The 111824-nt window shown below is 70.3% G+C and carries 105 protein-coding genes and 1 other RNA gene (2 of these 106 only partly in view); 41 read left to right on the plus strand and 65 right to left on the minus strand.

The window, feature by feature from the left end:
* Window positions 1–27, minus strand: partial view of a serine/threonine-protein kinase gene (locus ACIBHX_RS07765; RefSeq protein WP_397065308.1) — the 5' portion only. 1476 nt of this gene lie to the left of the window's left edge; only the first 27 of its 1503 coding nucleotides appear in the window; it begins with the start codon at window positions 25–27; the stop codon falls past the left edge of the window.
* Window positions 28–283: 256 nt separating this feature from the next.
* Here ACIBHX_RS07765 and ACIBHX_RS07770 point away from each other — a divergent pair, with 256 nt between their 5' ends.
* Window positions 284–490: a hypothetical protein gene (locus ACIBHX_RS07770; protein ID WP_397065310.1), complete on the plus strand. Its 207-nt coding sequence runs from the start codon at window positions 284–286 to the stop codon at window positions 488–490.
* A gap of 136 nt (window positions 491–626) precedes the next feature.
* Here the strand turns inward: ACIBHX_RS07770 and ACIBHX_RS07775 are convergent, their stop codons facing one another.
* The 7 genes from ACIBHX_RS07775 to ftsE form a co-directional block, all read right to left on the minus strand.
* Window positions 627–1040 carry a fasciclin domain-containing protein gene (locus ACIBHX_RS07775; protein ID WP_397065312.1) on the minus strand — a complete coding sequence of 138 codons (414 nt, stop codon included), beginning with the start codon at window positions 1038–1040 and terminating at the stop codon, window positions 627–629.
* A 457-nt stretch (window positions 1041–1497) separates the two neighbouring features.
* Entirely contained in the window at window positions 1498–2634 is a 1137-nt protein-coding gene (locus tag ACIBHX_RS07780; protein ID WP_397065314.1) for a low temperature requirement protein A, read from the minus strand.
* A gap of 365 nt (window positions 2635–2999) precedes the next feature.
* Window positions 3000–3391, minus strand: a transfer-messenger RNA (tmRNA) gene (ssrA, locus tag ACIBHX_RS07785).
* A 454-nt stretch (window positions 3392–3845) separates the two neighbouring features.
* On the minus strand, window positions 3846–5705 hold the full coding sequence (locus tag ACIBHX_RS07790; RefSeq protein ID WP_397065316.1) for a penicillin-binding transpeptidase domain-containing protein: 1860 nt from the start codon (window positions 5703–5705) through the stop codon (window positions 3846–3848).
* Window positions 5702–6169 (minus strand): SsrA-binding protein SmpB, encoded by a 468-nt coding sequence (gene smpB, locus ACIBHX_RS07795; protein WP_397065318.1) that lies wholly within the window; start codon window positions 6167–6169, stop codon window positions 5702–5704. Before smpB ends, ACIBHX_RS07790 begins: the two co-directional genes overlap by 4 nt.
* 23 nt (window positions 6170–6192) lie before the next feature.
* Entirely contained in the window at window positions 6193–7095 is a 903-nt protein-coding gene (ftsX, locus tag ACIBHX_RS07800) for a permease-like cell division protein FtsX (RefSeq protein ID WP_397065320.1), read from the minus strand.
* Window positions 7096–7115: 20 nt separating this feature from the next.
* On the minus strand, window positions 7116–7805 hold the full coding sequence (gene ftsE / locus ACIBHX_RS07805; RefSeq protein ID WP_020541427.1) for a cell division ATP-binding protein FtsE: 690 nt from the start codon (window positions 7803–7805) through the stop codon (window positions 7116–7118).
* A 203-nt stretch (window positions 7806–8008) separates the two neighbouring features.
* Here ftsE and ACIBHX_RS07810 point away from each other — a divergent pair, with 203 nt between their 5' ends.
* Window positions 8009–8200, plus strand: coding sequence for a hypothetical protein (locus ACIBHX_RS07810; RefSeq protein WP_397065322.1), 192 nt, complete (start codon window positions 8009–8011; stop codon window positions 8198–8200).
* Here ACIBHX_RS07810 and prfB read toward each other — a convergent pair.
* Entirely contained in the window at window positions 8186–9301 is a 1116-nt protein-coding gene (prfB, locus tag ACIBHX_RS07815; protein ID WP_397065324.1) for a peptide chain release factor 2, read from the minus strand. The two genes, ACIBHX_RS07810 and prfB, sit on opposite strands and share 15 nt — an antisense overlap.
* A 47-nt stretch (window positions 9302–9348) precedes the next feature.
* Between prfB and ACIBHX_RS07820 the strand changes: the two genes are divergently transcribed.
* Window positions 9349–10371, plus strand: coding sequence for a hypothetical protein (locus tag ACIBHX_RS07820; protein ID WP_397065326.1), 1023 nt, complete (start codon window positions 9349–9351; stop codon window positions 10369–10371).
* A gap of 240 nt (window positions 10372–10611) precedes the next feature.
* Here ACIBHX_RS07820 and ACIBHX_RS07825 read toward each other — a convergent pair whose 3' ends face one another.
* The 4 genes from ACIBHX_RS07825 to ACIBHX_RS07840 all read right to left on the minus strand — a co-directional run bounded on the left by ACIBHX_RS07825 (window position 10612) and on the right by ACIBHX_RS07840 (window position 17139).
* Complete coding sequence (locus ACIBHX_RS07825) at window positions 10612–15474, minus strand: NAD-glutamate dehydrogenase (RefSeq protein WP_397065327.1); 4863 nt, start codon at window positions 15472–15474, stop codon at window positions 10612–10614.
* Between the two features lie 38 nt (window positions 15475–15512).
* Window positions 15513–16316, minus strand: a complete 804-nt coding sequence (locus ACIBHX_RS07830; protein WP_397065329.1) for a tryptophan 2,3-dioxygenase — start codon at window positions 16314–16316, stop codon at window positions 15513–15515.
* 89 nt (window positions 16317–16405) lie between these two features.
* Window positions 16406–16585 carry an anti-sigma factor family protein gene (locus ACIBHX_RS07835; RefSeq protein WP_397065331.1) on the minus strand — a complete coding sequence of 60 codons (180 nt, stop codon included), beginning with the start codon at window positions 16583–16585 and terminating at the stop codon, window positions 16406–16408.
* Complete coding sequence (locus ACIBHX_RS07840) at window positions 16585–17139, minus strand: sigma-70 family RNA polymerase sigma factor (RefSeq protein ID WP_397065333.1); 555 nt, start codon at window positions 17137–17139, stop codon at window positions 16585–16587. Before ACIBHX_RS07840 ends, ACIBHX_RS07835 begins: the two co-directional genes overlap by 1 nt.
* A 214-nt stretch (window positions 17140–17353) precedes the next feature.
* Here ACIBHX_RS07840 and ACIBHX_RS07845 point away from each other — a divergent pair, with 214 nt between their 5' ends.
* Genes ACIBHX_RS07845 through ACIBHX_RS07860 form a run of 4 tightly spaced genes read left to right on the plus strand, consistent with a single transcriptional unit; the run spans window position 17354 to window position 21708 of the window.
* Window positions 17354–17971, plus strand: a complete 618-nt coding sequence (locus ACIBHX_RS07845) for a DUF4142 domain-containing protein (protein WP_397065335.1) — start codon at window positions 17354–17356, stop codon at window positions 17969–17971.
* Complete coding sequence (locus ACIBHX_RS07850; protein WP_397065337.1) at window positions 17968–19362, plus strand: DUF1996 domain-containing protein; 1395 nt, start codon at window positions 17968–17970, stop codon at window positions 19360–19362. Before ACIBHX_RS07845 ends, ACIBHX_RS07850 begins: the two co-directional genes overlap by 4 nt.
* Window positions 19363–19414: 52 nt before the next feature.
* The gene (locus ACIBHX_RS07855; RefSeq protein ID WP_397065339.1) at window positions 19415–20191 is read left to right on the plus strand and encodes a hypothetical protein; all 777 of its coding nucleotides are present in this window, start codon (window positions 19415–19417) and stop codon (window positions 20189–20191) included.
* Window positions 20188–21708, plus strand: coding sequence for an NADH-ubiquinone oxidoreductase-F iron-sulfur binding region domain-containing protein (locus ACIBHX_RS07860; protein ID WP_397065341.1), 1521 nt, complete (start codon window positions 20188–20190; stop codon window positions 21706–21708). Before ACIBHX_RS07855 ends, ACIBHX_RS07860 begins: the two co-directional genes overlap by 4 nt.
* Here the strand turns inward: ACIBHX_RS07860 and ACIBHX_RS07865 are convergent.
* On the minus strand, window positions 21701–22468 hold the full coding sequence (locus ACIBHX_RS07865) for an SDR family oxidoreductase (RefSeq protein ID WP_397065343.1): 768 nt from the start codon (window positions 22466–22468) through the stop codon (window positions 21701–21703). The two genes, ACIBHX_RS07860 and ACIBHX_RS07865, sit on opposite strands and share 8 nt — an antisense overlap.
* Before the next feature lie 197 nt (window positions 22469–22665).
* Here ACIBHX_RS07865 and ACIBHX_RS07870 point away from each other — a divergent pair, with 197 nt between their 5' ends.
* Entirely contained in the window at window positions 22666–23118 is a 453-nt protein-coding gene (locus tag ACIBHX_RS07870; protein ID WP_397065345.1) for a helix-turn-helix domain-containing protein, read from the plus strand.
* A 15-nt stretch (window positions 23119–23133) separates the two neighbouring features.
* On the opposite strand, the gene ACIBHX_RS07875 is transcribed toward ACIBHX_RS07870, so the two are convergent.
* From ACIBHX_RS07875 to ACIBHX_RS07895, 5 genes are read right to left on the minus strand one after another with little or no spacing between them, the layout of a single operon-like run.
* On the minus strand, window positions 23134–24102 hold the full coding sequence (locus ACIBHX_RS07875) for an ABC transporter permease (protein WP_397065347.1): 969 nt from the start codon (window positions 24100–24102) through the stop codon (window positions 23134–23136).
* Window positions 24103–25587 carry a sugar ABC transporter ATP-binding protein gene (locus tag ACIBHX_RS07880; RefSeq protein ID WP_397065349.1) on the minus strand — a complete coding sequence of 495 codons (1485 nt, stop codon included), beginning with the start codon at window positions 25585–25587 and terminating at the stop codon, window positions 24103–24105. It abuts the gene before it with no gap.
* Window positions 25584–26549, minus strand: coding sequence for a sugar ABC transporter substrate-binding protein (locus ACIBHX_RS07885; RefSeq protein ID WP_397065351.1), 966 nt, complete (start codon window positions 26547–26549; stop codon window positions 25584–25586). The genes ACIBHX_RS07880 and ACIBHX_RS07885 overlap by 4 nt, the downstream gene beginning before the upstream one ends.
* A gap of 19 nt (window positions 26550–26568) precedes the next feature.
* Window positions 26569–26928, minus strand: coding sequence for an RbsD/FucU domain-containing protein (locus ACIBHX_RS07890; protein ID WP_397065353.1), 360 nt, complete (start codon window positions 26926–26928; stop codon window positions 26569–26571).
* Window positions 26918–27976: a LacI family DNA-binding transcriptional regulator gene (locus tag ACIBHX_RS07895; protein ID WP_397065355.1), complete on the minus strand. Its 1059-nt coding sequence runs from the start codon at window positions 27974–27976 to the stop codon at window positions 26918–26920. Before ACIBHX_RS07895 ends, ACIBHX_RS07890 begins: the two co-directional genes overlap by 11 nt.
* 301 nt (window positions 27977–28277) lie before the next feature.
* Here ACIBHX_RS07895 and ACIBHX_RS07900 point away from each other — a divergent pair, with 301 nt between their 5' ends.
* The gene (locus tag ACIBHX_RS07900; protein ID WP_397065357.1) at window positions 28278–29693 is read left to right on the plus strand and encodes an FAD-binding oxidoreductase; all 1416 of its coding nucleotides are present in this window, start codon (window positions 28278–28280) and stop codon (window positions 29691–29693) included.
* A gap of 46 nt (window positions 29694–29739) precedes the next feature.
* Window positions 29740–30375 (plus strand): GNAT family N-acetyltransferase, encoded by a 636-nt coding sequence (locus tag ACIBHX_RS07905; protein ID WP_397065359.1) that lies wholly within the window; start codon window positions 29740–29742, stop codon window positions 30373–30375.
* 7 nt (window positions 30376–30382) lie between these two features.
* On the opposite strand, the gene ACIBHX_RS07910 is transcribed toward ACIBHX_RS07905, so the two are convergent.
* On the minus strand, window positions 30383–31348 hold the full coding sequence (locus ACIBHX_RS07910; RefSeq protein WP_397065361.1) for an AraC family transcriptional regulator: 966 nt from the start codon (window positions 31346–31348) through the stop codon (window positions 30383–30385).
* 89 nt (window positions 31349–31437) lie between these two features.
* Between ACIBHX_RS07910 and ACIBHX_RS07915 the strand changes: the two genes are divergently transcribed.
* The gene (locus ACIBHX_RS07915) at window positions 31438–32265 is read left to right on the plus strand and encodes an NADP-dependent oxidoreductase (RefSeq protein ID WP_397065363.1); all 828 of its coding nucleotides are present in this window, start codon (window positions 31438–31440) and stop codon (window positions 32263–32265) included.
* Window positions 32262–32801 carry an NADPH-dependent FMN reductase gene (locus ACIBHX_RS07920; RefSeq protein ID WP_397065365.1) on the plus strand — a complete coding sequence of 180 codons (540 nt, stop codon included), beginning with the start codon at window positions 32262–32264 and terminating at the stop codon, window positions 32799–32801. Before ACIBHX_RS07915 ends, ACIBHX_RS07920 begins: the two co-directional genes overlap by 4 nt.
* Here the strand turns inward: ACIBHX_RS07920 and ACIBHX_RS07925 are convergent.
* Genes ACIBHX_RS07925 through ACIBHX_RS07935 form a run of 3 tightly spaced genes read right to left on the minus strand, consistent with a single transcriptional unit; the run spans window position 32791 to window position 36471 of the window.
* Window positions 32791–34641: an acetoacetate--CoA ligase gene (locus ACIBHX_RS07925; protein WP_397065367.1), complete on the minus strand. Its 1851-nt coding sequence runs from the start codon at window positions 34639–34641 to the stop codon at window positions 32791–32793. The two genes, ACIBHX_RS07920 and ACIBHX_RS07925, sit on opposite strands and share 11 nt — an antisense overlap.
* 58 nt (window positions 34642–34699) lie before the next feature.
* The gene (locus ACIBHX_RS07930; protein ID WP_397065369.1) at window positions 34700–35557 is read right to left on the minus strand and encodes a serine hydrolase; all 858 of its coding nucleotides are present in this window, start codon (window positions 35555–35557) and stop codon (window positions 34700–34702) included.
* Complete coding sequence (locus tag ACIBHX_RS07935) at window positions 35554–36471, minus strand: LysR substrate-binding domain-containing protein (protein ID WP_397065371.1); 918 nt, start codon at window positions 36469–36471, stop codon at window positions 35554–35556. The genes ACIBHX_RS07930 and ACIBHX_RS07935 overlap by 4 nt, the downstream gene beginning before the upstream one ends.
* 87 nt (window positions 36472–36558) lie before the next feature.
* Here ACIBHX_RS07935 and ACIBHX_RS07940 point away from each other — a divergent pair, with 87 nt between their 5' ends.
* Window positions 36559–38091: a penicillin-binding transpeptidase domain-containing protein gene (locus tag ACIBHX_RS07940; protein WP_397065373.1), complete on the plus strand. Its 1533-nt coding sequence runs from the start codon at window positions 36559–36561 to the stop codon at window positions 38089–38091.
* 90 nt (window positions 38092–38181) lie between these two features.
* On the opposite strand, the gene ACIBHX_RS07945 is transcribed toward ACIBHX_RS07940, so the two are convergent.
* The 10 genes from ACIBHX_RS07945 to ACIBHX_RS07990 all read right to left on the minus strand — a co-directional run bounded on the left by ACIBHX_RS07945 (window position 38182) and on the right by ACIBHX_RS07990 (window position 46651).
* On the minus strand, window positions 38182–38889 hold the full coding sequence (locus ACIBHX_RS07945) for an HAD family hydrolase (protein ID WP_397065375.1): 708 nt from the start codon (window positions 38887–38889) through the stop codon (window positions 38182–38184).
* 499 nt (window positions 38890–39388) lie between these two features.
* A complete protein-coding gene (locus tag ACIBHX_RS07950) occupies window positions 39389–40015 on the minus strand; it encodes an HAD family hydrolase (RefSeq protein ID WP_397065377.1) in 627 nt (208 codons plus the stop codon).
* A 217-nt stretch (window positions 40016–40232) separates the two neighbouring features.
* Window positions 40233–40733, minus strand: coding sequence for a DUF6912 family protein (locus tag ACIBHX_RS07955; protein ID WP_397065379.1), 501 nt, complete (start codon window positions 40731–40733; stop codon window positions 40233–40235).
* A gap of 31 nt (window positions 40734–40764) precedes the next feature.
* Window positions 40765–41409, minus strand: a complete 645-nt coding sequence (locus tag ACIBHX_RS07960) for an HAD family hydrolase (protein WP_397065381.1) — start codon at window positions 41407–41409, stop codon at window positions 40765–40767.
* A 12-nt stretch (window positions 41410–41421) separates the two neighbouring features.
* Complete coding sequence (locus ACIBHX_RS07965; protein ID WP_397065383.1) at window positions 41422–42708, minus strand: glycoside hydrolase family 3 protein; 1287 nt, start codon at window positions 42706–42708, stop codon at window positions 41422–41424.
* 73 nt (window positions 42709–42781) lie between these two features.
* On the minus strand, window positions 42782–44455 hold the full coding sequence (ptsP, locus tag ACIBHX_RS07970) for a phosphoenolpyruvate--protein phosphotransferase (protein ID WP_397065385.1): 1674 nt from the start codon (window positions 44453–44455) through the stop codon (window positions 42782–42784).
* Complete coding sequence (locus ACIBHX_RS07975; RefSeq protein ID WP_397065386.1) at window positions 44452–44709, minus strand: HPr family phosphocarrier protein; 258 nt, start codon at window positions 44707–44709, stop codon at window positions 44452–44454. Before ACIBHX_RS07975 ends, ptsP begins: the two co-directional genes overlap by 4 nt.
* 100 nt (window positions 44710–44809) lie before the next feature.
* Window positions 44810–45256: a PTS glucose transporter subunit IIA gene (locus ACIBHX_RS07980; protein ID WP_397065388.1), complete on the minus strand. Its 447-nt coding sequence runs from the start codon at window positions 45254–45256 to the stop codon at window positions 44810–44812.
* A gap of 11 nt (window positions 45257–45267) precedes the next feature.
* Window positions 45268–45504 (minus strand): PTS glucose/sucrose transporter subunit IIB, encoded by a 237-nt coding sequence (locus ACIBHX_RS07985; RefSeq protein WP_305919282.1) that lies wholly within the window; start codon window positions 45502–45504, stop codon window positions 45268–45270.
* A gap of 112 nt (window positions 45505–45616) precedes the next feature.
* Window positions 45617–46651 (minus strand): SIS domain-containing protein, encoded by a 1035-nt coding sequence (locus ACIBHX_RS07990; RefSeq protein WP_397065389.1) that lies wholly within the window; start codon window positions 46649–46651, stop codon window positions 45617–45619.
* 103 nt (window positions 46652–46754) lie between these two features.
* Between ACIBHX_RS07990 and ACIBHX_RS07995 the strand changes: the two genes are divergently transcribed.
* The 4 genes from ACIBHX_RS07995 to ACIBHX_RS08010 all read left to right on the plus strand — a co-directional run bounded on the left by ACIBHX_RS07995 (window position 46755) and on the right by ACIBHX_RS08010 (window position 50846).
* The gene (locus tag ACIBHX_RS07995) at window positions 46755–47495 is read left to right on the plus strand and encodes a GntR family transcriptional regulator (RefSeq protein WP_397065391.1); all 741 of its coding nucleotides are present in this window, start codon (window positions 46755–46757) and stop codon (window positions 47493–47495) included.
* 81 nt (window positions 47496–47576) lie between these two features.
* Window positions 47577–48845: a PTS transporter subunit EIIC gene (locus tag ACIBHX_RS08000; RefSeq protein ID WP_397066049.1), complete on the plus strand. Its 1269-nt coding sequence runs from the start codon at window positions 47577–47579 to the stop codon at window positions 48843–48845.
* 47 nt (window positions 48846–48892) lie between these two features.
* Entirely contained in the window at window positions 48893–50194 is a 1302-nt protein-coding gene (locus ACIBHX_RS08005; protein WP_397065393.1) for a PTS transporter subunit EIIC, read from the plus strand.
* A 205-nt stretch (window positions 50195–50399) separates the two neighbouring features.
* Window positions 50400–50846 (plus strand): Rv3235 family protein, encoded by a 447-nt coding sequence (locus tag ACIBHX_RS08010; protein WP_397065395.1) that lies wholly within the window; start codon window positions 50400–50402, stop codon window positions 50844–50846.
* 465 nt (window positions 50847–51311) lie between these two features.
* Here ACIBHX_RS08010 and ACIBHX_RS08015 read toward each other — a convergent pair whose 3' ends face one another.
* The gene (locus tag ACIBHX_RS08015; RefSeq protein ID WP_397065396.1) at window positions 51312–51647 is read right to left on the minus strand and encodes a cupin domain-containing protein; all 336 of its coding nucleotides are present in this window, start codon (window positions 51645–51647) and stop codon (window positions 51312–51314) included.
* Between the two features lie 43 nt (window positions 51648–51690).
* Here ACIBHX_RS08015 and ACIBHX_RS08020 point away from each other — a divergent pair, with 43 nt between their 5' ends.
* Window positions 51691–52332, plus strand: coding sequence for a TetR/AcrR family transcriptional regulator (locus ACIBHX_RS08020; protein WP_397065397.1), 642 nt, complete (start codon window positions 51691–51693; stop codon window positions 52330–52332).
* Between the two features lie 239 nt (window positions 52333–52571).
* Here the strand turns inward: ACIBHX_RS08020 and secA are convergent, their stop codons facing one another.
* Window positions 52572–55367, minus strand: coding sequence for a preprotein translocase subunit SecA (gene secA, locus ACIBHX_RS08025; RefSeq protein ID WP_397065399.1), 2796 nt, complete (start codon window positions 55365–55367; stop codon window positions 52572–52574).
* A gap of 209 nt (window positions 55368–55576) precedes the next feature.
* On the opposite strand from secA, the gene ACIBHX_RS08030 reads away from it, so the two are divergent.
* Together ACIBHX_RS08030 and ACIBHX_RS08035 are read left to right on the plus strand one after the other, a co-directional pair.
* Window positions 55577–55819, plus strand: coding sequence for an HGxxPAAW family protein (locus tag ACIBHX_RS08030; protein WP_397065400.1), 243 nt, complete (start codon window positions 55577–55579; stop codon window positions 55817–55819).
* Window positions 55820–55904: 85 nt separating this feature from the next.
* Entirely contained in the window at window positions 55905–57080 is a 1176-nt protein-coding gene (locus tag ACIBHX_RS08035) for a winged helix-turn-helix domain-containing protein (protein ID WP_397065402.1), read from the plus strand.
* A gap of 69 nt (window positions 57081–57149) precedes the next feature.
* Here the strand turns inward: ACIBHX_RS08035 and ACIBHX_RS08040 are convergent, their stop codons facing one another.
* The 6 genes from ACIBHX_RS08040 to mtrA form a co-directional block, all read right to left on the minus strand.
* Window positions 57150–57848 (minus strand): response regulator, encoded by a 699-nt coding sequence (locus ACIBHX_RS08040; RefSeq protein WP_397065404.1) that lies wholly within the window; start codon window positions 57846–57848, stop codon window positions 57150–57152.
* Between the two features lie 170 nt (window positions 57849–58018).
* A complete protein-coding gene (hpf, locus tag ACIBHX_RS08045) occupies window positions 58019–58675 on the minus strand; it encodes a ribosome hibernation-promoting factor, HPF/YfiA family (RefSeq protein WP_397065405.1) in 657 nt (218 codons plus the stop codon).
* Between the two features lie 621 nt (window positions 58676–59296).
* Window positions 59297–59956, minus strand: a complete 660-nt coding sequence (locus ACIBHX_RS08050; protein WP_397065407.1) for a ComF family protein — start codon at window positions 59954–59956, stop codon at window positions 59297–59299.
* 29 nt (window positions 59957–59985) lie between these two features.
* A complete protein-coding gene (locus ACIBHX_RS08055) occupies window positions 59986–61719 on the minus strand; it encodes an LpqB family beta-propeller domain-containing protein (RefSeq protein WP_397065409.1) in 1734 nt (577 codons plus the stop codon).
* Window positions 61709–63424, minus strand: coding sequence for an MtrAB system histidine kinase MtrB (gene mtrB, locus ACIBHX_RS08060; RefSeq protein WP_397065410.1), 1716 nt, complete (start codon window positions 63422–63424; stop codon window positions 61709–61711). Before mtrB ends, ACIBHX_RS08055 begins: the two co-directional genes overlap by 11 nt.
* Window positions 63425–63470: 46 nt before the next feature.
* Window positions 63471–64148, minus strand: coding sequence for an MtrAB system response regulator MtrA (gene mtrA, locus ACIBHX_RS08065; protein ID WP_043620615.1), 678 nt, complete (start codon window positions 64146–64148; stop codon window positions 63471–63473).
* Between the two features lie 268 nt (window positions 64149–64416).
* On the opposite strand from mtrA, the gene ACIBHX_RS08070 reads away from it, so the two are divergent.
* From ACIBHX_RS08070 to ACIBHX_RS08090, 5 genes are read left to right on the plus strand one after another with little or no spacing between them, the layout of a single operon-like run.
* On the plus strand, window positions 64417–65640 hold the full coding sequence (locus tag ACIBHX_RS08070; protein WP_397065412.1) for a glycerophosphoryl diester phosphodiesterase membrane domain-containing protein: 1224 nt from the start codon (window positions 64417–64419) through the stop codon (window positions 65638–65640).
* A complete protein-coding gene (locus tag ACIBHX_RS08075; protein ID WP_397065414.1) occupies window positions 65637–66254 on the plus strand; it encodes a DUF4129 domain-containing protein in 618 nt (205 codons plus the stop codon). Before ACIBHX_RS08070 ends, ACIBHX_RS08075 begins: the two co-directional genes overlap by 4 nt.
* A 2-nt stretch (window positions 66255–66256) precedes the next feature.
* Entirely contained in the window at window positions 66257–67408 is a 1152-nt protein-coding gene (locus tag ACIBHX_RS08080; protein ID WP_397065416.1) for a DUF4350 domain-containing protein, read from the plus strand.
* Window positions 67398–68363 carry an AAA family ATPase gene (locus ACIBHX_RS08085; protein WP_397065417.1) on the plus strand — a complete coding sequence of 322 codons (966 nt, stop codon included), beginning with the start codon at window positions 67398–67400 and terminating at the stop codon, window positions 68361–68363. The genes ACIBHX_RS08080 and ACIBHX_RS08085 overlap by 11 nt, the downstream gene beginning before the upstream one ends.
* Complete coding sequence (locus tag ACIBHX_RS08090; protein WP_397065418.1) at window positions 68363–69736, plus strand: DUF58 domain-containing protein; 1374 nt, start codon at window positions 68363–68365, stop codon at window positions 69734–69736. The genes ACIBHX_RS08085 and ACIBHX_RS08090 overlap by 1 nt, the downstream gene beginning before the upstream one ends.
* On the opposite strand, the gene ACIBHX_RS08095 is transcribed toward ACIBHX_RS08090, so the two are convergent.
* From ACIBHX_RS08095 to ACIBHX_RS08110, 4 genes are all read right to left on the minus strand, one after another.
* Entirely contained in the window at window positions 69733–70293 is a 561-nt protein-coding gene (locus ACIBHX_RS08095; RefSeq protein WP_397065420.1) for a dihydrofolate reductase family protein, read from the minus strand. The genes ACIBHX_RS08090 and ACIBHX_RS08095 overlap by 4 nt on opposite strands.
* Window positions 70294–70394: 101 nt before the next feature.
* The gene (locus ACIBHX_RS08100) at window positions 70395–71192 is read right to left on the minus strand and encodes an SAM-dependent methyltransferase (protein WP_397065421.1); all 798 of its coding nucleotides are present in this window, start codon (window positions 71190–71192) and stop codon (window positions 70395–70397) included.
* A 201-nt stretch (window positions 71193–71393) separates the two neighbouring features.
* Entirely contained in the window at window positions 71394–72128 is a 735-nt protein-coding gene (locus ACIBHX_RS08105; protein ID WP_397065423.1) for a polysaccharide deacetylase family protein, read from the minus strand.
* Between the two features lie 100 nt (window positions 72129–72228).
* Window positions 72229–73176 carry an RDD family protein gene (locus tag ACIBHX_RS08110; RefSeq protein WP_397065425.1) on the minus strand — a complete coding sequence of 316 codons (948 nt, stop codon included), beginning with the start codon at window positions 73174–73176 and terminating at the stop codon, window positions 72229–72231.
* Between the two features lie 31 nt (window positions 73177–73207).
* On the opposite strand from ACIBHX_RS08110, the gene ACIBHX_RS08115 reads away from it, so the two are divergent.
* Window positions 73208–74200 carry a stage II sporulation protein M gene (locus ACIBHX_RS08115; protein WP_397065426.1) on the plus strand — a complete coding sequence of 331 codons (993 nt, stop codon included), beginning with the start codon at window positions 73208–73210 and terminating at the stop codon, window positions 74198–74200.
* Here ACIBHX_RS08115 and ACIBHX_RS08120 read toward each other — a convergent pair whose 3' ends face one another.
* Entirely contained in the window at window positions 74201–75508 is a 1308-nt protein-coding gene (locus tag ACIBHX_RS08120; RefSeq protein ID WP_397066051.1) for an adenosylhomocysteinase, read from the minus strand.
* Between the two features lie 264 nt (window positions 75509–75772).
* Window positions 75773–77200, minus strand: coding sequence for an adenosylhomocysteinase (gene ahcY / locus ACIBHX_RS08125; RefSeq protein WP_397065428.1), 1428 nt, complete (start codon window positions 77198–77200; stop codon window positions 75773–75775).
* 158 nt (window positions 77201–77358) lie between these two features.
* Between ahcY and ACIBHX_RS08130 the strand changes: the two genes are divergently transcribed.
* From ACIBHX_RS08130 to ACIBHX_RS08155, 6 genes are read left to right on the plus strand one after another with little or no spacing between them, the layout of a single operon-like run.
* Window positions 77359–77706: a MerR family DNA-binding transcriptional regulator gene (locus tag ACIBHX_RS08130; RefSeq protein ID WP_397065429.1), complete on the plus strand. Its 348-nt coding sequence runs from the start codon at window positions 77359–77361 to the stop codon at window positions 77704–77706.
* A gap of 36 nt (window positions 77707–77742) precedes the next feature.
* Window positions 77743–77979: a hypothetical protein gene (locus ACIBHX_RS08135; RefSeq protein WP_397065431.1), complete on the plus strand. Its 237-nt coding sequence runs from the start codon at window positions 77743–77745 to the stop codon at window positions 77977–77979.
* The gene (locus tag ACIBHX_RS08140; RefSeq protein WP_397065433.1) at window positions 77976–78170 is read left to right on the plus strand and encodes a hypothetical protein; all 195 of its coding nucleotides are present in this window, start codon (window positions 77976–77978) and stop codon (window positions 78168–78170) included. Before ACIBHX_RS08135 ends, ACIBHX_RS08140 begins: the two co-directional genes overlap by 4 nt.
* Window positions 78171–78205: 35 nt before the next feature.
* Window positions 78206–79360, plus strand: coding sequence for a sensor histidine kinase (locus ACIBHX_RS08145; protein ID WP_397065435.1), 1155 nt, complete (start codon window positions 78206–78208; stop codon window positions 79358–79360).
* A complete protein-coding gene (locus ACIBHX_RS08150; RefSeq protein ID WP_397065437.1) occupies window positions 79357–80010 on the plus strand; it encodes a response regulator in 654 nt (217 codons plus the stop codon). Before ACIBHX_RS08145 ends, ACIBHX_RS08150 begins: the two co-directional genes overlap by 4 nt.
* Before the next feature lie 21 nt (window positions 80011–80031).
* A complete protein-coding gene (locus tag ACIBHX_RS08155; protein WP_397065438.1) occupies window positions 80032–80487 on the plus strand; it encodes a GerMN domain-containing protein in 456 nt (151 codons plus the stop codon).
* Window positions 80488–80519: 32 nt separating this feature from the next.
* Here the strand turns inward: ACIBHX_RS08155 and ACIBHX_RS08160 are convergent, their stop codons facing one another.
* Window positions 80520–81602, minus strand: coding sequence for an alpha/beta hydrolase (locus ACIBHX_RS08160; RefSeq protein ID WP_397065439.1), 1083 nt, complete (start codon window positions 81600–81602; stop codon window positions 80520–80522).
* A gap of 148 nt (window positions 81603–81750) precedes the next feature.
* Between ACIBHX_RS08160 and ACIBHX_RS08165 the strand changes: the two genes are divergently transcribed.
* Window positions 81751–83574 (plus strand): phosphatidylglycerol lysyltransferase domain-containing protein, encoded by a 1824-nt coding sequence (locus ACIBHX_RS08165; protein ID WP_397065440.1) that lies wholly within the window; start codon window positions 81751–81753, stop codon window positions 83572–83574.
* Here the strand turns inward: ACIBHX_RS08165 and ACIBHX_RS08170 are convergent.
* From ACIBHX_RS08170 to ACIBHX_RS08190, 5 genes are read right to left on the minus strand one after another with little or no spacing between them, the layout of a single operon-like run.
* Window positions 83529–84455 (minus strand): cation diffusion facilitator family transporter, encoded by a 927-nt coding sequence (locus ACIBHX_RS08170; protein ID WP_397065441.1) that lies wholly within the window; start codon window positions 84453–84455, stop codon window positions 83529–83531. The two genes, ACIBHX_RS08165 and ACIBHX_RS08170, sit on opposite strands and share 46 nt — an antisense overlap.
* Before the next feature lie 49 nt (window positions 84456–84504).
* Window positions 84505–85611 (minus strand): bifunctional phosphoglucose/phosphomannose isomerase, encoded by a 1107-nt coding sequence (locus ACIBHX_RS08175; RefSeq protein WP_397065443.1) that lies wholly within the window; start codon window positions 85609–85611, stop codon window positions 84505–84507.
* Window positions 85612–85617: 6 nt separating this feature from the next.
* The gene (locus ACIBHX_RS08180) at window positions 85618–85791 is read right to left on the minus strand and encodes a Trm112 family protein (RefSeq protein WP_397066052.1); all 174 of its coding nucleotides are present in this window, start codon (window positions 85789–85791) and stop codon (window positions 85618–85620) included.
* Window positions 85788–87128: a phosphomannomutase/phosphoglucomutase gene (locus tag ACIBHX_RS08185; RefSeq protein WP_397065445.1), complete on the minus strand. Its 1341-nt coding sequence runs from the start codon at window positions 87126–87128 to the stop codon at window positions 85788–85790. The genes ACIBHX_RS08180 and ACIBHX_RS08185 overlap by 4 nt, the downstream gene beginning before the upstream one ends.
* Window positions 87129–87166: 38 nt before the next feature.
* Window positions 87167–87532, minus strand: a complete 366-nt coding sequence (locus ACIBHX_RS08190; protein ID WP_397065447.1) for a DUF3499 domain-containing protein — start codon at window positions 87530–87532, stop codon at window positions 87167–87169.
* Between the two features lie 214 nt (window positions 87533–87746).
* Here ACIBHX_RS08190 and ACIBHX_RS08195 point away from each other — a divergent pair, with 214 nt between their 5' ends.
* Complete coding sequence (locus ACIBHX_RS08195; protein ID WP_397066054.1) at window positions 87747–88139, plus strand: metallopeptidase family protein; 393 nt, start codon at window positions 87747–87749, stop codon at window positions 88137–88139.
* 24 nt (window positions 88140–88163) lie between these two features.
* On the opposite strand, the gene ACIBHX_RS08200 is transcribed toward ACIBHX_RS08195, so the two are convergent.
* The 4 genes from ACIBHX_RS08200 to ACIBHX_RS08215 all read right to left on the minus strand — a co-directional run bounded on the left by ACIBHX_RS08200 (window position 88164) and on the right by ACIBHX_RS08215 (window position 94779).
* Window positions 88164–89456, minus strand: coding sequence for a DUF5719 family protein (locus tag ACIBHX_RS08200; RefSeq protein ID WP_397065449.1), 1293 nt, complete (start codon window positions 89454–89456; stop codon window positions 88164–88166).
* Window positions 89456–92245, minus strand: a complete 2790-nt coding sequence (locus ACIBHX_RS08205) for a glycosyltransferase family 2 protein (protein ID WP_397065451.1) — start codon at window positions 92243–92245, stop codon at window positions 89456–89458. The genes ACIBHX_RS08200 and ACIBHX_RS08205 overlap by 1 nt, the downstream gene beginning before the upstream one ends.
* 95 nt (window positions 92246–92340) lie before the next feature.
* Window positions 92341–92601: a WhiB family transcriptional regulator gene (locus tag ACIBHX_RS08210; RefSeq protein WP_049564653.1), complete on the minus strand. Its 261-nt coding sequence runs from the start codon at window positions 92599–92601 to the stop codon at window positions 92341–92343.
* A gap of 306 nt (window positions 92602–92907) precedes the next feature.
* Window positions 92908–94779, minus strand: coding sequence for a hypothetical protein (locus tag ACIBHX_RS08215; protein ID WP_397065453.1), 1872 nt, complete (start codon window positions 94777–94779; stop codon window positions 92908–92910).
* 182 nt (window positions 94780–94961) lie between these two features.
* Between ACIBHX_RS08215 and cofD the strand changes: the two genes are divergently transcribed.
* The 5 genes from cofD to ACIBHX_RS08240 all read left to right on the plus strand — a co-directional run bounded on the left by cofD (window position 94962) and on the right by ACIBHX_RS08240 (window position 99852).
* Complete coding sequence (gene cofD, locus ACIBHX_RS08220; protein ID WP_397065455.1) at window positions 94962–95900, plus strand: 2-phospho-L-lactate transferase; 939 nt, start codon at window positions 94962–94964, stop codon at window positions 95898–95900.
* A gap of 136 nt (window positions 95901–96036) precedes the next feature.
* Complete coding sequence (locus ACIBHX_RS08225; RefSeq protein WP_397065456.1) at window positions 96037–97152, plus strand: coenzyme F420-0:L-glutamate ligase; 1116 nt, start codon at window positions 96037–96039, stop codon at window positions 97150–97152.
* Window positions 97153–97246: 94 nt separating this feature from the next.
* The gene (locus ACIBHX_RS08230; RefSeq protein WP_397065457.1) at window positions 97247–97732 is read left to right on the plus strand and encodes a hypothetical protein; all 486 of its coding nucleotides are present in this window, start codon (window positions 97247–97249) and stop codon (window positions 97730–97732) included.
* 903 nt (window positions 97733–98635) lie between these two features.
* Window positions 98636–99040, plus strand: a complete 405-nt coding sequence (locus tag ACIBHX_RS08235; RefSeq protein WP_397065459.1) for a DoxX family protein — start codon at window positions 98636–98638, stop codon at window positions 99038–99040.
* An 80-nt stretch (window positions 99041–99120) separates the two neighbouring features.
* Window positions 99121–99852, plus strand: a complete 732-nt coding sequence (locus tag ACIBHX_RS08240; RefSeq protein WP_397065461.1) for a lytic polysaccharide monooxygenase — start codon at window positions 99121–99123, stop codon at window positions 99850–99852.
* Window positions 99853–100263: 411 nt separating this feature from the next.
* On the opposite strand, the gene ACIBHX_RS08245 is transcribed toward ACIBHX_RS08240, so the two are convergent.
* From ACIBHX_RS08245 to ACIBHX_RS08260, 4 genes are read right to left on the minus strand one after another with little or no spacing between them, the layout of a single operon-like run.
* Window positions 100264–102006 carry a substrate-binding and VWA domain-containing protein gene (locus ACIBHX_RS08245; protein WP_397065462.1) on the minus strand — a complete coding sequence of 581 codons (1743 nt, stop codon included), beginning with the start codon at window positions 102004–102006 and terminating at the stop codon, window positions 100264–100266.
* 60 nt (window positions 102007–102066) lie between these two features.
* Window positions 102067–104604 (minus strand): bifunctional FO biosynthesis protein CofGH, encoded by a 2538-nt coding sequence (locus tag ACIBHX_RS08250; protein ID WP_397065464.1) that lies wholly within the window; start codon window positions 104602–104604, stop codon window positions 102067–102069.
* A 19-nt stretch (window positions 104605–104623) separates the two neighbouring features.
* On the minus strand, window positions 104624–105520 hold the full coding sequence (locus ACIBHX_RS08255) for a DNA-3-methyladenine glycosylase family protein (RefSeq protein WP_397065466.1): 897 nt from the start codon (window positions 105518–105520) through the stop codon (window positions 104624–104626).
* The gene (locus ACIBHX_RS08260; RefSeq protein ID WP_397065468.1) at window positions 105517–106113 is read right to left on the minus strand and encodes a TetR family transcriptional regulator; all 597 of its coding nucleotides are present in this window, start codon (window positions 106111–106113) and stop codon (window positions 105517–105519) included. The genes ACIBHX_RS08255 and ACIBHX_RS08260 overlap by 4 nt, the downstream gene beginning before the upstream one ends.
* A gap of 87 nt (window positions 106114–106200) precedes the next feature.
* Between ACIBHX_RS08260 and ACIBHX_RS08265 the strand changes: the two genes are divergently transcribed.
* The gene (locus ACIBHX_RS08265) at window positions 106201–107373 is read left to right on the plus strand and encodes an MFS transporter (RefSeq protein ID WP_397065470.1); all 1173 of its coding nucleotides are present in this window, start codon (window positions 106201–106203) and stop codon (window positions 107371–107373) included.
* Here ACIBHX_RS08265 and ACIBHX_RS08270 read toward each other — a convergent pair.
* The 4 genes from ACIBHX_RS08270 to ACIBHX_RS08285 form a co-directional block, all read right to left on the minus strand.
* Window positions 107355–108479: a sugar phosphate nucleotidyltransferase gene (locus tag ACIBHX_RS08270; RefSeq protein ID WP_397065472.1), complete on the minus strand. Its 1125-nt coding sequence runs from the start codon at window positions 108477–108479 to the stop codon at window positions 107355–107357. The genes ACIBHX_RS08265 and ACIBHX_RS08270 overlap by 19 nt on opposite strands.
* 20 nt (window positions 108480–108499) lie before the next feature.
* A complete protein-coding gene (locus ACIBHX_RS08275) occupies window positions 108500–109618 on the minus strand; it encodes a glycosyltransferase family 4 protein (RefSeq protein WP_397065473.1) in 1119 nt (372 codons plus the stop codon).
* Window positions 109619–109713: 95 nt separating this feature from the next.
* Window positions 109714–110640 carry a lysylphosphatidylglycerol synthase domain-containing protein gene (locus tag ACIBHX_RS08280; protein WP_397065475.1) on the minus strand — a complete coding sequence of 309 codons (927 nt, stop codon included), beginning with the start codon at window positions 110638–110640 and terminating at the stop codon, window positions 109714–109716.
* Window positions 110637–111464 carry a methyltransferase domain-containing protein gene (locus tag ACIBHX_RS08285; RefSeq protein WP_397065476.1) on the minus strand — a complete coding sequence of 276 codons (828 nt, stop codon included), beginning with the start codon at window positions 111462–111464 and terminating at the stop codon, window positions 110637–110639. The genes ACIBHX_RS08280 and ACIBHX_RS08285 overlap by 4 nt, the downstream gene beginning before the upstream one ends.
* Window positions 111465–111559: 95 nt before the next feature.
* On the opposite strand from ACIBHX_RS08285, the gene ACIBHX_RS08290 reads away from it, so the two are divergent.
* On the plus strand, window positions 111560–111824 hold the beginning of the coding sequence (locus ACIBHX_RS08290) for an SPFH domain-containing protein (protein ID WP_397065478.1). It continues 800 nt past the right edge of the window; 265 of the gene's 1065 nt are visible here — the first part of the coding sequence; it begins with the start codon at window positions 111560–111562; its stop codon lies off the right edge, out of view.

Raw genomic sequence — 111824 nt, forward strand, 5'->3', positions numbered from 1 at the left:
CCCGCCGATCACCCGCTCACCGTCCATCGCAGACAGATTAGCCAGACCCCGGCATCCCCGACTTCACCCCCATGCGGCAAACCCCTCCCGCGCAACGCGAGGCCCATCGATCCGAGGGCCGGGGTTACCCACGTTCAGACGGCGGCTGTATACGTGCGGAGATCGTGATGTGCGACCGGGGTCCCGTGGAGCGTCGTACCTCGGGGCGACCGGCGCTCGTCGAGTGCTGTGGGCGCTACTGGTCCTGGGCGGGGGAAGCGCCGGATGGGCGCTGGGATGGGCGGTGACCGACGTCGCCGGGCTCGGGGTGAGCAAGGCGGACGGTCTGGTGTACCGGCACAACGAGATCGAGCACGGCGGCGACAGCATCTGCTTCCGCACCACCGAGTGCACACCGGACGGCGCCGGCCTCACCTACGTTCGCGATGAGGACACACACGGATACGTGGTGCGGCACGATCAGATGATCGTCCAGCCCTCCCACCGCTGAGGCCACGAAACCTCCTGGACCGCCTCCGCCAATGGCTCCGCACGCTCTAGCCACACGACCGCCTGGTAACCACACTCACCCAACCGTTCTTCGCACGCCCCGGCTCCTGCGACCAAGTGTGAGAAGGCGGGGAAGGCTAGCTGGGCGGCTGCAGGACGGTGTCGATGAGGTAGATGGTGGCGTTGGCCGTCTGGATGTTCGGGCACAGCACCTTGGCCTTGCCGTTCAGCGTGATCGTGTCGTCGGTGACCTTGGTGGTGATGCTTCCGGTCTGTTTCGTGGTGAGCGTGGCGTCGGCCAGGTCGGCCGGGGTCTTGCGGCCCTGGACCACGTGGTAGCCGAGGAGCCCGACCAGCGCCTCGCGGTCGGCCAGCCACTTGTCGAGCTGCCCCTCGGGGAGCTTGTCGAAGGCGGAGTTCACCGGTGCGAAGACGGTGATGTCGCGGGAGCTGTCGAAGGTGGCGGCGTAGGACGCCTTATTGATGGCCGAGACGAAGCTCGACAGCTCCGGAACGCCGGACATGGCGGCGACCACCTGCTGCCCGGCCATCGTGCTGCGGCTACCGGGCCCAGATGGCGGAAGGATGTCGCAGCCCGCCTGGCTGGTACCGGGAGAGGGCGTCCGGGCCGGAGTCTGCCAGCCCGGGGAGGGCGTGACCGTCGGACTCTTGTCGGGTGTGACGGACGGACTCCAGTCGGGCGTGGCATCCGGAGTTTCGTCAGGCGTCGAATCCGGTGTCTCGTCAGGTGTGGAGTCCGGCGCCTCGTCAGGCGTGGAATCCGGTGCCTCGTCGGGCTGGGCATCCGAGCTCACTTCGGGTGTCGGATTCGCATGAAGAGGGGGTTCCGCGGAGGCGAGCGGTGGCGCGCCGGCCCACGGCGGACGGCCCCACCGCTCGTCCAACGCAAAAACGGCGGTGTCCACAAGGACACCGCCGTTCGTGACACCGCGACGAGTAGGGCCACATCGGTGGACCTCATGGCGGCTTACTCGAACACCACGCCGCTTAACGAGCGACCTCTCGCTCGGGGCGCGCCGTGGGTGAGGTGACTTCGGCCGTTGCCCGCCGTACCGTCAAGGTCCGCGTGAGGCGGGTCACCACCTCGGCGGCGAGCAGTCCCACCACTGCCCAGGCCGGGAGGACCGGGAAGAGCGCGAGCGTGCCCGCCACGACCGCCAGGCCGAGAGCGGTCCAGCCGGCCGCCGGGCCCGCGGGCTGCCCGAGCAGCAGGGCAAGCACGAAGAAGGTCAGCCGGTAGAGCGCCAGGCCGCCACAGAGCGCCAGCGCCGCGCCGTACGGGAGGTGGCCGGGCTCAGCCACCGCCGTGCCCAGCCCCGCGGCCATCGAGGTGAGCGCGGCGACGACGGGGAAGTGCCCGATGCCCATGACGTCCCGCACCCGGGAGTTCTTGGCCGGAAGCAGCTGGCGCGCCGCGACCACCGACGTGAAGTCGAAATAGCTCCACCACAGCGCCGCGAAGAGCACGAAACCGAGGCCGAGCACCGCCCATCCAGCAGCCGTCCAGTGGTGGTCCAACGCGCCCAGGGCCGCGGCGACCGACTCGCCCAGCACGATGGTGACGAACAGCCCGACCCGCTCGACGATGTGCGGCACCTGGTAGGACGGCTCGTGCTTGCGCGGCTGGATGGCGATCAGCGTGACGACCTCGCACGCGACGCCCGCGAGCCAGAGCGGCGCCCGGTACGGTGGGGGGACGAAGATCGAGATCGCCCAGAGGACGGAGCTGAACCCGTTGAAGGCGAGGACGATCTTCAGCGGCGCGACCGCCCGCCACATCGCGAACGACACCACGCGCGAGGCGATGAAGCCCAGCGCATAGACGGTGGCCCGCTCGCCGGTCGCCTCCGGAATGGCGACGGCCATCGCGCCCATCGCCGCCATCGACGCGAGCAGCGCCAGACGCGAGCGGGTGCTGTCGGAGCCGGTGACGTTCACGAAGACGGTGACGGTCAGCCAGACCCACCAGGGGGCCACGAAGAGCAGGACGAACGTGCCGAACTGCGCCGGCCCCGGATCACCTTCGAGCAGGTGGGCGAGCCTGGCGACGGCGACGACGAACACGAGGTCGAAGAAGAGCTCGGCCCATCCTGCCCGCTGTTCTTCCCCTTGACTGAGGGTCATGGCGGACAATTGTGACAGGAAGGCGCAGGAGAGGCGTATTTTCGCCTATCAGTCATTGGGCGGCGGCATCTGGTCGCCCAGCAACGCCCGCACGACCGGTCTGGCAAAGGCCTCCAGATCGGTGGGCAGGTCACCAGGACGCACTGGTGGGCGGGCTGTTGGCAAGCACGGGTCCTGTCGCTGCCTTCCCGGCAGGTAACGCCTTCAGGCGCCTCTGGTCACAGCACCCCCTTCAGGTTCGGGATTGGGTTCCGAGAACCTAGGGCGCAGCACACGCTGACGTCCCCCTTCGGGGTCGCGTGCGTCAACAGACGCGAAACCGCCCCTTACCTGCGGCGTTGCCGCAGGTAAGGGGCGGTTCGATCTTGTGGAGGTGGCGGGAATCGAACCCGCGTCCTTCAACCCCAAGACAGGGCTTCTCCGGGCGCAGCCTGCTGTGCTTTTCTCAGCCCCGGCGATCACGCAGGCGAGTCGCCGACGGGCTCAGCCACTGTTAGATTTCCCGAACTCCCCCGTGGCCGGGTAGTCCGGTTGAGCCTTCTAGCGACGCCAGACACCGGGCCGAAGGCACTCCCGGGCTGACGAAGGTTCTCGCTACTTAGGCAGCGAGAGCCAGGCCCTCACGGGCCTGGGCGACCTTAGTGCTCTTAGAATTGGCACTTATTTGTTTGCGGTCACAGGATTAACGAGGTTATGTCCGCAGTCCTCGGCCCGCTTCACCTGAGTTGCAAGGTCGAAGTCGAAGCCAGTCACCCCCATGTGCAGTTGTCAACACGACCCCGCAGGGCCGAGCAACAAGAAGATACATCTCACAACACCCACGATGCCAACTCCATTCCCACCGCACGGCCCCGCTCCACCTGTTCAGAAGGGTTTCTCGTACGGCAGGCCGCCGGGTGCGGAGGCTGGAGATCACGAGGACTTGGTGCGCGGCGGCACGGTGAGAGCCTGGCGGGCGCGCAAAGAAGGAGCCCCGGTAAGGAGAGGCAAGGGAGTGCATGGGGAAACGGCGGAACCCCCGGGAGCGCGGCAAGGTCGCTACGCGCTCCCGGGGGCGACCGGCAGGGTCGAGCCGGTCCGGACGGTGAGGCTTCCCCCGAGATGAAGCCCCATCTCATCACGGCGACTGAGTCCGCAACCCCCCGAGCGGGCCCAGTCACTCAGTAAGACGCAGCCGGCCCCTCGTTTGGTTGCTTGCAGTAGCGAGAAAGTTACCGAGTGCTTCCAAGGCCGCCGAAGAACCGCCCGGCGACCGCCGCGGCGTCGGAGTTCCTGGCCAGTACGGCCACCGCAACGTCTCCCTGCCAGCCCACGAACCAGGTCAGGTCCTTGGCCGTGGCCGAGACCCCGTAGACCTGGGACGAGCCCGCCTGGGCGGCGTGAGCCGTACCCCTGACTCCGGCGCGCATCATCGACGTGAGCGTGGTGCGGACGGCCGGCTGCAGCGGGACAGGCTTGGGCGGCGCGACGGGGACGACGGCGGCGGCCGGGTCGGGCTTGGTGGGCGCCGTGACCAGGACGGGCGGGTGCCAGGTGCCCGAGGCCACGGCCCCGGCGACCAGGGCCATCGACAGCGGGCTGACCTCGACGTTCTGGCCGGCGATGGCCTTGGCCTTGGCGGCATCGCTGTCGAGGGTCGGCAGCGTACCGTTGAACGACGTCAGCGGCAGCTTCCACGGCACGCCGATGCCCAGGTTGGTGGCGCTCTGCGAGAGCGCGGAGGCGTTGACCCGGCGGGCGAGCGCGGCCAGGGCGGTGACGCAGCCCCTGGCGAAGTTGTCCTGGACGGTCGGCGTGGTGCTGGTGGTCTGGCTGGCCTGCTCGAACTTGGCGCCGCCGACGGTGCGCTCGGCGGGGCACGGCAGCTTCTGGCCGGGCTTGACCCCGGCCTTGAGCAGCGCGTCGGCGGCCACGATGGAGAACGTCGTGCCGGGCGGGAACTTGCCCGCCAGCGCGTCGGTGGCCTGGTTGTAGGTCTTGGTGGCGACCGCGCGGATCTCGCCGCTGGAGGCCTGCACGGCCACCAGGGCGGCCGCGTCGGTGTCGACGACGGCGTTCTCGGCCGCGCGCTGGACACCGCTGTCGATCGTGGTGGTGACGGCGGAGTTGAGCCTGCCCTGCCACTCCTGGAGCAGGTCGGCCTGCTTGCCGGTCTTCAGGTCGAGCGTGATCACCTGGATCCGGGTGGAGCCGGTGAGCTCGTCCTGGTAGGCGGCCTGCAGGCCGGTGAGCCCGACGGAGTCGCCGGCCCGCTGCGGGCCGCCGAGTTTCTGCTCCCTCTCCGGGGTCAGCGCGGTGACCTTGCCGATGATGTCCTTGGGGTTGTCGGGGCGGACGGGCTGGGGCTGGGGCTGGGTCTGGACGCCGAGCTTCTCGAGGTCGCTCAGCCGCGACGCCAGCGCCTTGTAGCGCGAGCGGCCGAACGTCACCAGCGGCACGAAGTCGCTGGGCGGCGAGGACTGGATCCGGCTGAGCAGCCGGTCCTCGGGGAAGCCGGTGATCTTGGCGAGCTCGGCGACGACCTGAGGGGCCTGGGCGCCGACCTTGTCGGGGGTGACTCCGGCCACGTAGAGGATGTCGTTGGTCTGCAGCGGCACACCGGTGCGGTCGTTGATCCGCTCGCGCGGGCGCGGCTCGGTCTTGACCGCGAAGCGCTGGCCGTCCTTCAGCTTGGGATGCAGCACGGACGGCGACCAGCGCACCATCCACTGCCCGCCGACGCGGTGCAGCGGCAGCGTGCTCGTGTAGCCCCACAGCGGGACGTTCTCGCCGAGGTCGATCTCGACGCCGAAGGTGGCCTTCGCCTCGTCGCCGTCCTGCGACATGCTCTTGACCTTGAAGCGGAACGAGGCCGCGTCCAGGTCGAGCTTGGTCGCGGCCAGCGCCTTGCGCACCGTCGCGGGGTCGCCGTCGGTACGGCCGGCCGCCAGCGAGTAGTCCTCCGACTGCCAGCCCACGAGGAAGTCGCGGACCGCGTCGTGCGGGGAGGGCTCCTCGAAGCAGGCGGTCAGCGTCGTGCTCGCGACCACCAGCGTGATCGTCGAGGCGAGAGTCCGCCGGACGCGCTTCATCGGTTGGCGTGCCGCAGCGCCCGGGCCATCTCCCGCTTGGCCTGCTGCTCCGCCAGCGTCTGCCGCTTGTCCCAGTCCTTCTTGCCGCGGGCGAGGGCGATCTCGACCTTGGCCCTGCCGTCCTTGAAGTAGAGCAAGAGCGGCACGATCGTCAGCCCGCCCTCCTTGGTCTTGGCGGCGAGCCTTTCGATCTCCTTGCGGTGCAGCAGCAGCTTGCGCTTGCGGCGAGCGGCGTGGTTGGTCCACGTGCCCTGCGAGTATTCAGGGATGTGCACGTTGAGCAGCCACGCTTCGCCACCGTCGATGCTCGCGTAGCCATCGACGAGCGAGGCGCGGCCCTCCCGAAGGGACTTCACCTCGGTGCCCTGCAGCACGAGCCCGGCCTCGAAGGTGTCCTCGAGGAGGTAGTCGTGGCGGGCACGCTTGTTCTGGGCGATGACCTTCCGCCCGGTCTCACGTGGCATGGTTCGACTTTACCGGCGTTCCACTACACCCTGAGGTAGCGGCGGAGCGTGACGAACGAGGCGAGCACACACATCAGCACGCCGATCACCATGGTGATCGTGATCACCTGGGCGACCTCGTTCCAGCCGAGCGGCGTCGCGGTCAAGTAGGCCGACAGCTCCTCGAAGAGCATGACCTTGGTGACGATCAGGATGACGGCCGCGAAAACGCCGCCGATGAGACCGGCGATCATGCCCTCCATCACGAAGGGCAGCTGGATGTACAGGTTGGAGGCGCCCACCAGGCGCATGATGCCGGTCTCGCGGCGGCGGTTGAAGGCCGACAGCCGCACGGTATTGCCGATCAGCAGAGCCGCGGCGAGCACCAGGATGATGGCGACGGCGATGGCGAAGACGCGGAGCTTGTCGAGCATGCCGAAGAACTTGCCGACCAGGTCCTTCTGGTTGACCACCGACGCCACCCCGGCCTCGCCGGACACAGCTTGGACGACCACCTGGTAGTTGTTGGGGTCCTTCAGCTTGACCCGGAAGGAGGTGGGCAGATCCTGCACGCGGGTGGCGTTCAGCAGCGTCTTGTTGTTGGAGAAGGCGTCCTGGAAGTTCTTGAAGGCGGTGGCCTGATCCTCGTAGTAGACCTGCTCGACGCCAGGAAGGGCCTTGAGCTTCGTCTGCAGCGCCTGGGTCTGCGCGTCGGAGACCGGCTTGCCCTTGCAGTTGGGCTGATTGGAAGCTCGGCCGCACAGGAAGACCGAGACCTCGATCTTGTCGTACCAATACCCCTTCATCGCCGAGACCTGGGCGTTGATCAGCAGCCCGACACCCAGCATCGCCATGCCGACGGCGACCGTGATGATCACCGCGATCGTCATGGTCAGGTTGCGACGGAGGCCGATCCAGACCTCGGAGAAGATGAAATTCGCCCGCATGTTGTGTCTGCTGCTCCCTGTCAGTAGGCCTGGCCGTAAACGCCGCGCGACTGGTCTCGGACGATCTTGCCGTCCTCCAGTTCCACGACCCGCTTACGCATGGAGTCGACGATGGCCGCGTCGTGCGTGGCCATGACGACCGTAGTGCCAGTCCTGTTGATCCGGTCGAGCACCTTCATGATGCCGATGCTCGTCGCGGGGTCGATGTTGCCCGTGGGCTCGTCGGCCAGCAAGATCATGGGCCGGTTGACGAAGGCGCGGGCCATGGCGACGCGTTGCTGCTCGCCGCCGGACAGCTCGTCGGGCATGCGGTGGGCCTTGCCTTCCAGACCCACCAGCTCGATGACCTCGGGGACCACCTTGCGGATGAACCGCCGGGGCTTACCGATGACCTCGAGCGCGAACGCCACGTTCTCGTAGACGTTCTTGTTCGGGAGCAGTCTGAAGTCCTGGAACACGCAGCCGATACGGCGGCGCAGGTGCGGCACCTTGAAGTTGGACAGGCGCGCCAGGTCCTTGCCCGCGACATGAATGGCGCCGGAGTTGGGCCGCTCCTCCTTGAGGACCAGCCGCAGGAACGTGGACTTGCCGGATCCCGAGGGACCGACGAGGAACACGAACTCACCCTTGTCCACGTCAACGGACACGTGGTCGAGGGCGGGCCGGTTCTGGTTCGCGTAGACCTTGGTGACATTATCGAAATGGATCACGAGAGCATCACGGCATGCCAGTCTAGAGGTCAGGACGGAAGCAAGGGTGGCACATGCCCACCTCCCGCCGCTGGCCTATCGGGGGCGCCCATCTTTACTGATGATCGACGTTCCGATTGGCCAGAGCACAGTCTAGGGGGAAGACTGGCATGGAACGTCCATAACGGAAACAAAACGATTGTGCGGCTAGACTTGGGGCTGACATGAGTTGTGAACACCTCGTATGCGCGCAGTGCGCCCACCCCGTGATCGAGGGGCGCTGCCCGCTCTGCCGTGCCAATCGCGAGCGGATGCACCATCACGGCTTCGCCGGGCTGTCACCCGCTCTCATCGCCGTGCTCCTGATCGTCGCGCTCTTCGTGACGCTCGTGCTCAAGCACCTAAGCGGTCTCTGACTCCTGCCGCCGCATCCAGCGGATCTCGGACTCGATGAACCCGTCGAGGTCGCCGTCGAGCACGGCCGTGGGGTTGCCCGCCTCGGTGCCGGTGCGCAGGTCCTTGACGATCTGGTACGGGTGCAGCACGTAGTTACGGATCTGCGTGCCCCATGACGTGGTGGTGGCGCCGCGCAGCTCCGACATCTTCTCCGCCTCCTCCTGCCGCTTGCGCTCGAGCAGCTTGGCCTGCAGCACGTTCATCGCGGTCGCGCGGTTCTGCAGCTGGGAGCGCTCGTTCTGGCAGGAGACCACGATGCCGGAGGGCAGGTGGGTGATGCGGACCGCCGAGTCGGTGGTGTTGACGCCCTGGCCGCCCGGACCGCTGGACCGGTAGACGTCGATGCGGAGCTCGTCCTCGTTGATGTCGATGTGGTCGGTCTGCTCGACGACGGGCACCACGTCGACCCCGGCGAAGGAGGTCTGGCGGCGGCCCTGGTTGTCGAACGGGCTGATCCGGACGAGCCGGTGGGTGCCGTGTTCCCCGCGCAGCGTGCCGTACGCGTAAGGAGACTTGATCGTGAAGGTGGCGGACTTGATCCCGGCCTCTTCGGCGTAGGAGGTGTCGTAGACCTCGGTCGGGTAGCCCTTGCGCTCGGCCCAGCGTATGTACATGCGCAGCAGCATCTCGGCCCAGTCGGCCGCGTCCACGCCGCCGGCCTGGGAGTTGATCGTGACCAGCGCCTCGCGGGCGTCGTACTCGCCCGACAGCAGCGTGCGGACCTCCATCGCCCCGATGTCGGAGCGCAGCGAGACCAGCTCCTTGTCGGCCTCGGCGCGGGTGTCCTCGTCGGCCTCCTCGGCCGCCAGCTCGTAGAGCACGCCAAGGTCGTCGAGGCGGCGCGCGAGGCCCTCCACCTTGTTGAGCTCGCCCTGCAGGTGGGACAGCTTGCTGGTGATCTTCTGGGCCTGCTCGGGATCGTCCCAGAGGTCCGGCGCCGCGACCTGCTCGCCCAGCTCGGCGATGTGCTTGCGCATCGCGTCGAGGTCGAGCACGTCTTGGATGCTTCGCAGGGTGCCCGCGAGCTCCTTGATCTCTTCAGCCGGATCGATGTCTGCCACGTCTCCCAAGGGTACGCGACCCTCGCGCGCACGAATAACATGGCGAGGTGCGTGTAATCGGTCGGCTGAAGGCGCTGGCGCTCGCCGTCGGCCTGCTGGCCGGGGCGGCCGCCTGCACGACGCCGGCTTCGCCCGCCACGACCCCCGCGGTGCCCAGCGCGACGCCCACTCCCACACCTTCGCCCACGGGGCCGCCGGTCACGCCCGTCGACGCTGCCAAGGTCTTCGCCACGTTCACCGCCAGCGACAACGCGCTACGCAAGGCCGGCCAGATGCTGCCCGCGCTGCGCATGGACATGGACAACACGCGCGACGCCTACGCCCAGCTGACTTCGGCCGCGTTCGCCTCGACCGGCGGCCACCCGCCGCAGTACACCTGGGGCCCGCCGACCCTGTACGTGCCGCGCTTCAAGCCGGACGAGCGGGCGCTCTGGTTCACGGTGCTGGCCACCCGCAACGGGCATCCCACGCTGGTGACGTTCGCCAAGAGCGACGACTGGCGGGTGAGCTCGACGGCGCAGCTGCTGCCGGGCCAGGAGCCGCCGCAGATCCAGCTCGACGCCGAGGGCTACGCCACGGCACTGCCTCCCGACGACAAGTCGGTCACGATCAGCCCGCAGTTCATGGGGCCGCTGCACGCCACGATCGCCGAGGCGGGCGCCACGGGCGTGACGGCCGGCCTGATCGAGCCCGGCCCGCTGACCACGGACATCGCCACGCAGATCGCCGAGTCCCGGATGAGCTCCAAGCGCGCGGGCTACGGCTACGACTCGATCTTCAGCCAGGGCGACTACCCGTTCTACGCCCTGCGCCTGCGCAACGGCGGCGCGCTGATCCAGTACGCGCTGACCAGGACCACCTCGACGATCCCGCGCACCAAGTCCGCCCAGGACGACGGCATCCCGGTCCCGCAGAACGCCCGCTGGGTCCTCAAGGACCCCTCCGTCGACAACCTCCTCAAGCTCACAGAGACCCACCTGTACGCCGCGGTCGTCCCGCCCGCGGCGGCGCCCGCGCCCGCACACGTGATAGCCCACGACGGGGCCCTCACCAGGGTCAACGGCAGCTAGCTTCGCGTGTACGGCGAGCCGCCGCGACCGGCCGCCCGCCGCACTTCGGCTGAGGACCCCTGTCCGGCGCTTCCGGCGAGTCGGTGACTGCTGCTCGCCGTCACGGCGCTTCGTGAAACGGGCACCACGGTCCCCCTGGCCCGCCGTACAGGCGCCGGACGACCGCCGTACACCTCCTCACCGACCCCGGCGCGGGAAAGCGCCGGGGCGGGTTCCGCAGAGCTCAGCGGAACGAGACGATCACGCCTCCGCGTGCGGGAGGGTGGACGACCTCACGAGCGTGCGGACGGCGCGGAGGGCCACGGAGAGCGTCGCCAGGTCGAAGTTGTCGCTCTCCCAGATCTCCGACAGCGTCTGGCGGGCACGCGCGACGGCCGCCGAGTTGGCCTCCGTCCAGAGAGCCAGGCGTTCCTCCGGCGACAGGCCCGGCGTGCTGTGGGCCAGCACGTCACGCGTCAGCGACGCGTGCGCCGCGTACAGGTCGTCGCGCAGCGCCGAGCGGGCCATCGAGTTCCACCGGTTGTCACGCGGCAGGGCGATGACGCGCTCGCGCAGCCGGGCCAGCTGGAGCCGGTCGGCCAGGTCGAAGTAGACCTCGGCCACCTCGTTGACCGGCCTGTCGGTGAAGGAGGCCACCTCCACCAGGTCGAACGTGGAGTACGCGGGGACCATGGCGGCCACCCGCTCGGCCAGCTCGACCGGCACCCCGCGCGCCTCGAACGAGTCGCGCCGCTCCTCGAAGGCGGTCAGGTCGGGACCCGTGAGCAGCTTCGGCATGTGCTGGATCAGGCCGTTCATGCCCTTGGCGAAGAAGCTCACCGAACCTGCCAGGTCCAGCGGCGGCCTGCGGTTGCCCAGCAGCCAGCGCGTGGCCCGCTCGGTCAGCTTGCGGGCCTCCAGCAGCATCGCGATCTGCGTGGCGGTGTCGACCTTGTTGGCCAGTTCCTCGATCGCCCGGTAGAAGCTGGGCAGGTCGAACACCTCGTTGACGACCAGGTAGGCGCGCACGATGTCCGGTGCCGAGGCGCCGGTCTCCTCGCCGAAGCGGAACATGAACGACGTGCCCATGGAGTTGACCAGGTCGTTCACCACGCAGGTGGTGATGATCTCGCGGCGCAGCGGGTGGGCGTCCATGTAGGGGCGGAAGCGGTCGCGCAGCGCCGACGGGAAGTACGACACCAGCCAGGAGGCCAGGTACGGGTCGTCGGGCAGGTCGGAGGCGAGCACCTCGTGGTCCAGCACGATCTTGGTGTAGGCGAGCAGCACCGAGAACTCCGGCGCCGTGAGCCCGAGCCGCGCCTGCCGGCGCTCGGCCAGCGTCTTGTCCGACGGCAGGAACTCCAGCTCCCGGTTGACCAGGCCGTCGCGCTCCAGCCGCCGCAGCTGCCGGGCGTGGATGTGCAGCATCTCGGGCGCCTGGGCGCGGGCGGCGGCCAGGACGTCGTTCTGGTCGTAGTTGTCGCGCAGCACCAGCCCGGCCACCTCGTCGGTCATCGAGGTGAAGATCTGGTTGCGCTGCTTGTCGGTGAGCTCGCCGTCGCGGACGACCTGGTCCAGCAGGATCTTGATGTTCACCTCGTGGTCGGAGGTGTCCACACCGGCCGAGTTGTCGATGAAGTCGGTGTTGACCAGGCCGCCGTTCAGCGCGAACTCGATCCGGCCGAGCTGGGTGAAGCCCAGGTTGCCGCCCTCGCCGATGACCTTGCAGCGCAGCTCGGAGGCGTTGACGCGCAGGCCGTCGTTGGCCTTGTCGCCGACGTCGGCGTTGGACTCCGAGCTCGCCTTGGCGTAGGTGCCGATGCCGCCGTTCCACAGCAGGTCGACCGGTGCCTTCAGGATGGCGCTGAGCAGGTCGTTGGGCGCCATCGAGGTCACGCCGGCCGGGATGTCCAGCGCCTCGCGGATCTGCGGGGTGATCTGGATGGACTTGGCCGTGCGCGGGAAGACGCCGCCGCCCGCCGAGATCAGCTCCGGCGCGTAGTCGGCCCAGGAGCTGCGGGGCAGCTCGAACAGGCGCTGCCGCTCGGCGAAGGAGCGGGCGGGGTCCGGGGCCGGGTCGATGAAGATGTGCCGGTGGTCGAAGGCCGCGACCAGCTTGATGTGCTGGGAGAGCAGCATGCCGTTGCCGAACACGTCGCCCGACATGTCGCCGATGCCGGCCACGGTGAAGTCGGTGTTCTGGACGTCCACCCCCATCGTGCGGAAGTGGTACTTGACCGACTCCCAGGCGCCGCGGGCGGTGATGCCCATGGCCTTGTGGTCGTAGCCGATCGAGCCGCCCGAGGCGAAGGCGTCGCCCAGCCAGAAGCCGTACTCCTTGGCCACGCCGTTGGCGATGTCGGAGAAGGTCGCGGTGCCCTTGTCGGCGGCCACCACCAGGTACGGGTCGTCGCCGTCGTGGCGCACCACGTCGGGCGGCGGCACGACCTTGCCGTCGACCAGGTTGTCGGTGACGTCGAGCAGGCCCGAGATGAACATCCGGTAGCAGGCCACGCCCTCGACCATGACCTCTTCGCGAGTGCCGCCCTCCGGCGGCCGCTTGACGACGAAGCCGCCCTTGGATCCGGTCGGGACGATGACGGTGTTCTTCACCATCTGGGCCTTGACCAGGCCGAGGATCTCGGTCCTGAAGTCCTCCATGCGGTCCGACCAGCGCAGCCCGCCACGGGCCACGTTGCCGAAGCGCAGGTGCACGCCCTCGACCCGCGGCGAGTACACGAAGATCTCGTACTTGGGCCGCGGCAGCGGCAGCACGCTGATCGCCTGGGGGTCGAACTTGACGGAGATGTACGGCTTGCGCTGGCCGTGCCCATCCGTCTGGAAGTAGTTCGTCCGCAGCGTGGCCTGGATCATCTCCAGGTAGGCCCGCAGGATGCGGTCCTCGTCGAGCGAGGCCACCTCGTCGAGCGCGCCCAGGATCTCCTCGTTGAGCGCCTCGACCAGGTCGGTACGTACGTCCTCGCCGCGGCGCGGGTCGAGCCTGGCCTCGAACAGCCGGACCAGCAGCCGGGACAGCCGGATGTTGCCGACCAGCACCCGTTCCATGTACCGCTGGGAGAAGGTGGAGCCGGCCTGGCGCAGGTACTTGGCGTAGAGCCGCAGGATCTCCACCTGCTCCCAGGTCAGGCCCGAGCGCAGGATCAGCTCGTTGAAGTTGTCGGCCTGCACCCTGCCCTTCCACAGGGCCTGCAGGCCGTCCTGGAAGAGCCGCTTGAAGTCGTTGCGGTCGACCTCTGCCGACGGCGTGTAGCGCAGCCCGAAGTCGTAGATGAAGGCGTTCTTGTCGTCGTCCCTGTCGATCTCGTATGGCCGCTCGTCCACGACCTCCACGCCGAGCCGCTGGATCAGCGGCAGCGCCTGCGACAGCGAGATCGGCGAGCCGACGCGGTAGATCTTGAGCCGCCGCTCGCCCTCCGTGGCGTCGTAGGGCTCGTAGAGGTTGATCCCCACTTCGTCGTCCCCGGCGCCGTCGAGCTCCTCCAGGCGGCGCAGGTCCACCACGGCCACCTTGGGCGGGAAGTCCGCCTTGTAGCCCTCGGGGAAGGCCGACTGGTAGCGCCGGATCATCGCGGGCGCCTCGGTCTCGGAGGTCATCACGGTCAGCGCCGCGGCCAGGTCGTCCTCCCACGACCGGGTGATGGCGGCCAGGCGCGACTCCAGCTCTTCCAGGTCGATGTCCGGCTCCGGCAGCTGCTTGCCCCGCTCGCCGCGCACCACGACGTGCAGGCGGGCCAGCGCGGACTCACCGATCATCGCGCTGTAGTCGAGCGTGGTGCCGCCCAGCGCCTTGAGCAGCAGCTCCTGCATCCTGAGCCGGACCTTGGTGGTGTAGCGGTCGCGCGGCAGGTAGATCAGGCAGGAGATGTAGCGGCCGTAGTCGTCGCGCCGCAGGAACAGCTTGACCTGCTTGCGCTCGCGCAGCCGGAGCACGCCCAGGGCGATCGGCAGCAGCTGCTCGGTCGGGGTCTGGAACAGCTCGTCGCGCGGGAAGGTCTCGAGGATCTCGATCAGGTCCTTGCCGTCGTGGCTGTCGGCGGTCAGCCCGGCCAGGTCGAGCACGTCGGCCAGCTTGCGCCGCAGCACCGGGATCCTGGAGATGGACTCGTTGTAGGCCACGTGCGTGAACAGGCCGAGGAAGCGGCGCTCGCCGATGACCTCGCCCTCGGGCGAGAACAGCTTGACCCCGATGTAGTCGAGGTAGGCGGCGCGGTGCACGGTGGCACGCGAGTTGGCCTTGGTGATGATCAGCAGCCGCTTCTCACGCGCCTTGGCCCGCACCTCGGGCGGCAGCACGGAGAAGCTCTCCGACCCGGGCCTGTCGGCACGCAGGATGCCGAGGGCGGCGCCGGGCACCGAGCGCAGCGCGTCGCCCTCTTCGGTGCTCTCCAGGCGGTACTCGCGGTAGCCGAGGAAGGTGAAGTGCCCGTCGGCGAGCCAGCGCAGCAGGTCGAGGCTGTCCTCGACCTCCGCGGGCTCAAGCGGCGGCGGGTTGACGGAAAGGTCCTCCGCGGTCTGTACGGCCAGCGCCCGCATCTTGGCGAAGTCCTCGACCGCGTGGCGCACATCGCTGAGCACCCGCTTCAGGTCGGCCTCGATCTCCTTGAGTTTTTCTGGGTCGGACTGCCGGTCGATCTCCAGGTGTATCCACGACTCGATCAGGAACTGGCCGGTGACGTCCTCCTGGCCGCGGCCGAGCATCTTGCCCGTCATGTCGCGGCGGACCCGCATCTGCGGGTGGACGATCAGGTGGACGCCGATGTGGTGGCGGTCGAGTTCCATCGACACGCTGTCGACAAGGAACGGCATGTCGTCGGTGACCACCTCGACCACCGAGTGGCCGGGGTCCCAGCCGTTCTCCTCAAGCGTGGGCGTATAGGCCCGGACCAGCGCCCTGCCCTGGGGACGCACCTCGGCCAGCTGCTTGTGCGACATCGCCGGACCGTAGACGTCAACCGGGTTGCGGTCCAGCACGTCCTCTGGGGCGACATGCCGGTAGTAGATCCGCAGGAAGGACAGCGCGTCCTCGGGGTTCACGTGGTCACTTACGGCGCATGTCTGGGCGGCTCGCTGGAGCAGCTCGTCCTTGGCCTCATCGAGGGGCATGTCGCTCTCACTCCTTTGTGAGGGTTTGCCGGTTTTATTCATAGCCAGGCCCTTAGTTCCCATAGCAGGGGGAAATAGTGGAGGCGCGTTCTACCACGCAGGTAGGGGGCGCCCGTCGAGCCGCCGGTGCCCGACTTGGTACCGATCTGCCGCTCGACCATCTGGACGTGGCGCAGCCGCCACTCCGCGGCGGCCTCGTCGTGGTCCAACAGGTCTTCGGCCAGTTGCCACAGGTCGTCGTACGACCGGCGGTCCCTCGCCACGGCCAGCAGCGAGGCCATGATCTCCTCGTCGGAGACCGCCAGGCCACGCTGGGAGAGGGCGGTGAGATAAGCATCCCACAGGGTGGGCTCGTCCAGGCGCCGGCGCAGCCTGGCGAGTTCGGTGTCGCTGGCGTCCCTGAGCCTGACGAGGAAGGCCGGGTCCTTCAGCCCCGACAGGAACTCCAGCTCGCGGAACTGGACCGACTGGAACCCGCTGGCGGGAGCCAGCTTGTTGCGGAAGGCCAGGAAGTCCTGCGGCGTCATCGTCTCCAGGACCTCGACCTGCTCGACCAGGACCCTCTCCACCGCGTGTACGCGCTGGAACAGATGCCTGGCCTGCCACAGTTCACCGGCGAACATCGCCTCGCGAGCGCTCTCCAGTTCGTGCAGCAGCAGCTTGAACCAGAGCTCGTAGACCTGGTGGATGGTGATGAACAGCAGCTCGTCCGGGGCCTCCGACTGCGGTCGCTGCTGCTCGAGCAGTTCGGGCAGCCTGAGATAGCCGCCGTAGGACAACCGGCCGCCTTCCTCGCCGAACTGCCGATCTCGGGGGACGGCAGCTTCACCGTTGACCCCCAACCGGAGCACCTCCCCCAATCACCCGGTCTCCATTGACCGGATGTACGCCTCGCCGTACCGATACCACCCGAAAAGACCGCGATCGTCAATTAATGCGAGTCTTCGGAGGCGGTGGGGGAATGCTTCAGCCCGTCGAGACTGACGGGAACCTCGCCCAGTTCCTTGAGCTGCGCCTGGCACTCCGGGCATCCGTCGAGATGGCGCTCGAACGCCTCGTGGTCCTGCTCGTCCAGGACACCGAGAACGTAGGCGGCCACCTCCTCGTGCATCAGCCGGCTACCCCCTTGTCACGCAGCAGTGCGCGCAGCGCCCGTATTCCGTAGTAGAGCCTGGACTTGACCGTGCCGGGCGGGATCCCCAGAATCTCCGCCGCTTCATTTATCGTACGGTCCCGAAGGTAAGTCTGCTCAATGACTTCACGGTGTTCTTCCGACAGGCTCCGCAGCGCCTCGGCGACCACGATCGCCGATAACGCGCGCTCCGACCCGTCGGGCACGGCGATGGTGTCCACCTCGGGTGGTTCGACCTCGTGCGGCCGAACGCTCCTACGGCGGCGTCCATCGATCACGATGCGGCGGGCCACGGTGAGCAGCCACGCCCAGATGAGGCCCGGTTCCCATTGCAGTCTTGCCGAGTGACGCCAGGCCCGGACGATCGTCTCCTGGACGACGTCCTCGGCCCACTGAAGATCGTTACCGGTCGACTTGCGTACGTGGCGCAGCAGAGGGCCGCCGAACTCCTGGTAGAGCAGCGCGATGCGTTGCTCCGCCTCGGCATCCGCACTCTCGAACCTGCCGTCGAGGTGACCTAGCACGGGGCACATCTTTACACCTTCGTTATCACTCCGGTAGTCACTCCGATAACTCCAGTCATTTCTGACTATCTAGCCCCATGGGATGAACCCGCCCCCACAGGCCCGCGTATCCCTGATCATGCAGCGTCGAATGGTCGCGCCCGCTTCGCCAGTCAGTGGCATCGCTTCGCGCGCTCTCCCCCGGCGAGCTCCTGCGCTCAGGTGGCTTCTCCGCGGTGAGCTGATGATCCTCGGCGGCTTCGTCGCCGCGGCCACCGTGACGGTGCTGCTGGTGATGCCGACGACGAGTGCGCCGGCGTCAGCCGAGTGGACCACCACACCCTCGGGCCCGCTCGGCCCCGCCGACCGCGACTTCCTGATCCGCGTACGGCAGGCCGGCCTGTGGGAGATGCCCACCGGCGAATGGGCCCAGACCCGCGGGGAGAGCCGGCGGGTCAGGGAGGTCGGGGCGATCATCATGCAGGACCACCAGAAGCTGGACAAGGCGACCAGGGAGGTCGCCGCCCGCCTCGGCGTCCCGCTGCCCGACCAGCCCAACGCGGACCAGCAGCGCTGGATGGCGCAGCTGTCCGCGGAGAGCGGCGCGGACTTCGACCGCGACTTCGCCAACCTGCTGCGCGCCGCGCACGGGAAGGTCTTCGCGGTCGTGGCCGAGGTCCGTGCCGGCACGCGCAACGACGAGATCAGGAAGTTCGCCCAGCAGGCCGTCGTCGTCGTCCAGAAACACATGACGCTGCTGGAGTCCACCGGACTGGTCGACTACTCCCAGTTACCCGAACCTCCCTCGCCCTCCCCCGTTCCACCCGCCGCCACGGCGGTCGATTCGAGGAGACAACCATGAGGAGATCGAGACGCCTGGCCGCGGCCATGACCGCGCTGGCCGTGACGGCCGGCGGGCTGGTGTCCGCGGCCGTCATCGGCGCGGGCCCGGCCCGCGCGGACCACTGCGACCCCGCCACCCAGGGCGAGCAGGCGGCCAAGAGCCGCGCCACGCAGGACGCGAACGGCCAGGACCCGAACAACCAGGATCCGAATGGCCAGGATCCGACCAACCAGGACCAGGCACCCCAGGACCAGGGGATCGAGGATCAGGGCTCCGGAGGCGGCAGGGCCGTCGCCGCGCCCCGCTTCGGCGGCCGGATGGTCCTCGCGCCCACCCCGGCGCCCTCCGGCTCGGCCGAGCCGACGCCTTCCGGTACGGCGAGCCGTACCAGGACCGCGGAGCCCACCGAGACGGCCGAACCCAGCGACGAGCCGAGCCCGAGCCCGACGCGCGAGCGCAGGAGGCAACCGACGCAGACCGCCACGCCGACGCGATCCGCGACGGCCACCCCCACGCAGACGGCCGATCACGGCGACGAGTGCAAGGACCTGGGGCCGTTCGTCACGGACTTCATCGACATCCGGCAGGTGCCGCCCGTCAACACCGGCGTGCAGATCGGGCGTAACGGGTCGCGCGGCTCGTTCGTCTCGGCCTGCGGGACGAACCAGAACGGGCACAACAACCCCGACAACTTCATCGTCGCGCCCGGCGTCAGCAACGGCGCCCATCACCTGCACGACTACGTGGGCAACCTGTCGACCAACGGCTTCTCCACCGACGAGAGCCTGGCCGCGGCCGGGACGACCTGCCGCTTCGGCGACAGGTCCACCTACTTCTGGCCGGTGCTGAGGGACAGGAAGATCGACGCCAACCTCGGCGACCAGGACGGCAACGTGGGCCAGGTGCTCCGCGCCCGCTCGGTGACGCTGCTGTTCCGCGGCAACCCGGCGGGCAAGGTGAGCCCGATGCCGCGCTTCCTGCGGATCATCACCGGTGACGCCAAGGCCGGCACGAACGGCGGAGCCAACGCCCGCGCCCAGTGGACGTGCACCGGGTTCGGCAACCGGATCACCGGCACCAAGTATCCGCTGTGCCCGCGCTTCAGCAGGGTCGTCCGGATCCTGGACTTCCCGAGCTGCTGGGACGGGCAGAACACCGACAGTGCCAACCACCGCACGCACATCGTCTTCCCCGGCCAGGACGGCGCCTGCCCGCAGGGCACCAAGGCGGTGCCGCAGCTGCGGATGATCCTCACCTACTCGGTGCCGCAGGGTCCGTCGTTCGCGGTGGACGCCTTCCCCGAGCAGAAGCACAACCCGGTCACCGACCACGCGGACTTCGCCAACGTGATGCCCGACCGCCTGATGGCGTTCGTGGTGAGCTGCATCAACCGCGGCCGCCGCTGCTAGTGACCCGATTCGCTCCCGAGTCGCACCCTCAACCCGACACTGGGAGGAATCGATGCTCCACAGACGACATCCCCGGCATGCCCCGTCGAGGCTGGACTCCAGGAACGTCCGCCTCGGGGCGAGCGCCGCCGGTACCGCGCTGCTGCTGTCAGCCTTCGCGCTGACCAGGACGGATCCCGGGCTGGCGCTGCTCGGCCGCGGGCTCGGCTTCCTCGAGTTCTACATGGGCGTCTTCACCCTGGTCACGCTGACCGCGACGGTCGCGCTCGGGCTGCTGACCAGCGAGCGGGTCTTCCTGTCGCCGGGTAACCGGGTCAGGGCGCAGCTCGCGCACCGGGCGGCCGCGGTGGCCGGGGTGGGATTCCTGACCGGCCACATCACGCTGATGATCGTGCTCGGGCACGCGCCCGCCGCCGCCGCGGTCGTCCCGGTGTCCGGGATCTGGGTGGGGCTGGGCGCGATCGCCTCCGATCTGATGATCGCGGTGCTGGTGACCGGGATCGTGCGGGGGCGTTTCGCCACGGCCAGGCTGCCCTGGGTGTGGCGGGCCATGCACGCCGCCGCCTACCTGGCCTGGCCGGTGTCGATCCTGCACGGGCTGACCGCGGGCCGTCCCCCGGCGGCGTGGGTGGCCTGGTCGTACGTGGCCTGCCTGGCCGCGGTGGGTTCCGCGCTGCTGGTCCGGGTGTGGGCCACGATGCTGCGGCCGCCGGCCGTACCCGAGCCCGTGGAGGCACCGCTCGTGACAGCGGCGGTGGCGGCCGAGCCGCAGGTCGAGGCGCCGGTGAGCCTGGACGAGGCGCGACGCAAGCTCAGGAGGGCCGGATGATCCCCCACACGGTGCCGCACGTGCTGCGGATCGGACCCGCCCGGCTGACCGCCGGGCTCGACCACTGCCGCAGGCTCGATCTGCCGGCGCACCGCACGCTGCACGGCGAGCCCGTGCCGCGTGACCTGGACACCCTCATCGCCCAGGTCGATGAGGTGGATCTGCGCGGACGGGGCGGCGCGGCGTTCCCGTTCGCGCGCAAACTGCGCGCCGTCGCCGAGGCCTCCGGCTCGCGCGAGCGCGTCGTGCTGGTGAACGCGGCCGAGGGCGAGCCGGCCAGCGCCAAGGACGCGATGCTGCTGATCCGCACGCCGCATCTGGTGCTGGACGGCGCGCTGCTGGCCGCCGAGGCGCTGCGCGCCAAGGAGGTCGTGGTCGCCACGGCCGAGGGCGAGGTGGGCGAGGCGTCGATCGCGGCCGCCGTGGCCGAGCGCCGCGCCGCCAACATCGCCGGCGCCTCGGAGAGCCGCATCAGCATCCGCGTGGTGGGCGTGCCCGAGCGCTTCATCACCGGCGAGGGCGGCGCGCTGGTGCGCGGCGTCAACGGGCTCGAGGCGGTGCCGCCTGGCCGCAAGCGCCGCGCCAGCGAGAGCGGCGTCGACGGGCTGCCCACGCTGCTGTCGAACGCCGAGACCTTCGCCCAGCTCGCCATCCTGGCCGAGCTGGGCGCCGCCGGCTACGCCGAGGTCGGCACCGAGCGCGAGCCTGGCACGCTGCTGTTCAGCGTGGCCGGGTCGGCGGTCGTGGAGGCGCCGTCCGGCACCCCGCTGGCCGACGTGCTCGACCTGTGCGAGGCGGAGATCGGCGACGGCGTGCTGGTCGGCGGCTACCACGGCGCCTGGCTCTCCGCTGCGACGGCGGTCGCCACCGAGCTCTCCCGCGAAGGCCTGCGCCTGGCCGGAGGCAGCCTCGGTGCCGGGATCGTGGTGCCGCTCGGCGAGTCCACCTGCCCCATCGGCGAGGCCGCGCGGGTGGCCGCCTACCTGGCCGCCCAGTCCTCGGGCCAGTGCGGCCCGTGCCGGCTCGGCCTGCCCGAGCTCGCCCGCACGCTGCGCGCCCTGACCGAGGGCTCCGGTTCGACGGATTCCGTACGGCGTGCCGTACGGGCCATCGAGCGGCGTGGCGCGTGCTTCCATCCCGACGGGACCGCCAGGTTCGTGCTGTCGGCGCTGGACGCCTTCGACACCGACATCGCGCTCCACCTGGAGCACGGCTCGTGCGGGCGGCCCATCCGCGGGGTACTGCCGCTGCCGGAGGCGGAGGAGGAGCCCGAGTACCGGCTGGACGTGGACTGGACCCGGTGCGAGGGGCACGGGCTGTGCGCGCACCTGCTGCCGGAGTTCGTCGACCTGGACGCCTACGGGTTCCCCTCGTTCAGGGCCGTGCCCGCCTGGATGGCCAAGGAGGCCCGCCGGGCGGTCGAGATGTGCCCCGCCCTGGCGCTCCGCCTGGCCAGGACCGACGGAACTCCCGCTCCGGCGAGCCCGCTGCGTCTCGTGGGGTCCGGTGTCACTTGACCCAGCGGCGGAAGCCGCCCTCGGCGTTGATCACCTGGCCGGTGACCCAGGCGGCCTCGTCCGAGGCGAGCCAGCGCACCACCTTGGCCACCTCCTCGGGCGCGTGCCAGCGCCCCGCGGGGAGGGCATTGGCGACCAAGGCGTTGATCTCGGGCGTGGCCCACCCGGTGTCGACGGGGCCAGGGTTCACGGCGTTGACGGTGATGCCGCGGTCGATCAGCGCGTCGGCCAGGCTCAGCGTCATCTGCTGGATCGCGCCCTTGCTGATGGCGTACGGCAGCTCGCCCGGCATCGGCCCCAGGTGCTGCCCGGAGGTGAACAGGATCACCCGGCCGCCGGGGCGCGTGTCGTCGTGCCGGGCAGCGAAGGCCTGGGTCAGCAGCGCGCTGGCCCGCGCGTTCACCGCCCAGCAGCGGTCGAGCTCCCGCGCCGTCAGCTCGGCCAGCGACTGCGTGGAGCTGCGCGCGTGGTTGGCGACCACCACGTCCACGTGCCCGAACCGGTCGACCGCCCGCTCGATCACCCGCGCGGGCGCCTCCGGGTCCTCGAAGTCCGCCTCCACATGCTCCACGTCGCCCAGCTCGCGGAGCACCCCCGCCATGCCCGCCGGATCGGCGCCCCACGGCTGCTCGGCGTCGTGCGGCGTCCACGACTGCACCAGCACCCTGGCGCCGGTGGCCAGGAACTCCCTGGCGATCGCGAATCCGATCCCGATCCGCCGGCTCACGCCGGTCACCACGACCACCCGATCTTCGCTCATCCCGGCACTCTAGCCACGCCCGAGCTCTTCGTACGGCGCGCCGCTTTGCGGGGCTATCAAGCGCTCCCGTGGCCACCGGAAGTCCTTACGTAGTACGGAACGGCGTTGACCACCACTCAGGAACCCGATCAAGATGTTTGCGCGTTCGAGGTCGTACGGGGGCACCGTGCACCCGCAGCACCACATCGGGGGAGTCCATGCACAACACGCCGCCACCGACGCCGTCCGCGGCCGTCGACGAGGCGACCTTCGTGGCCGACCTGCGCCGGCTCAAAGCCTGGTCAGGCCTCAGCTTCCGGCAGCTGGAACGCCGCGCCGACGCGATCGGCGACTCGCTCCCCCCGGCGGCGATCGCCACCATGCTCAGCCGCAACCGCGTCCCGCACGAGCCCCTCCTGGTGGCCTACCTGAGGGCCTGCGGCCTGGGGCACCAGGAATCCCACTCCTGGACCACCCTCAGGACCGAACTCGAGGCCCTCCCTCCGCTACCGACCCCCACACTCCCAGCGGCGGCCCCCACATCCGGACGCCGCCACAAACCCGCCCTCGCCGTGGCGGTCGCCATCACCTCGGCCGCCGTCCTCACGGCCACCCTCGTCTCACCCACCGACCTCAAACACGCCGCCGCCGTCCTCCAGCAGATCCCGTGATCGAGGACTTTGGCGTCAGGCGGGTTGGGTGATGGCCAGGCGGCGGGCCAGGCGGAGGCGGTAGGCGTCCAGGACGACCGCGATGAGGATGACCAGGCCGGTGATGATCTGGCGTTCGAAGTCCGAGACGCCCATCAGCAGCAGGCCGTTGGTGAGCACGCCGAGGAGGCAGGCGCCGAGGAAGGTCCCGATCATGGAGCCGCGGCCGCCCATGAGGGAGGCACCGCCGATGACCACCGCGGCGATGGCGTTGAGCTCGTAGCCCTGGCCGAGGATGGGGCTGGCGATGTTGAGCCGGGCCATGTAGAGCAGCGCCGCCACGCCGACCGTGAACCCGGCGATGACGAAGCAGGCGATCTTGACGCGGGACGTCTTGTGTCCCGAGAGGCGGACCGCCTCCTCGTTGTTGCCGATGGCGTAGACGAGGCGGCCGAAGACCGTACGCGACAGGACGAACCAGCCGACGGCCGCGAGCAGCACGGCGACCCAGAAGACCGCCGGGATGCCGAGCAGGGTGATCGTGCCGAAGTCGTTGAACGCCGACGGCAGGTTGTAGATCGTGGCCGCGTCCGTGTAGCGCTCGGCCGCGCCGCGGGCCACGTTCAGCATGGCCAGCGTGACGATGAACGACGGCACCCGCCACTGTTCCGAGACGAACCCGTTGACGAACCCGACCACGCCGCCCACGACGATCCCGAGCAGGATCCCGCCCAGCAGCATGACGACGGAACCCGAGCCCGCCATGAAGGTGCCCGAGACCACCGCGCACAGCGCCATCGACGATCCGACCGACAGGTCGATGCCGCCGACCAGGATCACGAACGTCATGCCCACCGCGAGCACCGTGTTCAGGGTGATCTGGGTCATGATGTTGCGCAGGTTCTGCTCCGTGGCGAAGTTGGGGGCCACGGCCACGAAGATGGCGGCGAGCAGCACCAGCGCCACGCCGATCCCGGCCTCCCCCAGGACCATCCTCTTGATCATTTATTCGTCACCGTTCTTGAGATAGCGGGAGTAGGCCAGAGTCAGGATGCGTTCGGCGTCGAAGTCGGCCCGGTCCATCGAGCCGGCGATCTCGCCGCGGGAGAAGACGAGGATCCGGTCGCACACGCCCATCAGCTCGGGCAGGTCGGAGGAGACCACGATGAGCGCCTTGCCGTCCTTGGCCAGGTCGAGCAGGAGCTCGTGGATCTCGTACTTCGCCCCGACGTCGATGCCCCGGGTCGGTTCGTCCACGATGAGGACGTCCGAGCCCGCGTGCAGCCATTTGGCCAGGACGACCTTCTGCTGGTTACCGCCCGACAGGGTCCGTACGTCCTGGGTCACCCCGGCCGACTTCAGCCGCAGCCGGTTCCCGAGGTCCTGGGCGACGTTCCGCTCGCGGGCGAAGTTCAGCAGGGCGCCGCGGAGTTTGGCGAGCGTGACGTTGGCGGCGATGGGCAGGTCCAGGACCAGGCCCTGTGACTTGCGGTCCTCGGTGAGCAGGCTGATGCCACGCCGCACCGCGTCCCGCGGGTGGCGGATCGCCAGCCGCTTGCCGTACAAGGTCACACTTCCCGAAATGGCGGGATCCGCTCCGAAGAGGGCTCGCATGGCCTCCGTACGGCCTGAGCCGACGAGACCGGCGATGCCCAGGACCTCCCCCTTGCGGACCGAGAAGCTCAGCGGATGGCTGAAGCCCCGCACGCGCAGGTCGTCGACGCGCAGCGCCTCGTCGCCCAGGGAGGTGGCGGGCTTGGGGGGATACTCCTGCTCCAGGTCGCGGCCGACCATCAACCGGACCAGGTCGGCGGCGCCGACCCCGGCCATGGGCATGGTCTTGACGGTTCGTCCGTTCCGCATGACGGTGACCTGGTCGGCGATCTCCAGGATCTCCTCCAGATGGTGGGAGATGTAGAGGATCGCCACCCCACGTGACGCTAAATCGCGCAGGATCCCGAAGAGCCTGCCGGACTCCCGCGACGTCAGCGACGCCGTGGGCTCGTCCATGATCAGGACCTTGGCCTCGCCCGACAGCCCCTTGGCGATCTCGACCAGCTGCATCTGCGCCAGCCCCAGCCGCTCGACGGGCGTGTCGGGCGAGACCTCGAGGCCGATCTGCTGCAGCAGGGCCGCCGCGTCCGTCCGCAGCCTGCGCCGGTCGACGATGCCCGCCCGGCGCGGCAGCCGCTTGAGGAACAGGTTCTCCGCCACGGTCAGGTACGGCAGCAGCGCCAGCTCCTGGTGCACCACCTGGATCCCGGCCGCCAGCCCGTCGGCCGCGCCGGCCGGCCGGTAGGGCCTGCCGTCGACGGTCATCGAGCCCGCGTCCGGGGTGTGGATCCCGGCCAGCGTGCGCACCAGCGTGGACTTGCCCGCGCCGTTCTCGCCCACGAGCGCGTGGATCTCGCCCGGACGCAGCTCCAGGTCGGCCCCGTCGAGCGCCACCACGCCAGGGAAGCGCTTGACAAGGCCCTCGGCCTTGATCATCCGACGTTGTCCTTGGTGATGAGCTTGATGTCGGTCTTCTGCCAGCCGGAGAACGTCTGCCCGCCGATCATCTTCATCGCGTAGTCGATGCCGTTGGCGGCCTGCTGGGCGCCGAACTGGTCGAGCGTGGCCACGACCGAGCCGTCCTTGACGTACTGCTGGATGGCCGGGATGTCGTCGAACGAGGCGATCTTGATCTGGCCGCTCTTGCCCTGCTCCTCGATGGCCTTGATCGCGCCGAGCGCCATGTTGTCGTTGCTGGCCAGCACGCCCTTGATGCCGGGGTTGGCGGTGAGCATGTTGCTGACGACGGTGTGCGCCTCGTTGGTCTCCCAGTGGGCGGTCTTGGTGTCGACGAGCTTCAGCCCGCCCTCCTTGACCGCGTCCTCGAACCCGGTCTGGCGCTGGGTGGCGTTGGCCGCGCCCGGGTTGCCGGTGAGGATGACCACCTCGGCGTCCTTGCCGAGCGCCTTGGCCAGCTCCGTGCCCGACTGCTTGGCGCCGTCACGGTTGTCGGGGCCGACGAAGGGCACCTTGTCGTAGATCCCGGCGCTCTTGAGCGCGCCCTCGTCGAGCTGGACGTCGATGTTGACGACCTTCACCCCGGCGTCGGAGGCCCGCTTGAGCGGGGCGATCAGGGCGCGGGAGTCGGCGGGGGCGATCACGATGGCCTTGGCCTGCTGCGTGACGCACTTCTCGACCGCGGCGACCTGGTTGTCGATGTCGGTCTCGTTCTGGATGCCGACGACCTGCAGGTTCAGGTCGCCACGCTGCTTGGCGTGCGCCTCGGCGCCCTTCTGCATGTCCTGGAAGAACTCGTTGGCCAGGGACTTCATCACCAGGCAGACCGTGGGCTTCTCCCCGGGCTTGGCCGGCGCGGCGGAGGAGACCGTGCCGCCCTCCTTGCCGCAGGCGGTCAGCGCGAGCGCCAGCCCGGCGACAGCGATGATCTGCTTCTTCATGCTTTCTCCTTCGGGGGTTTCAGAAAGGCACGCCGGCGCGGAGGACGACGTTCGCGTACGGCGTGGCCTCGCCGGTGCGCACGATCACCCGGGCCTGCCGGGTCAGGTGCTTCAGCTGCTCGTGCGGAATGCGCTTCGCCTCGGGGAAGAAGGTGTCCGGCGCCTCCTTGGCCACGATGAGGCGCTCGACGACCAGCTCGGCGCGGATCGCCTCGACGACGGGGAGGATCGGGGGTTCGCCCCGCCGCCACACCAGGTCGACCGTCTCGACGCCGGGCGGGATCGGCAGGCCGGGGTCGGCGACCACGATCAGGTCGGTGTGACCGGCGGCGGCCAGGATGTGCAGCAGCCGCGGGTGCCAGAGGCCGTCAGGACGCACCGGGCACGTCCTCCTCGTCGAGGCCGCCCACGGGGTCGGGGCAGCCGCAGCTGCCGCGCCGTACGAGCTGGGCGGGGAGAGTCACCCGCTCGCCCGCGGACTGGTCGGTGATCTGGCGGAGCAGCAGCTCCACCGACTGGCGGCCGAGCTGCTCGAACGGCTGGCGCATCGTGGTCAGCGCGGGCACGGTGAAGGAGCTGGCCGCGATGCCGTCGAAGGAGCAGATGGCCACGTCGCCAGGAACGGCCAGGCCCAGCTCGGCGGCGGCGCGCATGACGCCGATGGCCTGCTCGTCGCTGGTCACGAACAGCGCGTGCGGGCGGTTCTCCCTGCTCAGCAGGTCGCGCCCGCTGAGGTAGCCCTGCCGGCGCCCGAACGGGCCGTGAGCCAGGGGCATGTCGGCGGGGTCGAGGCCGACCTCGGTCAGCGCGCGGACCCAGCCGGCGACACGGTCGACGGTGGGGTGGATGTCCTTGGGGCCGGCCACGCAGCCGATCCGGCGGCGGCCGTGCGCGAGCAGGTGGGTGGTGGCCTGGTGGGCGCCGCTCTCGTTGTCGATGAGCAGGTGGCTGGCGGGCACCTCGTCGAGCTCGCGGTCGAGCACGATGCACGGCAGCCCGGAGGCGGCCAGCACCGCGCGCCAGGTCCGCGCGCCGTGCGCGGGGATCAGGATGAGCCCGTCGACCTGGCGGTCGATCAGGGTCCGCACGTAGGCGGCCTCCCGCTCGTCGTCGTCCATCGCGTTGCCGAGCAGCAGCGTCAGGCCGTGCTGGAAGGCCACGTCCTCGATCTCGCGGGCGAGCTCGGCGAAGAACGGGTTGGCGTTGTCGGGCACGACCAGGCCGATCGTGTGCGTACGGCTGGTGCGCAGCGAGCGCGCCACGGCGTTCGGCCGATAGCCGAGCTCGTCGATGGCGCGCAGCACGCGCTCCTTCGTCTGCGGAGCGACGTTGCGCGGGCCGTTGTTGAGGACATAGCTCACCACGGCCTCTGAGGTGCCGGCGAGGCGGGCTACATCTCGGCGAGTGACCACTGCGGGGATCCCCATCTACTCGTGTTGACGGACAGCATTGGCCGGACGGGCGCTCGGTAGCAACACGTGTAGATGGGCTGTTACGAAGCCGTTATCGCAATATTTCCACCTGGTCACGGCTGAATCACTGGTCAGCTTCGGCAACTTGCGCGATCGCGGCATCTATCCGACAGTCCGCCGTCCTTCTACACGAGTTGAAGGAGCTCGCCGTACGTCGTGGGGGCCCAAGGCGGGAGGAAGTGACAGGACTGTGACGAACCAGCGGGGGTGTGGCGGCGTCTCAACGGTCGGTTGATCACTAGGCCGGGGAGATGTCATGCGCCGTCGGGAGTTCCTGCGCGTTGCTGGGATGGTGCCGCTGATCGGCGGGGGCTTGCTGGGGACGGCCGCGGGGTCGCCGCCGGCCGACTGGACGGGGCTGCGGCGGCGGCTGGCGGGGTCGCTGGTGCTGCCCGGCGACTCGGGGTACGACCGGGCGCGGCGGTTGTTCAATCCCACCTACGATCGCGTGCGGCCGGGCGGGGTGGCCTACGTGACGAGCGCGGCGGACGTCGCGGCGTGCGTGAACTTCGTGCGGAACGCCAGGATCCCGGTGACGGCGCGGTCCGGAGGGCACTCCTACGCCGGATGGTCGACCGGGACGGGGCTGGTCATCGACGTGTCGCGGATGAACTCGATCGGCTACTCGGCAGGGCGGGCCACGATCGGGGCGGGCGCCAAGCTGGTCGACGTCTACGACCGGCTGGCCGCGCACGGCGTGAGCATCCCGGCCGGGTCCTGCCCGACGGTCGGGGTGGGCGGGTTGACGCTGGGCGGCGGGATCGGGGTGGTGTCCCGCAAGTACGGGCTGACCTGCGACGCGCTGGAGTCGGTGCAGATCGTCACCGCGGACGGGCGGGTGCTGACCTGCGACGCCACGCACCACGCGGGGCTGTTCTGGGCGTGCCGCGGCGGGGGCGGCGGCAACTTCGGCGTGGTCACCTCCTTCACCTTCCGCACCCACCCGATCCGCGACGTCAGCGTGTTCTTCCTGCGCTGGCCGTGGGCCAAGGCGGCGGCCGCGGTCAAGGTCTGGCAGTCGTGGGCGCCGGACGCGCCCGACGAGCTGTGGTCCACGCTGCACCTGGGCCGCGACAGGAACGGGCTGTACGTCCAGATCGGCGGCCTCTACCTGGGCGGCAAGGACGCGCTCAACCGGCTGCTCGCGCCGCTGTCCGCCAAGCTGGGCGCGAGCTCGTCCCGATACGTGGCGGGATCGTCCTACCAGCACGCGATGATGGTGATGGCCGGGTGCGCCACGCTTTCTGTGGAACGCTGTAAGCAGATCACCCGCGAGGCGTTCGTCGCCAAGTCGCACATGGCCTACCGCCCGATGCCGGACAAGGCGGTGAACGCGTTAGTCGCGGGGGTGGCGCAGGGCGGCAGGCACTCGGTGCTGCTCGACGCGCTCGGCGGGGCCGTCGGGCGGGTCAAGCCCGACGCCACGGCGTTCCCGCACCGGGCGGCGCTGTTCAGCGTCCAGTACTACGCCGACGGCTCCGACAGGACGTGGCTGCGGGCCATCCACGCGACGATGCGCACCCACCTGGGTGACCACGCCTACGTCAACTACATCGACCCGGACCTGACGGACTGGCGGGCCCAGTACTACGGGCCGAACGCGGGCCGCCTGGCCGAGGTCAAGTCCACCTACGACCCCGACCGGCTCTTCCGCCTCCCCCAGGGTGTGTAGATAACCGGTTTCCTGGGCGATGGTCGGGCTGGGATTATTCGGGACCATGCGTCACTGGCCTCTCACCGACCTGTCGATCACCACATCGCGCCTCGAGCTGCGTTACCCGTCTCTCGAGGACCTGGACGAGCTCGGCGACCGGGCCGCCGAAGGGGTGCACGACGACGGGTTCATGCCGTTCGCGGTGCCGTGGACGGACGCCGAGCCGGAAGACCGGGCCAGGGCCACCCTGCAGTACCAGTTCCGCCAGTGGGGAGGCTTCTCGCCGGCGGGCTGGAGCATCGATTTCGTGGTCGTCTTCGAGGGCCAGGTGGTCGGCACCCAGGCGATCGAGGCCACGGACTTCCCGGTGAGGCGGGAGGTCGCCACCGGCTCCTGGCTCGGGCGGCGGTTCCAGGGCAAGGGCCTCGGCACCGAGATGCGCACGGCCGTGCTGCACCTGGCGTTCGAGGGGCTGGGCGCCGAGCAGGCCATCACGGCCGCGTTCGTGGACAACCCGGCCTCGCTCGCGGTCACCAGGAAGCTCGGCTACCGGGAGGACGGCGTGCAGCTCGACAACCGCCAGGGCAAGGCCGTCACCACCCAACGCTTCCGCCTGCTGCGCGACGACTGGCACCGCACGCCCGGCATCGAGATCCACAACCTGCAGCGCTGCCTCCCCCTCTTCGGCCTGACCTCCTGAAGGGACTTCAGAAGGCCCGTGCGAGAACGTGCAGGTGCGGGTCCACGGCTGGGGATGACGCCCGGCGGTATCGGCCGGGGGCCGTGCCGTACTCGCGCTTGAAGGCGTTGGCGAAGGCGAACTCCGAGCCGTAGCCGACGCGCGCGGCGATCTCGCCCAGCGGCGCGTCGGACTCGCACAGCAGCCGCCCGGCCATGGCCAGGCGCCACCAGGTCAGGTACGACAGCGGCGGCTGCCCGATCAGCGAGCTGAAGCGGCGGGCGAAGGCGGCGCGCGACAGCCCGGCGCGGGCGCCCAGGGATTCGACGGTCCACGGGTGGGCCGGCTCGCGGTGCATGGCGTCGAGCGCGGCGCTGATCGCGTCGTCGGCCAGCGCGGCGGCCCAGCCGTGGGCGTCGCACGGCTCGGGCCCCTGCTCGATGTAGGCGCGCAGGATGTACAGCAGCAGGGTGTCGAGCAGCGACGACACGACGGTGTCGGCGCCCAGGCGGGGGTTCTCGATCTCGGCGGCGAGCAACTCGATGGCCGCGCGCAGCTCCGGGTGGTGCCCGAGCCTGGCGGGCAGGTGGATCAGCCCGGGCAGGCCGGTCAGTATCGGGTGGATGCGTGCCCGGTCGAGCCGGTAGCCCCCGCACAGCGTGACCGTGACCGGTCCGGTGCCTGCCATGGAGGCGGTGGTGAACAGCTCGTGGTCCTGCAGCGGGTCGCAGGCGGGCGCGGGCAGCGGCGTCGACGGCGAGTCGGCCAGGGCTACCTCGTCGCCGTGCGGGAAGAACACCACGTCGCCCACGCCCAGTTGGATCGGCTCCCCCTCGCCCGGGATGAGCCAGCACGAACCCTGCAGCACCACCTGGAACCCCATCGAGCCGGGCGCCGCGCCGAAGCGCTGCCCCCACGGCGCGCGCCACTCGACGCGGGCGGAGCGCGGCTTCCCGGTGCGCGTGATGGCGATGACCTCGCTTAGCGTGTCCACGGGCTGAGTCTATGCCCTGAGACTCTGGCGTATAAAGTGCAGCTTCTGGCGCATTGGATGTCTCTCCACCACGACCTACGGTGGAGCTCATGATGTTCGCAGCCCGCATTCACGAGTACGGTGAGCCGTCCGTGATCACCATTGACCGGGTGCCGATCCCGGTGCCAGGACCCGGCGAGGTGCTCGTCAAGGTCGCCGCCACCTCGTTCAACCCGTCGGAGATCGGCTTCCGCCGGGGGTTCATGCCCGTCACGTTCCCGCACACCCTGGGCTGGGACGTGGCAGGCACCGTCGTCGCCACCGGCGAGCCGGTGATCGCGCTGACCGGCGGCGCGGCGGCCGGATACGCCGTCGTGCCGGAGGACAAGCTCGTGGCGGCGCCCAAGGGCATCCCGCTTGAGCACGCGGCGGCGATCCCGGTGGCCGGGCTCACCGCCTGGCAGGCCGTGTTCGAGCAGGCCGAGGTGCGGCCGGGCGAGCGGGTGCTGATCGTGGGGGCAGGCGGTGGCGTGGGCATGTTCGCGGTCCAGCTGGCCAAGCACGCGGGCGCCACGGTCGTGGCGACCGCGAGCCCGCGCAGCGCGGCGGCGGTCGAGGCGCTGGGCGCCGACGAGATCGTCGACCACACCAGCCGGCCGCTGCCGGGCGGCAACGACGTGGTGCTCAACCTGGCGCCCGCGGACCCGCCGATGCTCGGCGACCGGGTCGTCACGATCACTCATCCGGGCGAGGGGGCCACCCACTTCGTGGCCCGCAACGACCCGGGTCAGCTGGCCGAGCTGGTCGGGCTGATCGACGCGGGCCTGGTCCGGGTCGACATCACCGAAACACACACCTTGCCCGATCTCCCGGAAATCCACGCACGAGCGGAATCCGGCCAGATCAGAGGAAAAATCATCATTAAGGGGTTGGCATGATCAAGGTAGGCATCGTCATCGGCAGCACCCGCCCGGGCCGCACGGGAGAGACCGTGGCCCGCTGGATCCACGACCTGGCGGTCAAGCGCGACGACGCGGAGTACGAGCTGGTCGATCTGAAGGACTTCGCACTCCCGCACCTGGACGAGGAGCTGCCCGCCGCCCTCGGCCAGTACGCGAACCGGCACACCAAGGCATGGTCGGACCGGATCGCCGAGTTCGACGCCTACGTCTTCGTCACCCCCGAGTACAACCACTCCTTCCCCGGCGCGCTGAAGGACGCGATCGACTTCCTGTTCGCCGAGTGGCACGACAAGGCGGCCGCGGTGGTGGGCTACGGCGTGAACGGCGGCGTCAGGGCGGCCGAGCACCTGCGCCAGGTGCTCGGCATGGTCAAGGTGGCCGACGTCCAGCTCTCGGTGGCGCTCCCGCTGGAGGAGGTGGCGGCTCCCGGCGAGAAGTACGACCAGCAGGCCAGCGCGATGCTCGACCAGCTGGTCTCGTGGGGCGCAGCGCTGCGCACGATCAGGGTGTGAAGTGCCTGAGCACCTCGGGGTTGGCCATCGCGTCCGGGTTGGCGGCCTCCTCGACCGGCGTGCCCAGCAGGATCTTGCGGACCGGGACCTCCAGCTTCTTGCCGGACAGCGTCCGCGGGATCCCGGGCACGGCGTGGATCTCGTTGGGCACGTGCCGGGGAGACAGCTCCTCGCGTAGCGCCTTGCGCAGCGAGCCGGCCAGCTCATCGGTCAGGTCGTGACCCTCGGCCATCGTGACGTAGAGCAGGAGCCGCCCCTCCTGCCCGAGCTGCCCGGTGTCGATCACGAGGCTGTCGGCGATCTCCTCATACCGCTCGACCACCCGGTAGAACTCGCTGGTGCCCATCCGGACGCCGCCGCGGTTCAGCGTGGAGTCGGACCGGCCGTAGATGACGCCCGAGCCGTCGGGGTTGATCTTGATCCAGTCGCCGTGCCGCCACACGCCCGGATAGACGTCGAAATAGCTGTCGCGGTACCGCTCGCCCCCCGGGTCGTTCCAGAACATGACCGGCATCGACGGCATGGGGCCGGTGAGCACCAGCTCCCCCACCTCGCCGATGACCGGCTTGCCCGAGGTGTCGAAGGACTCGACGGCCGCCCCCAGCGACCGGCACGAGATGACCCCTGCCCGCACCGGGTGCAGCGGCGTCCACCCGACGAACCCGGTGCACACGTCCGTGCCGCCGGAGAAGGAGCCCACCGGGACGCCTGGCAGGGCCTCTGCCACCCAGGCGAACCCCTCCGGCGGCAGCGGCGACCCGGTCGAGCCGAGCCCCTTCAGCGCCAGCCCGTCCGGGTGACTGCCCGCCTTCATCGAGGCCAGGATGTACGGCGCGCCCACCCCCATGTAGGTGACGCCCTCCTCGGCGGCCATCTGCCACAGGTCGTTCGGCGCACCGTCGTACAGGACGGGGACCGCACCCACCAGCAGGGCGCCGATGAGGTAGTTCCACATCATCCAGCCCGTGGTGGTGTACCAGAAGAACACGTCGCCGTCGCCGAGGTCCTGGTGGAAGGAGAGCGACTTCAGGTGCTCCAGGACGATCCCGCCGTGCCCGTGCACGATCGGCTTGGGCAGCCCGGTGGTCCCGCTGGAGTACAGGATCCACAGCGGATGCCCGAACGGCACCCGCTCGAACTCCAGCGGCCCCTCCTCCGACCTCAGCTCGTCCCACTCGGCGCCGAGCCGCACGGTGGCCACCAGCGTCGGCAGCTCGGCCGCGATCTCCTGTACGGCCTGCGTCCTGTCGAACCATCTGCCGTTGTAGCGGTAGCCGTCGACCGCGATCAGCACCTTGGGCTCGATCTGCTTGAACCGGTCGACGACGGACGGCACGCCGAAGTCGGGCGATCCCGCCGACCAGATCGCTCCCAGCGACGCCGTGGCCAGGAAGGCGATCAGCGCCTCGGGCACGTTGCCCAGGTAACCGGCCACCCTGTCGCCCCGCCGTACACCCAGCCGGACGAGGCCCGCGCGCACGCGGGCGACCTCGGAGCGCAGCTCGGCCCGGGACATGACGCGGCGGGTGCCGTCCTCGGAGACGAAGACCAGCGCGGTGCCGTCGGCGCGGCGCAGGGCGTTCTCGGCGTAATTGAGCGTGGTTCCGGAGAACCATTCGGCGTCCGGCATCGTCCCAGTGATGACGGGCCCGTCACCAAGGTCACCGATCACGTCGAAGTAGCGCCAGATGGACGTCCAGAACCCCGCCGGATCGTCGATCGACCACTGCCACGCCTGGGCGTAGCCGGCGTGACCCACCGACTCCAGGTAGCGGGTCAGTTTCGCGCGCGCGACGTCACCGGCCGTCGGTTCCCAGAGCAGTGCGCCTTCAGCAACCATGAGCCCCATCCTGTCGCCCGGTTCCAGGAAAGTCATACCTGACCCCCCACATAAGTAGCTACCTGCGTAGGTGGTCCACCGCCATACGCGCCGCCGTGCCGATCACCGCGTCGGCGCGCGGCTGGTTCAGCGCCGTGCTGAACGAGCGGGTGAAGACGGCCACCGCGTAGCGCCCGCCGTCCGGGTACTCCACCACGCCCGCCTCGTTGCGCAGCGTCGGCATCGTCCCCGTCTTGCCGCTGACGTCCACGTCGTCGTAGGGGAACCCGGTGGCCAGCCGGTGCGGCCACACCTGCAGCCCGAGCACGGCGCGCATCCACGCGCACGACTCGGCGGAGGCGGCCTCGTCGCGCCAGATCAGCCCGAACAGCCTGGCCATCTCCCGCGGCGTGCTGCTGTTGGTGCGCTCGGGGTCGAGCACCCGCAGCCGCGCGATGTCCTCCGGGTCCAGGAACGGCCAGCCGTGCCCGGCGTCCTCGGCCATGCTGTCGGAGAACCCCTGGCAGTCCTGGCGCACGACGGTGCCGTGCAGCCCGAAACCGGCCAGCATGGCGTTCACCGCGTCGAGCCCGATCCTGGCCATCAGCGCGTCCGCCGCGGCGTTGTCGCTGACCGCGATCATCAGGTAGGCCAGGTCTCGCAGCGACATCGTGACGTCGTCGAGCATGGCCGCGATCCCGGTGGGCCCGTCGGTCCTGCCGCGCGCGGGCACGGTCAGCTGCCCGGCCGGATCCAGCAGCCCGGCGTCGGCCTGCCTGGCGAACTCCACCAGTAGCGGCACCTTGAACACCGACGCCGTGGGCACCGGCTCGTCGGCGCCGTGCCCGACCTCGCGGCCGGAGTCCAGGTCGCAGCCATACAGCCACCCGGTGACGCCGGCCCCGGCGAAGACCCCCGCGAAGTCCGGCTCTCTCACGCCAGCACCCCCGGCCTCCGGCTGACCCGCCGCACGGGCGTGGCGCCATCGTCTGCCATCCTGGCGCGCTCCTTGAGAGTCCGTACGGCTACCGCCGAGAAATCCGCGATCGCGACCGTCGCCGACCGCCACGCGGTCGAGAAGCGGCACGCGAGGGGCGAGCCTAGCAGCGGCCGCCAGGCGATCCCCGGCGACTCCAGCCGAGGTGCGAACGCCACCGCCGCGCCCGCCAGCACCAGCCCGAGCCCGGCTCCAGAGTGCACCTGCGCGGGCACGTAACCGTGGCGGCGGCACTCGGCGAGCAGCTCGGCGTGCATACCCGGCTCGCCCTCCTTCGGCGGCATCAGCAGCTCCCTGCCCGCCAGGTCGGCCAGGTGCACCTCGGCCGCTTCCGCGAGCGGGTCGTCCTCGGCCAGCAGCACGCCCTGCGGCTGCACCAGGACCTGGCCGAAGTGCAGGCCGGGAGCGGTGACCGGGTGACGCACGATGCCGACGTCGATCGCGCCGTCCGCCAGCGCCGTGACCTGGTCGGCGGTCCAGATCTCGGCCGGCGCCAGCCGTACGCCCGGATTGCTCTCGCGGAAGCCGGCGACCAGGGCGGCGATGACGACGGCGGCCAGGTCGGGCGGGACGCCGACGCGCAGGACGGCGCCGTCGCCCTGGCGGACCAGCTCGCGCATCCGGTCGACGCGGTCGACGATCTCGCGGGCCTCGACGACCAGCAGCCTGCCCGCCTCGGTCAGGCGGACCTGGCGGCTCGAGCGGTCGAAGAGCTGGACGGCGAGCTCCTCCTCCAGGCGCTTGATGCGCTGGCTGAGCGGCGGCTGGGCCATGCCGAGCCGGATCGCGGCGTTGCCGAAGTGCAGCTCTTCCGCGACCACGATGAAGTAGCGCAGGTGGCGGACGAGGTCCATGACCAGCCACTATATCCAGATTTATATTGATTTTGTTGCTATATCAGTATTGGACATGCCGAATGGGGCTTTGGTGTCCTCTTGGGCATGACTTATCGACGGAGATGGCCGTGGATCACCGCTGGGGTCCTGGTGCCCGTTCTCGTCGCCGGGGGAGTCGTGTGGGCCCTACGTACCCAGGGTTCGCCTGAGGAGACCGCCGGCGCGTACCTGGCGGCCTGGTCCCGGCAGGACTACGGGGCGATGAAACGGCTGGTCGCCGACCCGCCGGCGGACTTCGAGTCCTGGCATCGGGGATTCCGCACCAACCTGCGGCTGACGGGGGCCGCCTTCTCGCCGGGGCAGGCTTCGCAGGACGGGCGCGTGCCTTTCCACGCCAGGCTCGACGGGGCCCGCGGCTGGGAGTACGACGGCGCGCTCAGGGTCGTCGAGAGCGACCGGCGCTGGAAGGTGGCGTGGACGCCGGCCGCGATCCATCCCTCGCTGCGCAAGGGCCGGACGATCAAGGCGGTCACGCACGACAAGGTCACGGTGCCCGTCCTCGCGGCGGACGGTACCCGAATCGACGGGCCGGACGCACCGGGCTCGGTGCAGCAGCTCGTCGAGGGGGTCAAGGCGGTGTTCCCCGACAGGTTCGGCAGCCGCGGCTCGACCGAGATCGACCTCATGGAGGGCGACCGGGTCGTGCAGCCGCTGGTCAAGACCGTCACACCCGATCCGCTGAAGACCACGCTCGACCTGCGCGTGCACAGGGCGGGCGCGGCCGCGCTCGACGGGGTGGACAAGCCCGCCTCGCTGGTGGCGCTGCGGCACTCCACGGGCGAGATCCTGGCGGTGGTCAACCGGCCCGGCGGGTTCAACCGGGCGCTGATGGGCAAGTACCCGCCAGGTTCCACCTTCAAGATCGTGACCGCTTCCGCGCTGGTGGCGGGCGGGGTGTCGCCATCCGGGACCGTGACGTGCCCGCCGGAGCAGAACATCGGCGGCTTCCCCTTCCACAACGCCGAATTCCACGACTACGGCACGCTGTCCTTCCGCGACGCCTTCGCGCACTCGTGCAACACCACGTTCGGCGCGATGGGCGTGGACAAGCTCGGCGGCGGGCGGCTGGCGTCCGTGGCCGCGATGTTCGGGTTCGGCGCGGCGATCACGCCGGGCGTGCCCGCGGTGCGGGCCGAGTTCCCCGCGACGCGCGACGACACCGATCTGGCCTCCGCCTCCATCGGCCAGGGCCGGGTCCTGGCCAGCCCGCTCAACATGGCCTCCGTGGCCGCCGCCATCGCCTCGGGCACCTGGCGGCCGCCCCGGCTGGTGGCCGCCGGCCTGGTGCCCGACCGTTCCGTCAAGCCCCGGCCGCTGGAGCCCGCGGTTGTGCAGGCCCTGCGCTCGCTCATGCCCGCGGTGATCTCCGAGGGCACCGCGCACGCCGTGCCCTTCCCTTCCGGTACGGCCGGCAAGACGGGCACCGCCGAGTACGGATCGGGCAAGGAGCCGCCCACCCACTCGTGGTTCATCGGCTACCGGGGCGACCTGGCCTTCGCCGTGATCGTGGAGGGCGGCGGCACCGGCGCGGCCGTCGCGGCCCCCATCGCGTCCCGCTTCCTCCGCGGCGTCGCCTGACGCCCTTCCGCAGCTCGCGTGCCACGGCGAGGCGCCGGGCCCCGCCGTACGAATCGGCCTGCGGCGGGGCAATCGGCCCGCCGTACGGGATCAGCCTGCTTTTCTGTCGAGCGGCGAGGTCAGGCCCGCGACGGCGGCGACCACCTCGGAGGCGTTGGACAGGTCGGGCAGCACGATGTCGGCGCCCGCCTCGCGCAGCTCGGCCGCCATCGAGCGCCCGGAGGCGACGCCGATCATCGCCGCGCCGCCGATCATCGCCGCCTGCACGTCGCGCGTCGAGTCGCCGATGACCACGGTGTTCGCCGAGGTGAACGGCGTGCCGAGGCGTTGCTTGGCCCGGCCCTGGGCGACCTGGAGCAGCGTGGCCTTGGGGTAGACCTCCTCGCCGTAGCCGCCGATCTCGAAGTCGATGTACTTGTCCAGGCCGAACGCCTTCAGCTTGTGCACGGCGTTGCTCTTGATCGTGCCGGTCAGCACCGACTGGACGACGCCGTCGAGCCTGGAGACGGCCTTCAGCGCGTCCTTGGCGCCCGGCATCATCCTGCCGTCCTTGGCCAGCCGCTTGTGCCGGTCGGCGAACGCGATGGCCAGCGCGGACAGGAACCTGGGCAGGTGATCGTCCTCGGCGACGATGCCGTTGACGGCCAGCGTCTCGAACACGATCTCCGAATCGGGCCGGCCCATCGCAGGAGCCAGCTTCACCAGCGGTCGCCCGGTCACGACCCGGAACGCCTCGGCGTACGCCTCCCTGGCCACGATCGCGACGTCGACCAACGTCAGGTCGACGTTCCACAGCACTAGGCGGTTGATGGCAGCCTCCTGAGGGATCCCAGCCAGGTTACGACCCCCGCCCCTCCACGCCGCCCCAGCCGGCCCATTTAAGCATGATTCCGCACACTTATCGGGGAGACGATTCACCGCCGGTGCACCAGGACCACCTCTAAGATGGGCCACGAGCCGTGCCACAGGGGGTGCCGTCCATGCGCCAGCTGCCCGAATGGGCTACAGATCCCGGGACGCTGATGCTGACCGAGGAGCAGTACGACGCCCTTCCTGACCAGGTACGCAAGCTCATCGAAGTCATCGACGGAAACGTCATCCGCACGGCGAGCAACCCGAAACCGGCGTACGGCGAGCGACGCGGGGCCGGGGTAGGTGGGAAGGCGGGCGGCGTAACGGTGAGCAACCCCGCATCGCCGGAGGAGCGTCTTCCTGGACCGGGGCCAGCCAGGGACGGCGGGTGGCGTTGGCGGCGGCTCGCCGTACGGCCAGAAAGGGTCGCACCGGCAGGAGTCGGTCAGGCGTGGGCGACCGCGTCGGCGAGGGTGTCGACGACGGGGAGGCCGGTGGACTCCAGTTCGGACCTGGTCGTCATGCCGCCCGTGTAGAGCACCGCGCGGGCGCCTACATGGCGGGCCGCGAGGCCGTCGTCGACGCTGTCGCCGATGACCAGGACGTCGCCCGGCTCCGCGCCGAGCGCCGCGATGTGGGCCAGCATGTGCACCGCCTTCTCGCCACCGGTCGACCCGCGCAGCCCGTCGACCCGCAGGAAGTGGCTGTCGATGCCGAACGACTCCACCAGCGGCACCAGGTGCGTATGGGGCGCCATCGAGCACAGCGACTGCGTGCCCGTCCAGGCCTGCAGCGTCGTGAGGGCGTCGGCGGCCAGACCGCAGGCGGCCATGAGGCGGAAGTAGTTGTCGTGGAATCCGTCGTCGAGCCGCTCCCACTCGCCGACCTCGAGCGGGCGGCCGAGCAGGCGCTCGTAGGCCAGCCAGATAGGCCGGGTGTAGACGGCCCGGAAGTCGTCGATGGTCAGCTCGGGCAGCGCGTAGGGCTTGAATACCTCGTTGGTGGCTCCGACCACGGCATCGATGTCGTGGAAGAGTGTGCCGTTCCAATCCCAGATGATGTGCTTCGTCATGTCGGGCTCAGGATAGCCGCAGCCTGTGACATTCCGATGAACGCCCTGGAGCCGCGGCACGGCTCCAGGGCGAGAAGAGCAACCGGCCCGCGCCGGCCGGAAGCTCACAGCTCATCGGGCGGAGACGAGTCTGCGCCGACACGAACATCACCGGCACCAAACACATCTCCAGCAACGAGAGTTTATGTCGATTTGTCAGGCAATAGTCAAATCCGAGTCAAGTGAGGAGGTCGGGGATCTCCTGGGTGGCGTACCACATCAGCTCGTGCGCCTCGGCACCGTCGACCGTGAAGCGGGCGTCGTCGTCGCCCGCGTCGGAGGCGGGCAGTGCCTCGATCGCGGCCGAGATGTCGGGCGCCGCCGACAGGTCGTCGATGTGCACCGCGGCGACCTTGGCGATCGGCACCGCGTCCGGCAACCGCACCCTGGCCTTCTCCGCCAGGTCGGCGCCCACGACCACGTCAGGCACCTCGGCGGCCACCACCACGCGGCGCGGCGCGATCTCCACGCCGTCGGCCTTGTCGGCGGCCAGCATGCGCAGCGAGGCGCGGGCCGCCTCGGTGAGCGCCACGTACTCGAGCTCCTCGGTGTCTCCCGAGGCGTACCACTCCGTCAGCGCGGGCGTCACCGCGAAGCCGGTCAAGGGCGCCGGGCCCAGCTCGCCCTTTTCGACCGCTCGGGCCAGCGCGGGCAGCGTGCACGGCAGATAGACGCGCATCACAAACCTTTCACCAGATGCAAGAGCTCTATCATGCCCGCCGCAACGGGAGACGGAGGAGAGACTCGAGTTCCGCGAGGGTCGTGTCAGGATCGCGGTGGTGGATGCCGGTGATGCCCAGGGCACGCGCGGCCACGATGTTGGCCTCCAGGTCGTCGATGAACACGCACTCCTCGCCCGGCAGCGCGACGAGCTCCAGCGCGTGCCGGAAGATGCCCGGCTCGGGCTTGCGCATGCCCACCTCGGCCGAGATCACCACGGCGTCGAAGAGCCCGTCGAACAGCTCGCGCGGGTAGGTGTTCGACCACGAGTTGGAGAGCAGGCACGTCTTGAGGCCATTTTTCCGTACGAGGCGGAGCATGTCGTACATGGGCGTCACGGGCTCGAACCCGGCGAACATGCGCGCCAGCAGCCCCTCGGCCGCCGGCGGCACCCCGTCAAGGGTGAGCAGCCTGGCGGCCAGGTCCCGCTCGAAGGCGACCCCGTCGATCTCGCCGCGCTCCAGCGCGTGCACCAGGTTCTCCTGGGACTCCTCGTAGGCCTGCGAGACGAGCTCGATCATGACGTCCCGGTAGTGGGCGTCGTCGATCCTGTCGGCCTCGATCCACTTGGCGATGGACTCGGACAGGCCTGTCGTGAGCACCCCGCCCCAGTCGATCAGCAAACCCCTGACCACGGACGCCTCCCGTCACCGCGATTCTGCGTCGGCGGCCAGCTTACGGTGATCGGCCGAGCGAAGCACCTTGGCCGCCTGCGCGGCGGAGGCCACCGGCGCCCGGGTGAGGAAGCCCCGGTTCTTCTTCAGCGTGAGCAGCCGGGTGACGGACTCGTCCAGCCGCTGCTGGCTGATCCTGCCCGACTTCACCGCGGCGAGCACCGCGTTGTAGGCCTTGGCGAAGTCGTACGGCATGAGCAGCAGGTCGGCCCCTGCCTGCACCGCCCGCACGGCCACCTCTCCGTCGCCGTACTTCTTGCGTACGCCCTCCATGTTGAGCGCGTCCGTCGAGATCACGCCCTTGAAGCCGAGCTTGCCGCGCAGCAGCCCGGTCAGCAGCGGCTTGGACAGCGTGGCCGGGTCGCCTGACGGGTCGAGCTTGGGGAAGACGATGTGCGCGCTCATCACGGCGTCGACCCCGGCGGCGACGGCGGCCTTGAACGGCGGCGCGTCGATGCGCTCCCACTGCGCCCTGGAGTGCTTGATCACCGGCAGGCCCGTGTGGCTGTCGACGTTGGTGTCGCCGTGGCCGGGGAAGTGCTTGGCGGTGGCCGCCACGCCGGCGTCGCCGAAGCCCTTCACCGCCGCCGAGACCATCGTGGCCACGTAGCGGGGGTCCTTGCCGTAGGAGCGGGGACCGATGACCGGGTTGCGCGGGTTGATGTTCACGTCGGCGACAGGGGCGAAGTCCAGGTTCACGCCGAGCGCCCGCAGCTCCTCGCCGGTGGCCCTGGCCACGGCGCGCGCGTTGGCGGCGCCCTTGATCCTGGAGGCGCCGGGGAAGGTGGTCATCAGCGCGGACATCCGCGACACCAGCCCGTTCTCCTGGTCGGTGCCGATGATCAGCGGCACGCCCTTGGAGGCGCGCTGGAGCCCGTTGGTGAGCTGGACGACCTGGCCGATGCTCTTGACGTTCTGCGGGAAGAGGATCACGCCGCCGAGGTGGTACTTGGCGATCACCTTGGCCGGGGTGGCCGCGCCGTACCTGGCCTGGTTCTCGCCTGAGACAGTGTCTGCGGCCGTGCCGTACAGCACGGGCATGAACAGCTGCCCGACCTTCTCCTCCAGGCTCATCCGCGCGAGCACCGCGCCGACCTGGTCCGCCTTCTCGGCGGCCTGGGCGGGCGCGGGCGTGGTGGAGGGCGCGATGGGAGAGGACGCCCTGGGAGAGGGCGCCGTGGAGCCCGCCGCCGTCCCGCCTCCGGCGCAGGCCGTGAGGGCGATCACCAGCAGTCCTGCGGCTCCGATCCGTCGCACCATGCACTCAACCGTATCCGTGCCGGGCGGTGCTCCGCCCGTGAAGCGAACGCATACCGGCGGGGGCAGCATCTGCCTACAGGCCCAGGCCGGCGAGTCCTGGCAGGTAGGCGCGGGCCGCCGCGCGGGCGTGCGCGGCCGTGGTGGTCGCCCGCGCGGCCTGCGCGGCGAGCTGGCACTCCCCCAGCGTGTTGGCCGCGAGCGCGGCCCGTACGGCGGGCAACGCGCGACCGCTCATCGACAGTGACGTGACGCCGAGCCCGACCAGCACGCAGGCCAGCTCGGGATCCGCCGCCGCCTCACCGCACACCCCGCACGGCTTGCCGTTGTCGGAGGCGGCGGTGGCCGTCCCCGCGACCAGGTCGAGCAGCACGGGCTGCCACGGGTCCTGCATCACGGTCAGCGCCCCGAGCTGCCGGTCGGCGGCGAAGACGTACTGGGCCAGGTCGTTGGTGCCGATCGAGACGAAGTCGGCCACGGTCACCAGGCTCTCGGCCCGCAGCGCCGCCGCCGGGATCTCGATCATCACGCCCGCGCTGTCGAGCCCCGCCGTACGGCAGGCGTTGACGAACCACCTGGCCTCCCCGGCCGTGGCCACCATCGGCGCCATGACCTGCAGCTCCGCCTCGGTCCCCACGACCGCGGCGGCCAGCGCGGCCAGCTGCGAGGCCATCACCTCGGGGAACGCCCGGAAGAGCCGCAGCCCGCGCCGGCCCAGCGCCGGGTTCGGCTCCACGCCGGACGCGGGCAGGAACCGCAGCGGCTTGTCGGCCCCGGCGTCCAGGGTCCTGATGACCACCTTGCCGCCGGGGAACGCCTCGAGCACGGCGCGGTAGGCGGCCTCCTGCTCCTCCATCGAGGGCGCCTCGGCCCGGTCGAGGAACAGGAACTCGGTCCGGTAGAGGCCCACGCCCTCGGCCCCGTTGGCCAGCGCCGGGTCCAGGTCCGCCGGTCCGCCCACGTTGGCCAGCAGCGCCACCGGGTACCCGTCGCGGGTCCGCCCGGGGCCCCGGGTGGCGTCCACGGCGGCCTGCCTGATGGACGCCGCGTACACCGCCTCGGCCACGTCGCCCTCCGACGGCGCCGGCCGTACCTCTCCGCTCGTGCCGTCGACCAGCACCGCGGCGCCGGGCGGGATCGTGGTCGCGCCCGGGCAGGCCACAACGGCGGGCACGCCGAGCGCCCTGGCCAGGATCGCGGTGTGGCTGGTCGGGCCGCCCTCCTCGGTCACGAACGCGGCGACCACGTCCCTCGACAGCACCGCCGTGTCGGAGGGCGCCAGGTCGCGCGCGACGAGGACGTACGGCTCGGCCGCCTCGGACGGCACGCCGGGCAGGAGTTGCCCGGTCAGCAGGGCGATGGCCCGGTCGCGCACGTCGTCCAGGTCGGCGGCCCGCCCGCTCAGGTAGCCACCGGCCGCGATCAGCATGTGCCGGTAGTTCTCGAAAGCATCGTAGATGGCGCGGGGCGCGGCGACCCCGCGCTCGATGAGGGATTTGACGCCCACGGCCAGCCCGGGGTCGGCCGCCATCAGCGCCTGCGCCTGAAGGATCGACCTGGCCTCGCCGCCGGCCTGGTTGCCGCGGGCCTCCAGGGCCCCGGCGACCTGCTGGAGGGCGGCCTGCGCGCGGGCCTTCTCGTCATCGGCGTCGCCGTCGTAGGTGAGGCCCGCGGGGGGCTCGGGCACCTCGGTGGCCAGGACGTAGGCAGGTCCGTGGCCTATCCCCGGGCTGACGCCGACGCCCTTCATGGCGTCTCGGCTATCACAGCCAGCGCGTCGAGGATCTCCTCCGCGCCCTCCCCGTCGGCGTTGATCACGATCATCTCGCCCTGCCGCACGTCCAAGCCCATCACCGACAGGATGCTCTTGGCGTTGACGGGGTCGCCGCCGAGCTTCGCCACCGTGATGTCGATCGGCGACTTCTGGGCGGTCTGCACGAACGTCGCCGCGGGACGCGCGTGCAGTCCGACCTCCGCCGCCACGGTGGCCTTGCGCTGTGCCATCATTCCTCCTTGCTCACCGGTCCAGACCAGCTGGACCTTGTCGAACGCCACACGGTCGGCAGTTGATCAGCGTCCCGTCCAAAGTCGGACAGGGCGGTCTCTATTCCCACTGGAAGAGCTCGTCCCCCACATGCACGTCGCCCTCGACGACGTCGGTGACCGCGTCGGCGAGGGCGTCCAGGGCGACCACCGGGCAGACCGGTGATCGGCCGCCCGCCTCGATCGCCGCCGGGTCCCAGGCCACCACCGGCTGACCGGCGCTGACCCTGTCGCCTTCGGCCGCCAGCAGCTGGAACCCCTTCCCCTTGAGCTGGACGGTGTCGATGCCCAGGTGCACCAGCACACCCTTGCCGTCGTCCCCCACGATGACGTACGCATGCGGATGCAGTTTCATGATTTTTCCAGCTATGGGGGCTACGGCCTTGCCAGGCCCCCTCATCGGATCGATCGCCGTTCCCGGCCCCACCATGCCCACCGAGAACACTGGATCGGGCACGGCGGCCAACCCCACAGCTGCCCCCTCAACCGGGGCGAGAACAGTCGTCATGGTCTCGCCCTCTAGCCGATGATGTCCTCGATGTCGCTGGCGATCGTGTCCGCCTCGGGCCCCACCACGACCTGGACCACGTTGCCCGCGGCCATCACACCGTGTGCCCCGGCCGCCTTGAGTGCGGCCTGATCGACCTTGGACGCGTCGTGCACCTCGGTACGCAGCCGGGTGATGCACGGCTCGATATCGATGATGTTGTCGGCACCACCGAGGCCGGCGATGATCGCGTTGGCATCCGCCGCCATCTGGACCTCCCTGCTAATGGGTCGCTCACCCGTCGGGCCGCCACCCCGCTCGACGCGTCGGGTTCGCTCTCTGGGTCAATACCCTCTGACCAGGCTAAACGACTGAGCGTTATCAGTCCGTCTGGGTCACCTTGTTCAGGCCGCGCGGGGCGTCGGGGTCGATGCCCAGCCGCCTGGCCAGCGCCTCGGTCAGCAGCTGACCGGGCACGATCAGGCCCATCGGCGCCACCCACTCGGGCAGGTCGGGGCCGTTCAGCGCGGCGGTGCCCGCCTCGGCGAGAGCCGTACCGCCGCCGATCGTGAAGGCCGCGGCGCCCGCCTCGACCACCCGCTCGGCCAGCGCGACCGTGCCGGACAGCGTCGGGCTGTTCTCGGCGGCGACCAGCAGCGCGGGGGTGTCGGCGTCGACCACGGCGATCGGGCCGTGCAGCAGGTCGGCGTACGACAGGCCCATGGCGTGCAGGTAGCAGGCCTCCTTGAGCTTGAGCGCGGTCTCGAGCGCGGTGGAGAAGGCCAGGCCACGGCCGGAGACCACCACACCGTGCTTGTCGGCCAGGCCGGACACGACCGCGTCCAGGTCGCCGGGCTCGGCGATCAGCTGCTCGACCGCGTCGGGGACGCGCTGCAGGTCGTTCTCGTCCACGTCGGCGCCCAGGCCGATGGCCAGCACCGCCAGCGCGGCCAGCTGCGTGGTGTAGGTCTTGGTCGCCGGAACCGCCTTCTCCTCGCCTGCCAGCGTGCACAGCGCCAGGTCGGCGGCGGCCGCCAGCGGGCTGTCCGGTCCGCCGTTGGTGACGCCCACGGTCCTGGCGCCGCAGTCGCGCGCCCACTCCAGCGTCTCGACGATCTCCTCGGTCCTGCCCGACTGGGAGATCGCCACGGCCAGCACACCGTCGAGGTCGAGCTTGCGCTTGTAGGTGGTGGCAATGGAGGGCGCCGCGAGCGCGGCCAGCCGGCCCGTGTGTGATTCGACCAGGTAGCGGCCGTAGACTGCGGCGTTGTCAGAAGTGCCACGGGCGATGAACAGCAGTTGCCGGGCCTCACCTGCGAGCGCTTTCACCTCGCCGACCCTCGGGAGCAGCGAGTCGAGGGTCGCCCGCAGCGCCGCTGGCTGCTCGGCGATCTCGCTGCGCATCTTGGTGGTCATCTCGCCCCTATCACTTGACTCTCATTTCCGGCATGTGGTCTAGTCCGGACTAGACCAGTACGAACCATAGCCCATCACTTAGGTCAGATCGAGGGGAGGATCCGTGGCGCAAATCGATCCGGACAGCCCGGTGCCCAAGTACTTCCAGCTACGCGAGATCCTGCTGGACCTCATCGACAGCAACGAGCTCAACATCGGCGCCGCCATCCCGTCCGAGCGCGAGCTCTGCCAGCGCTTCGGCCTGTCCAGGATGACGGTACGGCAGGCGGTCGACCACCTGGTGTCCGAGGGACGCCTGCACCGGGTGCCCGGCAAGGGCACCTTCGTGGCCCGGCCCAAGATCGAGCTGGCACTCCAGCTGACCTCGTTCACCGACGACATGCGCGCCCGCGGCATGGAGCCCGGCTCGCGCGACCTCGACCGCAGGATCGTGCGCGCCAGCGCCCACCTGGCCAAGGAGCTGGGCATCCAGCCCGGCGAGGAGGTCCACTTCATCGAGCGGCTGCGGACCGCCGACGGCGAACCGCTGTCGATCGAGCGGGCACACATCCCGGTCAAGCTCGCCCCCGATCTGGCAGACCACGACTTGTCCGACAAATCACTGTATGAGCTGTTGGAGAGCAGGTACGGGCTCGTCATGGACGCCGGGGAGCTCACCATCGACGGCGGCATCGCCGATCCCAGCGACGCCGACCTGCTCAAGCTCCCGCGCGGCGGCGCCGTACTGCTGCTCCAGCGAAGATCTTTCTCAGGTGGCGTGTGCGCGGAACTCGGGGTGTCGACCTATCGCGCGGACCGCTACCAGTTGCGCACAATTCTGGAAATGCCCGCAAGACGGGGCTGAGGTATTCCCCGGAGGAAAGGCCCGGTGAACGAGACCACCGCATCGTCCCCCGCGCGGTTAGGTCAGATCCTTCCGCGCGTGATGAACGTGCTCCAGCGGCTCGGCCGCTCGCTGATGCTGCCCATCGCCGCGCTTCCCGCGGCCGCGCTGCTGCTGCGCTTCGGCCAGGACGACATCCTGGGCTCCAATGGCGCGGCGCCCGGCGGCCTGGCCGACGTGGCCGGGTTCGAATGGCTCAGGAACGTCGCGCCGGTGGTCGAGGCCGCCGGCAAGGCGCTGTTCGAGAACCTGCCGCTGCTGTTCGCAGTGGGCGTCGCGATCGGCTACGCGCGCAAGTCCGACGGCTCCACGGCGCTGGCCGCGGTGGTCGGATACCTCGTCTTCGACCGGGTCACCAAGGTCATGTTCGCCGGGTCGGCCATCCACGACCGCGTCCTGATCACCAAGGTGGACACCGGCGGACTCACCAGGGTCATCGAGTACGGCCAGCAGAACGAGACCAAGGTCCTCGGCGGCATCCTGATCGGGCTGGTCACCGCCGTCCTCTGGCAACGGTTCTACCGGATCAAGCTGCCCTCCTGGCTGGCCTTCTTCGGCGGGCGCCGGTTCGTGCCGGTGATCACCTCGATCGTGGCGCTGCTGCTCGGCGTGCTGATCGGCTGGATCTGGCCGACGCTGGGCCAGTGGATCGGCCACGCGGGCGAGGGGCTGGCCAACCTGGGGCCGCTCGGCGCCGGGCTCTACGGGCTGGCCAACCGGCTGCTGATCCCGCTCGGGCTGCACCACTTCGTGAACTCCATCGTCTGGCAGGTCGTGCCGCAGTGCTCGGTGGGCGGACGCATCCTGGGCGGGGACCAGAACTGCTACTTCGCCGGCGCCGAGCACTCCGGGCAGTTCATGGCCGGGTTCTTCCCCGTGATGATGTTCGGGCTGCCGGCGGCGGCGCTGGCCATGTGGCGGGCCGCCCCCAAGCACCGGCGGCGAGCCGTGGGCGGCATCATGCTGTCGGCGGCGCTGGCCTCCTTCGTCACCGGGGTCACCGAGCCGATCGAGTTCGCGTTCATCTTCGTGGCGCCGCTGCTATTCGTGGTCCACGCGGTGCTGACCGGGCTGGCCATGGGGCTGACGGCGCTGATCGGGGGGCAGTTGGGGTTCGGCTTCTCCGGCGGGGCGCTGGACATGCTGCTCAACGCCAGCAAGTCGAACACGCACAACCTCTTAGGCATCCTGATCCTGGGCGCCATATACGGATTTATCTACTATGTCGTGTTCAGCTTCCTGATCCGGCGGCTGAACATCATGACGCCCGGGCGCGAGCCGGAACCCGACGTGGATTCCGGAGAAGGTTAAGATCCGACTTATCCCCCGTGGTCTGACTCGGCCGGGGGGATGGGCACATGAGCAGCACGAGCGCCGAAGGCGGCATGTCCATCTGGGCGTCGGCCTTCGCGGTGCTGCAGCGGATCGGCCGCTCGCTCATGATGCCGATCGCCGTGCTACCCGCCGCGGGGCTGCTGCTCCGCTTCGGTCAGGACGATCTGCTGGGCAAGGACGGTCTCGGCGGCGTCTGGCCGTGGGTCCTGCCCGTGGCCCAGGTGCTGGCCGCCGCCGGCGGCGCGCTCTTCGACAACCTGCCGATCCTGTTCGCCATCGGCGTCGCGATCGGCTTCGCCCGCAAGTCCGACGGGTCCACCGCGCTGGCCGCGCTCGCCGGGTACCTGGTCTTCGACCGCGTCAGCCGTACGCTCTTCTACGCCGCGGGGCACGGCGCGGTCTACGACAAGGTCCTGATCACCGCCATGGTCAACGGCAGCCCGAGCCCGCAGCTCAACCTCGGCGTGCAGAACCCCACCGGCGTGCTCGGCGGGATCATCATCGGCCTGGTGGCGGCCATCCTGTGGGAACGCTTCTACCGGATCAAGCTGCCCGCGTGGCTGGCCTTCTTCGGCGGGCGGCGCTTCGTGCCCATCGTGACCTCGTTCGCGGCGATGCTGCTCGGCGTGGTGTTCGGCCTGCTGTGGCGGCCCGTCGGCGACTGGCTGACGAGCGCGGGCGACTGGCTGTCGGCTCATGGCACGCCCGGCGCCGGGATCTACGGCGTGGCCAACCGGCTGCTCATCCCCATCGGCCTGCACCACTTCCTGAACACGATCGTCTGGTTCACCCTGCCCTCCTGCACCGCCGGCGTGAACGGCGCCACGCGCGACGCCTCGGGCGACCTCAACTGCTACTTCGCCGGGGAGCAGGGGGCGGGCATCTTCATGACCGGCTTCTTCCCCGTGATGATGTTCGGCCTGCTCGGCGCGGCCATCGCCATCTGGCGAGCCGCCCCGCCGCACAGGCGCAAGGCGGTCGGCGGCATCATGCTCTCGGCCGGGCTCACCGCCTTCGTCACCGGGATCACGGAGCCGATCGAGTTCGCGTTCATCTTCGTGGCGCCGCTGCTGTTCGCCGTCCACGCCCTCCTCACGGGCCTGTCGATGGCCCTCATGGCGGAGTTCGGAGGCCGTCTGGGGTTCACCTTCTCGGCGGGAGCCATCGACATGCTCCTCAACGCCGGCAAGTCCAACACCCACCGCCTCGGCCTCATCCTCGGCTATGGCGCGGTCTACTTCGTGCTCTACTACGCCCTCTTCACCTTCCTGATCCGCAAACTCAACATCCCCACCCCCGGCCGCGAACCCGAAGAACCTCTTTGATGGCGGCTTTGTGCCGGCCGTAAGGGGTGTGGGGAAGATCCGCAATCGTGGAGGGCTTGGGCGGAGACCGCTCCAGGTCGCGGTGATCTTCTTCGCGAGGCGGGGCGAAAGGGCGGGGAAATCGAAGAAGTTGGCGTCCGATGTATCTGGTGGTGGGGCCGGAAACTCCTTATAGCATTCTTCCCCCCTACGCCCCGGAGGGCTCATGACATCGCACCCCAGGCTCAGCGTCTCCCCCACTTCGGAGCCTCCGTACGACGACGAGCACCGCGACGAGCCCGGTCCGCAGACCCAGGGGTCCTTGGCCCTCGACCCTCGTCCGCTGGTGTGGGGCCCGCGCGGCGCCCTGCCCGACGAGCGGAAGCTCCGTCACCTCGCGCAGGCGCTCGCCGAGGTCCTGTCGGGCAGGCGCCCACCGGAGACGGTCGCCGACCGCCTCACGGAACGCGCCTACCGCGAGCTCGTCCGAGCGGGCCGCATGATCAACACCCGCCGCCCGCCGTGGGTCGGCGTCCCTCACGTCAAGCAACCCCGCGACGGCGCCATCGAGATGTGCGCCCTGGTCAACTGCGGCGAACGCCACCACGTCCTGGCGCTACGCCTGGAACGCCGCGGCGTCCAATGGCTCTGCACCGACTTCGAAACCGCCTAGCCCACCCCACGGGGCTCCGCCCACCGCGGAGCCCCACCCCACACTTCCTCCGACCTCCGCCTCACCACAGAGCCCCACCCCACCACGCACCTCCGCCGCGCCCCAGCCGCCGTCCCGCACATCCCGCCAACCGGCAGATCCTCCACCGCGCACGTCCCGCCGCCGCGCGATGCTCTTACCGGCCCACCCGATCGCTCTTCGCTCTGCAGCGCGTGCACCACCGCACGCCATGCAACTGGTGCGGGGAGTAGTCCGAAATCGGTGGATCCAGACCTCCTGCTTGCCCGGCAGCACCGGCGTGGTCCGCAGGACTCCTTCAGGTGGATCTCCCGGTCGGCCTCGGTGCGCCCCGATGGTGCATCTCGGTGCGGCTCGGGGGCCTTCCCTCGGCTTGTGGGTCCTGGTTGCGTGCCGCTGCGGGACTGGGATGAGGGGCTTGCCGTTCAGGGGCGTTGGGATCTGAGGTCAGGTGGTAGGGCCGAGGGCGGCGGAGGGTGGGGTGGGGGGGTCTTTGAGTTCGAAGAAGAGGGCGTGGGAGGGGGTGGAGCCGATGTTCTCGCCTGAGTGTTCCTGGGCGTCGAGCCAGCGGACCTGGCCGGGCTCGAGCTTGACCTCCACCTGCCGCCTGCCGGCCGTGAGGCGCCGGGCGAAGGAGGCGAGCGGGTACATGACCGTGTCCGGGTGGCGATGCGGAGCCGTACTGTCGCCCGGCATGTCGCGGTATTCGAGGACCCGCACCCGGTCGTTCTCGAAGAGCACGCGGTAGAGCTCGGGGTTGGTGACTGCGGGGTCGTGGCTCATGGCATCCTCCATCGCTACATGGGACGAGAGTACCATGATGGGCATGGCCGTACCATATGAGGCGACAGGCAGGATCGGGCAGAAGACGCGGACCAAACAGGCGCTGGTGGCGGCCGCGCGGGAGCTGCTGGCGGGAGGTACGGAGCCGACCGTGGAGGAGGCCGCGGCGGCGGCCGGCATCTCCCGGACCACGGCGTACCGCTACTTCCCCAACCAGAGAGCCCTGATCATGGCCGCCCACCCCGAGGTCAGCCAGCGGTCGCTCCTGCCCGCGGACGCGCCCTCGGATCCCGAGGCCAGGCTCGAGCTGGCGATGCGCGAGTTCACCCGGACGACGCTCGAATGGGAGCCTCAGCTGCGCGCATCGCTGCGCATGTCCCTGGAGCCCGGCGCCGCACAGCCGGTGCTCCGCGGCGGCCGGGCCATCGCCTGGATCGAGGACGCCCTCGAACCCCTGCGCGACCGGCTCGACGTCCATCGCCTCGCCATCGCGATCCGCTCGGCCACGGGCATCGAGTCACTCGTCTGGCTCACGGACATCGCCGACACCACCCGCGACGAGGCCGTCGACCTCATGTGCTGGACCGCCCGAGCCCTCCTCCGCACCGCCCTCACCGACCCCCCTCCCCTGTACGGCAAGCCCTCAGCACGACGCGCCGACCCCGCGCCGCGCGGCACGGGCTAGAAGCCGCCTACCTGCGCACCCACCCCAACCCTGTCCCACGCATGGGTGCTCGCCGTACCGGGGCGCCCACCACCGACGTGCCCTGTTCTCACCGACTCGGCGCCTGGTGGGATCACGTCGCTTCGGGGCGCGGGAATGGGGTCCGTGGCCTGCTTGTCGGAGGGGGGTGCGGCCTGCCGTACCGGGGAAAGTGAAAGCCCCCGCTCCCAAGGTGCTGGGAGCGGGGGCGACACGGACGGCTAGGCCGACTGGGCGTTCTTCGGGTCGCCGTGGCAGCGCTTGTACTTCTTGCCCGACCCGCACGGGCAGGGCGCGTTGCGCTCGACGTTGCCGTAGGCCGCGCGCTCCGCCGAGGTGGTGCTGACGCGCGTGTGCTCGACCTCGCCCTGCTCGCCGGGCGCGGAGTACTCGAGCTCGGCGGGACGCTCAGGCCCGCGCAGGCCGCGGGCGATGATGGAGCGGGTCTCCGCCATCATGGCGTCCTCCTCCTCGACGATCGGGTTCTGCTGAACCTCGACCTCGATGTTGAAGAGGAAGCCGGCTGAGTCCTCCTTGATGCCCTCGAGCATCGCGGCGAACATCTCGAAGCCCTCGCGCTGGTACTCGATCTGCGGGTCCTTCTGCGCGTAGGCCCGCATGCCGATGCCCTCGCGCAGGTAGTCCATCTCGTAGAGGTGCTCGCGCCACTTGCGGTCGAGGACCGACAGGATCACGCGGCGCTCGAACTCGCGCATGGCCTCGGCGCCGAGCTCCTCCTCGCGGCGGTCGTAGGCGGCGAGCGCGTCAGCCTTGGCCTTCTCGGCGATGATCTCGGCGGTGAGCTCCTCGCGGCTGCCCACCTCCTCGACGAGGTTGTCGACCGTGATCGAGATCGGGAAGAGCTCGCCGAAGGCCTTCCAGAGCTTGTCGAGGTCCCACTCCTCGGCGAAGCCCTCGGAGGTGGCGCCCGCGACGTAGCCGTCGATGACGTCGGCGACGAAGCCCCGCACCTGCTCGTGCAGGTCGGCGCCCTCCAGGACGCGCAGGCGCTCGGCGTAGATGACCTTGCGCTGGCGGTTCATCACCTCGTCGTACTTGAGAACTTCCTTGCGGATCTCGAAGTTCTGCTGCTCGACCTGGTGCTGGGCGGAGGCGATGGCCTTGGAGACGATGCCGGACTCGATCGGCTGCTCATCGGGGATGTTGAGCCTGGTCATGATCATCTCGACGCGGGCCGAGTTGAACAGGCGCATGAGGTCGTCGCCGAGCGAGAGGTAGAAGCGCGACTCGCCGGGGTCGCCCTGGCGGCCGGAGCGGCCGCGCAGCTGGTTGTCGATGCGACGCGACTCGTGCCGCTCGGTGCCCAGCACGTACAGGCCGCCGAGCTTGGTGACCTCATCGTGCTCGGCCTTGACCGCGGTCTTCATCTTGTCGAGGGTCTCGGGCCAGGCCTTCTCGTACTCCTCCGCGGTCTCGATCGGGTCGAGGCCGCGGCTGCGCAGCTCGAGGTCGGCGCGGAACTCGGGGTTGCCGCCGAGCATGATGTCGGTGCCTCGACCGGCCATGTTGGTGGCCACGGTGACGGCGCCCTTGCGCCCGGCCTCGGCCACGATCGCGGCCTCACGCGCGTGGTTCTTCGCGTTCAGCACCTCGTGGGTGACGCCGCGGCGCTTGAGAGCCTTCGACAGCCGCTCGGACTTCTCCACCGAGGTGGTGCCGATCAGGACCGGCTGGCCCTTCTCGTAGCGCTCCTTGATGTCCTCGACGACCGCGTTGAACTTGGCGTCCTCGGTCTTGTAGACGACGTCCGCCTGGTCCTTGCGGATCATCGGCATGTTCGTCGGGATCGGCACGACGCCCAGCTTGTAGGTCTGGTGGAACTCGTTGGCCTCGGTGACCGCGGTGCCGGTCATGCCGGCCAGCTTGGTGTAGAGGCGGAAGTAGTTCTGCAGGGTGACGGTGGCGAGAGTCTGGTTCTCGTCCTTGATCGCCACGCTTTCCTTGGCCTCGATGGCCTGGTGCATGCCCTCGTTGTAGCGCCGGCCGTGCAGCACGCGGCCGGTGAACTCGTCGACGATGAGCACCTCGCCGTCGGAGACGATGTAGTCCTTGTCCTTCTTGAACAGCTCCTTGGCCTTCAGAGCGTTGTTCAGGAAGCCGACCAGGTGGGTGTGCTCGGGCTTGTAGAGGTTGTCGATGCCGAGCCAGTCCTCGACCTTCTCGACGCCTGCCTCGAGGATGCCGACCGTGCGCTTCTTCTCGTCGACGATGTAGTCGCCGGTGCTCTCCTCGCCCGGGTTCTTCGCCTCGACGCCGCGGCGCAGCCTGGGCACGATCTTGGCGAACTCGGTGTACCACTTGCCGGACTGCTCGCCGGGGCCGGAGATGATCAGCGGCGTGCGGGCCTCGTCGATGAGGATGGAGTCGACCTCGTCCACGATCGCGAAGTGGTGGCCGCGCTGCACGCACTCCTCGAGCGACCAGGCCATGTTGTCGCGCAGGTAGTCGAAGCCGAACTCGTTGTTCGTGCCGTAGGTGATGTCGGCCTGGTACTGCTTGCGGCGCTCGTCGGGCTCCTGCCCGGACAGGATCATGCCGACCTCGAGGCCGAGGAAACGGTGGATGCGCCCCATGTTCTCGGCGCCGACCTGCACCAGGTAGTCGTTGGTGGTGACGACGTGGACGCCCTTGCCCGCCAGCGCGTTGAGGTAGCTGGGCAACGTACAGGTGAGGGTCTTGCCCTCACCGGTCTTCATCTCGGAGATGTTGCCCAGGTGCAGGTTGGCCCCGCCCATGATCTGCACGTCGAAGGGTCGCTGGCCGAGCACGCGGCGAGCTGCCTCGCGCACGGCGGCGAACGCCTCGGGAAGCAGATCGTCGAGACTTTCGCCATCGGCGAAGCGCTGCTTGAACTCATCTGTCATCGCGCGCAGCTCGGCGTCGGTCAGACTCGTGAAGTCGTCCTCAATGGAGTTGACCTGGTCTGCGATGCGCTTGAGCTTGCGCAGAGTCTTGCCTTCGCCGGCACGCAGGATCTTGTCGAGAATGGCTGCCACTTTATGTAAAGCTCCTCGCAGGTCTACCCCGGCGGCGCCGCCAGGAGGAGAGGCCAAGACAAACTTCCCCGGTTGCCATCGTAGGCGGTTTCGCAACCACACACAGCCGATGCGCCGCGACGACCGCATCCCCCTTCTGGGAGAATGGCCCCGGTACATCGATCTCGCCCCTTTGATGGATGAGCGGGAACACTGAAGGAGGACAGGCCATGGCAGGCGGGCACAACCTGGGCAGCCACGGCGGCCGTGCGTCATCGTGGCTCGCGGTCACCGTCATGCTGGCAGGCTTCACCGTGGGTGGCGTGGGCGTGACGCTCACCAACTGGATGCTCATCTGGATCGGCATCGGGGTGTTCATTGTGGGCGGAATCCTCGCCCTGGTCTTCGACATCTTCACCGACGTCGTGATCGACGCGCCCCGGGTGGGCATGTCCACAGAAGATCACCGATAACGAGCTCGCGAACGGCGGGCACCGATTTCTTGTCGGTGCCCGCCGTTAGCATTTCCGGCATGCTTCGCCGTACATCAAAAGCGACATGACAGATCTGACGGCCGACGAGGCCAGAAAGATCATTCTTCGCGCGCAGGGATTGATCGGCGCGGACGGTCGGCGCGGCGGCGTGCACACGATGCTTCGCAGACTCGGCGCCGTCCAGCTCGACACGATCTCGGTGCTCGCCCGCTCCCACGAGCTGGTCTCCTATGCCCGGCTCGGCACCGTGACGCGGGCCAAGGTCGAGGGCGCCTACTGGCACAATCCCGCCCAGAGCTTCGAGTACTGGTGCCACGCGGCGTGCATCCTGCCGATCGAGCACTGGCCGCTGTACTCCTTCCGCCGCCGCGCCTTCCGCGAGCGCCGCTACCGCTGGCACGAGGTGCCCGACCACGTCGACAAGCTGCTCGAGCAGGTGCGCGAAGAGGGCCCGCTGACCACCGCCGACGTCGGCGGGGGCAAGAAGGGCGGCCCGTGGTGGGACTGGTCCGACAACAAGATCGGGCTGGAGTGGCTGCTCGACATCGGCGAGATCGCCTGCACCCGCCGCGTCGGCTGGCGCCGCGTCTACGACCTGGCCGAGCGCGTGGTCCCCGCCGACCTGCTGGCCGAGGACCTCACCGACGAGGAGTGCATCGTACGGCTGGCCAGGATCGCCGGCGTGGCGCTCGGAGTGGCCACCCGAGGCGACCTGGTGGACTTCATCCGAGTCAAGGGCCGGCACGCCGAGATCCTCGACGAGGTGCTGGCCAGCGGGGCGGCCGGGCTGGTGCCCGTGCACGTCACGGGCTGGCCGGGCAAGACGCCGAACGCCTGGGTGTCCCCCGAGGCGCTTGCCGAGGCGCCGCGCGGGCGGCACAGGACCACGCTGGTGTCGCCGTTCGACTCGCTGATCTGGCACAGAGGGCGCACCGAGCGGGCCTTCGGCTTCGCCTACACGCTGGAGCTGTACGTGCCCAGGCACAAGCGGGTGCACGGCTACTTCACGATGCCGGTGCTGGCAGGCGGGCGGCTGATCGGGCGCGTCGACCCGGCTCGCGAGGGCGGCACGCTGGTGGCCAGGCAGGTGAGCCTGGAGCCCGGGCTGTCGGCCGCCAAGTGGGGTCCGGCCGTCGGCGACGCGCTCAGGGAGGCGGCCGAGTGGGTCGGCTGCGATTCGGTGCGCGTCGAGCGCGCCGAACCCGCCCTGGCCTCCGCCGTCCTCTCGGCGACCACGTGACCACCGGAGCCGCGTGCGGCGGGGATCGCCCGCGCATCGGCCACGGTGGGGCGGCCTGCCGTACCGGCGTCAGGTGATCTCGAGCATCCGCTCCCGCACCGCGTAGACCACGGCCTCCATGCGGGAGTGGAGCTGGAGCTTGTCCAGGATGTTGCGGACGTGGTTCTTGACGGTGTTCTCGGAGATGAACAGCTGCTTGGCGATCTCGCGGTTGTTCATCCCCTTGGCCACCAGCCGCAGCACCTCCATCTCCCGGTCGGTGAGCCGCGGCACGGGCAGTTGCGGCGGCCGTTCGGCCTCCTTGCGGCTCATGTTGGCGAACTCGCTGATGAGCTTGGCCGCCATGGCCGGGTTGATGAGCGACTGGCCCTCGTGCACGCCGCGCACGGCGGCGGGCACGTCGTTGATCTGGACGTCCTTCAGCAGGTAGCCGGTGGCGCCGGCCTTGATGGCCTCGAAGAGGTCCTCTTCCTCGTCGCTCACCGTCAGCATGATGATCCGCGTACTCGGCACCGAGGCCTTGATGCCCTTCGTGGCCTCGATGCCGTCCTGGCGCGGCATCCGCACGTCCATCAGAGCCACGTCGGGCATGAGACGGTCGGCCAGTTCGACCGCCTCCTGCCCGTCGCTCGCTTCACCGACCACCTCGATGTCGGCCTCGGCCGCCAGTGCCAAGGCCAGGCTGCGCCTGATCAGCTCGTGGTCGTCCACGATCAGGACGCGGATGGGTTCGTTGTCAGGCGCGCGGGGCTCGCCGGACTCCGTCACGAGGCATCCTCCATCGACCTCGTGACAGCCTTCTCGTTTCGCTCGCTCACTATCGCCTGACTGAGCTCGCTCACGTCTCCTCCTCGTCGGGGGCCCAGAGCCGTTGAACCGCCATGATGGCACGGGTACGGCGGTCCTCGGGTGGTCGAGAAGATCTTCTGCTAGGGCGTTCAGGGCTCTATGAGCCGCAACACCCCGTAGTTGTAGCCGCGCCGGTTGTACACGACGCTCGGCTGGCCGCTCTCCTTGTCACGGAAGAGATAGAAGTCGTGCCCGACCAGTTCCATCTCGAGTAGAGCCTGGTCGATGGTCATGGGTTCCGCTTTGTGGAACTTCTCTCTGACGATGAGCGGCCCTTCGCCGTCCATCGCGATGGGGACGATGTCGTCGTACTGCTGGTCGTCGGGTAGGTCGTCCTCGTCGGACTCGGCCTGCACGGGGACTGCGGCCGGCGGGGTCATGTCCACGAGGTCGGGAAGCGACGCGGTGATCTCTGCCACGGAGGGCGGGCAGTGGTTGCCGTGGTGCACCTTGCGCCTGTCGGCCAGGCGCCTGAGACGGCCTTCCAGTTTGTCGAGGGCGATGTCGAGGGCTACGAATCGGTCGTCGGCGGAGGCCTCCGCGCGGATGGCGGGGCCACGAGAGTGAATGGTCAGCTCGACCCGCTCGCGCTGGTCGGCGAGGCGGGGATTGCGCTCCTTCGACACCTCCACATCGACTCGAATGAGCTTGTTGTCCAGACGCTCGATCCTGGCCAGCTTGGTCGTCACCTGGTCTCGGAACCGGTCGCTCACTCCCGTGTGCCGGCCCTTGACGATGATGTCCATGCAACAGCCCCCCTTCGTCTAACGACTGAGCAAGAGCGCCCGACGAGATGCGTGCCGGGCGGGGTCTTCTGTCTGCCTTTCTGTCACCGTTCCCCTCTTCCTACACACCATCACCGGGAACTTCGAACGGCACCCGTCCGGCCGACCTGGTCTTCGACCCCACATCCGCCTGCTGAGGATTTCGCGGCTCTGTTGCCACTACTGCCCTTCTCTTCTGACGGGGGACATCTGGACCCCCGGGAAGGCAGGACTTACCCCTAAGCCGCACCGTGATCGGTCGACAAAGAGTCGCCTTACGTGGACCGTTTTGCCTGCGGCTGGCATCGGCTAGCAGAGCCGGGAGCCCCGACCCTGCGCAACCACGGACCCGAACGGGTGCCATGTCAGAACGCTATCCGCATCCAGGACGAATGTCAGCCGCGAGATCGGCCAAAGGATCACTTTCTGTGATTTTTTCCGGCCTTACCGGGTATACAAGATGCCCGCTTTGCGGGCGCCGCATCCCTTATCGACGTACCCCTCCAGAGTGCTGAGCTGCCCTTCCTGCACCGTCAAGCCACGAAGGTGTGGCCCCCGGGTGAGTCCGAGACTTGGGCGTTACTTTACTCAGCGTGATCTCCATTACGTGCAAGATCTTCGGCGTGTCGCGGCCACGGTGACCGCGGCGGTTACGGCGAAGCCGGCTGCCCGCAGCGCCCTGGCGCCCTCCGCGAGCGTGGCCCCTGTGGTCACGATGTCGTCCACGAGGACCGTAGGACGCCCGTGAGCGCCCCGCGAGCCGGGGGCGACTCTCAGTGAGGAGGCGAGGTTGGCGGCCCTCTGCGTGGCGCTCAGCCCCGACTGATCGGTAACGCGCCGCGCCTGCGCGAGCACGGGCAGCATCGCGACGTCCCGCCCGAGCCCCCGCAACCGCCGTACGGCGAGCCGCGCCACCCGCCCCACCGGGTCGTGCCCACGCGCCCGGGAGGCCCGCCGGGAACTGGGCACGGGCACCAGCCACACGCTCCCGCCCGGCACGGCCCTGGCCAGCGTGTAGGCCAGCGCGTCAGCGAGCGGACCGGCCAGCGCCGACTCGCCGCGCTCCTTGTAGGCCAGCACGGCGCTGCGCAGCGCACCCTCGTAGGCGGCGGCCGACCAGCACGCGGGCAGCCCGGGCGGGCTGGGCACCGGCATGCGGACCGCGGGCTCGACGACCAGGCACGCCTCGCACAGCCGGGCGCTGGAGCGGCCGCAGCCCACGCACGACTGCGGCACGACGAGATCGAGGAGGGTTCGGAGCACCGCCCCAGCATGCCGGGCGGCACCGACAGTCATCCGAGGACGAAGGCCGGCGCCGTCCCGTTGATCAGGTTGTCCATCTTGCCGTCCTTCAGCTTGAGCAGCTCCTTGCCGTCCAAGGTGCCGCCGTAGACGTTGTCGCCCGAGGCGGCGATGGAGCCCAGCCGGTTGTCCAGGGTGACCGTCTCGGTGGTCCCGTCGCCGACGTTGACCTCCTTGATGGTGCGGCCGCCCTTGCTGCTGATCAGCACGAGCAGGTGGACCCCGTCGCGCCAGGCGATGTCGATGATCTTGTCGTCCTGGCCGGCCTTGATCAGCGGCTGGACGTTGCCGAGCATCTGGTCGCCGTTGGTCAGCGCGCCGACCCTGACCTCCGACTTGCCCACCATGGCGGCCACGCGGACGCCGTCCCTGGCGATCCTGAGCTTCTTGACGTCGGCGTTGACCAGGTTGGGCGCGGAGACGCGGGCGGGCGCGTGCGCGCCGCCGGCGCAGGAGGCGTCGCAGCGCAGCACCGAGGCGCTGTGCGGGTCGTAGGTCCACAGCGTGCCGTCCCTGCTCCACGACGGCGGGGTGAGCCCGGAGCCGGGGAACCACTGCTGCCAGTGGCCCTCGTCGGTGGTGCCGGTCACCCAGATGCCGCCCTTGGAGGTGGACCTGGCAGCGACGTAGTCGCCGCCCATGGAGACCGCGAAGTCGGTGGCGTCCGGGTTCTGCTGACCCGCCGGGCCCCTGATGGGGGTGCCGTGCTTGAGGTCGTCGAGCGCGTACAGCGCGCCGTTGGCGGAGTAGTAGGGGTAGACCGCTGCGCCGCCGTCGAGCCACTCGTTGAAGGAGGAGGGGCTGGAGGAGCTCAGCGGCTCACCGTCCAGCTGGATCTCGATGCTGCGGCCGTTGGCGACCTGATTGTTGTTCAGGCTGAAGCGCAGCTGGGCCTGGAGCCCGGCGAGCCTGTCGTCGTCGATGCCGACGGGACCCGACAGGTTGATCACCACGCGGTCGTCGAGCGAGATCGACTCGATCTTGAGGTGGTCGGGGAAGTAGTTCTGCACCGCCCCCTGCAGCGCCGGCGTCGGGCCCTTCAGCAGCCGGTCCACGATCGTGCGGGCGAAGCTCTCGGCCGGCTTGATGCGCAGCCACACGCGGTCGACGACGAGCCTGTCGGGGCTCATGGCGTCGCCGGGCGAGCCGTTGAGGTAGTAGAGGTTGGTGCCGCGGTAGGCCCGCTCGACGTCGGCCTGGGTCAGCAGCAGCCCCTGCTGCATCGACTTGACCCGCCAGCCGGAGGGCCCCTTGACCAGCGAGAAGGTGAAGTCCTTCTTCGCGGGCGACTGCACGGGCACGTACTGGTCCTGGTCGGTGATGACGGCGATCGGCGTGGCCTTCAGGGTGGCGGTGGCCTCCTTGTCCTTGCCGCCGACCGAGACGACCTCGATGTCCTTGTCGTCCGCCTTGTCAATCACCGTCACCGCGCCGCCCGGCTTCCACGCGCGCTGCGCCTCCGGCGTCAGGTAGGACGGCAGCACCTTCGAGTCGTCGGGATAGGCGGCCATGGCCGCCTGCAGGCCCCTGACCAGATCGTTCTCGTCCCAGCTCGGCTGCGGCCTGACCGCGACCATCCGCTGGAACGGCTTGCTCATCGGGTCGCCGCCGCCGGCCTCTTCGATCTGGAAAGGACCGCCGACCGGGATCACCGCGCACGACGCGGTCGCCCACGCCGTCGCGGCCGCCATCGCGAGGGCGACTCCCAGCCGTCTAGTCCTCATGGGCCACCTCGTCGACGGGCGCGGGCAACAGCACGGGCGTCATGTGTCCGCGCCAGGTCCTGCGCATCTCCACCTCGGGCGGTACCAGCGACAACGGTGAGCCCTTCAGGTCGGCGCCGGCGTTCCTGGGCAGCGTCAGCCGGAATTGCGAGCCGTCACCAGGCTGGCCCCAGGCCTGCAGCCAGCCGCCGTGCAGGGTGGCGTCCTCGCGCGAGATGGCCAGCCCGAGCCCCGTGCCGCCGATGGTCCTGGCCCGCGACGGATCGGCACGCCAGAATCGGTCGAACACCATCGTGTCCTCGCCGGTCTTCAGCCCGATGCCGTGGTCGCGCACGGCCACCGCCACGGCGTCCCTGTCGGCGCTCACGGTGACCACGACGTCCTTGCCCTCGCCGTGCTCGATCGCGTTGAACAGCAGGTTGCGCAGGATGCGCTCGACCCGCCGGCTGTCGATCTCGGCCATGCACGGCTCGTTGGGCAGCCTGAGCTCGAAGCGGGTGGAGTGGCGCTCGGCCAGCGCCTCGGAGTCGGCGATCGCGCGCAGCACCACGTCGCGCACGTCGGTGGAGTCGAGGTCGAGCGTCGCGGCGCCGGCGTCGTAGCGGCTGATCTCCAGCAGGTCGGCCAGCATCGACTCGAAGCGCTCCAGCTGGGCCTGCATGAGCTCGGCCGAACGGGAGGCCATCGGGTCGAAGTCCTCGCGGGCGTCGTAGAGCAGGTCGGCGGCCATCCGCACGGTCGTCAGCGGCGTGCGCAGCTCGTGCGAGACGTCGGAGACGAACTGCCGCTGCACCTGCGACAGCTCCTCCAGCTGGTGGATCTTCAGCGCCAGGTTGGCGGCCATCTCGTTGAACGAGGTCGCCAGGCGGGCCAGGTCGTCCTCGCCGCGCACCTTGAGCCGCTCGTCGAGCTTGCCGGAGGCCAGGCGCTCGGCGGCCTGCCGCGCCAGCCGTACCGGGGAGACCACCTGGCGCGTGACCAGGTAGGCGATGGCGGCCAGCAGCAGCACCAGGCCCAGGCCGACCACGATGATGGCCACGCGGACGTTGGACAGCATCGCCTCTTCCTCCGTCAGCGGGAAGAAGTGGTAGATCTCGTAGTTCTCGCCGGTGGGCGTCATGATGATGGCGCCGATGACCACGGTGAGCTTGCCCGGGCTGCCGGTGAAGGCGATCGTCGTGCGGATGCCCTTGGGCTCGTAGTGGCCCTGTTGCGCCTGGCGGGCCAGGTCGCGTTGCAGGCTGAGGGGCACGTTCTCGGGCTGGACGCTGCCGGAGGCGCGTGAGCCGTCCGGTTTGGCGGGGTTGAAGATGAGCACCTCGTAGGGCTTCTTCGAGGTGCTCTCGCCCGAGCCGGTGATGGCGTCCATGGCCTCGTCGAGCGGATCGACGGGGGTGGCCTTGCCCGGGTCGGCGGCCTTGGTGTCGTCGGGCTTCTGGCTGAGCGCGTCGGCGATCTTCACCCGGTCGGCGAAGGCCTGCTGGGCGGCCGACGACTGGCGCCCGTTGATGACCGACTTGTTGATCTGGTCCGACAGGAAGACGCCCAGCACGACCACCACGGTCACCGAGATCACCAGCGTGCTGGTGACGACCTGGAGCTGCAGCGAACGCCGCCAGAGCCGCCGGACCTTACCGGCGGCACGGCGAGCTCGCCGGCGGACTCCACCCAGAATCTGGCGGAATGTCCGTCGGCGCGATCGCATCTCCTTGGTCGGGGGCATGACCCGGGGGTCTCTGGCGGGAGCCCGGCTAGGCCGGCCCTGCCTTGTAGCCCACGCCCCGTACCGTCACCACGATCTCGGGGTGCTCGGGGTCCTTCTCGATCTTGGCGCGCAGGCGCTGCACGTGCACGTTGACCAGGCGGGTGTCGGCGGCGTGGCGGTAACCCCAGACCTGCTCGAGCAGCACCTCGCGGGTGAAGACCTGGCGCGGCTTGCGCGCGAGCGCCACCAGCAGGTCGAACTCGAGCGGCGTGAGGTTGATCGTCTCCTCGCCCCGCTTGACCGAGTGGCCCGCCACGTCGATGGTGATGTCGCCGATCTGCAGGATCTCGGGCGTCGGCTCATCGGTACGGCGCAGCCGCGCGCGCACCCTGGCCACCAGCTCCTTCGGCTTGAACGGCTTGACGATGTAGTCGTCGGCGCCGGACTCGAGCCCGAGCACGACGTCGATCGTGTCGCTCTTGGCGGTGAGCATGACGATCGGAACCCCCGACTCCGCCCTGATCCTGCGCGCCACGTCGATGCCGTCCGCCCCCGGCAGCATCAGATCGAGCAGAACCAGATCCGGGCGTGTATCCCGGAACGCGTCGAGGGCCTTGTCGCCGTCGGAGACAAAGGAAGGCTCGAACCCTTCTCCGCGCAACACGATGCCGAGCATCTCGGCGAGAGCGGCGTCGTCGTCGACGACCAGCACGCGACCTTTCATGGCCCCTCATTCGTTCTACGCATTGTGGGACATACCCGCACGATCGCTGAAGGTTACCCTTGCTTGGCTCATGGATGACACCTGAGGCCATCAAAAGGCGAATTTTAGACTCGTAGCGTCGTCCGCAATCTCAGTCTGCGGTAACCAAGCAACTTTCGGCCAGTTCGGACGTGATCCTTGACCCGAAACGTCCGAGAATGCCGCGAAGATGCACCGGTGAAACAGGCGGGCGACCCCATTGACCCGCCCACCATGCCAGGATTGGGATATGTCAGACGGTCACGGTTCCACGCCCGAGACGCCCCCAGGTTGGGCCACAGAACAGCCCCCGCCGTACGGCGCCCCGCAGGCTTCGCCGTGGACCGCCCCCGGTCAAGGACCGCACCCCTCCCCCGGTTACCAGCAGGGCCCGCCGTACCAGTACCAGCAACAGCAGCAGCAGCCCTACCAGCCCTACGGCTACATGCCGCCGCCGCCCGCGCTGCGGCCGGGGATCATCCCGCTGCGGCCGCTCGGGCTCGGCGACATCCTCGACGGCACGATCAAGCTGATCCGCTCCAACCCCAAGGCCGTGCTCGGCCTGTCGACGATCGCCGCGCTGCTGGTGGCCGTGCCCGTCGCGATCGGGCAGGCGTTCGTGCTGGACAAGCTGGGCAGCAGCCTGACCGACCCGACGCAGCTCGAGACCGAGATGTCCTACGGCGGCTTCCTGTCGCAGTACGGCGGCGCGCTCATCTCCCAGGTCGTCAGCTTCATCGTGGTCACCCTGCTGACCGGCGTGCTGATGCGGATCCTGGGACGCGCCGTGTTCGGCGGCAACCTGACGGCGGGCGAGGCCTGGCGCCTGGCCAGGAGCCGGATGCCTGCGCTGTTCGGCCTGGTCGGGCTGCTGGCCGTGATCATGCTCGCGCCGCTGGCCCTGATCATCCCGGTGTTCGTGCTGCTGTTCACGGCCGGCTCGTCGCCCGGTGCCATCGTGGGCACGATCCTGCTGACGCTCCTGCTCTACATCGTCTACGTACTGTTCTTCAACACGCGCTTCGCGCTGGCCGCGCCCGCCGTGGTGCTGGAGGGGCTGGGCCCGCTGCAGGCCATGCGCCGCTCGTGGAACCTGGTCAACGGCGACTTCTGGCGCGTGCTGGGCATCCTGATCCTCACCTCGCTGCTGGCCGGCCTGGTCGGCGGCATTCTCGGCTTCCCGTTCACGCTGGCCGGCACGTTCATCGGCGTGCTGGGCGGCGGCGGGGCCGGCACCGCGATCCTGACGGCGATCCTCATCGCGGTCGGCGGCACACTCACCAACATGATCACGCTGCCGTTCGAGGCGGGCGTCTCCGGTCTGCTGTACGCCGACCGCCGGATGCGCAGCGAGGCCTTCGACCTGGTGCTGCAGACCGCGGCGATCGAGCAGCAGCGCCAGGGCTGGGTGCACGGCTCGGCCGACGAGCTGTGGCACCCGTCCAACGCGGCGCGACCGCCTTACGGGCCATGAGCCCGATCGACCGCGACGACGCCGCCAGGAGGGCCGCCGAGGAGCTGCTCAAGCCTGGCTACGAGCGAGAGCCGCTGCTCGACCAGCTCTGGCGGCGCTTCACCCAGTTCCTCGGCGACCTGATGGACGCCGCCGGCGGCAGCGGCACGACGGGCGGGATCATCGCCTCCGTGGTGATCGTGCTCATCCTGCTGGCGGTCGTGGGGCTGGTGGTCTGGCGCCTGCGCACCACCTCGCGCAGGCACGCGGCCGCGTCCGGCGGCCTGTACGGCGCGCGGACCATGACCGCGGCCGAGCACCGGCAGGCGGCCGAACGCCTGGCCGGCGAGGGACGCTTCACCGAGGCGATCCAGGAGCGGCTGCGCGCTATCGCCCGCGACCTGGAGGAACGCGCCCTGGTCGACGGCATGCCGGGCCGGACGGCCGACGAGCTGGCGGCCGAGGCGGGCCGCGCGCTGCCGTCCTTCGCCGCCGAGCTGACAACGGCCGCCCGCACCTTCGACGACGTCAGCTACGGCGGCGTCCCCGGCACCGCGCAGGCCTACGCCACGCTGCGCGACCTCGACGAGCGCCTGCGCCAGGCCAGGCCCGTGCCCGTGGCGGCCACGGCATGAGCGTGAGCGCGCCGACCTCGCCGACGGCGCGGTCGCTGTGGCGCTCGAGCAGGCTGGCCATCCTGCTGGGCGCGATCGTGGTGCTGGCCGCGGTGCTCGGGGTGCTGCTCGCCCCCGCCAAGCAGGCCTCGCGCCACCTGGACCCCGACGACGGCTCGCTGGCGGGCGCCAGGGCGCTGGCCCAGCTGCTGCGCGCCCGCGGCGTGACCGTGGACCGCGTGGACTCGGTCGAGGCCGCGGCGGCCAAGCAGAAGCAGGGCGACCGGCTGCTGCTGCTCACCGACGACGTCGACCTGACCGTGGCCGAGACGCGGCGGATCGCCGCGCTACCGGGCGACCTGCTCGTCGTGGGCGACGTGTTCGGCCTGGAGACGCTGGCCCCTGGAGTGCGCACGCAGGCGCGGCCGGTCCGCGACAGGTCCAGGGAACCGGAGTGCGACCTGCCCGCGGTCAAGCCGGCGGGCAGCGCGTTCATCGGCGGGCAGGTGTACCGGGCCGTACGCGGCTGCTACCCGGCGGACGAGGGCTACACGCTGATCACCGCCCCCACCACCACGGGCACGGCCACGCTGGTGGGCAGCGGCGAGTTCATGACCAACCAGCGGCTGGCCGAGGACGGCAACGCGGCACTGGCGATCAACCTGGCCGGTGCCAAGCGGGCGGTGACGTGGCTGGTCAACCCGCCCGCGCAGGGCCTGGACCAGGGCGAGCTGTCCGGCGAGGAGGGCAGGTCGCTGGGTGAGCTCGTCCCGCCGGGCATACCGTGGGCCGTGCTGATGGGCTGCGTGGCGGTGCTGCTCGTGGCGTTCTGGCGGGGCAGGCGGCTCGGGCCCGTGGTGGTCGAGCGGCTGCCGGTCGTGGTCAGGGCGGCCGAGACGGTCGAGGGCAGGGGGCGGCTCTACCGGGCCAGGCGGGCCAGGGCACGCGCGGCCGACCTGCTGCGAGCGGGCACGATCGACCGGCTCACCCCGCGGCTCGGGCTCGGGCCGGGAGCCGGCGGCCAGGAGATCGTGGCGGCGCTCGCCGTACGGACCGGGCGTGACGCGCAGGAGGTCGGGGCCGCGCTGTACGGGCCGCCGCCCGCGGACGACGCCGGGCTGGTCGCCCTGGCCGGATACCTGGACTTCATCGAGAGGATGGTCAGTGAACGTTGACGAAGGCCGGAGCGACGCGGCCAGGGACGCGCTGGCGGCGCTGCGGGCCGAGGTGGCCAAGGCGGTGGTCGGCCAGGACGCGGTGGTGACCGGGCTGGTCATCGCGCTGCTGTGCCGGGGGCACGTGCTGCTCGAGGGCGTGCCAGGCGTGGCCAAGACGCTGATGGTGCGGACGCTGTCGGCGGCGCTGTCGCTGGAGTTCAAGCGGGTGCAGTTCACGCCCGACCTGATGCCGGGCGACGTGACCGGGTCGCTGATCTACGACGCGAAGACGTCCGAGTTCGAGTTCCGCGAGGGACCGGTCTTCACGAACCTGCTGCTGGCCGACGAGATCAACCGCACGCCGCCGAAGACGCAGGCGGCCCTGCTGGAGGCGATGGAGGAGCGGCAGGTGAGCGTGGAAGGTGACGCGCGCAAGCTGCCCGACCCGTTCGTGGTGTGCGCGACGCAGAACCCCGTCGAGTACGAGGGCACCTACCAGCTGCCCGAGGCGCAGCTCGACCGGTTCCTGCTCAAGCTGACCGTGCCGCTGCCGCCGCGCGACCAGGAGATCGCGGTGCTCGAGCGGCACGCGCGCGGCTTCGACCCGCGCGACCTGTCGGAGGTCAAGCCGGTCGCGTCCGCCGAGGACCTGGCGGCGGGCCGCGAGGCCGTCTCGCGGGTGCACGTGGCGCCCGAGGTCCTCGGCTACATCGTCGACGTCGGCCGCGCCACCAGGAACTCCCCCTCGCTGCAGCTGGGCGTCTCACCGCGCGGGGCGACCGCGCTGCTGGCGGCCGCGCGGGCGTGGGCGTGGCTGTCCGGCCGCGGTTATGTCACCCCCGACGACGTCAAGGCGCTGGCCAGGCCCGCGCTGCGGCACCGGGTACAGCTCAGGCCCGAGGCGGAGCTGGAGGGCGCGACCGCGGACGGGCTGCTCGACGGCATCCTGAACTCGGTCCCGGTCCCGCGCTGATGGCTCTGACGGGACGCGCGGCCCTGGTCGCCGCGCTGGGGGTCGTGGTGGTGCTGCTCGCACCGCGGCCGGGTCTCGCGCTGGTCGGGTTCTGCCTGCTGCTTGCCGCCGTGATCCTGCTCGACCTGGCGCTGGCGGGTGCCGTCCGCCCGCTGCGCTTCCACCGTTCCGGCGATTCGCTGGTACGGCTCGGCCAGCCCGCCGTGGTCGAACTGGTGGTGGAGAACCCGGGGCGCAGGCGGGTGCGCGGAGTGGCCAGGGACGCCTGGCCGCCCTCGGCCGGGGCCACACCGCGGGTGCTCCACCTGGACGTGCCCGCCGGGGAACGGCGCAGACTCGTCGTGACGCTGAATCCCACCCGCCGCGGCGACCGCCGGTCCGTGGCCGTGACCGTGCGCTCGATCGGCCCGCTCGGGCTGGCCGCGCGCCAGGGCGGCCACCACTCGCCGTGGTCGGTGCGGGTGCTGCCGCCGTTCCTGTCGCGCAAGCACCTGCCCTCGCGGCTGGCCCGGCTGCGCGAGTTGGAAGGCCAGCACCCGGCGCTGGTGCGCGGGCAGGGCACCGAGTTCGACTCGCTGCGCGAGTACGTGGTGGGCGACGACGTGCGCTCGATCGACTGGCGAGCGACCGCGCGGCGCAACGACGTGGTGGTGCGGACATGGCGGCCCGAGCGTGACCGCCGGGTGCTGATCGTGCTGGACACCGGGCGCACCTCGGCAGGCCGGGTGGGCGACGCGCCGATCCCGCTCGCCGGCGCGACGGCCAACGGGGGCGGGTTGCTGGTCAGGCCCGATCCGCGGCCGGCACCGGGCTGGCCGCGGCTGGACTGGTCGATGGACGCCGCGCTGCTGCTCGCGGCACTGGCCGCCAAGGCGGGCGACCAGGTGGACTTCCTGGCCTACGACCGCGCGGTGCGCGCCTGGGTTGCCGGGGCCTCGCGCACCGAGCTGCTGTCGGTGATGGTCAACGCGATGGCGCCGATCGAGGCCGAGCTGGTCGAGGCGGACTCGCAGGGCATGGTCGCGGCGATCCTGTCGCGGGCCAAGCGGCGCTGCCTGGTGGTCCTGCTCACCGACCTGAACGGGGCGGCGCTCGACGAGGGACTGATGCCGGTGCTGCCGCAGCTGTCCTCGCGCCACCTCGTGCTGGTGGCCGGGGTGTCGGATCCGCGGGTGGCCGCGATGGCCGCCAGGCGTTCGACGGCCGAGGAGGCCTACGACGCGGCGGCGGCCGAGCACAACCGGCTGGAACGGCGCAGGATCACCGCCCGGCTGCGGCGCCACGGCGTGGAGGTCGTGGACGCGCCACCCGAGGAGATCGCCCCTGCCCTGGCCGACGCCTACCTGGCGCTGAAGGCCGCGGGACGCCTCTAGGAGCCCTTGGGCTCGTACTGGAGCGCGACGATCCCGCACGCGAAGGGACGCGCCGCCGCGAGATCGAAGCGCTGGGTGCCGCCCTTGGGGAACACCGGCAGACCGCCGCCGGTCGAGGCCGGGTTGACGAACAGGTGCAGCTCGTCGATCAGGCCTTCGGCGATCAGGCTCGCCACCAGCGTGCCGCCGCCGTAGACGAGCAGGTCGCCGCCCGTCTGGGACTTGAGCTCGGTGAAGGCCTTGGTCAGGTCGCCGCCGACCACGGTGGTGTTGTCCCACGGCGACTCGGTGAGGCTGTTGGAGACCACGACCTTGGGCGTGCCGTTCATCGTGTCGATGGCCTCCTGCGGCTCGTCCGCGGGCCCGTTCGCCCAGTGCGGGATGAACCCCTCGGCCAGCTTGCGGCCCAGCACGATGGTGCCGACGCCGTCCCACAGGCCCGTGACGTAGGCGCTGCACTCCTCGTCCCACGGCAGCGTCATCCAGTCCATCTCGCCGTTCGGGCCGGACATGTAGCCGTCGGCGCTGACCTGGACCTGGAGCTTGAGCTTGCGCATGATCGGTATCCGTTTCCGCTCGTGTTCGCTTGCGATGGCTCAACACTCGCGGAGGGCGCTTAAGGTCTGCTTCCGCTCGCCTTAAGGGCCGTGATGCCCGGCTAGGGTTTGCGGCCCACCGCGCAGAACTGGTACACCTCGGCCGGCGGCCCGTCCACGGCCGAGATGACCGGGCGCCACCGCGAGCACGACACCACGCCCGGCTCGAGCAGGTCGAACCCGTCGAAGAACGAGGCGATCTCCTCGGCACTGCGCAGGCACATGGGCGCCACGCCCGCCTCGTTGCTCATGCGGACCGACTCGCGCGCGGCGTCGCCGTTGATCTCGGCCGTCGGATGCGCGATGGCCAGGTAGCTCCCCGAGGGGACCGCGTCCTTGATGCGGCCGACCACCTCGTGCGCCTGGTCGTCGTCGACGATGAAGTTGACGATGCCCAGCATCATCACCGCGATCGGCTCGGAGAAGTCCAGCGACTTGGCGGCGCCGTCCAGCACGGCGTCCACGTCGCGCACGTCGGCCTGGATGTAGTCGGTGACGCCCCCGGGCGACGACGTCAGCAGCGCGTTGGCGTGCGCCAGCACCAGCGGGTCGTTGTCGACGTACACGATGCGGCTTTCCTGAGCCAGGCGCTGCGCGACCTCGTGGGTGTTGTCGGCGGTCGGCAGGCCGGTGCCGAGGTCCAGGAACTGCCGCACGCCGCCGTCGGTGACCATGTGCGTCACGGCGCGCCCGAGGAAGGCCCGGTCGGCGCGCGCCGAGGTGACGATGTCGGGCAGCAACGCGCGGATCTGGTCGCCCAGCTCGCGGTCGGCGGTGTAGTTGTCCTTCCCGCCGAGCCAGTAGTTCCACACCCTCGCGGTGTGCGGAATCCCCGTGTTCAACCGCGACTCGTCGCTCATGATCCGGACCATATCGCTTGATTACTGCTTTTGTACGAGAAGTTCTGGTACGGCAAGCCACCCCACCGGCCGCCCGCCGCACTCCGGCTGAGGGCCCGTGAGCGGCGCTTCCGGCGAGTCGGGGACTGTCACCCGCCGCCACGGCGCACGGGATCCTGGCTTAGAGCCCCTAACGCAATGAGACGGGGGGCCAGACCCATGTCAACGACGTTGCAAAGCGAGCAACTCTGAGACCGTGACGAATCGGTATCCCTGGTCACGGAGGCCAGTGATCAGGCCCTTGATGGCTTCGCGAGTGTTCCGCCCACTGGCGTACCAGGGGTGGAGCAAGATGATCGATCCTGGCTTTGTCTCCTTGCGCACAGCCGCGACGATCTCGGTGGCGGTTGGAATCTTGCCCGAGTCCGGCTCCACGTCCCACATCACCGTGCGCCTCTGGTTGTCGGCCAGATACAGCGGTAGCACCAGCAATTTCTTGCCCGTCGGCGGACGGAACAGGATCTCGCCGCGCTGCCCAGCCATCCGGATGGCCGCATCGGTGCGTTCAACCTCACTCGCCACGGTGGCGGGGGAAACGAAGACCATTCGCCGATGGGTATAGGTGTGGTTGGCGAGCTGGTGGCCTGCGGTGACCAGCGCCTGCGCGTCCCGCGGCCGGGCCTCGACCTGAGAGCCGATGACGAAGAACGTCGCGCGAACGCGCTGCTCGGCGAGGACGTCGATGATCTCGGGGGTGTGCTCGTCAGGGCCGTCGTCGAAGGTCAGGGCAACGACCTTCTCGTCGGTCGCCACCCGGTCGGTCAGGTCTCCCGCCAGTTGGAAGGTCCGGGCGTTCATCAGCTGATACAGGCCCATCGATCCAAGGAAGAGGATGGCGAGGAGGGCCACGAGAAGCTTGAGCCATCTTCTCCGCACGGTCCTTTCGGCTGCGTTCATGGGTGATCATGGAACCACAAGCCAGGGAACCCCGGTAACCGCGCCCAGACAACCGAAGGCGGGAGCCGTCCGCGCGACGGAGTCATTCTGTTAGAACTTCTTACTGGGGCGGAGCGAACCCGCCTGGCGTCGTCCGCGGTGGCTCGGCCGCCGGCGGGACGGGCTGCGGAGCGGGTGGCGGGTACCTGGTGGAAGGGGCGTAGCCGGGCGGCGGCGCGTACTGAGGCTGTGGGGCGTAGCCGGGTGATGGCGCGTAGGGGGCCGTGGGCCGGTTGGGGGCTTGGGGTGGCGCGTGGTGGCCGTTGCGGGCGGCCAGCCGTACCTCGTCGCGGCGGCGGCGCTCGGCCAGGACGGCGCTCAGGAAGGCGTGCGGCGGGACCCCGGGCGGCGGCGCGGGCGAGACCGTGGCCGCGACCTGGGCGGCGATGCGCGAGCCCATCTCGTGCTGCACCATCGGCGCCAGGTCGTACCAGCGCATGAGGTACTGCCTGGCGGCGGCCGCCACCTCGTCGGGCAGCTGCGACAGCTCAAGCGTCGAGGCCCAGGCGGCCAGCGGCGGCGGCATCTGGATGGCCTGCGAGCGGTCGACCGGCGCGCGGTCGGAGATCACGATGGTCCCGGCGAAGATGTCGCCGAGCCGCTTGCCGCGCTGCGAGACCAGCGAGGAGATCAGCGCGGGAGCCCCGTAGAGCAGCCAGAACTCCACCAGCCCGGCCAGCCCGCGGAACAGCGCCTGGCGGAAGCGCTCAGGGCTGCCGTCGTCGCCCACCACGCGCAGCCCGAGCGCCAGCTTGCCGAGGCTGCGCCCCCTGGTCAGGGTCTCGAAGAGCACCGGGTAGCCCACCATGACGAGCACCATCACGACGATCGAGATCGCCGCGAACAGCGCCGCGTCGGTGACGATGGCGAACGCCTCGAGCACCATGAAGGCCACCACCATCACCGTGACCTGCACGGCCAGGTCGATGACCAGCGCCACCGCGCGTGAGGGCAGCTGCGCCACCCGCACCTCGACGACGACGGCATCCCCGGTTACCACCTCGGACATACGTGGAGCCTAACCGGGCCACAATGGTCCGGTGGACATCGATGCGTTTGTCACCGCACACCGCCCGGTATGGGACAGGCTGGAGCACCTGGTCAGGCGCCGGTCGTCGCTGACGGGCGCCGAGGTCGACGAGCTGGTCGACCTCTACCAGCGGGTGTCCACACACCTGTCGATCGTCCGCAGCGCCTCGACCGACGCGCTGCTGGCGGGCAGGCTGTCGGCGCTGGTGGCCAGGGCCAGGTCGGCCGTGACCGGCGCGCACACCCCGGCCTGGCGGGAGCTGACGCGGTTCTTCACCGTGTCGTTCCCCGTCGTGGCCTACCGGGCGCGGTGGTGGTGGCTGAGCACGGCCGTGGCCTTCTTCGCCGTCTCCTGGATCGCGGGCGCGTGGGTCGCGGGGAATCCCGAGGTGCAGCGGGCGATCGCCTCGCCCCAGGAGATCACGCAGCTGGTCGAGCACGACTTCGCCGACTACTACTCCGAGAACCCGGCGGCCTCCTTCGCCGGCCACGTCTGGGTGAACAACGCGTGGGTGGCCGCGCTGATGATCATCTCGGCGATCCTGGTGGGGCTGCCGATCCCGTACCTGATACTGCAGAACGCGCTGAACGTGGCCGTCAGCGGGGGGCTGATGGCCTCGCGCGGCAAGCTCGACATCTTCTTCGGCCTGATCACCCCGCACGGCCTGCTGGAGCTGACCGCGGTGTTCCTGGCGGCCGCGGTGGGCATGCGGCTGGGCTGGACCGTGATCGATCCCGGGCCGCGAAGACGGGTCGAGGCGCTGGCCGAGCAGGGGCGCGCGGTGATGAGCGTGGCGCTCGGCCTGGTGGTGGTGCTGTTCGTGTCCGGGCTGATCGAGGCGTTCGTCACGCCCTCGGGCCTGCCGACGCCCGTCCGCATCGGCATCGGCGTGCTGGCCGAGGTGGCCTTCCTCGGCTACATCGTGGTCTTCGGCCGCCGCGCCGTACAGCAGCGGGAGACGGGCGACATCGAGCACGCCCCCGACGTGGCCCCGAGCGCCTGATCAGGAGCCGACGCGCCAGGAGTGCAGGTACTCCTCCTGCGCCGGGGTGAGCGCGTCGATGCCGATGCCGGTGGCCGCCAGCCTGAGCCTGGCCACCTCGTGGTCGATCTCCTCGGGCACGTCGTAGACGCCGGGCGCCAGCCGTACGCGCTCGTTGACCAGCCACTCCACGGCCAGCGCCTGCGCGGAGAAGGACATGTCCATGACCGCGGCCGGGTGGCCCTCGGCGGCGGTCAGGTTGACCAGGCGGCCCTCGGCCAGCAGGAGCAGGCGGCGGCCGTCGGGCAGGACGTACTCGTCGGTGTTCGGCCTGACCCCGCTGTGCACCTCGGCGGCCAGGTCCGCCAGCGCGCGAACGTCGATCTCCACGTCGAAGTGCCCGGCGTTGGCCAGGATCGCGCCGTCGCGCATCCGCTCCAGGTGCTCGGCGCGGATCACGTCGCGGTTGCCCGTGACGGTGACGAACAGGTCGCCCAGCTCGGCCGCCTCGGCCATCGGGCGCACCTCGTAGCCCTGCAACGTGGCGTCCAGCGCCTTGACCGCGTCGATCTCGGTGACGATCACCCGCGCGCCGAACCCCTTGGCCCGCTCGGCCACCCCGCGCCCGCAGTAGCCGAACCCGGCCACCACGACCGTCCGCCCGGCCAGCATGGTGTTGGTGGCCCGCATGATGCCGTCGAGCGTGGACTGCCCGGTGCCGTAGCGGTTGTCGAACATCCGCTTGGTCCGCGTGTCGTTCACGGCCACCACGGGGAAGCGCAGCGCGTCCTCGGCCGCCATCTGGCGCAGCCGGATGATGCCCGTCGTGGTCTCCTCGCAGCCGCCGCTCACCTGGTCGAGCAGGTCGGTGCGCTCGGTGTGCAGGATGTTGACCAGGTCGCACCCGTCGTCGAGCACCAGGTCGGGCCCCAGGTCGAGCGCCTGGTGGATGTGCCGGTAGTAGGTGGCGCGGTCGACACCGGCCCTGGCGTGCACCGCGATGCCGTACTCGCGCAGCGCCTCGGCCACGTCGTCCTGCGTCGAGAGCGGGTTCGAGGCGGCCAGCGCGATCTCGGCCCCGCCGGCGTGCAGCGCGCCCATCAGCACGGCGGTCTCCGCCGTCACGTGCAGGCAGGCGGCGATCTTCAGCCCGTCGAAGGGCCGCTCCGCCGCGAACCGCTCCCCGATCGCGGTCAGCACCGGCATCGACCGCCCCGCCCAGGCGATCTGGCCCTCACCCCGGCCTTGTCCGGTCACAGCTCTCCTAAGATCTTTTACGGCAAGCCGAGCCCACCGCCACCCGCCGCACTTCGGCCGGCCCCCGTCCAGGGAGACGCTCCTCCGGCGATGCGGGGTTGCCCACCGCTACGACCCTCAGGAACCCGCCCGACCGCCCCCGGAACCACGTCGAGCAGGGTCGGCGCGAGAGACGTCGGCGCCCGGGGTGGGAAGCGAAGGACCCGGCCCATCGTGCGCACGTCACGGCGATCAACCCCGCATCACCGGAGTGGCGTGCTTGGACCGAGCCCGGCCCTGTACGGCGAGGGCCGTATCGCCGGCCTCGCCGTACAAGAAATGATCCCCAGAAGAAGATCAGTACCGGTAGTGGTCGGACTTGTAGGGGCCCTCGACGTCGACGCCGATGTACTCGGCCTGGTCCTTGGTGAGGCGGGTCAGCTTGACGCCCAGGGCGTCGAGGTGGAGGCGGGCGACCTTCTCGTCCAGGTGCTTGGGCAGCGTGTACACGCCGATCGGGTACTCGTCCGTCTTGGTGAACAGCTCGATCTGAGCGATCACCTGGTTGGTGAACGAGTTGGACATGACGAACGACGGGTGGCCGGTGGCGCAGCCGAGGTTCATCAGGCGGCCCTCGGCCAGGACGATGATCGAGTGGCCGTCAGCGAAGACCCACTCGTCGACCTGCGGCTTGATGTTGTTCCTGGTGATGCCGGGGGTCTTGGCGAGCCCGGCCATGTCGATCTCGTTGTCGAAGTGGCCGATGTTGGACACGATCGCCTGGTGCTTCATCTGGGCCATGTGGTCGGCCCGGATGATGTTGAAGTTGCCGGTCGTGGTGACGAAGATGTCGGCGATGCCGACGACGTCCTCCAGCGTGGTGACCTGGAAGCCATCCATGGCCGCCTGCAGGGCGCAGATCGGGTCGATCTCGGTCACGATGACGCGGGCGCCCTGGCCGCGCAGCGCGTCGGCGCAGCCCTTGCCGACGTCGCCGTAGCCGCAGACCACGGCCACCTTGCCGCCGATCAGCACGTCGGTGGCGCGGTTGAGGCCGTCGATGACGGAGTGGCGGCAGCCGTACTTGTTGTCGAACTTGGACTTGGTGACCGAGTCGTTGACGTTGATGGCCGGGAACAGCAGCTGGCCGTTCTTGAACATCTCGTACAGGCGGTGGACACCGGTGGTGGTCTCCTCCGTCACGCCCTTGATCTGCTCGGCCGTCCTGGTCCACCGCTTCTCGTCGGTGACCGTGCGCTTGAGCAGGTCGATGATGACGTGCCACTCCTCCGGGTCGTCCTCGGTGGCGGAGGGCACGGCGCCGGCCTTCTCGTACTCGGCGCCCTTGTGGACGAGGAGCGTGGCGTCGCCGCCGTCGTCGAGGATCATGTTGGGGCCGTCACCGCCGGGCCAGTTGAGGGCCTGGTCGGTGCACCACCAGTACTCCTCCAGCGTCTCCCCCTTCCAGGCGAAGACGGGCACACCCTGCGGGTCGTCGACGGTGCCGTTGGGGCCGACGGCGACCGCGGCGGCGGCGTGGTCCTGGGTGGAGAAGATGTTGCAGGACACCCAGCGCACCTCGGCGCCGAGCGCGACCAGCGTCTCGATGAGGACGGCGGTCTGGATCGTCATGTGCAGCGAGCCCATGATCTTCGCGCCGCGCAGGGGCTGGGAGGCCGCGTACTCCTCGCGAACCGCCATGAGGCCGGGCATCTCGTGCTCGGCGAGCCGGATCTCCTTGCGGCCGAAGTCGGCTAGTGAAAGGTCGGCGACCTTGAAGTCCATCGGGTTTTCCCCTCGCGTCACGATGCTTGTCGACGACGAGTTTAGGCGCCGACCCGACAAGGTCGCATCACAGGACGCGCGAATCTGACGTAAGAATGTAAGGATGCGGATGACAGCTCTTCGAATCACAGCCCGCCGGGCGGCCTCAGGGGTTCGCTGTGCGGATCACTGAGGCCGCCAGGCGGCTGGGCATGTCCCCCCGGATGCTGCGATACCGGGAGGCGCTGGGCCTGTTGCCGCCTGTCAGGGAGCAGGGCGCGCACCGGCGGTTCGGCGCCGACGAGCTGGCCGCCGTGGCGCAGGGGGTCGAACTGGAGAAGCGCTTCGACGTCTCCCCCGCCGAGCTGGCCTTCGGGCTGCGCGTGCTGACCGAGCCCGCGGTGGCCGCCGCGGTGCGCGATCTCGGGGTCCGCATCGGGCGCATCCAGGCGCCGCGCCGCGCCCTGGACTTCGACCAGGAGAAGGCGCTGCGGCTGCTGCGCGGCGGATATCGCTCGAAAGAGTGACTACGCCGGCGGCCCGCGCCGCGATGATCCTCCGCCATGAAGGTCTTTCTCGCCATGTCGGCCAAGGCCAGGGGGGCCGACCCGCGTGACGTGCCCAGAGCCGCGGCGGGCGAGCTCGGACTGAGCGGCTGCTACTCGCTGTTCACGGCCAGGAGCGCGGTGACGGGTCCCGCGGGGGCGGACCCGGTCTACCACGCCGAGACGCGGCGGCTCCGGAGCCGGGGATCGCCGGGGAGAGGGCGGCGGAGGTGCTGCGTGCCTGCGACGGCATGACCTCCGCCTACGAGAACGTCGCCCCGCACACGCCGCTCCGAGCACGCCCCTCGCTCGGTGGCCATGGCGGCGAGATCCTGCGGGGCGGCTTCCTCTCCGGCATGGGCGCCACCTCCGAGGAGGCCGTACGGCGCAAGCTGAAGGCCCTGTTCCTCGGCAACGCCGACCCGCTCACCGCAGCGGCCGCCTAGTGGTTCACTCGACTACGACACCCCCGGAAGAGATCATGGACATGACTTGGGCCCAGGTGCGCGACAGGTTGCGCGAGCTCCCCGCGATGGACGTCGTGATCGCCGTCACGCTCGCGTTCATCGGCCTCGCCCAGACGCTTTCCAGACCCTCTGGGCTCGTCCTGCTCGGCGTGCTCGCGGCCACGCTGCCGCAGGCGCTGCGCCACACCCACCCGCCACTCTCCGCCCTGCTGCCGCTCGCCGGTGCAGCGCTGCTGTTCCTGGACGAGCCTTACCCGCAGCAGTGGCCGCTGGCCGTCTACGCGTCTGCCGCGCTCAGCTTCTACACACTGCTGAAGCTGGTCGACCGCCGCCTGGCCTGGATCGGGGGCACGCTGGTGACGCTGGGCGCGCTCGGCCTGGCCGTCGTGACGTGGTACTGGGAGGGCGTGGACTACGGCGTGACGAGGATGATGGTCTTCCTGGTCGCTGCGGCCGTGGTGGCCGGCGTGATCACGCTGCTGGCCGACGTGCGGCGCAGCCGTACCGAAGTGACGCAGGTAAGGGCGAGCAACCTGGAGACGCTACGCGAGCAGGCCGCGATGGCCGAGCGGGCCAGGATCGCGCGCGAGATGCACGACATCGTGGCACACTCCATCTCGATGATCGCCGTACAGGCCGAGAGCGCCCCCTACACGCTGGAGAACCTGGACGAGCCGGCCAAGCGGGAGTTCGCCGAGATCGCGGGCAGTGCGCGGCAGACGCTGTCGGAGATGCGCCGCCTGCTCGGCGTGCTGCGCGCCGACACGCCCAGGGTGCAGGAGACCGAGCCGCAGCCGGGGCTGGCCCGCCTGCCTGAGCTGTTCCGCGAGCACGGCGGGCCGGTGGACCTGGACGTGGTGGGCGAGCAGCGGCCGCTCCCGCAGGCGGTCGACCTGTCTGCGTACCGGATCATCCAGGAGGCGCTGACCAACGTGCGCGTGCACGCGCCGGGCGCGCGCGTCTCGATCGAGCTGGCCTACCGCCCTGACGTGCTGGTCATGCGCATCGCCGACGACGGCCCCGGCCCGGTGGCGACCGACCGCGGCTCGGCCTCGGGCCACGGCCTGGTCGGCATGCGCGAGCGCGCCCTGGGCCTGGGCGGCTGGTTCAACGCCGAACCCGGACCCGCGGGCGGGTTCCTGATCACCGTGGGGCTTCCGCTGGAATGAGCATCTCCGTCCTGATCGCCGACGACCAGCCCATCGTGCTGCGCGGGTTCGCCGCGGTGCTGCGCGCGCAGCCCGACATCACCGTCGCCGGCACGGCCGCCGACGGTCTGGAGGCCATACGGCTGGCCGAGGCGACCGAGCCGGACGTGGCGCTGCTCGACATCCGCATGCCCGAGCTGGACGGCATCTCGGCGGCCCGGCGGATCCTGGCCTCGGGCAGGACCAGAGCCATCATGATCACCACGTTCGACCTGGACGACTACGTCTACGACGCGCTATCCGCAGGGGCCAGCGGCTTCCTGCTCAAGGACGTCAGGGCCACCGAGCTGGCCGAGGCGGTCAGGACGGTGGCCCGCGGCGACGCGCTGCTCGCCCCGAAGATCACCCGGCGGCTCATCGCGGAGTTCGCCCGCCGCCGTCCGGTGGCACTGCCGGCCGAGCTGACGCCGCGCGAGGTGGAGGTGCTGCGGCTGATCGCCAGCGGCCTGTCCAACGCCGAGATCGCCGCCGAGCTCGTCCTCACCGAGCACACGGTCAAGACGCACGTGGGTCGCCTGCTGGCCAAGCTCGGCCTGCGCGACAGGACACAGGCCGTGATCCATGCCTACGAGACCGGACTGGTGAACCCGGCGGGCAGGCCGCGCATCTAACGGGCCATGAAGGAACTGCTCATGGCCACGGTTCTCGTGCTCTCACCTGCCCAGGCCGGGCAGGTGGTCAAGGTCTACTTCTCCACGGGCGACGGCATCCCCGGCAAGGTCGTCGCCGTCACCCGCACGGCGCCGCACGGCGGCATGGCCAGGTTCGCGATCGAGCAGCTGATCGCCGGGCCGACCAGGGCGGAGAAGCGGCGCGGGCTGTACTCCGATCTCGGCGGGCAGATCCGAGGCGGGTCCGACTGCGGCGCCGACTTCTCCCTCAAGATCAGGCGGGGCACCGCCACGCTGCGCTTCTGCCGTACGGTCTGGGGCAGCGGCGTGGGTGGCGAGGCCCGCATTCTACGCACGATCGAGACGACGCTCCGGCAGTTCTCATCGGTGAAAAAAGTCGTCACTTTGAACAAGGACGGCCGCTGCCTGTTCGACGAGACCGATGCCGGAACATCCTGCATCACAGGTCACGAGTAGCTGCATATTCTGAATATTCAACAATTGCCCCACTAGGAGGCGACGCCGTCCCCGGTGGGCTGCGTCGTGAGGCGCGCGGGCGCGGGCGCGTGCAGTTGCTGCACCAGCCACGGCAGCACCTGCGGCAGCTCGCGGTCCCAGGTGTTGAAGTTGTGCCCGCCACTCGGCAGGATCAGCGACGAGGCCTGCATCGGCGGCTTGACCGCGCCCAGGAAGGCCAGCGTCGACTTGTAGTTGGCCTCACCCTTCTTGCTGGAGGTGAGCAGCACGTTCACCGGCGGGGAGGGCATGTTGGCCAGGCGCCACATCAGGTCGTTCTTCTGCTCCAGCGACTTGTCGCCGCCGAACAGGTCGCCCGTGGTGCGGTCGATGATGGTCTTGTAGTAGCCGGACAGCGAGACCGCCGCCGAGTACTGGTCGGGATGGGTCATCGTGATCTTCAAGGCGCAGTACGCCCCGGTCGACCCGCCGATCATCCCCCAGTACTCCCGGTCGGGCGCCACCCGGTAGGAGGCCGCGAGCGCCTGCTTGACGTCGGTGGCGAAGTACGTCAGGACCTGCGGCCCGTTGGGCACGTCCACGCATTCGGTGTCGCGCGGCAGGACCACGCTGGGCCGCATCATGACCAGGATCGCCGGCGGAATCTGGTGCGCCGCGATCGCGTCTGCCATCCGGTTCGGCAGGTTCTCCCTGGTGATGAGGTTGCGCGGGTCACCCGGGTAGCCGGTCAGCGCCAGCACGACGGGAAACCGGTAGTCCTTCTTCTTGCCGTACGCCGACGGCAGCCAGATGTAGGCCTGCTCGCTCAGATGGGTGGTGGGACCGGGGATGATGACCTGCTCCAGGCGGCCGCCCTTGGCCGGACGGCTGGACAGCACCTGCACGCCCGAGGCGTGGCCGCCGCTGGCCAGCGTGATCGGCGCCGAACCCGTCTGGGTGCCGATCAGGTCGTCCCAAGAGCCGTAGAAGCCGAAGTAGTTGTTCACCAGCAGGCCGATCACGACCAACGTCAGCACCTGGTTCACCACCAGAGTCCCCACCCGGGCCAGCACGGCGCGCCAGCTCTTGCCCGCCAGGCGGGGCCAGAACCAGATCGTGCACGCCAACGCGGCCACCGCGAGTACTCCGACGAGAAGTTCCAGTTTTGTCGACGTGAGTCCCATGACGCCCCCGAATATTGATCGACCTTTGTTATGGATACTCGTCGGTTAGTAAGCGGCGAGTTAACTCGGTGATTACCGAAGCGGGCGTTAAATCTCGGTCGTGAAGAAGATCTCACGCCCCTGGGTACCGGCGGTCGCAGGATACGTGTCGCTGGTGATCGGCTTTCTCGACGTCCTCAAGGTGCTGAGCCCGCGCTTCGGGCAGAGCCGCGTGGCCGAGTGGTCCAGCGTCCTGCCCGGCATCGTCTCGACGGTGGCCAGGGCTTCGTCACTGGTCGTGGGAATCCTCCTGATCATGATCGCGCACGGGTTGCGCCGCAGGAAGGTACGCGCCTGGCGGGCCGTGGTGGTGCTGCTGCCGGTCAGCGCGATCGTGGAGACGATCATCCACCCGGGCCACCTGGCCACGGCGATACTCAGCCTGTTCCTGCTGGTGGGGCTGGTGCTGTCCAGGGACCAGTTCTACGCGCTGTCGGACCCGCGCACGCGCTGGGCGGCGCTGTGGAACCTGCTCGCCTTCGCCGCGCTCGACCTGGGTCTCGGCTACCTGCTGGTGAGCCGGCCCACCATCGAGGGCGACCCGGACCTCTACACCCGCATGGAGCACGTGGTGCTCGGCCTGATGGGCGTCGAGGGCGACGTGCACTACTCCGTCGCCCGGGTCTCCGACCTGGTCTACTTCGCGCTGGTCTTCCTCGGCGTGCTGACCGCTGTCACCACGCTCTACCTGGCTCTTCGGCCCGAGCGTCCGGTCGCCAGGCTCACCGCCGACGACGAGAAGAGCCTGCGCGAGCTGCTCGACCGGCACGGCGAGCGCGACTCGCTCGGCTACTTCGCGCTGCGCCGCGACAAGAGCGTGCTGTTCTCCCCGTCGGGCAAGGCGGCCATCGCCTACCGCGTGGTCTCCGGCGTCATGCTGGCCAGCGGCGACCCGATCGGCGACCCTGAGGCGTGGCCCGCGGCCATCAAGGTGTTCCTGTCCGAGGCCAGGCGGCACGCCTGGGTCCCCGCGGTCATCGGCTGCGGCGAGACCGGCGGCGAGGTGTGGACGCGCGAGGCGGGGATGTCGGCGCTGGAGATGGGCGACGAGGCCATCGTCGACGTGGCGGATTTCACACTCCAGGGCCGGGCCATGCGCAACGTCCGCCAGATGGCCAACCGCGTCGAGCGCGCCGGCTACAGCTGCCTCATGCGCCGGGTGAGCGATCTCCCTCAGGAGGAGCGCAACAAGATCAAGCAGGCCGCCGACTCCTGGCGCGGCGGCGAGACCGAACGGGGCTTCTCGATGGCGCTGGGCCGCTTCGGCGACCCCTCCGACACCGACTGCATCGTGGTGACCGCACACAAGGACGACGAGATCCGCGCCGTGCTGCACTACGTGCCGTGGGGACCGAACGGCATCTCGCTCGACCTGATGCGCCGTGACCGCGACGCCGAGCCCGGGCTCAACGAGCTGCTGATCGTCAAGACCCTGCAGGGCGCGCCCGAGTTCGGCATCGCGCACGTCTCGCTCAACTTCGCGATGTTCCGCGCGGCCCTGGCCGGCGGCGAGCGCCTGGGCGCGGGCCCGATCCTGCGGGCCTGGCGCGGCCTGCTGGTGCTGCTGTCGCGCTGGTACCAGATCGAGTCGCTCTACCGGTTCAACGCCAAGTTCCGCCCCAGCTGGGAGCCGCGCTTCCTGGTCTACCCGAAGGCCCGCGACCTGCCCAGGATCGCCGTCGGCGCCATGCAGGCCGAGGCCTTCATCACGCTGAGCCTCCCGCTAGGCCGCAAGAAGAGCCAGGAGTACGGCGAGGCCGCCACGGACCCCGAGCCCGCCCCGCCCGAGGAGCTCCCGGTGCCGGTCCCCCGGCGTACCGCGCCGAAGCAGCGGGGCACTCACCTGGTGCTGGTGCGCGAGCGGTCGAGGTCGGGCTCGAGGTAGATGACGCGCGCGATCGGCACGGCCTCCCTGACGCGCCGCTCGGCCTCGTCGATGCCCCTGGCCACGTCGGCCGCCGTGTCGTCGTGCGACACCGCGATCTTCGCGGCGACCAGCAGCTCCTCGGGCCCGAGGTGCATCGTGCGCATGTGGATGACGCGGTCGACCTCGGGCGCCGACTCCAGCGCGGCGCAGATCTGCTGCACGACCTCGGGCGAGGCGCCCTCGCCGAGCAGCAGCGACTTGGTCTCGATGGCCAGCACGGTGGCGATCACCGCGAGCAGCAGGCCGATCATCAGGGTGCCGACGCCGTCCCAGACACCGTTGCCGGTGACGACGGCCATCGTCACGCCGAACAGCGCGAAGATCAGGCCGAGCAGCGCGCCCAGGTCCTCCAGCAGGATGACGGGCAGCTCGGGCGACTTCGAACGCCGGACGAAGGCCACCCACGACTGGGTGCCCCGCAGCGGGTTCGACTCCTTGACCGCGGTGCGGAAGGAGAACCCCTCGGCCACGATCGCGAAGATCAGCACGGCGAACGCCCAGATCGGCGACTCCACCTCGTGCGGCGACATGATCTTGGAAACGCCCTCGTACAGCGAGAACGCCGCGCCGATCGTGAACAGCACGACCGCCACCACGAAGGCGTAGAAGTAGCGCTCGCGGCCGTAGCCGAACGGGTGCTCCCGGGTGCTGGCCCGCTCCGACCGCTTGCCGCCGACCAGCAGCAGCACCTGGTTGGCCGAGTCGGCCACGGAGTGGATGCCCTCGGCCAGCATCGAGGAGGACCCGGTGAAGAACGCGGCCACGAACTTCGACACCGCGATCGCCAGGTTGGCGCTCAACGCCGCGATGATTGCCTTGGTACCGCCGCTCGCGCTCACCGGTTTACTCCGCTCATAAAGATCACCTTCAAAGGCCCGAAAAGGGATCCTATTGCGAAATTCTGGCCTTGAGTTCGGTGATAGCCGTCACCGGGGTCGGGTCGATGCCGTAGCCCAGCGCCAGATAGGTGCTCGCGTAGTCGCCCAGCCCGATCAGCGAGGCCAGCCGCTCCAGCGGATGCGTCCCCTCGGCGGCCAGCTCCGTCACCGGCACGCCGCGGTCCTCCGCCAGCCGCAGCGACGCCTCGCGCCTGCGCGCGACCTGCGGGTGCTCCTCCGTGTCACGCAGCAGCACCAGCCGCAGCGTACGGCTGGCCGTGTCGGCGTAGATGTCGCGCTCGGCCAGCGCCCCGTCGAAGGCGACCACCTGGTTGTGGTTGGCCTCGGGCAGCTCGCCGAAGACGGCCGGGTACTTGCCGTTCTCGTTGAGCTGGCACGCCAGCCGGTAGGCCGCGACCGCCGCCGACGGCGAGGAGCCCCAGATCATCGGGACGCTCTCGGCCAGCTCGGCGGCCAGCGACTTGCCCGGGTTGATGAACGACTCGCTGGCGGGCCGGCACCGGTGGGCCATGTCCTCCAGCGTCTTGGCCACGTTCTCGAAAACGCCCGCGTCCGCGTGCGCCACGCCGAGCGCGACGGCCGCCGCGATCACCGGGGTCGTCAGCAGCCAGATGTTGGCCCTGGGCTGGCCGGTGGCGGGCACCGGCACGTACAGCCCCGAGGCCTGCGTGGCGATCGCCTCGAGTGGCGAGTCGGGGCTGCCCACGGCCAGCAGCGTGCAGCCGCGGCGGACCGCCTCGGTGGCGGCCGACAGCGTCTCCTCGGTCCTGCCGGAGCAGGACACCGCGATCACCAGGTCGGTGGCGCCCACCCAGCCGGGCAGCTGGTAGCCGCGGACGGTCAGGACCGGCAGCGGCGCGCTGTAGCCGCAGACCGCGGCCAGGATGTCGCCGGCGATCGCCGAGCCGCCCATCCCGACGACCACGATCGCCCGCGGACGGCCCGCGCCGCCGAGGCGCTCGACGCCCGCCTCGAGGGCGACCCGGTAACCGGTGCGCACCTGCGCCGCGGAGGCCGCCACGGCGGGCAGCATCCCGCCGGGGTCGCCCGCGGTCAGGTGCTCCTGGTCGTCGAGCCGTTCGGTGAGGAACTCCATCGAGCCCTACGGCTTCCGAGCCTCGTCGACCAGCAGGACAGGGATCTCGTCGCGCACCGGGTAGATCAGGCCGCAGCCCGTGCAGGCCAGCTCGTCGGCCTCGCTCTCGGCGCGCAGCGGCGACTTGCACGCCGGGCAGGCCAGGATCTCCAGCAGCCAGTCGTCGATCTTCACGTTCAGCTCCTTACGACAGCGAGGACTTCGTCCCTGATCGCCGCCATCTTGCTCTCGTCGGTCGCCTCGGCATTCAGCCTGAGCAGCGGCTCGGTGTTGGACGCACGCAGATTGAACCACCAGCCCGCACCCGTCACGGTAAGCCCGTCGAGCTCGTCGAGGGTGCCGCGTTCGCCGAAGGCGTGCCGTACCTTCGACAGCGCGAGCGCCTGGTCGGCGACCGTGCTGTTGATCTCGCCGGAGGCGTGGTAGCGCGAGTAGGTCTCCACGACCCGCGACAGCGGCCGCTCCTGCTCGCCCAGCGCGGCCAGCACGTGCATGGCGGCCAGCATCCCCGAGTCGGCGAACCAGAAGTCGCGGAAGTAGTAGTGGGCGGAGTGTTCTCCGCCGAAGACGGCGTCGGTGCGGGCCATCTCGGCCTTGATGAAGGAGTGGCCGACACGGGTGCGCACCGGCGCGCCGCCGTGCTCGCGGACGATCTCCGGGACCCCCAGCGAGGTGATCAGGTTGTGGATGATCGTCGCGCCCGGATGCTTGGCCAGCTCCCGCGCGGCCACCAGCGCGGTCACCGCGGACGGCGAGACCGACTCGCCGCGCTCGTCGATCACCCAGCACCGGTCGGCGTCGCCGTCGAAGGCCAGGCCCAGGTCGGCGCCCGTCTCCACGACCGCGCGCTGCAGGTCGACCAGGTTGGCCGGCTCGAGCGGGTTGGCCTCGTGGTTGGGGAAGGAGCCGTCGAGCTCGAAGTAGAGCGGAACCACCTCGACCGGCAGTCCCGCGAAGACGGCGGGCACGGTGTGGCCGCCCATGCCGTTGCCCGCGTCGACGACGGCCTTCAGCGGCCGGATCGCCGACAGGTCGACCAGCGTGCGCAGGTGCTCGGCGTAGCCGAGGAGCAGGTCCTTCTCGATCACCGAGCCGGTCGCCTCGCCGACCTCGCCGAGCAGCTCCGCGGCGCGGTCGCGGATCTCGACCAGGCCGGTGTCGGCGCCGATCGGCACCGCGCCGGCGCGGCACATCTTCATGCCGTTGTAGCGGGCCGGGTTGTGGCTGGCGGTGAACATCACGCCGGGCAGGCCCAGGCTGCCGGAGGCGTAGTAGAGCAGGTCGGTGGAGCCGAGCCCGGCGTTGATCACGTCGGCGCCGCGCGCGGTGGCACCGCGGATGAACGCGGCCGACAGCGGGACGGACGACTCGCGCATGTCGTGCGCGACGACGGCGGACCTCGCGCCGGTCACCTCGACGAAGGCGGCGCCCACGGCCTCGGCCGTCCGCTCGTCGAACTCGTCGGGTACGACGCCGCGCACGTCGTACGCCTTGAAGATCTTGGCGAGGTCGCCCACTCCAGCTCCGCCCCTAGGTCGTCTTCTGCAGAACGAGCCTACCGGTCGCGGTGCTGCTGGGCCGACCGCAGAACACGCAGGTGTCCTCGGCGGCCGACCTCCACTCCCTGGCCCACGGGCTCGCCACCCGCCGGGGCCGGCCTGGCGGCCTCCCTGACGGCGTTGGCCAGCGCCTCGAGGTCGTCGGAGCTGGGTGAGTTGCCGTCCGTCGGCAGCCGCACGACCTCCCAGCCGCGGGGGGCGGTCAGCCGCTCGGCGTGTTCGGCGCACAGGTCATAGCAGTGTGGCTCGGCGTACGTCGCCAGGGGGCCGAGAACAGCGGTCGAGTCGGCGTACACGTACGTGAGCGTGAAGACGGCAGGCTGGCTGCAAGCGGTGCGGGAACAGCGACGGACGGGGCTCACGGAGGGACCGTATCTGGTAAGAGTGCCAGGCGCCACTATCTGAGCGCTCTTAACGAGCGTGTCGCCACAATTCGGACACCTGTCGCAGCCTTTCCACCGACATGCCGTCCTTGAGCACGTGCCAACTAGAGCGTGCCAACTAGGCTGTCCCGAATAGACTGAGCCGGTGACACAGAAGCGCGGCCCCAGGCGGCGCGACAGGCATGGTCGCGGCATGCGCGGACCGCTGGCGCCATCGCACGTACCGATCGCCCGCTCGCGCAGCGAACGCTTCGACGACCTCGTGCTCGACGCGGTCGACCGGCTCCGCCCGCAGTGGGGCAGGCAGCTGTCCGCGGTGGAGTTCGCGGTCGAGGACGTGCCGCCGCTGAGCGAGCTCGGCGACGGGCCCGGCCTGGGCGAAGGACCGATCCCGTTCGGCCGCGCCGATCCCGCGCGTGGCCAGGACCCCGCCGCCGTGGTGATCTACCGCCGCCCGCTCGAGGCCCGCTCCCGCGACCGCGACACGCTCGGCGCGCTGGTCCACGACACGGTCGTGGAGCAGGTCGCGACCCTGCTCGGCCTCTCGCCCGACACGGTCGACCCCGGCTACGACGACCGCCGCTGACGCCCTCCCGGTACGGCCGGCGTCCTAGCGGAGCACCGGGCCGGGATCGTCGCTCAGCCCCGGCAGCACGGCGTAGGCCCGCGCGGGAGCCAGCGGCCGTACGGTCACCAGCACCCCGCCCCCGGCCCGCTCCTGCGTGACCCGCGCGCCGTACACCTGGCCCGACACCGGCGTGACCACGACGCCGTAGTCACCCTTGCCGGGCAGCTTGACCTCCTTGGTGCGCCCGGCGGGGATCGGCACCTCGAACGGCTTGCCGCCGGGCACGACCTGGACCGAGACCTTGCCGGCGCCCGCGGGCGCGGTGAGGACGAGCTTGGACCCCCTGGCGTTGTCTGCCACCGCGCCGCCCAGGTCGAGCGGCGCCGTCCCGGCCGTGAAGGCCACGTCCTGCTCGCTTCCCGTGCCGGTGATGACCATCCCCGCCACGATCGGCGTCTGCGAGGTGAGCACCAGCGCCGCCGCCTCGCCGCCGATGCCGGTGGTGACGTCGAGCGAGGCGACCGCCCCCGCGGGGACGTCGAGCGTCTCGCGGCCCTTCATCGCGTACTCGGCGTCCTGGCTGACCGCCCTGATCTGCACGGTGGCGTCCGTGTCACCGATCGCGGCGACCAGCAGCTCGCGCATCCCGCCACCGCCGGGGATCCCCGGCACGACCACGCGGGTGGCGGGCGGGGCGGCGGCCGGCAGCCAGTCGACGCCCTTGCCCTCGAAGACCGCCCTGGCGGCGACCGCGACACGGCCCTGCCCGGTGGTGACGCTGACGGCCATGATGTCGGCCGAGGGGGCCAGGGTCCGCAGGTCGATGTCGCGGTGCTCGCCCGGCCTGATCTCCAGGCCCAGCCCCTTGTCGCCGGAGATGGGACCCTCGGCGGCGTAGACCTGGACGTCGGCCATCGCGGGCGACTTGTCCACGTTGGCCAGGTGCAGCGTCACGGATGCCTCGGCGGGTCCGGGACCGACCAGCCAGGTGGTGGCGGCGGGCTCGGTGCAGCGCACCCCGGCCAGGCCGCGCTCGCCGCCGCGCGTCACGCGCGTGGTGTAGCCGACCTCGAGGCCGCCGTGCCCGGCGACCACGTACGGCTTGGCGTCCTTGACCGCCTTGGCCGACACGCCGCCCCGCTCGTACACGCTGACCCTGGCCCCGCGCGGCGCGGGGCACACCACCGAGGCCGACTCCACGGCCACCTTGCGAGGTCCCGGCGGTCGCGGCGTCGCGGGGGCGGGCGTGGTCACGTGGGCCACGCCGTACAGCGCGCCGAGCGCGACGAGCACCAGCAGGAACAGCCCGAACCTGTTCTCCACGAACGCCTTCATCAGACCCCCACCAGCACCGGCGCGGGCGCCTCCACCTGCTCGACCGCGGGCTCGCGGCGGCCGGGCGCGGCCAGCACGAGCACCACCAGCACCAGCGCGGCCTGCGTCCACAGCCACGGGGTGTGCAGCGCGTCGCCAGGCCTGACCGGCACGCGCGTGAACGGCTCGGCGACGCGCCACATGCCGCCGGCGTCCGACAGGCTCTCGCGCTGCAGCGACGGCTGCGAGTCCAGCGTCCTGACCAGCTCGTCGCTGACGGGCGGCGCCACGACGACCAGCGCCACGCCCTGCTTGGCCAGCTCCGCCGCGTCCGTGCCGCCGCGCCCGCCGACCAGGCCCTCCGCGGCGACGGCCAGCCGGGCGCGCGCGTCGGAGGCCACCGGCAGCTCCATCTCCCCGATCAGGGGTGTACGGCGGTGCAGCACGGTGAACGAGGATCCCTTGATCACCAGGGTCCGCTCGCCGTGCGGGGTGACGACGACCGCCAGGGCGGGCAGCACGTCGGGCGCGTGGCCACTCAACGGCCCCCGCACGCCGGTGTACAGCCAGAACCCGGCGGCCAGCAGCGGCGTGCTGAACGCCACGGCGATGACCAGCGCGGCCGCGGCCTTCTTGATCCCGCCCCCGGCTCGCAGCTCCCTCAGCCGGTGCGCGGTCAGCCCGGCCAGCACCAGCAGCCCGGTCGCCGCCAGCGCGAGCGGCACCCCGGGCCAGGCCCGCGCGCCCGCCACACTGATGCGGCTGACCAGGATGGCCGCGAGCACGCCGTACAGCGCGATGCCCCAGCCGATCGCCACGATCATCCGCTGCCTGCGGAGCAGCAGGGCCGCAAGCGCGGTCGCGATCAGGCCCGCGGTCACCCAGAACGGCGGCAGTCCAGGGCCGCCCGGACTGAAGGTCAGCAGCGCCTGGGGCGCCAGCGCCTGGTCCACCAGAGCGGGATCGTGCAGCCCCGCCTCGAGCAGGATCCGCCCCGGATCGGTGACGAGCCCGGCCAGCCAGGGCAGCAGCAGCGCCACGGGTACGGCCAGCACGATCGCGATGGAGACCGTCAGGCCCCGCCGTACCCCTCCGTAGGCGACGGCGGCGAGCACCGCCAGCACCGCGACCAGCGGGTAGACCAGCGGCACGAACGCGGTACCGACCGCGAGCAGCAGGCCGAAACCCCAGGCGGCGCGGCGGGCGCGGCGCCGGTCGGGCGCCATCAGCTGCACGCCCAGGTTGGCGTAGACGGGCAGCAGCACGAAGACCACCGCGGTGCCGAGCCGCCCCGCGGCGATCGCGCCGGTCGCGACCGGCAGCAGCGCGTACGTGGCGGCCAGCCACATCCGCGCCGACACCGCGGGGACGATCCGCCGCGTGGCCAGGTAGGCGCACGCTCCGGCCAGCGGCACCGAGCCGAGCAGCAGCACCGACACGGCCAGCCAGGTCTTGCCGAGCGCCAGCGTGGACAGCGCCGCGACCACCGCGACGTACGGCGGCGCCCAGTCGGTCGAGCCGAGACCGATGTCGTGGAAGCCCTCGGTGTAGAACCCCCACAGGTCGGACGCGCCGCCGGACACCGGGACGAGCGCGCCGCCGCCGAGCAGCCCGTCGCCCGGCAGCGACCGCTCGGCCACCAGCGTGATCACGGTCAGCGCGGCCACCAGCCAGAGGCCGGGGCGGCCGAGGAAGCGTTTGACGGAGCCGGAGTCGTCGATGGCCACCGCGTCGTCCTCGTCGGCGGAGGCGTGGTGGCGTCCCTCGGCGGCGCTCTCGCCCGCCAGGAAGCTCTGGGCCATGTCGGCCAGCCTCCGGTAGGCCTCTCCCGGGGGCGTCAGCAACCGTCTGATGCGGTTGTATCCCTTCTTGCGGCCGTCGCGGCGCGCCCGGCGCGCCCCCAGCAGCCGGAAGGGATGGATCAGGATCGAGCCGAGCGCCACCAGTTCGTCCAGCGCGCTGGCGGGCTGCTTGCCCACCACGTACAGCACGGTTCTGAACAGCGAGCCGAACACGTTCCTGAGCAGCGCCCAGAGCATCGCGCGGAACGGCAGGTTCGCCATGATCACGAAGATCGCGTTGCGCCGGTCGAGCCGCCGCGGATGGTCGCCGCTGACCGTGATCCTGCGCCTCCTGCGGGCCGCGGCCTCGGCGTGCCAGGCCACGGCGGAGGTCACGACCAGCACGCGGTGCCCGGCGTTGCGCACCCGCCAGCACAGGTCGAGGTCGTCGCGGAACAGCGGGAAGAACGGGTCGAGCCCGCCCACGCGCTCCCAGACGTCGCGCCTGATCAGCATGCCCGCGGTCGACACCGACAGCACCTCCCGGGTGCCGTCGTGCTGGCCCTGGTCGAACTCGCGCGGCTCGAGCCCGGTGTCCCTGCGGCCCGTGCGGTCCACGGTCACGCCCACCTCGAGCAGGCGCCTGCGGTCGAGCCAGTCGCGCAGCTTGGGGCCGAGCACCGCGGCCTTGGGGTCCTGCTGGGCGGCCCACAGCAGGGCCTCGAGCGCGTGCGGGTCGGGGGCGCAGTCGTCGTGGAGCAGCCAGATCCACTCCTCGTCCGCATACGGCAGCCGATCGAGCACCTGGGCGACGGCCTCGCCGAATCCGGTCGAGCGGGGCAGGCCGAGCAGGTTGCCCTCGCCGAGCGCCTGCTTGATCAGGGCGGCGGAGTTGTCGCGGCTGCCGTTGTCGACGCCGGCCACACGATCGGGCAGGCGGCTCTGCCGCAGCAGCCCCTGCAGGGTCTCCCCGAGCCAGCGGCCGCCGTCGTGGGCCACGACGATCGCGGTGACGAAGGGACGGGACATCGGTGCTCGGCTCCTGGGGGTTGATCAGGCGCCGACCACCATACATGCGAAAAAGGGTCACACGGCAGCCCGCGTGACCCCTCCCGCATATATCCCTAAACGGCCTGGCGCTTGATCCGTCTGCGCTCCCGTTCCGACAGTCCACCCCAGATGCCGAAGCGCTCATCGTGCTCGAGCGCGTATTCAAGGCACTCGGCACGGACCTCGCACGATCGGCAGACCTTCTTGGCCTCTCGGGTAGAGCCGCCCTTCTCCGGGAAGAACGCCTCCGGATCGGTCTGCGCGCAGAGCGCGCGTTCCTGCCATCCGAGTTCTTCAGCGTCAAGCTGATCCTGTGCGATGACCAGATCGGTCACTGCACACCTCCCTGCCGCCCGCCCGCAATGGAGCCCCCCATGAACGCCTTCCTAGTACCCACCCACAGGAAGGCGTAACAACATGGTTGTAATTACACGCGCGTCTTGTATCCGACGTCAAGCGGCATGCCGCTATCCGGGGAAAGACCAGCTCTCGCCCCGGTGTGCATGGCATGTGATGTTCGCGGCCCCAGCCCATGGGGTTGGCCTGGGGTGTTCAACGCTGTCAGCGGTCGGAACCGTACCAGGGCGGGATTGACCCCCGCCCGTGGCCCACCTTCTCTCTAGCCGCTCTTTGCGGGCCCGTTACCTGCGAGGCTCGTTGGGGGTGTATATGGCGGTGGGATCGATCGGGTCGTCTCCCTGCGGGGGATGCCCGCCGAACATCGACGGGTCCAACCTGACCGTCGAATCGCCGGGCGGCTCCGTCCAGCCCTGGTGTTGCGGCTGGTAAGCGTTGGGCTGTGGCTCGTAGCCGCCCTGATGCTGAGGCTGCTGCGGATGGCCGAACGGGCTGCCGCCGTAGTCGGGCACCTTCAGCTCGGGCTGGGTGCCCGGGTTCGAGTGCTGGTAGCTCTCCGCCTGCTGGTAGGCGTCCATCAGCTGCTGCGACCTCGGGTCCGACTGCTCGAAGGCCGGCGGGCGCTCGTAGTACGCCTGCTGCTCCTGCTGGGGGTACGGCAGGCCGGGCGCGGTCTCGGCGTGTCCGTGCGCCGGGGCGTAGTCCGGCGGGGCGTACGGGTTGTGCTGGCCGTCGGGGGTGGGGTAGTCCGTCGGCGCCGGGGTCGGATACGCGTTGCCGTACACGTTGGGCTGGCTGTCCGCCGGGACGTAGGGGGCGGGCTGGTAGCCGGCGTCGGGGAGGGTCTCCGACGGGGTGTAGGCGGCCTGCTGGCCGTACTGGGGCTGCTCGGGCTGCGCGAAGCCGTGGTCCTGGGGTGGGGTGTAGGCCTGCTCGGGGGGCGTGTAGTGGTGCTGCTCGGCCGGGGCGTACTGCTGCTGGTCGACGGGAGCGTATTGCTGCTGGTCGACCGGCGCGTACTGCTGCGGCTGCTCGGCCTGCGGGTAGGTCTGCTGCTCGGCCGGGGCATAGGGGGACTGCTCGGCCGGGGCGTACTGCTGATGCTGCGGCTCGGCGGGCGCGTACTGCTGCTGGTCGACGGGCGCGTACTGCTGCGGCTGCTCGGCCTGCGGGTAGGTCTGCTGCTCCACCGGGGCGTAGGGGTTCTGCTCTACCGGGTACTGCTGCGGCTGGTCGGCCTGCGGGTAAGCCTGCTGCTCCGCCGGGGTGTACTGCTGATGCTGCTGCTCGACCGGGGCGTAAGGCTGCTCGACCGGGGCTGGGGCCGGGGGCAAGGCTGGAGGCAGGGCCGGCCGGACCTGGGCGGTCGGGGGCTCCTGGTACGGCTCCTGCGGGGCGGCGTAGGTCTGGTCGGGCTGGGCGTACTGCTGCGCGCCGGTGGGGGGTTGCTGGCCGTACGGGGACTGCTCGGGCTGGCCGTACAGGGGCTGCTGGCCGAACTGCGGCTGCTGGGCGCCGGTGGGGGGCTGCGACGCGTACTGCTGGCCGTAGGCGGGCTGCTGCTCGGCGACGGGGGGCTGCTGGCCGTACAGCGGCTGCTGGTCCTGCTGGCCGTACTGGGCGCCCGTGGGGGGCTGCTGGCCGTAACCCTGCTGTGGGAACGCCTGGCCGTACCCCTGCTGCTGGGGGAAGTTCTGCTGGCCGTAACCGAAGGCGGGGGCGGCGGGGCGGTCGGGCAGGACCTGTGGGAGCAGGTAGACCAGCGCGATGCCGCTCAACGCCAGGCTGGGGGCACTGGTGAGCAGGAACTCCGCCGCGCCACGGGCGCCGCCGCCGGCGAACAGGCCGAGGATCAGCGAGGCGGCGCCGAAGAGCGTGGACAGGCCGAGGCCGGCGGCCGCGCCGTACGCGAAGAGCCTGGCCTTGGGCGAGGGGTCGCCCACCTTGGTGACGAGCAGGAACGCGCCCAGGAGCAGCGCTGTGACGACAGGGCTGGTGAGACCCGACAGGCCGACGGACGCGCGCTCGGCGAAGGAGCCGTATCCGGAGCCTCCGACCAGCACCCTTTCGATGGCCACGAGGATGTCGAGCAGGCCGGCGGCCAGCATGATCCACGCGGCCGGTTCCTTCAGCCGGGTTACATCGAGTTTGCTCACAACTACCCCCATCGCGCCCCTTTGGCCCGAGTGGAGTTTGCCACATGACTGACTTCGGCGGCGGGAGTCCCAGCAACCTCACCTACCACATCTACCTGTTTGTAATGATTTTTCAGGGCATGTGGGACCTGAAACGTGACTCCCCAGACAGGGTTGTCGGGGCACGATGCGAGACTGACCGCATGCACATCGTGTCCCTCGCCGGCGGCATCGGCGGCGCCCGCTTCCTGCGCGGTCTGCGTGCCGCGGCCCCCGACGCCGACATCACCGTGATCGGCAACACCGGTGACGACATCACCCTGTTCGGTCTGCGGGTCTGCCCCGACCTCGACACCGTGATGTACACGCTGGGCGGCGGCATCGACGAGGAGCAGGGCTGGGGGCGAGCCAAGGAGTCCCACGTCGTCAAGGAGGAGCTCGCGGCCTACGGGGTGGAGCCGCAGTGGTTCGGGCTCGGCGACCGCGACTTCGCCACGCACATCGTGCGCTCACAGATGCTGGAGGCGGGCTATCCGCTCTCGCAGATCACCGAGGCGCTGTGCGCGCGCTGGCAGCCCGGGGTCCGGTTGCTGCCGATGAGCGACGACCGGTGCGAGACGCACGTGGTGATCAACGACGCTCAGGGGCGGCGGGCGGTCCACTTCCAGGAGTGGTGGGTACGGCTGCGCGCCTCGGTGCCCGCCGAGTCCATCGCCCTGGTCGGCGTGGACACGGCCCGGCCAGCGCCCGGGGTGCTTGAGGCGATCGCCTCCGCCGATTTCGTGATTTTTCCGCCTTCCAACCCGGTCGTCTCGATCGGCACGATCCTCCAGGTTCCCGGGATCCGCGAGGCGCTCCTGCCCAAGACGGTCGTCGGGGTCTCGCCCATCATCGGCGGCGCCCCCGTCCGCGGCATGGCCGACGCCTGCCTCACGGCCATCGGCGTGGAGACCACCGCCCAGGCGGTCCTCGACCTCTACGGCTCCGACCTCGTCAACGGGTGGCTGGTGGCGGAGGAGGACGCCGACGTCTCCCTGTCCGGCGTCCAGGTGGAAGCCCGCCCCCTCCTCATGAACTCCCCCGACGCCACCACCGCCCTGGCCCGAGCCGCCCTAACCCTCGCCCAGGCCCTAACCCCATGACCCCCACCCACCCGCCATCGGGCCGCGGGCAGCGCGGGCCCAGGTGCCCGTATCGAGGCGACGGGGCGGGGGAAGGGGTGGCGGTGGTGTGGGGGGTGTGGTCTTGCAGGTGGTAGGTGGAGGGGAGGACTTGGCGGTGGAGGGTGTCGCGCGGGCGGCCGTGGTGGTGGTGCCTGTGATGGGGATCGGGGAGGTGCTGCCGGGGGATGACGTGGCGGCGCTGCTTGACGGCGTCGAGGTGCGCGACGGCGACATCCTGGTGATCACGTCGAAGATCGTGAGCAAGGCCGAGGGCCGCATCCGCAAGGCCCCCGACAGGACCGCCGCCATCATGGAGGAGACCGAGCGGGTCGTGGCCAGGCGCGGCGACACGGTGATCTCCCAGACCCGCCACGGTTTCGTGATGGCCGCCGCCGGGGTGGACGCCTCGAACACCGAGCCGGGCACCGTACTGCTGCTCCCCGAGGACTCCGACGCCTCGGCCCGCCGTATCAGGGCGAAGCTCGGCAAGCGCGTGGGCGTCATCATCTCGGACACGTTCGGACGCCCGTGGCGGCACGGCCTGACCGACGTGGCGATCGGGGCCGCGGGCGTGATCCCGCTGGAGGACTACCGCGGCGGCCACGACACCCACGGCAACCCGCTGAACGCCACCGTGACCGCCCTCGCCGACGAGATCGCCGCGGCCGCGGAGCTGGTCAAGGGCAAGCTCGCCGGCGTTCCGATCGCGATCGTGCGCGGCCTGGCTCACCTGGTCACAGCCGACGACGGGCCCGGCGTCCGCCCGCTCATCCGCCCCGCCGACGAGGACCTCTTCCGTTACGGCTCCCGCGACGTCGTCACGGCCCGCCGTACCGTCACGGAATTCTCGGACGAGCCGGTCGACCTGTCAGCGGTACGGCGAGCCGTGGCGGCGGCCGTCACGGCGCCGCACGACGGAGACCCGGTGCGGTACGTCCTGGTCGAGTCCGCCGAGCTGCGGCGGAAGCTGCACGACGCGCCGCTGGTGGTCGTGCCGTGCCGGGTCGCTCCTGGCGGCGAGGCGCCGGCGGGGGCGGCCGTGGAGAACCTGCTGATCCAGCTGGCGATGGAGGGCCTGGGGTCGGCGTGGTATCGGCGTCCGGTCCCTGCGGATCTGCTCGATCTGCCCGAGTCGTGGACGCCGGTGGGATACGTCACGGTCGGCCACCCCGCCAACCCCGCGCCCGATCGACCGCCGATCGACCCGGACGACTTCATCGTCGTCCGCTGACCGCACGCGAAGGGGGCGTGGCCCGCTGAGCCACGCCCCCACGTATTCGTTAGAGCCCGCTGACGTGCGCGGGAACCGGCAGCTTCTTCGAGAAATGCCCGGGCGACTGCCCGTGCTGTCCGGGGAAGCGCGACCGCTGACCCGGGAACTGACCCTGCTGCCCAGGGAAGCGGGACTGCTTACCGGGGAACTGCGACCGCTGACCCGGGAACTGGGCGTTCTGCCCAGGGAAGCGAGAGTGCTTACCAGGGAACTGCGAACGCTGACCCGGGAACTGCGAACGCTGACCCGGGAACTGACCCTGCTGCCCAGGGAAGCGGGACTGCTTACCAGGGAACTGCGAACGCTGACCCGGGAACTGACCCTGCTGCCCAGGGAAGCGAGAGTGCTTACCAGGGAACTGCGAACGCTGACCCGGGAACTGACCCTGCTGCCCAGGGAAGCGAGAGTGCTTACCAGGGAACTGCGACCGCTGACCCGGGAACTGACCCTGCTGCCCAGGGAAGCGAGAGTGCTTACCGGGGAACTGCTGACCTGGGAACTGGGCGTTCTGGCCTGGGGACTGCGGACGCTGGCCTAGGTTGCGGGCGCCGGGACCTTGGTTGCGAGCCTGGCGGTCCGGTCGGCGATTGAAGTCCTTGAGGGCGCGAGGGACACGATCCTCCGGGCGACGGGGACGGTGAGCCCGAAGCCAGGCCGACGGATTCCGCGGGGTGAACCGATCACCGTCTTGGTAGTTGCGCGGCTGCTTGCCGTTGGGCAGCCGCGGGCCGGAACCACGGAGCTGCGGGCCGTTGCGGTCGATGGGGCGAGGCCCTGTCACCGGGTCGGCGAGCCGAGCGGCACCGGTGACGGGCCGAAGCGCGCTGTCCGCCGGACGAGGACGGTCGGGAGAGGCGGGAAGGGCGTCCTCGACGCCGGGGCGGGGCTCGGGACGAGGGGGACCGACGATGTCCGCGGCGGCCCCGTGCAGGCGCGCCACCTTGATGTGGCCCGTGGCCATCTTCCGCGAGTCGGCGTCGAGCGCCAGCACGCTGTAGGTGCCCGGCGCGATGCCCCGCCTGATCGTGGCCGTTCCCATGCTCCCGCTGAGCTGGACCGGGTCGGTGAACGCTTCGGAGGCCACCGTCGCGAACTGACCCCTGCTGGGCGCCTGGACGTGCACCTGCGACCCGGGCCTGGCCTTGGCCGGATTGACATGCACCTTGGGATGGCTCGCGGCGACGGCCGGTACGGCGGACAGCGCGAGCCCTCCTGCCGCCACCACCGCCCCCGCGACCAGAGCTTTGACCTGCATGAGAACGACTCCCTTACCCCCGAAGATCAGCTGACCATCCGCAAGGTCCCCGGGAGTTGGTCGGGCGACACTCGACAACCGCTCATGTTTCGCCCATGGACATAACGGCGCGTTATGGCCGGATGCGATGTTCACTCTTAGGAAAGCTTCCTTTACGTTGAGGTCACCCCCACGAAGGAGCTCTTCATGGAGCGCATCCATGACGCCGTGGTCTCGCTGTTCCGCGTGGTGGTGGGCCTGCTGTTCGCCTGCCACGGCGCCGCCACCCTGTTCGGCGTGCTGGGCGGCCCGCGCGGCGGCGGCGCACCACCCCCGATCGGCGCGTGGCCCGACTGGTGGGCCGCCGTGATCGAGCTGGTCGCCGGCGGCCTGGTCATGGTCGGCCTGGCCACCCGCGCCGCCGCCCTGCTCTGCTCGGGCACGATGGCCTTCGCCTACTTCACCGTCCACCAGCCCAAGGGCCTCTTCCCGCTGATCAACGGCGGCGAGCCGGCGGCCCTGTTCTGCTGGTCGTTCCTGCTGCTCGTGCTGATCGGCAGCGGCCCCTGGTCCTTCGACACCCTGGTGTCCCGAGTCAGAAGGAAACGCTGACCGCTGTCAACCCGGCATTTACCCTTAGGAAACTTTCCTTTAGATTCGGGGTATCCCCCCATGTAAAGGAGCCAGCCTTCATGAGAAGAGTGCTCACCTTACTCAGCGCCGCGGTGATCACGCTCGCGGCCACCATCGTCGCGTCCGGCCCCGCCATGGCGCACGGCTACGTCAACTCCCCGCCCAGCCGCCAGGCGCTCTGCGCGCAGGGCAAGGTGCCCGACTGCGGCGAGATCATCTACGAGCCGCAGAGCGTGGAGGGCCCCAAGGGCCTGCGCAGCTGCGACGGCGGCAACGCCCGCTTCGCCGAGCTGAGCGACGAGAGCAAGCCGTGGCCCGCCACGTCGGTCGGCACCACGGTGAACTTCACCTGGACCTTCACCGCCCGGCACGCCACGCTCAACTACGAGTACTACATCGGCAACACCCGGGTGGCCGTCGTCAACGGCAACGGCCAGCAACCGCCCGCCACGGTGACCCACACCGTGAACCTGTCCGGATACTCGGGCCGCCAGAAGGTGCTGGCCATCTGGAACATCTCCGACACGGCCAACGCCTTCTACTCCTGCATCGACCTCCAGATAGGCGGCGGTGGCGGCACCCCCACGCCGACGCCCACCCCGACCCCCACCCCCACCCCGACGCCGACGCCGACCCCCACGGTCCCGTCGGGCACCTGGGCGGCCAACCACGCCTACGCGATCGGTGACCAGGTGACGTACGCGGGCACCGGCTACCGCTGCGTCCAGGCGCACACCTCGCTCCCCGGCTGGGAACCCCCGAACACCCCAGCCCTCTGGCAGCGCCTCTAACCGAAGACCTGGGTGGGTGCCACCGGGGGCACCCACCCAACCCCTCGAGGGGGCAAGTTACATTCAGGCGATGTTCGCTACCTCTGCGTAGCAAGAATGCACGTGCGAATGCACGTGCATTTTCACGTGCATTCCTCCATAATCGCCCGCATGGCATTGCCGCTCAGGCGAGCCCGGCTCAGTGGAGGTTGGTCCAGGTGGGGTTACTCAGCCCGCAGCACCATGACGAAGGTCGGCGCCGTCGGATGTGGCGGATCGCCGCCATCTGCGGGGCAGCGGGCGCGGTCTCTGTCGCCGTCGCCGTTCAGCCGACCTGGGCGATCCCCGTGGGAGCAGGCGTGACCGTGGCCGCACTGTTGAAGGACCTCGTCTCCCGGCGAGACAGGAACGATGACGGCTGAGCCAGGTGCGTTACTTGGAACAGGTCGGGTGGCAGAGGCGGCGGGCCAGGGCGCTGAGGAAGACGTCGATGATCTCGTCCGGTTTCTGCGCCACGTGCAGCGAGCCGTTGGTCACCTCGGTGATCCGCGACAGGGCGGCGGTGTCCACGTTGGTCCCGAAGGCGATGACGACGATCTGCACCGGCCGCGACGGATCCCACTCCCGGCGCAGCTTGTCGACGAGCTGGGGCAGTGTGACGCCGTGGCCGTCGTCCTTGCCCGCCGTGATGACGAGCAGGGTGTTGTTCATCTCCTCCCGGTAGGAGCTGGTGACCGAGCGGAACCCGCTGAGGATCGTGTCGTACAGGGAGCTGTCCAGCTCCCCGTGGGCGGTGATGGTGCTGGTGAGCTCGTCGAGGCGGCCGCGCCGTACCACCTGGCCCGACTCGGGCCGGTTGATCGGCCCGAGCCCGACCCGCTGGCGGTACGGCTTGAGCCGGTCGATGCCCTGGGCGAACTCCCACAGGCCCATGTGCGTGGACTCGGGGAAGAGCTGCAGGCCGATCTTGGCCGCGGCCAGCGCGACCCCCAGCCGGGTGGTGTCCTTGAGCGGTTCGGCCATGTGCTTGGAGGTGTCGGCCAGCACGAGGATGTTGGTCGGCGGCGCCAGGCGGCTCCAGGCCTGCAGGGCGTCGTCGATGTCCTGGGCCGAGACGGACGGCCGGGTCTTGGGCTGGTCGGTGGGGATCTGCGGGCCGGGCGAGATCGGCCCGAGCGTGCCGTCGCCTGATCTGAAGCCCGCCCGCCGTACCATCTGCTGCGCGTCGGGGCCGCGCAGCCAGTCGGCGAAGACCGTCGAGGCCTCGGCGACCGTCGGGTCGGTGGCGGTCACCACGTAGGGGTAGTCGAGGTTGATCGTGCCCTCGCGCGGGTGCAGCGCCACGACCGGGTCGGCGGAGGGCCGCCGGTTGTGGTCCCAGACGGACTGCTCGGGCACGATGACGACCGGCCGCTTCCAGAACGAGTGGTCGTCCACGGCGGCCAGCATGGTCCGGTAGTCGGGCGCGGATCCCGCCTGCGCCCACCGGACGAACGCGGTGAGCGCCTTGTCGGCGCTCGGCCCGCTGCCCACCACGTCACGGGCGGCGGCCACCGTGGCGATGCCCGCCCCGGCCAGCGACGGGTCGGGCACGCGCACCACGTCGGGCTCGTCGGCGTTGGGCCGCAGCCGCCCGCGCACGGTCGGGGGGAAGACCATGCGCCAGTTCATCTCGGTCTTGCCCACGGCGAAGCGCTGCGCCAGCGAGGAGCGGGTGGCGAACACCAGCGGCGAGGTGGCCACCACGCTCTCGCCCGCGGGCAGCGCGGCTGCCCCCTGCTTGCGGGCCAGCCGGATCCAGGCCGAGGAGTCGGCGATCCAGCCGTCGGGCCGCTCGCGCAGCACGCCGGCCTTGTCTCCGATGAGCGTGCGCAGCACGGTGGCCGGCGGCTGCTCGGTCACCTGGACCAGCACGCACCGGCCGCCGACGGTGGCCTTGGTGTCGTTGAAGCGCCCGGCCGCCTCCATGGCCACCGGCGCGACGTCGACCGCGGCGGCCACGCTGACCAGAACAGGCTCTCGTGTGGAGCACAGCGCGCCGCCGCCGCCGAGTAACACGACGAGCGTGCCCGCCACCACGGCGAGCACCGCGACACCTGCCAATATGCCGCGCCACAGGGCCTTTCTCCTGCGCTGCTCGGGACCTGGCGCGGCACGATGCTGTCCAAACGACACGGCGACGATTCTCCCAACCAGCCCCATGGGGGGCGCAAGGGCCGGTAGAACTTGTTATCACTACACCAGCGGCAGTACCCGCCTGACGCTCTGGTAGACGCCGTCGCTGGCGGCCGCGGCGGCCAGCCGTTCCGCGCTCGGCTCGCCGTACTCCGTGGTGCGCTGCCTGACGGGGCGGCCAGTGACCATCGCGCGCAGCTCGCTGATCGTCTTGTTCGATCCGTTCTCGGAGCCGGCCATCCGGCTGATCGTCTCCTCCATGAGCGTGCCGCCCAGGTCGTTGACCCCGCCGTCGAGCACCTGGCGGCACAGGTCGTCGCGCAGCTTCACCCAGGAGCACTGGATGTTGCCGATGGCGCCGTGCAGCAGGATCCTGGCCAGCGCGTGCACGGCGCGGTTCTCGCGCGCGGTAGGGCCGGGCCTGGCGACGCCGGCCAGGTAGATGGGCGCGCTGTTGTGCACGAAGGGCAGCAGGACGAACTCGGAGAAGCCGCCCGTCTCCTCCTGCAGCCGGCGGATCAGCTTGATGTGCCGCACCCAGTGCAGATGGTTGTCCACGTGGCCGTACATCATCGTGGACGTGGTCGGGATGCCCACCCGGTGCGCCGTGGTGATCACCTCGATCCAGTCCTTGGCCGGCAGCTTGCCCTTGGTCAGCACCCAGCGCACGTCGTCGTCGAGGATCTCGGCCGCGGTGCCCGGCAGCGAGTCCACGCCCGCCTCCTTGGCGGCGACCAGCCAGTCCTCGATCGACAGGTTGGTACGGCCGGCCCCGTTGACGACCTCCATCGGCGAGAAGGCGTGCACGTGCATGTCCGGGATCCGCTCCTTGACCGCCCGCGCCAGGTCGAAGTAGGCCGTGCCGGGCAGGTCGGGGTGGATACCTCCCTGCATGCACACCTCGGTGGCACCCGCGTCCCAGCCCTCCTGCGCCCGGTCGGCCACCTGGTCCAGGCTCAGCGTGTAGGCGTCGGCGTCGGTCCGCCGCTGGGCGAAGGCGCAGAAACGGCACCCGGTGTAGCAGACGTTGGTGAAGTTGATGTTCCTGTTGACCACGTAGGTGACGTCGTCGCCGACGGCCTCCCTGCGCAGGTGGTCGGCCAGGCGGGCGAGCTCCTCCAGCGCCTCCCCCTCGGCGCCGAGCAGTGCCACGGCCTCGTCGTCGGTCAGGCCCGCGGGGTCGGCCTCGGCCTTGCTGAGCGCCTGCCGTACATCGGAGGGCGTCGCGGCCGAGGAGCCAGCGGGCAGGCGGTCGCGCAGCGCGTCCCAGTCGCCGTAGACGTCGTCGAAGTCGTCGCGGCGGTCCTGGGTGCGCCCGGTGGTGTCCACCGTGACGTGCAGGTCGACCCGCCCTGAGGAGCTGAAGCCGCCGTCGGGCTCCTGCCACGGTCGGCCAACCAGCACGGCGTCCTCCCTGGCCAGGCCCGTCTCCGGGTCGGCCAGCGCGGCCACGTGCGCCATCACCCGCGGGTCGAGCCAGGGCTCGCCGGCCAGCACGTACTCCGGATAGATCGTCAGCCGCTCCCGGAGCGCGAATCCGGCGGCGGCCGTGCGGGCGGCCAGCGCGTCGATCTGCGGCCAGGGCCGTTCGGGGTTGACGTGGTCGGGGGTCAGCGGCGAGACTCCGCCCCAGTCGTCGATCCCCGCCCTGATCATCAGCTCGTACTCGGCGTCGATCAGGTTGGGCGGCGCCTGGAGCCGCACCCGGGGACCCAGGACCAGTCGCGCCACCGCGATGGTCGCCGCCAGTTCCTGCAGGTCGGCGTCGGGGAGGCCGCGCATGGCGGTGTCGGGCTTGGCGCGGAAGTTCTGGATGATGACCTCCTGGATGCCGCCGTACTCGCGCGACACCCGCCGGATCGCGAAGAGCGACTCGGCCCGGTCCTCCAGCGTCTCGCCGATGCCGATCAGGATCCCGGTGGTGAAGGGCACGTTGACCCGCCCGGCGTCCTCCAGGACGCGCAGCCGTACCGCCGGGTCCTTGTCCGGCGAGCCGTAGTGCGGCGCGCCCTTCTCCTCGAACAGCCGCCGTGAGGTGGTCTCCAGCATCATGCCCATCGACGGCGCCACCGGCTTGAGCCGCTGCAGGTCCCGCCAGCTCATCACGCCCGGGTTGAGGTGCGGCAGCAGCCCGGTCTCCTCCAGCACCCTGATCGCCATCGCGCGCACGTAGGAGAGCGTGTCGTCGTAGCCGTGCGCGTCGAGCCACTCGCGGGCCTGGTGCCAGCGGTCCTCGGGCCGGTCGCCGAGCGTGAAAAGCGCCTCCTTGCACCCGAGCGCCGCGCCCTGCCGGGCGATCTCGAGCACCTCGTCGGGGCTGAGGAACGGCGACTCCAGCTTGTGCGGCGCGGTGGCGAACGTGCAGTAACCACAGCGATCCCGGCACAGGCGGGTCAGCGGGATGAACACCTTCCTGCTGTAGGTGATGACGCCGGGCCGGCCCGCGGCCTCCAGACCGGCGTCCCGCACTCGGGCGGCATGGGTGAGCAACGTGTCGAGGTGTTCGTCGCGTGCTTCGAGCAGCACGCCGACCTCGGTGAGGTCGAGGGACTTGCCGTCGCGGGCGCGAGCCAGTGCCCGCCTGAGTGCGGTGGTCATACCCAGCACAGTACGGAAGCTAGAACGACCGGTAGTCGCGGACCCCCATCCGTGGCCCGCGCTTGGGCGGGCGCAGCCCGGTGAGCCCGATGAGGATCGTGGCCCGATACCGGTGACCTCGGTAGGGCTCCAGGAGCCGGAGCATGCCGGGATCGTCCGTCTTCTCCCCCGTCAGGGCGTAGCCCACCTGCTTGGCCAGGTGGAAGTCGCCCACGCTGAGCGCGTCGGGGTCGCCGAAGGCCCGCTGCCTGACCTCGGCGGAGGTCCAGACGCCGACGCCGGGCAGCATGCGCAGCAGCCGGTCGGCCTCCTCGCTGGTGGCCGCGGCCTCCAGCTTGTCGGCGTGCCAGGCGGCGGTCGCGATCGTCCTGGCCCGGACGCCTTCCGCTCCGGACTTGTGCCAGTGCCAGGTGGGGATCTCCCGCCACACCCGGGGCTCAGGGATCACGCGCATGCCCTCGGGCGCGGGGCCGGGGGCGGGCTCGCCGTACCTCCGCAGCAGCCAGCCCCAAGCGCGCCAGGCTTCCTGGCCGACGACCTTCTGCTCGAGTACGGCGGGCACCAGCGCCTCCATGACGCGCCCCGTCCGCCCGATGCGGAGGCCGGTGTGCCGCCTGGCCACGTCCTCCAGCACCTCATGTTTCACACTGAAGCCCGAAATATCGTCATCTGCGCCCAGCAGCGCGGGCAGCGTCTCCAGCAGCCAGTCGGCGCCCGGCCCCCAGGCCTGCCCGATGACGTGGCCCGACCTGACCGACACGCGCAGCGTGCCGGGGCCGTCAGGCGTGCGCGACGTGCGCCAGACGGCGCCGTCGTGCGCGGTGCGGAACGTGGGGTCGTGGCCGCCGTGCCCGTGCGGGCCCAGCACGAGCCCGACCTCCAGGGGCCACGCGGGCGCCCACTCCCGTTCCTTCACCTGTCCAGTGTGCCCAGCTTCAGCAGCCGCCGGGCACCCTCCACCACCGAAGCCCGGTAAGCGGCCACCACCTCGGAGTCGACGGGCTCCGACAGGAGCATGCGCGAGACATGCGGCATCGCGAAGAACCAGCACACCTGCCCCATCAGCATGAGCAGCAGGTGCCGCGGATCCAGCTCGGAATCGATCACCCCTGCCTCCTGACCGGCCTGCAGCGCCCGGCTCTTGGCCAGGTACTCCTCGGTCCGCCGCGCCTGCTCGGGCACCGCCTCGTCCCGGTAGCGCAGCGCCTCGTGCATCAGCAGCCGGATCACCTCCGGGTGCGCAAGGTGGTAGTCGAACAGCTCGCCGGCGTAGTCGGCGATCCTGGCGGGATCCAGGCAGACAGCGTCCATCAGCTCCTGCAGCTTGCGCCCGAGCACGGCGGCGAACAGCTGCTCCTTGTTGCCGAAGTAGCTGTAGATCGACGCCTTGTTGGCCCTGGCCTGCTCCGCGATGCGGTCCACCCGGGCGCCTGCCACCCCGTGCTCGGCGAACTCGGTGGTGGCGGCTTCGAAGATGCGGGCCCTCGTGGCGTCCGCGTCGTACCCCATGGATTCATTCTAACCAGTTAGTTGACAAGGTCTCGAGGAAGCCGCGAGGATCGAGATCTAACCAACCAGTTAGAAATATTGGTGATCATGAAGCGAACCCTTTTCTCGGTCATGGCGGTGTGCGCCGGCGCGACCGTGGCCAACGTCTATCTGGCCCAGCCCCTGCTCGAGCTCATCGCGACCGGCCTCGGCGTGCCCCGCTCGGCGGCCGGGATCGTGGTGACCTGCGCCCAGTTCGGATACGCGGCAGGAATCCTGTTCCTGGTCCCGCTGGGCGACGTGCGGCGCCGCCGTCCGCTGCTGACCGCCATGCTCTCGGTCACCGTCGTCGTGCTGCTCGTCGCCGCCGCGGCCCCGGGGCTGGCGGTGCTCGGGTCAGCCGCCGCGGCGATCGGCGTGGCGACCGTGGTGCCGCAGGTGCTGATTCCGCTCGCCTCCGAGCTGGCCCCACCTGACCAGCGGGGACGCGTGGTGGCGCGAGTGCAGATCGGGCTGATGACCGGGATCGTGGCCTCGCGGGTCGTGGGCGGCGGCGTGGGCGAGCTGCTCGGCTGGCGCGCGGTATACGTGCTGGCCGCCGTCCTCACGCTGGTCACGGGCGCGCTCACGCTGCGGCTGCTGCCCGCCGAGCCTGCCAAGCGCGGCATGGGGTACGGCCGGCTGCTCGGCTCCCTGCCCGGGCTGCTACGGGACGAACCCGCCCTGCGGCACTCCAGCCTGCTGCAGGCAGGGATCTTCGGCGGGTACACGGCCACGTGGACGACGCTGGTGCTGGTGCTGACGGCCGCGCCGTACCACTTCGGCAACGCCGTGGCGGGTCTGTTCGGGCTTCTGGGCCTGGGGGGATCCGCGGTGGCGCCGTTCGCGGGCAGGTACGTCGACCGGATCGGGCCTACGAGGGTGATCGTGGGTTCGCTGGTGCTCGTGGTGGCCTCGGCAGGGCTCTACGCGCTGGGCGGGCACGCGCTCGCCGCGATGATCGCGGGCATCGTACTGGCCAACGTCGCCATCCAGGCCGGCCAGATCGCCAACCTCGCCCGTGTCTTCGCCTACCTGCCGGACGCCAGGAGCAGGGCGAACACCGTGTTCATGGTCACGGTCTTCCTCACCGGCGCGCTGAGCGCGGCGCTGGCCAGCGCCGCCTACGGCCTGTACGGCTGGGCGGGGGCGTGCGGCGTGCAAGCCGCGCTCGGGCTGGTGAGCTTCCTGGTGGTGCCGTTCATGCGGCGCTACGACCGGGCTCAGACGTCGCTGGAGTAGCGGACCGCGCAGTCGGGCAGCTCCACGCCGGGCCAGATGCGGACCCCCGCCCTGAGCTCGTTGCCGTGGCCCACGACCGCGCCGTCGCCGATCACGGCGTCGTGCACGACCGCGCCCGCGCAGACGCGGGCGCCCCTGCCGATCACCGAGTCGGTCACGGTCGCGCCCGTGTGGACCACGCAGTCGTCGCCGAGCACGCTTCCGTCGACCTTCGCGCCCGCCTCGACCACGGCCCGGGCTCCGACGGCGGTCCCGCCGCGCACCTTGGCCTCGGGCGACACGACCGCCCCCGGCAGCGCCAGGTACTCGCCCGTCGGACCCGGCAGCGCGGGCGAGGCCAGCCGCCCCAGCACCAGGTCGGCCGAGCCCTTCACGAACGCCGCGGGCGTGCCCACGTCGAGCCAGTAGGTCCGGTCGGCGTACCCCAGCACCAGGTCGCCCGACTCGATCAGCCCGGGGAACGTCTCCCGCTCGACGGAGACCACTTCCCCCGCCGGGATCGAGTCGATCACCGAACGGGTGAAGACGTAGCACCCGGCGTTGATCCGGTTTGTCACCGGATTCGGCGTCTTCTCCAGGAAGGCCGTGACCCGGCCGGAGGAGTCGGTCGGCACGCAGCCGAACCTGGTGGGATCGTCCACCTCGGTCAAATGGAGCGTTACAGCGGCCTGCCTGTCGAGGTGGGTGCGCACCTGATCGCCGATGTCGTGCCCGGACAGGATGTCGCCGTTGAGGATCAGCACGGGCGCGTCGGGCCCGGAGGTCAGCGCCTCTGCCGCGTTGCGGATCGCGCCGCCGGTGCCGAGCGGCGTCTCCTCGGTGATGTACTCCAGGGAGAGCCCGAAGGCCGAGCCGTCGCCGAAGACCGGCTCGAACATGGCCGCCTTGTAGGAGGTCGCGAAGACGATCCTGCGCACACCGAAGGCGCGGGCGCGCGCCAGCTGGTGGGCGAGAAATGGGACTCCCGCGGTCGGCAGCAGCGGCTTCGGGGTGCCCAGTGTCAGCGGACGAAGGCGCGTGCCCTGCCCGCCGACCAGGAGAATCGCCTCCAGCTCGAAGGGTCGGTCGAGGGTCCCTGGGGCATCGGCCGGCAATGAGCTCTCCATCACGGTGTGAGGTTATCCAACTATTCGACGGCACGTTGATAGGCGCTCAGATGTGCCTCGGCGGAGGCCTCCCAGGTGAATTCCCGAGCCCTGGCCAGTCCGGCGTTCCTCAGCGCGGCCCGCCGATCGGCGGAGGCGAGCAGTGCGGCCAACGCCTCGGCGATGCTATCGGCATCCGGCTCGGTGTAGGCCACCGCCTCGCCGCCCACCTCGGGCAGGGAGGCGCGATGCGTGGTCAGCACCGGCGCGCCGCAGGCCATGGCCTCGAGCACCGGCAGCCCGAACCCCTCACCCAGCGACGGGAAGGCCACCACCAGCGCCCCGCCCAGGAAACCGGGCAGGTCGGGGATGCGTAGATAGCCGGGCCGCACGACCTTGACCGTGGCCTCGACCTCGCGGCAGGCGGCGTCCACGTCGTCCTCGTGCACCCCGCCACCGATCACCAGCGCGGGCGGCTCGTCGAGGCTCTTGACCGCGGCGGCGAACCCACGGATGAGGTTCGGCACGTTCTTGCGCGGATCGAGCGCACCCAGGAAGGCCACGTACGGCCGGCCGTGCAACCCGAGCCGCTCGGCGGCGCGCCTGACCTCCTCCTCGCCAGGCGCGTGGAACATCGCCTGGTCGACGCCGTGGTAGGCGACGTCGATGCGGGTGGGATCGGCGGCCAGCACGCGGACGAGTTCTTCCCTGGTGGCCTTGGAGGGGACGACGACCCGGTTGGCGTGCCGTACCGCGGTCCTGGTCGCCGAGCGGAAGAAGGAGGCCTTGACCGCGCTGTGCTGGTCGGGCTCGGTGAACCAGGTGACGTCGTGCACGGTGACCACGGTCGGCAGGCCGGACCGCAGCGGGATGGAGTAGTACGGCGCGTGGATCACATCGACGGAGTTCTGCCTGGCCAGCAGCGGGACACCGGTCTGCTCCCAGGCCAGTCGGGCGGCGCGGTTGGTGATGGAGACGGGTCCTGGAACAATCCTCGCGGAAGGCGCGATCCGCCCGTACTTCTCGGCGTCCGCGCGCTGACAGACGACCACCAGATCGGCGCCCGCCCGGTCCAGGCCGGCGACCAGCCCGTCAACATATCTGATCAACGCACCGCGGTCTGCGGGGACCGCCGCGGCGTCGACGAGCACTCGAGGCATTACGAAGATCTTCTCCCCTCAAGATCCACGTGGGACTTGGGTCGTCCCCCTCCTGGTTCACCCTATGCCCAGCCTCCCCCAAATCGTGGGCCAAATCACACTGAGTCGCGCCTGGCGGCTATTCCCGCCAATCCAGCGCAGATCAGATCGCCGATCACGATCACGATGCGCGAGGTGAGAGCCACGGCGATCGCCGAACCCCGGTCGAGCACGGGCGCCAGCACGGCCACCATGGCCACCTCCCGGACCCCGGCGCCCGCGGGGACCACGAACGTCATGATCCCCAGGCACCACGACAGCGCGAACGCCCCGATCGCGAACACCACCCCGCCCTGCGGGGCGATGAAGTACAGGTGGATGCCGTAGCAGGTCCACCCTGCCACCGCCCAGCCGAGCGCGCCAAGCATGCCGCGCCGGGTGAGCGGCCGTTCCAGCGGCTCCCGCTTCAGCCTCCTGAGGCCGAACCCGATCACCGCGTTGATCACCTTGGGTTCGAGCAGCACGAACAGCACCGGGATGAGCAGCAGCAGCCAGCCGTACCTGTCCCAGCCCAGCGTGACCAGGGAGATGAGCAGGCCGGTCGCCAGCTGGATGGGCATCATCAGGAAGAACGCCGCCGCGCTGCGCGAGCGCGGCACGCCCAGGTCGCGGCCCATCTCCATCTGGGCCAGCATCGGCCAGACCGTGCCGGGGATGTACTTGCCGAGCTGGCCGACGAAGAACACCTTCGCCCCCGACTTGAGCGGAAGCCTCGACCCCAGGTCCGCCAGCAGGGTGCGCCAGGTGAGCATGGCCCCGAGCAGCGCGGCGATCACGGCCACGAGCGACCCGGCGACCGCCTCCCACGACAGCCGGGCGAACCCGGCGACCACGGCGTCCCACTGCCTGGCCACGGCCCAGGTGCCGAAGCCCAGCGCCACGAGCAGGAATGCCAGGCGGACGACCCGCTTCAGCAGCACCCGCTTGGCCGGGGCGCCCACGGTGCCTGACCTGCCGGCCGTACCGGAGTCCTCGCCGCTCACAGCGGGAGGACCCGCTCGGGCGGCTGGGGTAGCGCGGGGCCGCGCGGGCGGAGCGGCTTCTTGGTGGCGACCCACAGGTAGGTCGGCACGAGCGGAAGGAGCAGCCTGAGCACCTCACGCGGCGTATGAGCCAGTACGGCCTGCGCCACCCGGCCCAGCACGCCGGGGAACAGCTCGGCCCCGGCGAAACTGCGGGGCGTGGCCAGCACCGGGAAGGTGTAGTCCCAGACGTGGAAGGCTCGCAGCATCCTGCGCAGCCCGCGCCGCGTCCTGAAGCGCTCGTAGTAGTGGTCGGCGCGGCCGGAGGCGCGCACGTACCGGTCAGCCAGGCGGGGCGGCAGGTAGGACAGGAACGGCAGCTTGTAGTGCGGCTCCATGATGCCGAGCCGGTTGCCCAGCCCCAGGTAGAGCACGCCGTCGTCGGACAGCACCCGGTGCATCTCGGCCACGACCGCGTCGGGGTCGATCACGTGCTCGTAGATGTGGTTGAAGACCAGCACGTCGATCGAGCCGTCGGGGAAGGGCAGCGCGGTGCCGTCGCCGCAGACGAAGCCGACCCGCTCGCCGAAGCGGTCGGCGGCCTTGCGCAGCCCGGGCACGTCGATGTCGATGCCGAGGGTGTGCTGGGCGCCCGCGCCGGCCAGTTCGTCGGCGATGAACCCGGCCGAGCAGCCGACGTCGCCCACGATCTTGCCGCTCAGCGGCCCGTGGAAGTGCTCGATCACAGCGATGATCTTCGCGGCCTTGCGCCTGCGCTTCTCCTCGTCGAGCATCGCCGACTGGAACTCGGAGTACTCCAGCTGCGCGACTCGTTGCTCTCCCACGCCGCCCAACAGTACCGGGGCGCGTCGTTAATTCGTCATCAAACGAGCTTTGGTACGGTGACCCGCCTGGTGAAACGGCAACGAATGGGGGCAATGTGGCGCTGTTCGACAAGATTCGGGGCGAGTTCATCGACATCGTCGAATGGCTCGACGACAGCCGCGACACGATCGTCTGGCGCTTCCCCCGGTACGAGAACGAGATCAAGATGGGCGCCCGGCTCGTCGTGCGCGAGTCGCAGGTCGCGGTCTTCGTCAACGAGGGGCAGATCGCCGACGCCTTCACGCCGGGGACCTACACGCTGGAGACGCAGAACCTGCCGATCCTGTCGACGCTGAAGGGCTGGAAGTACGGCTTCCACT

Origin of the sequence: Nonomuraea sp. NPDC050536 (assembly GCF_044457685.1) — a bacterium.
Taxonomy (GTDB): Bacteria; Actinomycetota; Actinomycetes; order Streptosporangiales; family Streptosporangiaceae; genus Nonomuraea.

What these genes read in the sequence shown, in the direction of transcription:
- ACIBHX_RS07840 (WP_397065333.1), bottom strand. Translation starts at nt 17,139, where the DNA reads ATGTGCCCCGTGCTAGGTCACCTCGACGGCAGGTTCGAGAGTGCGGAT.
- ACIBHX_RS08145 (WP_397065435.1), top strand. Translation starts at nt 78,206, where the DNA reads ATGGACATGACTTGGGCCCAGGTGCGCGACAGGTTGCGCGAGCTCCCC.
- ACIBHX_RS07810 (WP_397065322.1), top strand. Translation starts at nt 8,009, where the DNA reads ATGAGTTGTGAACACCTCGTATGCGCGCAGTGCGCCCACCCCGTGATC.
- ACIBHX_RS07940 (WP_397065373.1), top strand. Translation starts at nt 36,559, where the DNA reads ATGACTTATCGACGGAGATGGCCGTGGATCACCGCTGGGGTCCTGGTG.
- ACIBHX_RS08270 (WP_397065472.1), bottom strand. Translation starts at nt 108,479, where the DNA reads ATGGAGAGCTCATTGCCGGCCGATGCCCCAGGGACCCTCGACCGACCC.
- smpB (WP_397065318.1), bottom strand. Translation starts at nt 6,169, where the DNA reads ATGCCACGTGAGACCGGGCGGAAGGTCATCGCCCAGAACAAGCGTGCC.
- ACIBHX_RS07985 (WP_305919282.1), bottom strand. Translation starts at nt 45,504, where the DNA reads ATGGCGGCGGATGCCAACGCGATCATCGCCGGCCTCGGTGGTGCCGAC.
- ACIBHX_RS08055 (WP_397065409.1), bottom strand. Translation starts at nt 61,719, where the DNA reads ATGAGGACTAGACGGCTGGGAGTCGCCCTCGCGATGGCGGCCGCGACG.
- ftsX (WP_397065320.1), bottom strand. Translation starts at nt 7,095, where the DNA reads ATGCGGGCGAATTTCATCTTCTCCGAGGTCTGGATCGGCCTCCGTCGC.
- ACIBHX_RS07955 (WP_397065379.1), bottom strand. Translation starts at nt 40,733, where the DNA reads ATGCGCGTCTATCTGCCGTGCACGCTGCCCGCGCTGGCCCGAGCGGTC.
- ACIBHX_RS07980 (WP_397065388.1), bottom strand. Translation starts at nt 45,256, where the DNA reads ATGACGACTGTTCTCGCCCCGGTTGAGGGGGCAGCTGTGGGGTTGGCC.
- hpf (WP_397065405.1), bottom strand. Translation starts at nt 58,675, where the DNA reads ATGGACATCATCGTCAAGGGCCGGCACACGGGAGTGAGCGACCGGTTC.
- ACIBHX_RS08195 (WP_397066054.1), top strand. Translation starts at nt 87,747, where the DNA reads ATGCGCGGACCGCTGGCGCCATCGCACGTACCGATCGCCCGCTCGCGC.
- ACIBHX_RS07780 (WP_397065314.1), bottom strand. Translation starts at nt 2,634, where the DNA reads ATGACCCTCAGTCAAGGGGAAGAACAGCGGGCAGGATGGGCCGAGCTC.
- ACIBHX_RS07920 (WP_397065365.1), top strand. Translation starts at nt 32,262, where the DNA reads ATGATCAAGGTAGGCATCGTCATCGGCAGCACCCGCCCGGGCCGCACG.
- ACIBHX_RS08075 (WP_397065414.1), top strand. Translation starts at nt 65,637, where the DNA reads ATGAGCCCGATCGACCGCGACGACGCCGCCAGGAGGGCCGCCGAGGAG.
- ACIBHX_RS07895 (WP_397065355.1), bottom strand. Translation starts at nt 27,976, where the DNA reads ATGGGGATCCCCGCAGTGGTCACTCGCCGAGATGTAGCCCGCCTCGCC.
- ACIBHX_RS08200 (WP_397065449.1), bottom strand. Translation starts at nt 89,456, where the DNA reads ATGAAGGCGTTCGTGGAGAACAGGTTCGGGCTGTTCCTGCTGGTGCTC.
- ACIBHX_RS07775 (WP_397065312.1), bottom strand. Translation starts at nt 1,040, where the DNA reads ATGGCCGGGCAGCAGGTGGTCGCCGCCATGTCCGGCGTTCCGGAGCTG.
- ACIBHX_RS07905 (WP_397065359.1), top strand. Translation starts at nt 29,740, where the DNA reads ATGCGTCACTGGCCTCTCACCGACCTGTCGATCACCACATCGCGCCTC.
- ACIBHX_RS08010 (WP_397065395.1), top strand. Translation starts at nt 50,400, where the DNA reads ATGACATCGCACCCCAGGCTCAGCGTCTCCCCCACTTCGGAGCCTCCG.
- ACIBHX_RS08230 (WP_397065457.1), top strand. Translation starts at nt 97,247, where the DNA reads ATGCCCGGGCGACTGCCCGTGCTGTCCGGGGAAGCGCGACCGCTGACC.
- ACIBHX_RS08005 (WP_397065393.1), top strand. Translation starts at nt 48,893, where the DNA reads ATGAGCAGCACGAGCGCCGAAGGCGGCATGTCCATCTGGGCGTCGGCC.
- ACIBHX_RS08250 (WP_397065464.1), bottom strand. Translation starts at nt 104,604, where the DNA reads ATGACCACCGCACTCAGGCGGGCACTGGCTCGCGCCCGCGACGGCAAG.
- ptsP (WP_397065385.1), bottom strand. Translation starts at nt 44,455, where the DNA reads ATGAAGGGCGTCGGCGTCAGCCCGGGGATAGGCCACGGACCTGCCTAC.
- ACIBHX_RS08030 (WP_397065400.1), top strand. Translation starts at nt 55,577, where the DNA reads ATGGCAGGCGGGCACAACCTGGGCAGCCACGGCGGCCGTGCGTCATCG.
- ACIBHX_RS08095 (WP_397065420.1), bottom strand. Translation starts at nt 70,293, where the DNA reads ATGCGCAAGCTCAAGCTCCAGGTCCAGGTCAGCGCCGACGGCTACATG.
- ACIBHX_RS07925 (WP_397065367.1), bottom strand. Translation starts at nt 34,641, where the DNA reads ATGGTTGCTGAAGGCGCACTGCTCTGGGAACCGACGGCCGGTGACGTC.
- ACIBHX_RS07900 (WP_397065357.1), top strand. Translation starts at nt 28,278, where the DNA reads ATGCGCCGTCGGGAGTTCCTGCGCGTTGCTGGGATGGTGCCGCTGATC.
- ACIBHX_RS07990 (WP_397065389.1), bottom strand. Translation starts at nt 46,651, where the DNA reads ATGACCACCAAGATGCGCAGCGAGATCGCCGAGCAGCCAGCGGCGCTG.
- ACIBHX_RS08020 (WP_397065397.1), top strand. Translation starts at nt 51,691, where the DNA reads ATGGCCGTACCATATGAGGCGACAGGCAGGATCGGGCAGAAGACGCGG.
- ACIBHX_RS08175 (WP_397065443.1), bottom strand. Translation starts at nt 85,611, where the DNA reads ATGGAGTTCCTCACCGAACGGCTCGACGACCAGGAGCACCTGACCGCG.
- cofD (WP_397065455.1), top strand. Translation starts at nt 94,962, where the DNA reads ATGCACATCGTGTCCCTCGCCGGCGGCATCGGCGGCGCCCGCTTCCTG.
- ACIBHX_RS07950 (WP_397065377.1), bottom strand. Translation starts at nt 40,015, where the DNA reads ATGACGAAGCACATCATCTGGGATTGGAACGGCACACTCTTCCACGAC.
- ACIBHX_RS08275 (WP_397065473.1), bottom strand. Translation starts at nt 109,618, where the DNA reads ATGCCTCGAGTGCTCGTCGACGCCGCGGCGGTCCCCGCAGACCGCGGT.
- ACIBHX_RS08205 (WP_397065451.1), bottom strand. Translation starts at nt 92,245, where the DNA reads ATGTCCCGTCCCTTCGTCACCGCGATCGTCGTGGCCCACGACGGCGGC.
- ACIBHX_RS08000 (WP_397066049.1), top strand. Translation starts at nt 47,577, where the DNA reads ATGAACGTGCTCCAGCGGCTCGGCCGCTCGCTGATGCTGCCCATCGCC.
- ACIBHX_RS08070 (WP_397065412.1), top strand. Translation starts at nt 64,417, where the DNA reads ATGTCAGACGGTCACGGTTCCACGCCCGAGACGCCCCCAGGTTGGGCC.
- ACIBHX_RS07845 (WP_397065335.1), top strand. Translation starts at nt 17,354, where the DNA reads ATGATCCTCGGCGGCTTCGTCGCCGCGGCCACCGTGACGGTGCTGCTG.
- ACIBHX_RS08015 (WP_397065396.1), bottom strand. Translation starts at nt 51,647, where the DNA reads ATGAGCCACGACCCCGCAGTCACCAACCCCGAGCTCTACCGCGTGCTC.
- ACIBHX_RS07860 (WP_397065341.1), top strand. Translation starts at nt 20,188, where the DNA reads ATGATCCCCCACACGGTGCCGCACGTGCTGCGGATCGGACCCGCCCGG.
- ACIBHX_RS08090 (WP_397065418.1), top strand. Translation starts at nt 68,363, where the DNA reads ATGGCTCTGACGGGACGCGCGGCCCTGGTCGCCGCGCTGGGGGTCGTG.
- ACIBHX_RS08110 (WP_397065425.1), bottom strand. Translation starts at nt 73,176, where the DNA reads ATGTCCGAGGTGGTAACCGGGGATGCCGTCGTCGTCGAGGTGCGGGTG.
- ACIBHX_RS07975 (WP_397065386.1), bottom strand. Translation starts at nt 44,709, where the DNA reads ATGGCACAGCGCAAGGCCACCGTGGCGGCGGAGGTCGGACTGCACGCG.
- ACIBHX_RS07875 (WP_397065347.1), bottom strand. Translation starts at nt 24,102, where the DNA reads ATGATCAAGAGGATGGTCCTGGGGGAGGCCGGGATCGGCGTGGCGCTG.
- ACIBHX_RS07855 (WP_397065339.1), top strand. Translation starts at nt 19,415, where the DNA reads ATGCTCCACAGACGACATCCCCGGCATGCCCCGTCGAGGCTGGACTCC.
- ahcY (WP_397065428.1), bottom strand. Translation starts at nt 77,200, where the DNA reads ATGGACTTCAAGGTCGCCGACCTTTCACTAGCCGACTTCGGCCGCAAG.
- ACIBHX_RS07935 (WP_397065371.1), bottom strand. Translation starts at nt 36,471, where the DNA reads ATGGACCTCGTCCGCCACCTGCGCTACTTCATCGTGGTCGCGGAAGAG.
- ACIBHX_RS08235 (WP_397065459.1), top strand. Translation starts at nt 98,636, where the DNA reads ATGGAGCGCATCCATGACGCCGTGGTCTCGCTGTTCCGCGTGGTGGTG.
- ACIBHX_RS08265 (WP_397065470.1), top strand. Translation starts at nt 106,201, where the DNA reads ATGAAGCGAACCCTTTTCTCGGTCATGGCGGTGTGCGCCGGCGCGACC.
- mtrA (WP_043620615.1), bottom strand. Translation starts at nt 64,148, where the DNA reads ATGAAAGGTCGCGTGCTGGTCGTCGACGACGACGCCGCTCTCGCCGAG.
- ACIBHX_RS07865 (WP_397065343.1), bottom strand. Translation starts at nt 22,468, where the DNA reads ATGAGCGAAGATCGGGTGGTCGTGGTGACCGGCGTGAGCCGGCGGATC.
- ACIBHX_RS07790 (WP_397065316.1), bottom strand. Translation starts at nt 5,705, where the DNA reads ATGAAGCGCGTCCGGCGGACTCTCGCCTCGACGATCACGCTGGTGGTC.
- ACIBHX_RS08100 (WP_397065421.1), bottom strand. Translation starts at nt 71,192, where the DNA reads ATGAGCGACGAGTCGCGGTTGAACACGGGGATTCCGCACACCGCGAGG.
- ACIBHX_RS07850 (WP_397065337.1), top strand. Translation starts at nt 17,968, where the DNA reads ATGAGGAGATCGAGACGCCTGGCCGCGGCCATGACCGCGCTGGCCGTG.
- ACIBHX_RS08260 (WP_397065468.1), bottom strand. Translation starts at nt 106,113, where the DNA reads ATGGGGTACGACGCGGACGCCACGAGGGCCCGCATCTTCGAAGCCGCC.
- ACIBHX_RS07915 (WP_397065363.1), top strand. Translation starts at nt 31,438, where the DNA reads ATGATGTTCGCAGCCCGCATTCACGAGTACGGTGAGCCGTCCGTGATC.
- ACIBHX_RS07835 (WP_397065331.1), bottom strand. Translation starts at nt 16,585, where the DNA reads ATGCACGAGGAGGTGGCCGCCTACGTTCTCGGTGTCCTGGACGAGCAG.
- ACIBHX_RS07870 (WP_397065345.1), top strand. Translation starts at nt 22,666, where the DNA reads ATGCACAACACGCCGCCACCGACGCCGTCCGCGGCCGTCGACGAGGCG.
- mtrB (WP_397065410.1), bottom strand. Translation starts at nt 63,424, where the DNA reads ATGCGATCGCGCCGACGGACATTCCGCCAGATTCTGGGTGGAGTCCGC.
- ACIBHX_RS08135 (WP_397065431.1), top strand. Translation starts at nt 77,743, where the DNA reads ATGAAGGTCTTTCTCGCCATGTCGGCCAAGGCCAGGGGGGCCGACCCG.
- ACIBHX_RS08240 (WP_397065461.1), top strand. Translation starts at nt 99,121, where the DNA reads ATGAGAAGAGTGCTCACCTTACTCAGCGCCGCGGTGATCACGCTCGCG.
- ACIBHX_RS08155 (WP_397065438.1), top strand. Translation starts at nt 80,032, where the DNA reads ATGGCCACGGTTCTCGTGCTCTCACCTGCCCAGGCCGGGCAGGTGGTC.
- ACIBHX_RS08150 (WP_397065437.1), top strand. Translation starts at nt 79,357, where the DNA reads ATGAGCATCTCCGTCCTGATCGCCGACGACCAGCCCATCGTGCTGCGC.
- ACIBHX_RS08105 (WP_397065423.1), bottom strand. Translation starts at nt 72,128, where the DNA reads ATGAACGCAGCCGAAAGGACCGTGCGGAGAAGATGGCTCAAGCTTCTC.
- ACIBHX_RS07880 (WP_397065349.1), bottom strand. Translation starts at nt 25,587, where the DNA reads ATGATCAAGGCCGAGGGCCTTGTCAAGCGCTTCCCTGGCGTGGTGGCG.
- ACIBHX_RS07825 (WP_397065327.1), bottom strand. Translation starts at nt 15,474, where the DNA reads ATGCCCCTCGATGAGGCCAAGGACGAGCTGCTCCAGCGAGCCGCCCAG.
- ACIBHX_RS07885 (WP_397065351.1), bottom strand. Translation starts at nt 26,549, where the DNA reads ATGAAGAAGCAGATCATCGCTGTCGCCGGGCTGGCGCTCGCGCTGACC.
- ACIBHX_RS08140 (WP_397065433.1), top strand. Translation starts at nt 77,976, where the DNA reads ATGACCTCCGCCTACGAGAACGTCGCCCCGCACACGCCGCTCCGAGCA.
- ACIBHX_RS07965 (WP_397065383.1), bottom strand. Translation starts at nt 42,708, where the DNA reads ATGGTGCGACGGATCGGAGCCGCAGGACTGCTGGTGATCGCCCTCACG.
- ACIBHX_RS08035 (WP_397065402.1), top strand. Translation starts at nt 55,905, where the DNA reads ATGACAGATCTGACGGCCGACGAGGCCAGAAAGATCATTCTTCGCGCG.